Raw genomic sequence first — 112868 nt, forward strand, 5'->3', positions numbered from 1 at the left:
GGTCAGCCGGACAACGCGCAGACCAAACAAAAGCGTGACGGACTCGCTACCCGCTGGACGGCTCTTCAGCGCAAGGCGGCCCACAACAGCCGTGAAATTGACGCAACGCGGGCCAAGGCCATGGAACGCATTTCAACCGAGGTGCAGCCGGTCATCGCGCAAGCCTATACGAGTAGGAAATGCGGGCTGCTGCTCGATCGGAACGCATCGCTGGGCGGCAATTTTGCTAACGACCTTACTGCCGATGTCGTGAAGGGGCTTGATGCAAAGCTTCAAAGCTTCAATTTCGATCGTGAGCGGTTGCCCGAACAACAGCAGCCATAGGATGCTGTCTTGCATTCCCGCACAGTCGATCGCCGGTGGTGATGACAGCTCTCGCATATGAGACGGCGGCTACACGAATTCGTGGCTACCGTCGTCCGCGGAGGGCGTATCCCTCAGAATGATGGTGTCGACGGTTATTTAAGTGCGCTTATCTTAGTTGAGACGCTATTTAAGCCAATGGCTCATTGCTTAAATAAGGCTGCTCCCGCATAGTGGGGCATGTCCGAATCAGCATCCAATATCCGGCTAGGCCGCTTTGTCGAGACCCCCGTTGCGGGCGAGATCGTGCGCGGCTTCGTACCACCCCCGCTACCGCCGCAGCCGCCGATTGATGTGCTGGCCCTTCTGGAGCGGCTAAGTCTGGCGGAACGTGCCTTGGGGCGCCTGGACGGCATCACTATGCTGCTGCCGCGCCAAGAACTGTTCCTCTATATGTACGTGCGGAAGGAAGCCGTCCTTTCATCCCAGATAGAGGGCACACAATCGACTCTTTCGGACCTGCTCCGCTTCGAAACCGAGGCGCAGGCTGGCCAGCCGATCGACGACATTCGTGAAGTGTCGAACTATGTCGATGCGATGATGTATGGGCTGGAGCGTCTCGAAAACCTGCCGCTGTCACTACGTCTGATCCGCGAGATGCATGAGCGACTGTTGCAAAGCGGGCGCGGCGGCACGAAAAATCCCGGCGAGTTTCGGCGGTCTCAGAACTGGATCGGTGGTTCACGTCCACGCAACGCACTATTCGTGCCGCCACCGCCGACAGAGATGGATGCATGTCTCGATGCGCTTGAGCGCTTCATGCACGAGGACGGTTCGCGTCTGCCCGCCCTGATCAAGGCCGGGCTGCTGCACGTCCAATTCGAGACCATCCACCCGTTCCTTGATGGCAATGGCAGGATCGGTCGCTTGTTGGTGACGCTGTACCTCTGCGTCAACGGTGTGCTGCGCAAGCCGCTGCTCTATCTGAGCCTCTACCTTAAAACGCATCGCGCCGACTATTACCGCCTGCTTCAGGAAGTGCGCGAGCACGGGGCATGGGAAGCCTGGCTCGACTTCTTTCTCACCGGCGTTGCGGATACGGCTAATCAGGCGTTCGATGCAGCCACGCGGATCGTCGATCTGTTCAAGGAAGACCGCGAGCGGATTACGACAGACAGTGACCGGGCAGGCTCCGCGCTGCGTATCCACGATCTGTTTCAGCAAAACCCGTTCCTGACGGCCAATCAGCTTGTTCAAAAAACAGGTCTCTCAGCGCCCACGGTCAATGCTGCGCTCGTCGATCTGGAGCGATTTGGTATCGTCGAGGAAATCACAGGGCGCAAACGAGGGCGCGTGTTCAGCTACCGACGATATCTCGCCATCTTGAGCGAGGGGACCGACCCGCTCCCCACGGCCGCCTAAACATATGGCCTGCTGAGCAGATGGCCGTATCAACAGTGTAGATACATCTATGCTGCACGGTCGATGGGTTCCTTCCGGACAACAGGCAATACTGACAGCGCGAGAAAGGCGAAGCGCTTCAATCGCTCCTGCGTTTCCGGGGCCTTTGGGGCGTCTGCAAGACGCCGAGACATACGTTCGAACAAGGCAACAGCTCATGCAGGGCCATGATTCGGTCAACTGGAGTGAGCAAGACTTAACCCAGGCTGCTCTCAGTCGAATTGATCCAGCGACAAAAATGGACATAGCGCTTCGACCACGCACACTAGGTCAGCGCGGATTGGTCGAGTGAATCGCCTTGAATGGGGGCGGTCATGCATGTCCATCCATAATGGATGATTAAACTGAAATTCATGCTCTCCGGTCAGCACTCCTCTACGCGATCACGATAATATTGTTGAGAATATTCTCAACTTCGAGACGTTTATGCTCCAATTTCGTGTCGGTATACTTGAATTGATCGCAACCAACGCTCCCCTCTCAATGATCCTTGAGCAGATTTGTGAAGCACCATCCCAGCGATTCCCGAACATGATTTGTACTGTGCTTGGTGTGGACCCGCAGGGCCAATTGCGTCCTCTTGCGACCTCTGCTTGGTCGTGTCCCACGGGGTGGTGTAGGAACCGTCGATCTACGGCAGGATCGGGTTCAGGTCAGGCGGCCAGTGCTGGCAAGCTGACAATGGGGTTATGGCTCACCGAGCCGAGAGTTTCCAGCGTCATGTAACGGCGCGATACGGCCCACTCATCGTTTTGCTCCAGCATGAGCGCTCCGACGAGACGAACGACGGCAGCGTCATTCGGGAATATGCCGATCACGTCGGCCCTCCGCTTGATTTCTTTGTTGACCCTTTCCAGCGGGTTGGTGGACGAGATCTGCGCCCAATGATCCTTGGGGAAGGCCATGTAGGCGAGCACGTCCTCGCGTGATGCCTCCATCATGTCGGCCAGCTTTGGGAACTTCTCGCGCAGGGCATCTGCAACCTGGTCCCACTGCTGGTGCGCTGCCTCGGCCGTTTCCTGCGCGAAGATGGTCTTGATCATGGCAATGACAGCGGGTCGTTGTTTCGGCGCGGCATGGGCGAACGCATTGCGCATCCAGTGCACTCGGCAGCGCTGCTGGCTCGCGGAAAATACCTTGCTGGCGGCGGCGCGCAGCCCTTTGTGATCGTCGGCGATGACCAGCTTCACACCGCGCAAGCCTCGGTCGGCCAGAGAGCGCAGGAAGGCTTTCCAGAAAGGTTCGGCTTCCGACGGGCCGGTGGCCACGCCCAGCACCTCCCGTCGGCCATCGGTGTTGACGCCCACCGCGATTATCGCCGCCGTCGAGACAATCCGTCCGCCCTCGCGCACTTTGAGGTAGGTGGCGTCGATCCATAGATAGGGCCACTCGCCTTCAATCGGTCGCGTGAGGAAGGCATTCACCCGCTCGTCGATCTCGGCAACCAAACGGCTGACCTGACTCTTCGAAACACCGCTGGCGCCCATCGCCTTTACCAGATCGTCGACCGAACGCGTCGAGACGCCGTGGACATAGGCTTCCTGGATCACTGCCGCCAAAGCCTTCTCGGCGGTGCGGCGCGGCTCCAGGAAGCTCGGGAAGTAGCTGCCCTTGCGCAGCTTCGGGATTGCTAGTTCGATGCGCCCGGCGCGCGTATCCCAACTGCGCTCGCGGTAGCCGTTGCGGTGGTTCAGCCGCTCCGGGCTGCGTGATCCGCAAGGCACGCCCGTCTTCGCCTCGATCTCCAGATCCATCATGCGCTCTGCGGCGAAAGCCAGCATCTCACGCACCAAATCACTATCAGCCCCTTGCTCAATCAGCTCAACAAGGGCCATTCTGTCGTCGGTCATCGTCTTCTTCTCCAGGTTCGAGTTCGCATCCGAACCCTACCAGAAGATCGACGGTGGCCACCCTCTCAGGGAAACCTTCCTACACCACCCCGTGGGACACGACCCTCTGCTTCTTCAGACAACTCTGGGGCGCTTCAGAGCGGAGTTCAGATGAGGGAGCAGGCCGAGCCGCGCGGAGCCGCTGTGGTTATGCACAAAATCGACCTCGCGCCCGAAAGCGCAACCGATTCCCGCGAGTATCATGTGCGCAACCTATCGCCGTCCATGGAGCTACGGTCGCATTTATCGGTGCCCGTCCATGATAGCGCCGGTCTCCTGAAAGGGGCCTTTAGGGTATATTTGCGCGAAAGCCGGGAACTAACCCCAGACGAGCAACTCATGGCTGAAACATGCGCGCGCCTTAGTGGCATCGCCATTGAGCGGAATGATTGCCAGTTCGAACGGGAGCAGAAAGCGAACATCGACGCGCTTACTGGCCTTCCAAATCAGGGGAGATTCAAACAGGCGGTGTCCCAGCTGTCCTGCAAGCAGCCGACGAGCTGGGCTTTGCTGCTTCTCGACCTCGACAACCTCAAGACAACGAACGATACGTTCGGCCATCATGCTGGCGACCTTCTGATACAAAAGGTGGCTTCTCGCCTTTCCAAAGCCGTCGAACCAGACCCTGCATTCCGCATCGGCGGAGATGAATTCGCTGTGCTGCTTCAGAAATCACCGGAGGCCGCGTACAATCTTGAACACATCGCAGAGCACATTCGCGCTGCAATCGAACATCCGATCGATTGCGATGGCCATGTGATGGTGCCTCGAGCGACGATGGGCGGTGCATCGCCATTAGCAGCCGACGAAACAGCCGATCAGGTGCAGCGTCACGCCGACCTGGCGCTTTATCACGCAAAGGATATCGGGCGCGGAGGCTTCGTCCGATACAGTCCGGATATTGGAAGTCGAATTTTCGACAGACTTTCCACGATCAGTATGGTTGCGGCGGCTCTGCGTGAGCATCGCATCGATGCATATTATCAACCTCTGGTTTGTCTCGACACGGCCAAGATTGTTGGGGTGGAGGCGCTCTGCCGATTGAAGACAGTAGATGGCGACGTGATTCCAGCCGCATCGTTTGATGACGCTTTCACAGATGCGCGTATCGCTTCAGATATCACGCGCCGGATGCTGTCGATCGTTGCTGCCGATGTTCGGCGTTGGATTGATCTCGGTATCCCGTTCCAACACGTTGGGCTCAACATCTCTGCGGCAGATCTGCTTGGCAGTGCGCTTGCTCGGGACATTGAATCGGCGTGCGCGACAGAAAATCTTCCTCTTGAGTACGTGATCCTCGAACTCCGCGAAAGGGCATCGCTTGGCGAGCGCAATCAGATTCTGGCGGATGCGACCGTCAAGTTGAGAGAATTGGGGGTGCGGTTGGCTTTGGACGACTTTGGTTCTGACTATGCCTCGCTGACCCACCTGCTTTCATTTCCCGTCGATGCCCTCAAAATTGATCACCCGATCACATCGAGGGTTGAATCCTCGGAGGCCTGTCGTGCCATTGTTCGATCCGTCGTGGATATCGGCAGGACATTGGGCATGAAGGTCATTGCCGCGCGTATTGAGACCCTTGAACAGGCAGCAAGTTTGCGGGGTTTGGGCTGTGAGATCGGACAGGGCCATCATTTTTTCGGCGCATTGGATCGCAGCGAGATCACTCGCCAGCTTCTATTGCGTCATATCCGAAGAGATGAAGTCGAGGCGGCTGTGGTGTCGGAATTAGCTCAGATGCTGCGAAATGGCTGATGACGCGCTATCGAGCTAAGCACGCACAAGGACTCAAGTCCCAGAGATATTCCGTAGCCGACTTTAGCTTATATGATGCGGGCAAAAAGACCACGGGACTGGAGGCTCTCCCAAGCGAAGTCGAAGGGCCCGCATCCAGACCGACACCAACGGCAATCTCGTCCACGCCTTGATCTAAACCGCCGACATCTAGGACCGCGATGGCGCGCCGCTGGTGCTCGCGGAGATTTCAGTGGCTGCGCCATGCCTTCGCCGATGGCGGTTATGCTCGTCCTTTCTACAATCGCGCCAATATGGCTCAATTTATACTGAACGACAGTATCGTAACCCCGTCAATTAATGTGCGATTTTGTTGCAGGCCAAAGACACGTCGATCTGACTCGACCGGGCGTGACTTTTGTTGTTCCTCGACGCCAGTCGTGTGTACTCGATTCGTCAGTTGAACGAGCGCGGGCGTGTTGGGGAAAGGCTAATCGACATGACGTCCACTACTGATCAAGCGCCGGCCGCGCCCAATTTCCTGATCACCGAATATGAGGCGATGCAGGCCCGGCTCAAATTCCTGCGTGAGGATCTCATCCGGTCGGAAACCATCGCTCCCCTGGCCTGTGCCGCGATCTACTCCTGGTCGCTGACCAATGAAGCGCTCACCCACGCGGGTCTGACCGTGATCCTAATCTTGCCGGTGCTGATCAGCGTCGTCGTCTTCCTAAGGCAGGTTTCGCGCTACAATTCGGTCAAGCAACTCGAGCGCTACATCAAGGAAGAGTTGGAGCCTCGGCTGCATCCGGCAACCGGGCCAGTGGGGTATGAGAATTATATCCGCTCGGGCGGCCGCCCGCTGGGTTTCCCCTATCTCTATGTGTCGCGATATATCCTTTGGATTTCGATGCTTGTGGGCAGCCTTTTCTTGTCCGTCGCGGTGGCCGCTGACCTGCTGCCGCTTGCCGCGAAGCCGAAGGTAGCCGCCGCCGCGCCATGCCCCGTCAGCCCTACTCCGAAGCACTCTGCGTCAACCGTTCCAACCCAGACTACAATAAAGAAAGTCCCATGATCGATCGCTGGAGTCCGGTCGGTCGCAGCGCCCAGCCGGAGGCCAATCGCAACCTCGCTTGTCAGAATTGCGGACATGGTCGCAGCCAACTTCGATGGATCAGAGCCGCCCGAGCTAACCCGTCCGCAATTACTGAAAAGAGCCATTCACGGTTATTGTTGGAATGACCGTTATGTCCCAGCTCGCGCCACGCCGAGTCAGGCGAACCTGCTGGGACGAGTCAGTTTGCTTGCCCCCGCCAAGTTTAATCTCGTTTGAGACGCATTTCGCGGTTCGACGAGTATAATGCACGTCTGCTTTTTTGCATGCAGTGACATGGGGCCATGCGCGAACCAGCATTGGTCCGCGGCAAACGCTTGATTGTCCACAATCCCTTCGCCTGACACGATCGCCAGACATGCCCGATCAGAGATGACCGTAACACGGCTATCGATCTCCACATCGAAGCGAGTGATCGTAAACGAAGCAAGGCCATCGGGCATGACCTCAACCGATCCGGTCTCCGTTCTCGCCTCGAAGAGCGCCTCTGCAAGATGAAGCGCACGATCCCGCCCGTAATCGAACAGGCGATAGGTGACGTCGCTCATTCCCTGAACTTCCAGCACGGTCAGCCCAGGCCCGAGGGCGTGGATTGTGCCAGCCCTAATAAAATAGGAACAACCCACGACCGGAGTGATACGATTGAGCAATGAGGGTAGGCTGCCGTTTCGAGCTGCCTCGGCGATTTTCGTCCGCGCTAAGGGTTCCTTTAGCCCAAGATCGATGTAAGCCTCAGCTTGGGTCTCAACCACGTACCACCACTCATCTTTCCGTCCTGCGCCTTGCGGATGTACTTGCACGGATAAGGGCTTGCTCGTTTGCAGCCATTTGATCGTCAGACCGACGTCGGGCACCCGATAGACTATTTCTCCGATCAGTTGCCCACCCGATGGGTCATCCGAGAGAGGTCTCCGACCCCAAGGTTTTGAAACATAGTGGGGCGTGAGCAGTTCGGCATAGCCGAGCCTGAACCGGACGTCTCCTCCGGCTCCGCCGCGATCATGGAACTTCGGCTGCAACATCGAAAGGGCTCCAATTTTGCGATGTCGTCGACCTACCGGTTGGACTCCACAGGCGCCGAAGGATTTCCAACCTTTTCGGCTAGCCGGCGAACATCCTGCGATCGGCCACGTGGGGCGATAAGCACTGCATCTGGGGTAACGACGACGATTAGGTCGGACACCCCAATCGTTGCGATAAGAGGGCCTGTAGTCTTCAACAGGCAATTGCGACCTTCGATCACCGTTACATTGCCGTCGACCATATTCTCAGCGGCATCGCGCTCACCGACAGCGTGAAGCATGTCCCAGCTACCGAGGTCCGACCAACCAATGCTAACTGGAACAACCGCGACCTTGGTTGCTTTCTCCATCACCGCATAATCGATCGAGGTCGCAGGTGCGTCTCCAAAGGCGGCCGGATCAGGTGCTACAGTGAAATTGCTGCGGTGCGCCAATGCGAGAGCCTGTTCAGCCGCCGCCAGAACATCTGGAGCGTGCGCTCTTATCGCTTCGACCATGATGTCAGCCCGAAAGAGGAAAATCCCGGCATTCCAGAAATGCCCACCGTCGGCGATCATCGCCGCAGCACTTGTCGCGCCCGGTTTCTCGACGAATGCCTCGACATCATGCACGCCGTGCGAAATCTCTACTCCGCTGCGGATGTAGCGATATCCCGTCTCGGGATAGTCTGGCTGAATACCGAATGTGACCATCCACCCTTGCTCGGCCAGCGGCACGGCTTGCTGTATCGCTGCCCCAAAAGCAGCGACATCTTTGATGATATGGTCACTCGGCAAGACGAGGAGTAAACTTTTCGGGGTCGGCGCCTCAAGGGAGGCCATGGCGATAGCCGGAGCCGTGTTGCGTCCTTCGGGCTCCAGTATGAGCCGGAAAGGCACACAAGCTACTTCCTTCAGTTGGCATTCAAGCTGAGCGACGTGGGCGATATTCGTCACCAGGATTGGCGCCTTCGCGATACCTGTTTGCCGTGCGCGAAGGATGGTCTGCTGCAGCAGGCTCTGGCTTCCCAGCAGAGGAATGAACTGTTTTGGACTATGGTGTGTCGACAAGGGCCAGAGGCGCGTCCCGGAGCCGCCCGAGAGGATAACAGGAACGATGTCGTTCATGCGCCTGGCGTGTCGCTCGGCGGCTGCTGATCGCGTTCGACCCAATCCTTCTGCAACCTCGTACCTTCTCTTTCTGTCAATGTGCTGATGGATAGGCCGCAAGGCTGCCTTTGACGAAACGGTCGAGACCCACGAGCTGCTCTACCAACGGATCGAGAAGATCGAGTGGCCAGGAGTTCGGGCCGTCCGACAGCGCCTTGGTCGGATCGGGATGCGTCTCAATGAATAGGCCCGCGACGCCTGCCGCCACCGCCCCCCGACACAGCAGCGGCACATATCGGCGCTCACCGCCCGATCGGTTCCCAAGGCTCCCGGGTGCTTGCACGCTATGACTGGCGTCGAACACGACTGGTGCGCCCGTGTCACCCATGACGGAAAGGCTCCGCAGATCGGTGACCAGATTGTTGTAGCCGAAGCTGGCGCCACGTTCGCAGAGGAGAAACGAGTTCGGATCCTGGCCGGCTGCAACGGCCGCAGATCGCGCTTTATCGAGCACGTGCGCCATATCTCCGGGGGCCATGAACTGCCCTTTTTTGAGATTGACGACCCGGCCTGAGCGCGCAACCGCGTCGATCAGGTCGCTCTGGCGCGCAAGTAGCGCGGGCGTCTGCAGTATATCGACGACCTCAGCCACTGACTTGACCTGAGCGGGATCGTGAACATCCGTCAGAACGGGCAATCCCGTCTTCTCGGCGACCAAGCGGAGAATTTCGAGGCCGTCATCAAGTCCTGGACCTCGATAGGATGTCAGTGAAGTCCGATTTGCCTTGTCGAACGAGCCCTTGAAGATGATCAGGATGTCATGCCGGAAAGCGATCTGCGATAACCGCTCCGCGACACGCAACGACAATTCCAGGGACTCCAGCACACAAGGGCCGGCGATCAGGAAGAGGGGGCTTTCCTGCCCAATCTGCCTGTCGCGAAACATCATGGACGACATTTGGCCAACCCCATCACGCGATACCACGCAACGCGAGAGCCTGCTCGACGATGTAAATGTCGCCGGGGTTGTTGACCTCCCAGAGACCACCAGCTGGCTCGCTGATCTCTACCATTCGCATCGGGATGCGTTCATCCAGAAAACGAAGTTGCTCCAGTCCCTCGGCTGCTTCGAGCGGAGCGGGGGGCAGGGCTGCATAGTGTAAGAGCGCACGGCGGCGATAGGCATACAGGCCAAGGTGGAGAAAAATCGGACATTCAACGCTACCGCCGCCATAAGGCAGCAGCCGCTTGGAGAAGTATAACGCATCTCCAGCCCCATCCGTGACGACGGTCGTGCCGCCAATGCGGCCTGCTGCTTCGTCTGCGCGCAGCCGGGTCACCGTGTCAGAGCCACATCGCGTCATGGCGGTGGCGACCATGACAGTGGGGTCAGTGCTCATTTCTGAAATGAGGGCAGCGATGGCGCTAGGTGGCGTGAGGGGCGCATCTCCCTGCAGGTTGACGATGACGTCGGCGTCAACGGCACCATCCTCAATCGCTGCAGCGCAGCGCTCAGTGCCATTCAAACACAGAGAGGACGTGATGGTTGAACGGGCTCCAGCTGAGCGGGCAGCGTCCGCAATCCGGGAGTCGTCGGTTGCTACAACGACCTCAATTGTAGGGCAGACGGCCAAGGCAGCATTGACAGTGCGCTCCAACAGCGATCGTTCAGTCCCAGAGGCTCCCTTAAGCTGCGCAAACGGCTTTCCCGGAAACCGCGAGGATTCATAGCGGGCAGGGATGACGATGGTAACGCGCATATCAACCGATCTCGAGACGGAGCAGATCATGGATGTGAACGAGACCGATAATCCGCCGCTCATCCTCGGCATCCATCACTAACAGTGACGTGATGCGGGCGTCTGAGAGCATCTCCAGCGCGTCTCGCGCTAGCATGCCTCCGAAAAGCACATGGGGATTACGTGTCATGACATCGCGTGCGACTGCTCCTCGGAGCGAATGAGCATGCCGCCTGAGATCTCCGTCGGTAATGACGCCCTCAAGATGTCCTTTTTCATCGACAACTGCGGCGACGCCAAAACCACCTTCGTTCATTGTGGCGACGACGGTCTGCATGCAAACGTCGGTTGCCACGATGGGCAATTGCTCTCCCCGATGCATAAAGCTTTCTACCGTCACAAGGTCGAGACCAAGCCGGCCTCCGGGATGAAAGCTATGCAACGTTGCGGCTGTAACGCCCTTCAACCGCATCAGAGTAATCGCGAGTGCATCACCCAGAGCGAGCATCATCGTTGTGGATGTCGTCGGAGAGCTCTGGTGAGGACAAGCCTCCGCCTTGTTGGGGAGAAACAGGCAAGTCTCGGCCGCTTCGGCAAGGCGCGAACCGCGGGCCGACGTAATCGCAACAATCGGAATATTCATATGATCCGCGCGCAAGAGGATCGTACCCAATTCGCGAGTGCTGCCGGAATTGGAAAGGATCAGAAGCGTATCGGCTTCGTGCAATGCGCCCAGGTCGCCATGCACCGCCTCGCTTGCGTGGAGGAAGATCGCTGGGGAGCCGGTGGCGGAAAGCGTCGCAGCGATCTTTCGCGCGATATGGCCGGATTTACCAAGCCCGCAGACACAGATACGTCCCTTGGTCTGCTGAAGTGTCGCGATGGCGTGGCCGAAGGACTGGTCGAGCTCGTTTCCCAAGGCCCAGAGCGCTTCCGCCTCCGTTGCGATGACGTTTCGGCCCAGCGCCACGAGCCGTTCCGGGCCTGAAGAGTAGGCTAGGCTGGGGAACGACGTGCAATCAGACATGGATGCTGTTCCTTCGGCAACTTTGCCGTTCACGCCTATCCGGGGGGCTGCAAGCCAACAATTACGGCTTTCCGCAGTTTTGGACGGCCGCCGTCTTCGAAAGTGCCTTCAGCGACATTTCGCAATTCACGACGAGGCGGCTTCATTCCCCTGGTGAGACCAGTGGCCTGCAATCATCTCGCGAGGCCGTTCCTGAAGGAAAATAGGCCGATATTGCTGCGATTGCCGGGCGTGGGCACGAGGATTCCGCGAGAACGGACTCAATTGGCAGCAAAAAGTTTCTACGGCCATTGCCAGAATGACCGGCTCAAAGTGTCTAACGAGGTATGGTTGCATCATTTGTTTGCAGAAATGTGACTCCCGTTCCGTGCGTAAAGGCAAGGACGCCTGTGTGTCAGTGTGGTTCGCGACCGCCTGGGCCGCATACCATGGCATTGGCCATGGACGAGCGACCCCGGCTTTGGATTCACGCGCGCGGCCGGATTGAGGAGTCCCGTTCCAGCAAGGAGGAATCCTGTGTTTATTGGACCTCACCTGCGCGACATTCTCTCACAGATTCTCAAGGCGACGTCATTCGATTCACTTTGCGAAAGCCTGGCTCGCGGTGCGAAGCAAATGGGCTTCGATCATGTGGCGCTGGTTCAGCACGGGAATCTGCCGCGCCTCGCCGAACGTGCCTTGGTGGTGACGAACTACCCTGCCGAATTCATAAACTCCTACATCGAGAATCATCACTATGTGTTCGATCCCGTCTACGAAGTCAGCGAGCTGCTTGATCGACCTTTTTCGTGGGATGAAATACCAGCGATAGTTTCCCTACGCGAACCGCAACTGGCGCTCTTCGGAGCGGCGCGGGTCCATGGTCTTTCGCATGGCGTGACGGTGCCTCTGCATGTTCCGGGAGAACCGCGCGCGTCCTGTACCTTCGCAGCCTCCCGGGTCGTTGAGGCAACACCCGACCTTCTGGCTGCACTTCATGTCATCGCTTCTTTCGGGTTCAACATGGCCCTGCGCCTGTATCAGCCCGCACGGCGGAATGCTGGCCCCAAGCTCACCCGTCGGGAGGCTGAATGCACGACACTCGTCGCGCTCGGCAAGACCGATTGGGAAATCGGCAAGATCCTTGGTCTTGGTGGAGCCACGGTCAAATATTTCATATCGGTCGCTATGCAACGTTACGGCGTTTATAAACGGTCGGCTCTCGTCGCCCGAGCCTTAATGGATGGGCAGATACTAAGAGAAGTGAACGACAGCGAATAACCTCACGGCGACGATTAGCAGGTTCGACAATCGCGAGGTGCCGCCCGACCGTCTTAGAGCGATTGCTTTGCCTCTTCGCAGAGGGGTTTGGTTGAGGAAGCGTAGCGCGAGGAGGGGGAGGGGGTATCGGCGCTGCCGGCAGCCTCATCGCTGAGCGATCTATTTGCCAGTGATGTTGACGCCAATGCGCTCCGCCAGCTTGATGATGTCTGCGTAGGTCGCTGCGTCGTTGACGATATCCACCGCCGATGCGTGTGCAGATAGCGGGGCCGTCCCGGTCCGGTCACCGAACAGCATGATGGCCAGCGATCGATCGTCCTGGCGCGATACCCAGCACAGACCCTGCACATCAGGGCATTGCGCGTGGATCGCCTCTGCCCATTTGCGGGTTTGGGGATAGACGTCTTTTTCGGTTTCAATCAGCTCACCGCGCTTGATCCCGAGATTTCGCAAAGCCGTGCTGCTGAGATCGACGAGTAGCAGATCGGTCGTCGCGAGCACTTGGGAATAATGGTGCCCCCTGAGCTTGCGCTTCGCGAGAGACTTGAGCCCGGGCGCGAAGGGTACGTCATGAAAGACGGATTCCATCCCCGCGCAGTCGAAGGTTTCGCCGCCATAGATGGTCGGGATCGAATTGCCCTTGGCATCGCAGATGGGGCTGAAGCGCGCATTACCATCCGGCCCCGGATTGAACTCCTCTCCCCGAAAACGGTCCTGATGAATGCGGTGGATCAGCCGCGTCTTTGGCCAGGTGGTCGTGCAGATGAGCTTGGCGAGATCGGTAGGAGGCGTCGGGATGATGACGCCCGTGCTTGCCGCGGTTGGAATCACCGGCGCTGGAGCGAGCGGGGCAGGGCTAGGCGTCGGGGTGATGGTGCCCTTTTTCCTAACCATGCAGGACGCCGTCGATCTCGTCTTGAGCGGCTGCCAGCACGCGATCAGGATCACTCTTAAGCATATCCATTGGCCGGACGCCGCCCAGGAAGCTGTTCACCGAAGCGAACCAGATAGCGATGTCCCAGTCCTCGAGATCGTTTCCGAAACGCTTGAGAATGGGCGCGAGTCCCTTCAGCGGACGGTATCTGGCGTCGGCGTCAAGCGCATATCCAGGATAATAGTCATTCCCCTGCTGGCGGACGGCGAAAATCTTTCCATCGCGCTTCCACTTGTTGGGCTGGGCACTGGCGTTCTGGCCACTGAATCCCGCAAGTTCGGAGAGCTGCGCGGCGGTTAGCCACTCGGCCGACATGAGCACCTCTGTCCGTGCCTCGGCGTTCATTCTGGCCTCTGCGACAAGATGCTGTGGAGGCGGAACTTGCGGAACGAGCGCGTCGACGAGTTTGTCGAGCGTTTCCTGATCACGGCGGGCAAGACGCGCGAGAATGAGCGGGGTGATAAGAGTGACGGCCTGAGCGAGCGCCTGCCGAAGCTTCGGAGTTCCATGCTCCAGCGCCAGCGCGACGACTTGATCGTCGTCGGCCGACCGAAGCTTCTTGCGAACCTCGGCTGCCGTGCCGGATAGAGTCTCGAACGCAACAGCGCCTGGCTCATCGGGATAAATCGTTGCCATGAATCGATCCAATCGGATATGTCGGATACGGATATAGCGTAATATCCTAAATAATCAATATCGGCCACCCACCTCGTCTGTTGCAGGGGCAGAGGTTGTCGATCGGAATCGCACTGGTGGCCGAAGCGGCCATGACCGAGGTCGAGGCGCAACAGCGAAACTTGGGCAATGCCATGTCTCTGAAAACATAGCCTGGACTGAGAGCTTTCCGGACTGTCTTGCTGGACGCAACGAAAGCGGCTCCCAACGGATCGCATGGGACAATGTAGGCTTGGTGGTTTTATGCGCCTGGAGCTTGCCAATTTTCGTTTTTCGCGTGTCCCTATGATAGAGGGGGCGCGTGCGTTCCTTCCGTTGGATGGAGGGAATTCCGAAGTGTCGCTGGGATCTAGACTGAAAAACCGCATTCTAAAGCGGTTGCTTGATCTGGTGACAGACGATGCTCAGCCGAATCTCAATGCGCTCAACGATATTGTGAAGAACGTCCGCATACTCGAACTGAATATGAAGGCGTTCGGCTATGATCTAGGCCGGAAAATGGCTGCGGCATTGCCCGTTAACGCCGAAACGCAAGCTCACTTCGTTGGCCTTGATTCGAAAGCATCGACGCAAAGCGACATTGAAAGCCAGTGGGTTGCCCATTGGGCGGCACAACTCAAAACGGCCATCGTCTATCACCGAAAGCTCTGGGAACTGACGTATGTTCTCCAAGCGATCTATGAGAACGGCCACATGACGAGCGGGAAGCGCGGACTCGGCTTTGGCTGCGGCGCGGAACCGATACCTAGCTATCTGGCCGCACAGGGTGTTCAGGTCACAGCGAGCGATGAGGCAGCCGCCAGCGCGGAGGCTGCCGGTTGGGCCAGCAGCAACCAACATCTCGGTTCTTCGCCAATCCCGTTTCAATCGCACCTGATCGACAAGGAGACGTTCGAACAGTTTGTCTCCATTCGAACAGTGGATATGAATAATATTCCAGGCGATCTTCGAGGTTATGATTTTTGCTGGTCGATTTGTGCACTTGAGCATCTTGGGTCTATAGATGCCGGGTTGCGCTTCATTGAAAATTCGCTCGATACTTTATCGCCGGGTGGATTGGCTATCCATACGCTCGAAATGAACGTCGAGAATGATGGGCCGACAATAGATAACTGGCTGACAGTGCTTTATCAAAAAAAGCATATCGAGAAATTCGCCAGACATATGGCGGAAAAGGGCCACGAAGTTGCGCCACTAAATTTCGACTTTGGCGAACACCCGATGGATCAGTTTATTGATCTACCGCCGTGGCACTATGATCCTAAAACCGATCATGCCAAGAAATTAGGCGATCCCATCCATTTAAAGATCGCAATAGATGGATTTATAAGCACTTCATTTGGGATAATTATCAGAAAGTCGGCGAATGGAAATTTAACGGATTAATGGGAATAGGAGGTCTCAATGAGAAACTACTTTATTCCGCTAGCGGCCGTATTGCTTTCAATACTAAATTTTTCGTCCGCTCATGCTCAAGCACACCCCGAGCTATACGACTATCTAACGCAGGATGTTTGCTTGAATTCGTCTGGCGCAGTTGTCGCGGGCGATCCTGCGACATGCCCGAACCGGCGCAACATCGGCCTTTACGAAAACTCGCCCTATATTGTTACAGACTTCGATAGCGTTACGGGGGCAACGTATTCGGCCACAAACTCATTCCCTGTTCTGGGAACCGATGGCTACACCCGAATCATGGTTTCGAAGAACCTTCAGGGAGGGTTTAACTCGAACTTCCAATTCAGCTTTTCCGAAGCCCGTGACGGTTACGACTTGATTGACGTGACATTCACTACCAGCGCGTCCTTCATCCGCACATCGGATGGCGGCTGCTACGATCAGATTTGGTCAAGATCAGCGAGCTATTCCACGCCGGGCGCCCGTGCGGGCGGTTGGAGATTGTTCCCCCTTCCTTCGGCACCGAGTTCATGGCCGCAAACAAATTCGGCTACCCATGCCACATACCATATTCAACTTACCCCCAATCGCCCTGGTTGCGTGAGTGGAAGCTCAATAGGCCGAACCTATTGGAATGCACCTGCTCAATATCAATTTGAGACGGGAAAGCTGCTCACTGCGATTCGGTCCGATCACTTTGCGGCCGAAAATCTGTCCCAGCAGAACAACGCGCTGGAACGCTACTACTTCACCAAAGAGTATGGCTACACCCGTTGGGAGGCGTGGATTCCTCGCAGTCGTTGCTATCAGGAGCGCGGGACTACGGCTCCGATCTGCCATCCTGAATCGACAAACTACCCCTTGCAGTCCCGTTGCAAGGTCATGAACGTCTCTTCCACAGGCCATCCCGGCCTTGATAGGTGGGGCAATCAGGATTGGGTCAGGGTCGATTGCCGCGACCAGACCAACTACGTTGCGCTGAACACGCCGCAGATCATGCTCGATACCGTCATGGCGCAGACCAATGGTGTCGTTGATATCAACTTCCATCAGCTCAATGAGAGCCTTGCAACCTACGCCGCGCCGGGGACGACGCTGCTTTCCAATCAGTCCATTATGTCACCGGATGGGCGGTTCACATTCAGAGCGCAATCAGACTTTAACGTGGTCCAATACATGAATGCCACGCCGCTATGGGCATCGAACACGGCCGGCGCGAGCGTCATGGGGCGGCTGGCTTTTCAGACGGACGGCAATCTCGTTCTCTACAACAACGTCAATGTTCCCTATTGGTCGAGCGCATCGCCCGGTTTTCCGAATGCGGCTCTCTACGTGAAGAACGATGGAAACGTCGTGATGCTCTCCAATAGGGCGCGCGGGGCGCTTCTATGGAGCACAAACACATGCTGTCATTAATCGTCAGTGTTCGGCATGCATGTGTATCTGATGCCGCCGGTCCGGAGGTGAAGGTTAGATGCTGATGTCCGGCTATGCACGACTGGCCAGACCAGCGAAGAAGTTAGGTCAGGGTTCGATGCCATATTTGCCGCTGATTACTACACTGATCGGCCCGTTAGTCGGGATATGGCTGGGCGTCGTCCTGACCGAACGAAAGACCTATCGCGAACGGGCGTGGGAACTGAAAGCCCGTGCCTATTCCGCGATATTCGAAGCGCTGGAAAAGATGCGCCGATCCTATGAACGTTCTTACAATGCAGAAGTCAGGGGCCGGGAGCGTGACGAGGCGGAGGAAGAAGCGGACAATCACGAGTTCCGCTCGACGAGGGACCAGCTTTTCATCCTGATCGCCAGCGAGAGCTGGATTCTGCCCGATGAGGTGAGCCACCAGATCACGAGCCTCGAAAAGCAGCTATCGATTCGGCACGATAGCTATTTTGAAGACGTTGATGATGGACGTATCGCCGTTCGCGATACCGCTGCAAGGTTGAGGCATTTTGCACGCCGCGACATGGCGACCCTGCCTCGATCCTGGCGCCCACGGCTCTTCTCGAGGGAAGGAAGGGGCGATCAGGCCACGCTGCCTGGGAAGCATTCGTAGATCATGCGCCTCTATCACTTTGTCCCTGCCGAACACGGCATCTCCAACATCGAGCGCCGGCGCTTGAAGATCGCGACGTTCGATCAACTCAACGATCCGTTCGAGCTATTGGCTGTGGCATCCAGGACCGCGGATGAGCGTGCCGCCTTTCGTCACGCTAAGGCACAGATGGCGGAGCGAGCAGGTCTGCTCTGCTTCAGTCGCAAGTGGCATAATCCGGTTCAATGGTCGCATTATGCGGGGAAGCATTCCGGGCTTTGCCTTGGCTTCGATGTAGCCGACGATATCGTCAAGCCGGTTCAGTATCAAGCGAAGCGCGTGCCCTTTGACCCCGCGATCCTGGACGATGAGGAAAAGGGGCTAGCTTTCATGCTGGAGCTGTCCTGCATCAAGTTTACGCATTGGAAATATGAGGACGAGGTCCGCGCTTTCGTTGGACTTGAGGATATGGACCGGGAGAGCGGAAAATATTTTGCTGAATTTTCTCCCAAGCTTGCGTTGCGCGAGGTGATTGTGGGCGCAGCCTGCACAGTGACGCGAGTTGAGTTGGCGCGCGCGCTGGGCGATCTTGCTGGAGAAGTACGGCAACGCAAGGCGCGGCTTGCCTTCAGATCCTTCCGAGTGGTGACGCAGCAGAAGAAGGATTATTGGTCCTGAACGGTGTCGACCATGCGCCCGCACGCGGCGAACGCATGGTGATGCCAGTGAGGTTCCTCCGCATTTTGAAAAGGGGGTGCAACGTACTCCTTCAAGGTGTACATATCTTGACCAACAGCATCATTTCGCGTACTAATTGAAATTGTACGAATGGAGGTGGCGATGCCCCGGGCTGTGGTGGAAGACAACAAGCGCATGAGCCTGCGCATCCGACCGGAGCAAAAGGCTTTGCTCGCCCGGGCGGCTGCGCTCAATCATACTGATTTGACCACCTTTGTTACGCGATCGGCTCTTCGTGTCGCCGAAAGCGTGATCGAAGAGGCCGAGCGGACGAAGCTAAGCGAGAGAGACAGCCTGCTCGTGCTTGATCTGCTCGACAACCCACCTCCGGCGAATGCGAAATTACGCGCGGCCATCGCCGCGATGCCAAAGCGAGCATGATGCTTCCTTCGTGGCATGAGGAAGCGATCTCGAAAGCCCATGACCGAGCCTTGTTCGACTGCGGCGATGAGGAACTGAACACCTTCCTGCAACGCTATGCGCGGCAAAGCCACGAGGCCGGAGGAGCCAAGACCTTCCTGGCGATCGATGACTCCGACAACAGAACGGTTCTTGGCTTCTACAGCATCGCGCCCGGCAGCATGAACTATGCCGATACACCTGAGTTGGTTAAGCGTGGCCTCGCAAGGCATGAAGTGCCCGGCTTTCGGCTCGCACGGCTTGCGACGGACATTCGCCAGCAGGGACAGGGGCTCGGCGGGCAACTCCTGGGGGCGATCGGCCGTAGGTGCATTCGCGTCGCCGCTGAAGTCGGTGGGGTCATGCTCATCATCGATGCAAAGAGTGAGCGTGCCGCTGCCTGGTATGCAAGTTACGGTGCGGTCCCTCTGCAAGATAAACCACTGACGCTCGTCTTGCCGTTTACGACGCTGGAAAGCGAATTGAGAAACGTAGGCCAATTATAGTTAGAGAAACCACATTACGAGATGCGCGCGAGAACTTCGCTTATCTCGATGAACATAAGGCAGTTGACTACAAGTTCGATTCACACAACTGAGCCAGAATCGAACCTCACGCTTGAGGTGCTCTCCGTATCTGTTCGCGAAGGATGGAACACCGCCACATTTTCTGCTACAGTCCAATTCTGAGGACAAGTTTGATGAATGCTGCCATCAACATCGACGAAAATGGGGTGAAGTTGCCGCAGCAAAAGCTGGCGGATTGGCTCTGGCACCCTTGGTATGCCAAAATTTGGTGGGCAACGATCCCCGTCTGGTGGGCGGGTATGGCCGCATCGACGAGGTTTCTGTCGCTGGCAGCTTTCTACGAAAGCGCGCTGGCGGGCTTTCTGAACATTCTGTTCTTTCCGATGACAGCACTCATGGTGCTGGGCGTTGGCTATGCGCAGCACTTGCTGGGCAGGCGACCCATTTCCGGCGATGGAAATGGGGCCGAGCTGCTCAATGTCGATTTGGATCCGTTTGGCGATGAGGTCGACGGTCGAAAATTTGGGCACCCGCATCCGTCGGTAGACATGTACCATCCGCGATCGGGAGGGCTGTATATCGGCAGTCCAGAAAGCCTACAGCATCCGGATCGTCACTAACGCTTCTTGAAGCTATCGTCGCCGTCACCTGGGCTCCCGTCAATATCGGTCGAGAACCGGCCAGACTTCAGGATAGAATTCTGCTCGATCGATGTGAGTGGACCGGTCACATCAAAAGTGGCGCGCCCTGCGTCGGCATCGTGAAGATAGCGGTTTCGCATACCAGTTGGCCCCAGGATACGATCAGACAATTCCCGCGAGAAGGCTTCTTCCGGGCGGCCGGACCGGGCAGCGGCCCGCTCGGCGGCGGCTATGGCGTTGCGAACATCGTGATTCACTACATCTAGGGACGATCTTGCAGTCTCATTCGTGACCCCCACATCGTGGCTTGTAAATCCTACATTCGCGCCGACACGGCCGTTAGTTGTATGGGCCTGTTGTGTTACCGGTCCTTGTGGAGCTTTCTGCCCCTTCTGAGGCACTCCACCTCTACCGCCGGTCGTTTCCGATTCCGTTTCCGAATTGGAAATGCCACCGCCCAGCTCAAGCCCAACATTGGTCCCCATTGTGGTCTGATCCTGTGCAGATCGGGTGAGCCCGCGCTGCCATCCAGTTTGTGCGATGATGGACTGCACATCCCGTGTGAGCGTGTCCGCTACCTGTGGATTGAGCCGCCAGTTGCCGTGCCGGTCCATCTCGAACCCGCCACGCAGCCAGTTCTGCATCATCGCCTGGCCCTGTTCGCCGCCGCCCAGGAAATGCTCAATGGTGTCAGGGCCTGCTTGCTTCCCCGCCTCGAACCGCGTGCTGGTATCGCTGCGCCCGGATTGCTGGAACCCGACCGAGCTGGAAACCAGCACATCATTCTCGGCGAAGCTGAACCGCGCGCGTCCGCCATTGGCAATGGCGCCTAGTTGGCTTTCGTTGATGAGGCCACCGCGCCACATCTGTGCGGCAGTTTCCGGCGTCAGGTTGAGGCTTAGGTCGCCATTCTGTGCCATGGCGATTTCACGCTTCGACATGGTAACGCCATGCTCGCCAAGCAGCTGCTGCATGCGGGTGAGCCGCTCATTCTCGACGATACGGGTCAACCGCTCGTTGCGCGCACGATCCGCAATGCCGGCCGCGCCACCCTCGGCCATATCCGTCTGATTGCCGACGCCCTGGCTCAATGTGCGAACGAAGCTATCTAGACGTGCCGCTTGGCGTACCGACATGCCCGCCGCGGCAGCGCCCTCCGCAAAGCCGGCATTGTCGGCCTGCCGACGCTGCTCACCGATGCGGGCGGCTGAACGTGTGCCGTCATGGCCGACCTCGCGCTGTGCGTCGAGCTTGCCCGAGCGTTCAGCGAAATCGTAGCCGGCAGCCTCGCGCGTGCGGCCATAGACGCTGGTGCCTTCACGGCCTGCCTCGGCCGTTGCGCCGTCGGCGGTGCCGACCTGCACGGCGGCGTTGTATGTCTCCAATGCGCGCAGCACCTGGGCCTCATTCCGGCCGGTGGCGCGGGAGAGTTGGGTAATGGCGGAGGAGCGGGCTTCGCCGGAGAGGGCGTTGATAAAGGCGATGCGGCGGGAGGTCTCCTGAACGGGGAGGCCGAGCATAGATGAGGCGTTGCGCTGCCCTTCGTTGCTCCCGGTCCTGTGGGCCTGCTCGGTTGCGACGTTCCGCCGCTCGATCGGTGTCACATTGTCACCTGCGAAGTCTCTCCGGCCTTCCATCGCTCCAACCTGGACCTGCGCACCGGTCAGGTCGTTGCGCAGCATCTGTTCCTGGTCATAGGTATTGGCGATGAGCTTGGCGAAGGTTGGATCGGCCGACGCCTGGGCGATCACCGTCGACGCCTTGAGCGCGGCATCCTTCTGGTCGTAACCATTGCGCTCGAAGTGCCGCTGCGCGCCCTGCATCATCATGTCGTAGGACCGTTGATCCCCGAACGCCCGCCACTGGACCATCTTCTGCGCGAAGGCGGCAAAGGCGCGTTCGCCGGACTGGCCCTCGCCAAAATAGCCGGTGCCCAGATTTCGGAGCGCGTCTTTCTCGGCAAAATTATGGATCGCCGATGTCGTGGCGTTGTCGCGCACTGCGCGCACGGTCGCGGGGTCGGAAAGGCTCCGCCCGGTGAGGGCAGGGGAGAGGCCGCCCATTTCGCGTGCCGCATCGAGTCCGCCTAGCCCGAATGCCGCCGTTCCGGATGCGCCTCCCCCGTGCTCGCCGATCACCCTGCTTGCCGCCCCGAAGGCCCGGTTTGCGCCGAAATTGGACCGCTCGCCAAAGTCGCCAAAGCTTGATGTCGCGCTGCGCCGGGCCATTGTGCCGGCCGCATTCGACTGCGCCTCGAGAGCGCCGGCATAGCCTTCGCTCGTTGTGAGGGGCGCGGCGGCGGCAGTGCCCTGGCCCTGGACTCCGAGGGCGCCGCTGGTGAAAGCCGTGAACACATTGCCCGAGAACCGGAACACCGTGAACACGAAGGCGCCAGCAAGTCCGGCCGCGGCTGTACGGAAAGACCCAAATATCGCGAGGGCCTTCATTGCCGAAGACGGCGCCAGCATCCAGGCGTTCGCCGCGACATTGTTGGCGCGCATCTCAGCCAGCACGTCGGTCGCGCGACCCAGGGTCAGCTGATAGATCCCGGCGTCGATCACGCCCCAAAGTGCGACGAAGACAAACAGGCCGAGGGCAAAACTCGCGACGCGCAGGTTGATCGGCGTCAGGATGAACAGCAGCGCCACCGGCATCATGAAGAGCATGATCCCGAACACTGTGGCGCGGATCGTCGGCATCCACTCGTTGGCCGTCGACATTGTGGCGAGCCCGGACGAGACTACGGCGCGGTTGGCCATGACGCGGGCGGCCGTGGCTGGACTGTCCTCAAACAGAACGTCGCCTATTGTGCTGCCAAGCATTACGCTGGTCAGGAATTGCTGAAGCGAAGCCGGGTTATCCATCATCATCCCGCCGAGCTCGCCAATATTGGCCCGGCATCGCTGAAGCTGAGCAGCATTGGCGATGTCATAGCCGGTGCGGGTGCAGACCTGTGCGACATAATTATCGAACAGCGCCGGTTCGGACAGCCGCGTAGAGATATGCTCCCATGCCTCGTTGCAACTCACCGTCGTTCCCGCCTTATCCGAGGACGTGAAAACGGTGCTGAACGTCGCTGGACCCGCCATCGCCGCGAAGGCTGCGGGGAGGTCCGTTGTCGTGCGAAAGAGCTGATCGTCATCGACGCCGTAGGCGGGCGACACCCGCGCCACCGGATAGCATTGACGCACATAGTCCTTGATCGTCGAATCCAGGAATACATCGGTCATCGGACCGCGTGGGCTCGCAGCGTTCAGGAACAGATCGAAACTATGCCCGCCCGCGCCGAATTCCAGCTTGGCATGGGGGTCCGTCGTGTTGTCGTCGATGACCTCGGCCAGCGCACGCTCCATCATGTTGGTCATGCCAGCAACGAGAACAATCAGATTCGGGACGTCGCCAACAGGTTGGTAGGCATTGCGCACCCGGTCATAGATATGAACCGTGCCGGTGGTGGCGACGAGCCCGACGAAAAGCCCAACTCCGATCAGCATCTGGAACCCGAAGGCCACGATGCCCATGCCAGAACCTTTGACGCTTGCGAGCAGCGCGCCCAGGGCAATGCCAACCACTGCGACGATCAGCACCAGTGTTTCATATCTCGGGTCGCCGAAGATCATGGAGACGAGGCGGAAGGCGTCCACAGTCTCGGCAAAACCGTCATACGTGTGGAAGCTGGTGTCGATCGCCAGCGCAGGTGTTGCCGTAAACGACAGTGTGAGCAGGGCGGTCAGGACCGACAGGGCACGAAGGATGCGTTTCATGGGGCTGATCCCGATCAGCGGTTGCGGTTGGCGGCAGCGCCGGCGGCATCGCGGGCGTCTCGGTCGCGCTGGCGAACGACCCCGGCATAGTTGGCTGAAAGGTTCGCCTGATTGAGGGCAGCCATATAGGACTGACGCATCTGTGCGCGCTGGCGCAGCACTTCGTCCCGCAGGTCGCGCAACTGCTCGATGCCCTTGGTCAAGATGCGCGTCTGGCACACCTTGGCGTTACCCGCATCGCTCGCGCCCGCCACGCTCACACCGCGCTCCGCGTTCGACACGGCAAAGTCGATCGACCGGGTAAGGTCGTTGAGCATCTGATAGGCGAGCGTCAGCGCGACAAGTTCATCGGTGTCGCCGATCACACTGTCGACGACGCCCTGACGCACGCCCCATTCCAGCAGACGATAGATCGGCAATGTCTTCACGTTGGCGACGAACTGCCGTTCATCGGCCGTCAGCGCGCTGCGGGTCCGGATCTTTGTAGCGATTGAATCCATCCGCGAGCGGGCGAGGATCAGCGCGCCTTTGCCGGCTCCATCGACTGAGCAATCGGCAGCGGTCGGCGGGATCGCAAGCGTCCGGGACTGGACCTTGCCGGTCAGGAAATCATCGACGCTCTCGGTATCCTGGCGCGGACAGGCGGGAATGGCTGAGAAAATCGGCACCTTGTCGGCCGGGTCCCAGCGCATGTAGACGTCGCCGACCCTGGCACGCATCACGCCCGCCCAGTCGGACGCGCCGACGCGTGCGGAAGCATGGGCGAGGAGAGAGCCCGTCTTGAAGATCTCGGTGACCTCCGCTGGACAATTTTCGAGCGCGTCCTTCAAATCTTCGGTTGGGCTATTGGCGTTCGCCTGAATTTTCTCGCGGCTGTGCTGATAGCTTTTGGAGAAGCCTTCCTTGACCGACTTGTAGCCCGTCATCTCCTCGATGATGCCCGACATGTTGTCGTCGCCCTTGGCGATCTGGACCATGCGGTTGGCGAGCCGGCAATCGTTGACCTGGATCGAGTTCAGGAAATTGGTCGCCGCCTCCATCTTCGAGATGATGTTGCCCATCTTCTCGTCGAGCGTTTCCAGCAGATACTGGAACGCCACGGCGGGCGCGGCCTGCAGGATGCTCTCGAGCTTCTGAACGAGATAGTCCGGGTCCAGAAACGACATACCGCCCAGGAACATATCGATGCCGCCGCAGCCCGCCTTAACCTTGGGCAGCGTAACGCTCATCAAGTAATCGTTGTGAACATCAACCCGGCCCGACATGCCACCCGCGGTCACGTAGCCCCTGGTTTGGTCTTCGAAACTGCCGGGACTGGTATAGGTCACATTGTCGAACCAGCTCTCCGCCCAGCCTTGAGCTTGGGCTGGCGTAGAGAGAGCAGCGAGGGCAACAAACGGCAGGGTGCGTACGCTCAGACGGCGCAGGGTGGCCATGGCAGGCAGCTTTCGATGGATGGAGCGAGGAAGCTGTCCCCCATGTCAGTTCCTCGCCCGGTTTGCGGATGGGCGCGTGGGAGCACCCACGATCCCGGTGAACTTCGACATGCCGCGTACGCCGACTGCGGGCTTCACACCTGTCAGCATCTTGGCGGCCAAATAGAGATTTCGCGCCAGATTGGGCGCATGATCGGTGCCGATCGCTATTGGGATGATGCGCCCCTGGTCGGCGATCGGCCGAACCCAGGCGACCGGATGGCCGACCCAGGGCAGACCGAGCCGCCCGGAACGCACCATTGCCTCCTGTGCGCCGATCGTGCGGACCTGCCAGCGGTAGCTGACCCCGAGCGCGCCGAGCCTGGTCCAGAGATCCGCGCAGGGAATGCAGCCGGGCGCCGTGCTCATCTCGATGATGAAGGTGGGGGCCTGACCTTTGAGCGTCTCGGCAAAATCAGGCGGCCAGTCGCGCGTGACCGGCACACGGGCAAGCCATTCGCGCATCTCGCTTTGGGTGGCGACCGGGTGAATTGCCGCGCGCATTGCTTGCTCACGGGTTGGGGCCTGCGCGTTGGCAGGCACGCTCACCACATTCAGGGAAGTAAGCGCCAGAACGGTGAGGGAGCGCATCACGGCCGCGGCTCCGCACGAACATCAACCAGGTCGCCGCCCAATGCACGGGGATCGGTAGCCGAGACCGGCCCATTGGCGAGGGCGTCAAAGAATCCGTCTTCCTCGCCAGCGCCGGTCATGAACTGCTCGGGGCGGATGTCTCCGGCGAGCAGCCGCACCGCCTGATAGGCCATCTGGATGAGGTTCGGGTACGCCTCGACTCCGCTGGCGATCACCATGCGCTGCTGGCTGTTCCGGCGAATGATCATCGTGGTTGGCGTCACCTCGACCCCGAACCGCTGCGCCAGCTCGGGCTTGCGATCGATATCCTGCAAGGATACCTGCCAGCCCATCTCCTCCTGGAAACGCTGGACAATCGGCCATTGGACTCGGCAATATCCGCAGGTCGAGCGCGAGAACATGACGAGCGCGAACTCGTTGGCGCGGGAGCGCAGATATTGGCGACGGACCTGGTCCTTTTGCGCCGATAGTTGGTCGCGTGCATCGCCGACCATGGGATTGGCTGACTTGGCGTTGAGTTCTGGATGCTGGAGCATGGCGATCTGGGTGACACCGGCAAAGGCGCGGGCCTTACGCCGGGCGAAGTCCTGCAACCGCCAGAAGTCGGCGACCGCATCGATGGTGAGCACCGTCGCGGCATAATCGCGCTGCTCCTCGATCAGCTTTCGAATCTTCGGCGGCGTCCATGTCGCCAGCTCCGCCATCGGGGGGATGGCCGGCTTGACCAGCGCGTCGGGATCGTCGGGCTCCTCGATCGGTTTGGGCGGCGCCTGATACCACCAATAGCCGGTGCGGCGCTCGTCGCGCTGCTGCGCTTGCGCGGCGGGACCCGAGACCATGGCGATCGCGGCGAGGCTGAGCGCGAGCCGCTTCACAGCAGCTTCTCCATCCGGCGCAGGCGATCGATCTCGACCGGGCCATAATAGCGGCTGTCGAACCCGCTGACATGCGAGGAGCCGACGAAGATGGTGCCGGGCAGGATTTGCCCATTGTCGGGCTGCCAGTGATCCAATTCCTGCCCATTGTGACCATAGGGCTTGCTCACGCCCAGCAGGCGCTCGTTGCAATAATACCAGCCATCCCATTTACCGGGCGTCATCGAGGGCTTCTCGATCAGCGAGATCCGGTCCCCGGGCAGGCAGAGCGCATATTTGGTGACCGTGACCGGCTTGGGACCGGCGAGCGGGTGCGACAGGGTGAACGAGACGAGATCGCCGCGCGCGATCGGCCCCGCCGCTTTGCGGATCAGATAAGCCTCAACCGAAGGACTCATGACGATCGTCACCTGGGGCAACGCCCAGAACGTCAAAAGCCCGATGGGCAGGACGATGCCAAAGGCCTTCCAAAGCTGTTCCGGGCGCGGTGGCTGGCCAAGTCCCGAACTGCCAAGCGCTACCGCTGCCTTGAGCGGTAGTATCTTGAGCTCGGCCCATCCGGCTTTAGCGGCCCTGTAGGCGAGCCTGAGCATCGCGCACCTCCTTTTTGCCGCCGAGGCGGGCATATTCTTCGAGCAATCCGGAAAGCGCCGCGTCGCCATAGACGATGTGCGCGGCACGCGGGCTGTCCTCCTCCCGCTCGCAATAGGGGAGCGCCGGATCGCCCGGCACCATCGCGAGCGCGGGCACGCGGGCGACCCCATGCTGGCGGAAGATCAGCGGATCGACGATGAGTTGTACGTTGCGCATCGTGCAGGCCGGGCCTTCGCAGCCGGGATCGAGCCGCAGGATCTCGGCCGACAGCTTCGCCATCGGCGCGACCCTGGTGAGACCACCCGGCATGCCCCGGAAGGCGAGGATGCCGCGGGCCTTCTCAAGCTGCGCGACATAGGTGCGCAGCGTCGTCACCGGCATCGAGGACGAAACGAACAGCACCGGCACCCAGCCTTGCGCCGATACCGGCTTCGTCACCCCGGCGACGGCGTCCATGTCGGGCGCCTCCAGCCCGAGCGCCTGGCCGAGCCGCCGCGCCATCGCTTCGCGCTCGGTTGCCATCGCGTCCTTGCCCTGGTCGAGCGCGGTGCGAGCGCGTGCGTCCATCTCTGTGTCTTGAACACGACCGCGTAGACCGTCGAACGCGCGGCGGCGCATCTCTTCGGTTGGCGTGGGCAGTGACGACGGCCCGCTGGCCTCTGCTTGCTTCTTCCGCGCAGCCGCGGCGCGTTCGAGCCTGTCGAACGCAGCATCGCCTTCGGCGGCAGCGCGATCGCGTGCGTTGTCCGGGCGCGGACTGTCCTGCGCCAAAGCGGACGCGGAGGCCAGCATCGCGATGACGGCGGCCAGACGGCGCGCGCTAGTTTTCGATAACCCGCATATAGGCATCGATCTTGTCCTTCATGTCGATCTGGATGTCGGCCTGAGCGCGGGCCTCGATCTCGGAATAATATTCGGAAAGGTCCATTTTGGAGAAATCCAGCGCCTGGAACTCCTCCGGTGTGAACCCACGGCAATAGGGCTGCTTGGGCGTGCCCCAGCCAAGCCCGTTGAAGCTCTTGAGCTGCGGGCGGCCCTGTTCCTGGATGATGCGGCCGAGCTTGGTGTTGAAGCAGCAATGTCCGCGCGCCTTCTGGACGCAGATGCCGAGGATCTTCGAGCTGCAATAGCTGCCGACCTCGTGGCACATCCCCGAACCCCGAAGCATGCCGACTTCCATGTCCTGTTGGTCACAACCGGAGAGCAGGAAATCCATCATGAAGTTGATCGCGAGGCTGATCGCGATCGAAGTCGGATCGATGCCGACGATGATGGCGTTGGCGCCGGCGCTCGCGGCCTGACCGGCGGTCGCGCCCGCTTTGAACGCCGTGAACGCCGCCTTCATGCCGGTGAACACGCCCTTGGCGACGGCGATCTTGGTGCCGATCGACGAGATCGAGCCGCCCATCCCGTCCTTGACGATCTTGCCCTTGTCCTTGCAGCAATTGGAGAAGGTGGTGCGAAGCCCTGCCGGGCGGCAGCGTGCTGCGCGTCCGGAGAAGATCTCGATATTGCCAAGGCAGGCGCCATCGGCATCGACCGCGCCATCGGCCGGAACCCCCGGATCGTCGGGCACAGGCTCATCCTCGATCGGGGTGATGGTGAGATCGGCGCATTGGTTGGGCGAACAGGCAGGACCACCATCCTGCGGCAGGCAGGCGAACTGCTCGCCCAGCGGACAGCTATAGGCACCGTCCTGTTGCTGGACGCAGGAGACCTTCTGCAGGGGGCATTGATATTGCCCGAGCGAGGTGATCTCGCAGGCCGCCGTCTCGCCGGTATCGTCGGCATCGCCATTGCCGTTGAGGTCGGCCGCGCAAATCTGCGTGGTCTGCGCCCACGCGGGCGCGGCGGGCATGACCATGGTGAGGGCCGCAAAGAGCCCGGCTATCAAGGGGAAAAAGGTTCGGCGCATCAGCGGGACTCCGAGGTGCAGATCATGTCCGCGCCGCCGAGCCGCACCGTCTGCATCATGACGATCGCCTCGGGGAAATCGTCGAGGCAGCCGCAGTCCGAGACCAGCTCCTCGCCATCGCCTACCGGGCAGATATCGGCGCCGGCGCTGGAGCGGGTGCAGGCGTGGTAGAAGGTGTCCCAGCCTATGGGCGCGTTCTGGCGCGCGCCGACCACGCCGTCGGGCGCGACCCCGGTGTTGGCCTTGGGCGCGCGCGTCTTGCAGATCGGCTCGCAGGCCGCGACCGAGCCGCGATCGGGCAGCGCGAAGGCGCGGGACGAGGTGGCATAGCCGCCGTCCTTCGTCTGCACTCGGTCGGCCAGCAGCGTCTCGGTGGAATGGTCGATAATATAGGCGCCGCGGCTGAGATCGGGCTGCGGCAGCACGCCGGTGTCGATGGTGCAGCGATAGCGCCGGTCGCGCTCGAACCAGGGGCGCACGAGGCTCAGCGAACAGGCGCCGCTCTCGAACAGGCGGGTCTGGGGCAGCGGCGTCAGGCCGGTGCCGACGCCATTTCTGAAAGTCTGGACGCCGTCGACATTTTCATCATGAAGCTGGCAATTGGCGTCGGCGGCATAGCCGGCGCACGTATCGATGAGCCGTTCGGTCGGATTGCAGCTCAGATCGAGCATCGCATCGATCCGCGCCGACACCTCGCCTTCGCCGCCGACCGCGACCCGCACCCAGATCTCGTGCGAGCCTTTGGTGAGGTATGGCTTCAGGTCGAGATTGGGATAGGCATACCAGGTCCGCCCGCGCTCGCATGTGCCCGGCGGCAGGCCGGCTCCGGTCCAGCTTCCCGGATCGGCGTGGACGAGCACGCCGTCGACGCGGACCTGCACCCAGTCGTCGAACAGGATCTGCGAGAGCCGTGCCGAGACGAGGCGATCGGGATCGCCCACATCGAGCGTCATCCGGAAATCATGGATGCGGCAGCTTCCGCCGCTCAGGCTGTCGTCACGCGGCGATCCCAGCAGGAACGCGCGGGTCTCGGGCGTATCGGCATAGGTCGCATAGCCACCTGAAGTTCGGGCGATGATGCCGTCGGCGGTCACCGCCTCGAGCTTCACCTCGCGCCGGATCGTGCAGGCGCGAATCTGCTCGGCCTTGCCCATGCCGGCAGGCGAGCCCTTCAATGCCTGGAACACGCTATTGCCGGCCGCGACCGACGCCGCATCGCCCTGGATCTGGGCGGGATTGGCGCGATAGACCGTCTGGGCGAGCGAGGGATTGGGAGCACAGGCCGTCGACTGCGCGCCGGTATAGCGGATGATCGGACCATCGATCGCCGCCTGGGCGACGCCGATGCGCGGGTCGGCGCTGGTGAGCGCGCCGACGACACCGCCGCCGATGTCCTTGAGGGTCGAGGCCAAATTGCCCCAGACGAGATTGCTGCCGCAGCTATTGTTGACGCAGTAGCAGCCCGCGAGCGCGGTCAGGTCGACCTCGGTGAGCTTGAGATCGCCGGCTGCCGAGACGTCCCATCTGTAGCTGCGGCACTGGTTCCAGGTGCCGGGCTGGCAGGCAATCACGCCATTGGCGCAAATGCCCGACACCGGCATCGGCAGGGTCAGCGTCTGGTCGAAGGTGCCATTGAGATCCTTGTCGCGCGAGATGCGCAAGGCCGAGATGTCACCCGTCGATCCCGGCTGCGCGAGGATTTCGAGCAGGGTCGCGGTGGTCTGGCAGGCAAGGCTCGGATTGAAGCTCTTCGTCCCGTCGACGGTGGTGATCGCCTCACCGGCAAGGCCCGGCGTCAGATAATTTTGCTGGATCGCCTCGATGTCGGCGCTCTTCTCGCGCGCGGCTTCGGCGGCGGTGCGGGCGCGTTCCTCCATGGTCTGCGCCTGTGCGGCGATCGGCATCGCAAGCGAGGTTGCCAGCAGAAGGAGGCCTCGCCAGGTCATGACGGTCTCGCCTTCGTGCTGCGCGAACCATAGGCGAAGCGGAACACGTCTCCCGCCCGGAACGCGGTGGATCCGGGCGAGAGTAGCTGAAAGACTGCCTGGCCTTCAAAAATAGTCAGCGCGGCCGAAACCGGAAGCGCAGCGGGTGGGGGCGTCGCCGGCTTCGCTGGGGTACATTCGGCCGCGCTGACCAAGGGTGGAGTGGCGGCGGCAGGGGGAACCGCCACCACTCGCGCCGCGCGCCCAACCACGGTGGGGAGCAATCCGTGACGAGCGGACCGGCCGCCCGCGCGGGACGCGCGGTTTGGGGGAAGCGATCTGCTCATGGCGTGGAGACCCCCGCGCAGCAGATCGCTTTTTCGAAGAGCATGAACTGGGCATTGTCTTTGCCGGGGGCATGTTTGCCGCTGGTCCACAGCGCGCCCGGACGCCCGATATTGACGCATTTGCCGCCCTTGACGGGCTCCATGATCTGGAGCTTGTAGCGGCTCTTGGTCCAGATCGGCTGCGCTTTCAGCGAGCAGCCATCCTCGGAATGGATGGTGAGCAAGCCCAGGCGCCCCATCATGAAGGTGGTGCGCGCGGCAAGGCCGGCCCAGGCCTCGACCCGATCACCCATGTGGATGTCGCCGGCGATTGGATAGGTCGCGCCCCAGCTTCCCATGCACCAGAACAGCGGGTCGATCGTCTTGCCGGCGGCGGCCGCCGCGCTGTCGGCCATGCACGCGAGACCGGCGGCGGGGTTGCCGAACAGGATGCCCTCGGGCTGGATGATCGCGCCCAATGTGCCCGACTGCCAGGTCGGCAGCACCTCGGTGATCATCGCCACGTCGAACCCTTCATCCTCGATGCAGGGCAGGTCGGTGAACATGTCGAGCATCTTCCAGACCGGCGAGATGTAGTAATGCGCCTGCGCGAACAATTTGGTCGTGTTGGTGCCGTCCGAGATCGACGACTGGCTGCCCTGGAGCTTGCCGCCGGTCGGCAGCAAATCGACGCCCAGCGCCATCATGCAGCCCGGCTCGGTCACGACGTCGACCATGCGGTTGGGCGACCAGAAGCTGACCTTCACCCCGAACCAAAAGGTCGCTCCCTTGCGACACGCGCATAAGGGTTTGGAGGCCGATTGCGCGTCGAGCGCCTTGTCGAGCTTGTCGAAGCTGCCGACCCGCACGCCGCCGATGGTGATCGGGAAGATGCAGTTCCAGCGGACCTTGGTGATCGGATTGAAGATCGTGCCGGCCTCGCACTTCGAGGCATGGGCCGGCGCTGCCGGAAGCAGGAAAGTCAGCGCGAGCGCGGCAGCGCCTGCACGCAATGTCGATGCCAGGCGGGTCATGGCCGTTTCTCCTGGGGAAGACCTTGGCCTCCCTTGCGCTCCAGATGGACTTCGGTGAGTTCGAGGCGTTGGCCGGCCTGGCGGACGATGACGGGGGCGACGGTAAGGCCGAGCCGGTCCTTGACCCGCTCCTCAAGGATGAACAGCGCGCGGCCGTGGCGTTCGCCGAGTGACAGCGCATCATCCTGACTGTCGCCGCCGCCGGTCAGAAGGATCCAGTCGGTGAACGCGGCCGTCTTCAGTGCCCAGCCAAGATCGCGCGGATGGACGATGACGAGGCGCTGCGGCAGCGACACATAGGTCAGCGGGTTGAAGGTGAAGCCCTTGGGGTAGAGGATCTTCCCATCGGCCAAGCGGATTTCCTGGTCGAGCGTGTAGAAGGGAACGACGCTGCGCACGCGGTCCGCCTTGGCGGTGCCGAGCGTGGCGCCCTTGAGCGCGCTCCACCCCGAGCGCGGGCCAAAGCGCGGCGCGATGCTTGCGGGCTGGCGCGCCACCGCCGCCTCGATCTCGGCCATCGCGTCGGGCTCGGCGATCGGCCAGGTCCGGCCGACATTGGATGTCTCGGCTTGCGCTGATCCGGCGAGGATCAGGGCACCGACGATCATCGCGCCGATCAGCGCGGACTGGATCGCGACGACATGCCAGCCTTGAGGGTAGCCCTCATCGTCCACGGCGGCGCTCCCTCCAGTTTGGCGGCGGGTTGCGGCTCTCGCCCCAGACGGCGCAGCAAAGACCGGTCGTGCCGACGAGCAGCGCGAGCCAGATGAGCGGGCGGGTGCCGTCGAGGTCGGCGCCCGACCAGATCAGCAGGAAGGCCTGGACCAGCAGGATCAGATGCGTTCCGACAAGCAGGCGGATCGACGACTGGCAGGGCGCGGCGGAGAAGATGCCGTTCATCGCCGCCTCCGCATGGGAAGCATGGCGCAGCGCGACCGGTGCGAGAGGAGCCAGTTCGTGACCTTCGGCCCGAACGTAGCGAAAGCGAGCACGAACGGACCGCCGGTGATCCCGGCGACGGCGACCACCCCGGCAATGAATTCGAACCTGGCGAACTCGGTTACGCCAGCGCGCACGAGGCCGACATAGGCGGCGGCACCGATCAGCGGTCCGGCCAGGGTCAGCATGATCCTGTCCTGCCGCCATGAGGCGCGGTCCATGTTCAGGATGTAGTCGGACACATCGCGCGCCCTTGCCAGCATCCGGACTCGGTTGACCAACGTGCGGTTGGCCCGAACCAGATACTCGTGCAGGCTTTCGTCGGGCTCACGCGGGACCTCGGTCAGATGCGCGTCCGAATTATAGGTGAAGGGCTCCTGGCTCATGATTTCCTCCTGAGCTTTGCGAGAAGGCGACTGGCTGCGCCGGTGAGGCCGATCAGCATCAGCCCGGTGAGGAAGCAGCCGATCCCGACGGTGGCGGCGCCGGTCAGCGTCTTCGACATCGGCAGGTCGAGCGCGATGCCGGCTGCGATCACCAATGTTGTCATCATCACAGATTCGATAATGACTAGGCGAAACCGCCATTGGATCGCCTGGACCTCGGCCCGCTCGGCGACGCGCGCCTCGATGATGCGTTCCAGTTCATCGTCGGTGTTGCCGACGAGACGCAGAGGCAACTGATCTGGAGATGCGGAATGGCGCTTCATGACCTTACGCTCCGCTTCACGTCGACGGTGCGTTCCGGCTGCCCCGCACCTCCGAATATCTCGGCGGGGTCGACGCCGGCCAATTGGCACACGGCTTCGAGCGGCGTGAGCCCTGCGCGCACCAGGCTGTCGAAGGCCGCGACCTCTTCAGGCGCGCTGGTGTTGATCCAATACGAAAAAGGGTCGACGACGAGGCGAGCGATGCCGAGCCCGAGCGGACTGTCGATGAAGACTTCGCTATAATTGGGCTTGTTGTTGCGGACCGATTTCAGGAGATCCAGGACGAACCCCGAATAGTCGAGGATGCGGTTCTCGACCGCCTTGTCGTAGGTCGATCCCTGCAAAAGGAAGCGCGTTGCCGCATTTTCGAGGATCACCTGACCGGTGCCGCCGAACAGCAGCAGATCGTTCATGCTCTGGAGAATGATCCCGAAGCTGCCGCGATACTTGCGCGCCCGGCGATATCCCTGGCTGATCGCTTCGGCGAGCCGCGACAGATCCTGGCCCTCCTGGCGCGTCATGAACTGCGCCGCTTCGTCGCACAACACGAAGCGGGGGCGGTCGCGGGCTGACAGGTAGAGTTCCTGTGTAACCGCGTTGATCACGACCATGATCACCACGTTGAACAAGTCGGGCATCGACTTGAGCCGCTCCAGCTCCAGCACGACAAATTCGTCGCGCGAGATGTCGAAGGTGGAAGGGCCGTTGAAATAATGGCCATAGGCGCCGTCCGACCCGAAATCGCGCAGGTTGAACGCCAGCTCGCGCGCGGTCGGCACGAGATGGTCCACCCGGTCGAGATCGGACGCGGTGTTGGCCGGATAGGCGCCGAGCCATTCGCGCACCGCATCGATCCCGGCTTCGGCGCGGCCGCTGTCGATCGCCCATTGCACGGCCGACTTGAGCAGGTTCCATTCGCTGGTGGTGACCGGCTTGCGGGTGGCGGCGTTCGCCATCTCCGCGACGATGGCGACCGCCATCGAGATCGCGGATTCGCGGTCATCGCCGTCCATCGCGAGACCGAGGTCGAACGGGTTGAGCACGAGATGCTCTTCGCCGAGATCGATGTATCGGCCCGAGCAGAGCGTGCAGAGCTTGCGGTATGACCCGCCGATATCGATGATACGGATGAGCGCGTTCTGCGCGAAATATTGCTGGCAGAGGTTGTTGAGCAGGAAGCTCTTTCCTGCGCCTGATTCCGCTGAGACGATGAAATTGTAGTTGTTGATGCGCGGGTCGAAGAGGTCGAGCGTGATGAGTTGCCCCTTGCGTCCCGTATAGAGAAGGGCAGGGCGTCCACCTCCGCGGAAATCGGTCTGGATCGGTGACATCAGCACGGCGGCGCGCGCCGGCACGCGGAAATCGCGCTGGAGCATGCCAATGGTGCGCCGGTCAGGATAAAGTCCGAACGGCAGGCTTGCGGCGAGCAGGATCGGGTTGAGGTAGCTTTCCTCCTGGACCATCCAGGGCAGTGGCTCGCTTTCCCACAACCGCTTGGCGCGGGCCGCCATCTCGCGGGCCTGATGCCGATCGCTGCCGAACACCCACATGGTCGGGATCACCGAGACGAAGCGGCTGTTGCCGATCTCGTCGAGGACCCAGCCGATCTCCTCGATCTGCTTGCCGACCTCGACGGCAAAGCTGCCCGCCGCTTTCTGCGCCGAGAGGATCTGCGCGCGCTTGTGAACCTCAAAAGCGGAATGATCGAACAGGACATTCAGCGTGTAGAGAAACGGGCCACCGATCTGGTCGCTGTCTTCGCTGCTGCCGCGCATGCCGCCGGTCAGGCGATTGGCGCGCTCGGCCGTGATCCGGCGCGGCGGCGATTTTGGCGTCAGGCAACGGGCGACCTGATTGCCGAGGAATACCTCCGGCCCATCGAAAGTCAGCGCTGGTCCCGCATCGATGATCTGGCGGCGGAGAGGCACATCAGCGGTCTGCGTGAACACGCCAGGTGCCGGTACGTGAACGCCATTGAATATCCGTCGGTAAAGAGAGATGATCTCACCCGGCGCCATCGACCGAATGCCAAGCTTCGCCATCTGCTCTTCGATCTGGCGCTTGAGGTCGCTGTCCATGGGCTGGCGCATCTTGACCGACAGGAAGGTGCGAAAGTTGCGTACCGGGATGCCGTGGAGCGCCTTGAGACCAGCGGTGCCGGCGCGCAGATAGTCGAAGGTGCGTTTCGCAGACGCCTGGATCAACGGATCCGGGCGGCTTTTCAGGTCGAGATAGGCGTCGAGCGCATCGTCGATCAGCGGATCGGCGAAGCTTTGGATCTGGAGCACCGTACCTTCGGGGAAATGCACGTTGAGCAGCCCGAGCAGCGCTTCATGGACATGCGCGAACATATAGGCCGAGGGGACCAGCTCCCAGGCATAGCCCCAACCATCGTCGATAGTGAGGAAAGCCTGTTCCTCCTCGACCCAGGCTGCGAGCGGCAAATAGTCGGAAAAGCTATCGCGTTCGACGCTACGCCGCAGCCTTGCGAGCGTCATGCCGCCGTGTTGCCGGCTCATGGCTGCGGCTCCGCATCGTTCTGGCGGTCCTGGACCTGTTCGAGGACGCTGGCGCGCGAGGCTGGCGCAACAGGTTCTACCAGATAGTCTCCGACCACCCATTGCGAGCGCTCGACCACCGAATACACATAGCGTGGCATGTAGAGCCGATCAGGTCGTTGCCGGTCGGCATAGGGAAGAATCAGCGTGCGGACCGAGCGTGGGGGCTTGAGCATGGGCGTGACAGGCTGGTCGATCAGCCCCTGCAACTCGCGATAGACGCTGTCACGATAGCCGACGAAGGAACCCGACGATGCCTTGCCTGCACCTCGCGTGCCCTTGTCGCCCCGGAGCATCGCCTTGTCACGTGTGACGGCGGGGTCGGATTTCGAAGCCACGCCCGCCACCGCATCGGCATAGGCCTTGTCCGGGTGGATGCATTGGCCGTGATCGTCGTTCTTGCACGAGAATTTCTCGCTGTAGGGCGACATGACCGATCCCAACGTCGCGCACCCGCTCAGCGTAAGCGCTGCCGCAACGGGAAGGACGAGGGACGCGGTGCGCGTCAGGTATCGCAGCGGTGATGACCGCATGGCTGGAACTCCCTGTTGGATAGAGGGTGCGAGCATCAGAATTTGCTCCCGGCGGTCGGCTTGATCTCAAGTGTGATGCCTTCCTGGATCACGACGACGACCTCCTTCGCGGCGCCCACTTCCACGATGGGGCCGGCCTGCCGGGCAAGGTCGAGATAGAAGTCGGTGAGCTTGTCCGAGGATCGCGACAGGCCGCCTGCAATCCCGGCTTTGGCGGCATCTCCGGCATCGAAGCTGCGCACTGAGCCGAGCGCCGATGTCGAGACATTGCCTACGGTGTTCTCGACGGTCTGCGCGACGCCGGTGATGGTCCCGGCTATGAACGTGCGAGCCAGCGCCGCTCCGGCGCGCGTCACAACCTTGCCAGAGAGGCCCTTTTTCCCGTCCGCATCGACGAAGAACCCCTTGACGGCCTGATCGACCACGGAACGTTCATCGAAGTCGACACAGGACAGTGACACGAGCTGTACCTCGACCCGCTCCTTGGCGAGGCTCCCGGTAGCATTGCCAATGACAAAGCAGCCGGAGAGATTGGCTTTCACGTCATTGGGGAGCACGGCGGGAGCCTGCACGCGTGCGATCAGCGGTTCGGGATTGCTGGTCGCGTCTCGGCTCGCCAGCGCGTCGATCCCGGTCAGAAGACGCGCCTTCATGAAACCAGGAGGCAAATAGATCGTCCGATTCTTTTTTTTCGAACCTCCCGCTTGATCGCCGGTCGCGACCGGACTGGTCGCGCCGCCGATCGCACCCACCGTCTTTTCAACCGGTGGTGCCGGAGGGGCAGGTGGGGTGGAGGGGGGAGCCGGAGGTGCGGAGGACGCAGACCCCATGTCGCCGCTCGTGGGCGGTTCAGGAAACCCGGGCACGTCACCTGGAAGCGCAGGCGGAAGATCCGGGTTCGTGGATTCACCGGAGGCGGATCGAGATCCCGCGCCGGGTACGATCTTGCCTTCCTCAATGGCGGTGACCCGGTCTCCCAGCAACGATTGGCCATCGAGAATCTTCTGCAGATCACCGCGAAGTTTGACCTCAAGGCTGTCGCCGCGGAGACCCGCGCCCATATCGAGTTTTGAAGCTGGTGGCGTGGCCGTTTGATCGGGCTTGTCACCGCTTGCGGTATATAGGCCAAGGCCCAGCACACCGATCGCACCCACGACTCCGACTTGCTTCAACCGAAGCTGATGGCGGGCGCCTAGCGCCGCCCAGCGTGCTTTGATGTCAAGCAGCGCCGGGCCGCGATCGAGACCGGGAGCCTGCGGGCGAGTTGCCTGATAGCTTTCGAGATCGAGTTCGTCGCCGTGCTCATCGGAGCCGCGATCGCGGGGAGGGCCGCCCGCGCTCATTGCCCGGCTCCCCGGCGCACGACAATGAGTCGTGCAGTCTCGCCTGCAGCGAGATTGTTGCGATCCAGCGTGACGGCGAAGATATTTGTGCCGAGCGCGCTGTCTAGGAAGCTTCGCTCATCGAGGACGGCTTCACCGCCGACAGAAACCAAATATTCGGATGCTGAAAGTCCCGAACCGTCTATCTCGACACGCCGGCGTTCCTCGATCGCTGCGCCGGGTAGGCCGGTGAGCCGGATCGCAGTGGAACGTGGTGCAACGGTGGTGAAGCTTCCCGGTATCCGATCCTGGAGCATTGCGAGCGTAATCGAAACCGCACGTTCTTCTTCCACCAACGGCCCAAGCAGTTCTTCGTTGGACCTGGCACGCTGGGGAGCACCCGGTTGCAACAAGACCGTTTGCGCAGGGATATCCGACGGTTCCGCATAAAGCGGATACACAGCGCCGTTGCAGGTGACAAAGAACTCAGACGGCGTCGTGACGAAGCTGCGCGTCACCATGCCGGAATCATCGATCTCGCGAACGAGGAACTTGATCCATGCGTCAGCGCCGGCGCGTTCGACCGCGATGGCCTTCTCCGCGCTGAACTTCACGTCCTCGATCTCGCCGCCAATGCAGACGACATGATTGATATCGCGGTTGGACAAACGGATTGTGCTGGTCTGGTCTGGCAGAGCGGCGACGGTCTGCGCTATTGCCGGTAGCGGCATCAGCGCAAGGCCGAGGACCAGCAGCCGCTTAACGGGGCTGGGCATCGAAATTTTCCTCTGTCAGGGCGGTGAGCCAGAAGCGGCCATTGTCGATCGCGTAACGAATCCGCAGATTGCCCCGGAACTTGCGGATCACGCCGCCGATGACCCGAACCTTCTCGACCGGCACGAGGATTTCGCGGTCGGTCCATGTCACGGGCTGATCGGGGCGGATGTAAGTCGCGATCGAGAGGGTTGGATTGTCGGCCAGCTCGTCGAGCAACCGATTGAGGCCATCCCTCAGGCTATTGTAGCTTGAGGGATGAACAATGCTCAGCAGCTCCTGGAACTGCCGATCGGCGGAATAAGCCGAATAGGTGCCCGAGAGCGAGACGATGTTGCGAGTGATCATTCTTAGATAGGCTTCGGACGGCCTGTTGCCCGTCACATAGAGATCACCACCCGCACCGAACGGCACAACTACGGTGCGCGTGTTCTGGTTGGAGGTGTAAATCACCATTCCGAGCACTGCGGTGATGCCAAACAAGCCGACCACGGCGAGTTTCAGCAGGCGGTTCTCTTCGAAGAGATTGCTGGCGCCCTGGACGTAGCGATGGATACCGAAGCTGGCCGGTTTGCCGAGCAACGGATCTCGCGCGGGGGTATCAGGGGTTTTGCGTCCGAACATCGCTTGTTCTCACTCGAAAAAGCGGGTCTGCGTCGGACCCGGATATTTGGACCAGCGAACCAGCCCCCAACGCCAGGCCAGGTGCGGGATGAACCCACGCGGCTTGGTCCGAAGCCAGGGAATGAAAAGGAGAAGGGCCGCGATGAGCGCCCAGCCGAGCATCCCGCCGAGGATTACGGCGACGAAGATGGTCGACATCACCAGCACGAACTCGTCCGACCCAAACCAGAGGATTTGAACCGGCTTGTGCAGATATTGGGGTAGCCGTTCGTCCACGAACCCTTCTCCTCCTGCTTCAAGACCGCCCTGCGAAGCTGCGGTTGAACAACACAGGCAGTCTCGCCAGCACGCCGAAGCGCTCTGGCTTGTTGAGGTCCGCCATCCGTGCAATCGGACGGCGAACCAAACCGTCAGATGACCATCCCGAAAGTCTGGAGGATGGTGTCGGATTTGATCAGGCAGACCGCGGCAACGATGGTGGGGATGCCGACCATGACGTTGCTGAACAGGCGCGAGACGCCGAACAAGAACGCGGCAACGCCGCCGACGAAACCGAGCGGTCCCTTCACGCCTTTGTTCACGACGATGTCATAGATGTCGTAACCAAGGTCGCCGACCGCCGGCGCGGTGAACGCGTGAGCGCCACCGCTCACCATCGCGGCGAAGGCCAGGGGAATGCCGATATTGGCGAAGGAAGCGGTTTGCCTTCCAAGTGTCTTCAACATGCACGTGCTCCAGTCAAAATGGGCCGCTCCGCAATATGCTGGCCGGCATCGATGGGGATCGCTGTCGGCCGACGGCGAGGCTGGACGGCCCGTTTCGGGTCTCGCCGTCGGCATTCCGGTGCGCGCGGCGCCGTCCTGCCATGCTGCAGGAGGACGGCCGCGAGCGTCCGCGATGGGAGAGTGGAGAACCGTTCAGCGCGCGGCATCGGCGAGCGCCTTCCCGGTCTTCAGAAATTCTTCCAATTCGGCCTGCTGGAAGCCGGATATGATCTTTCCGCCCACGATCAGCGTAGGCGTGCCGGTGATGCCCGCCTTGCTCACGACACGCGCGTCCGCCTCGACCCTGGCTCGGCCTTCCGCGCAGCTGCGGAGCTCAACTGGAGCCGCTCCCGCGTAAACCGTCTTGAACGCAGCCTCCTTGTCAGGCGAACAGAGGATATGCTCGGCCTTGGCGGCAGCTTCCGGATGGATGCCCGAGACAAAGATGATCAGACGGCGGACGGGCTTGCCCTCCGCTTCCTTCGCGGCCCAGAACCGGTCGAGCGCGCGGCAATAAGGGCAATCGGGATCGGTGAACTCGATCACCTGCGGGGCGTCAGCGGGGCCGATCGCCAAGGCCTTGCTTGTATCGATCGCCGCCAGCTTCCGCTGCGCAGACCTATCCTGGGCAAGAGCGGTAATGTTTATGCCATTGCGATCATAAACCGCCGCGAAGAGCAGGTGCTCGCTCTCAGGCGCGTAATATATGATCCGGCCGCCGGCACTCGCCTGATAGATCGGGCCCTTGACCGGTGCCGGACCGAAATCCTCGAACTGCAGGTTAGTGAATGTCTGCCGCAATTCGTTCTCGGCTTCGCGAGCCGCGACGACAAGAGGATCAACTTGCTGCGCAGAGGCGGCACTCTGGAAGACCAGGATAAAAGGCAGGACGAGGGCGAATGCCCCCGGCTTAGCGACGCGCATGCGAACTCTCCTCTGTTGAAAGGGCCGGACGCAGGAACAGCCGCGCATCAAGATGCATGTCGGCGCCGATCCGGATGATTTTGGATGGGGTCGGCGGAACGGAGGCGCTGCCGGCTCCACCGGCGCCGGAAGCCCGGATGACGAAGCCGCTCATCGTCGGAACGATGGTCCGCTGACCTTCCACGTTTAGCGGTGCGCTGCCGTCAGTTCCCGCCTGTGTGGATGTCGTGACCACGAGGGCGCAACAGGCAAGGGTCATCGCATTGGCAATCGGCGTCATGCACGACTCCATTCGGCGCATTGCGCCAGGTTTGAGAATTACTTGTGGACCCGAAGTAGAAGACCCGAATCGATCTGTATTTTTCGGCTCGATGTCTGAGTGATTTGAAACAGAAGTAATTGCAACAGCAGTAGGAGCGGAGCCGCGCCGCTCTCCAAAATGAGTTCTAAATGTACGAATTTAGTTGGTTATAGGCGCGGCTTTGCTCAAATCACCCGGTGTAGGCCATTGCCGGCGTCGCATTGTCAAAATAGTCGAAATCCGACGAAATGCACCAAAAGGATGGCTTCAGTGACAATGCGAAAGCAAATGAGCATTTCTCTGCCTTATCGGCAGTGAAGTACCTCTAAATTCAACGCCATCTATTATTGCTAAATATCGGATGAATACCTTACGCCCTGCCTCAATTTATCATGTCAGGAGATTTTCCGAGGAGAGCGGAGCAATGTCATCGAATGAGAAATTCGCCCCCGTCGACCTGTCCCTTTTCAAGGTCATCAAAAAGATGGCCGGGGAGCGGGTCAGGCAGGAACGTAAACGTCGACAAGTCACGCAATCGGAACTTGCTCACGAGATGGGGTTTGGACCGCGATGGCTACGGGATGTAGAGGCCGGTGCTCCGGGTACGCGATTGGAAGATCATATCAGCGCAACCTTGCGGCTAGGGGACTCGATCGGACATATTATGTTCCCGGTCCTCTTTATGGCGCACGGCATCCGTTTTCCGCAGCACTTATACTACGAGGATATCAGGGGCCTCGAACGCAAGTGCATCGAGTTGATCGTGGATTGGGCGGTCAATTCTCTGAAGCAGGATTTGCCGTCAGAATGGTGGCCTTCCAGTCACCACGACGAACGTTGATCAACTGGCATCCAAAAGGCATCAGGGCGCCTGTTTGTGCCAATTGGTGCCAAAACTGCAATCTTGGTCCTTCATCGCATTCATTCATAATGCTACACTGCCTAAGCTTCTTGATCGCCTTGCGCTGCCTTTGAGGTGGCGTTCCATGAATATAGCCAATCTGAACAGATCTGACTGTTCGTTCCGGATCGATGAACGACGTTGTCTCGTCCCCGGCTTCCTTTGTACTGACGATCAAGTGCTAGCAGCACAGTTCGCCTTCACTGTTGGCGCAACCAGGGGGGTCAGCCGTATGGCTGAGCAGGCCAACCAATGACGGGGCGCGACAATAGCGGTATTGACGTTCCGGGCGAGCGTTCTGTCCGCCACAGTAGGCGGTTCTCCGACCAGTTGGTCGAGAAAACCCGGAAGCTCTTCCAGGAACGTACAACCAGGCAGCTCACCAACGAGGATGCGCGTCAAATTCTGGAGAATCTGACGGGTTTCTTCCGGGTGCTCGGCGAATGGGACAGGGCACAAGAGAAGGCGTCTGCTGAGGAGCAGTTACCCGAAAATTGCCGGAACGTCCGAATTGACGAGGAATGACGTCACTGGCATCATTGACATCATTCCTCGTCGATAGGTGTCGCAATGGCTGGTGCGCTTCAGGTACGTAATCTTGACGACGACATAATCCAGCGTTTGCGCCGAAGGGCTGCAAGGCACGGCCGCTCGGTTGAGGCTGAGCATAGGGAAATTCTGCGACAAGTTTTGTCGACTGAGACGGACCCCTCCTTCGAAACACTGGCAGCCGAGATGCGTGCTCTGACCGCAAAGCGGCAGCAGACTCCCTCGGAAGTCCTGTTGCTTGAAGGGCGTGAGGAGCGGTGATGCGCATCGTAATAGATGCGAGCATCGCGGTGAAATGGGTTGTTACCGAAGATGGGACGGACGAAGCCGTATCATTGTTGTCTGGACACCATTTGTCAGCCCCTGATCTGCTCATTGCAGAATGTGCCAACATACTCTGGAAAAAAGTTCGCCTGACCGAGATGTCAGCGGACGAAGCGATGGTTGCGATGCGAATCATCCAACGCGCTAACTTAGAGCTTTGCCCCATGCGGTCTCTGATGGAGCCAGCCGCAAAACTTGCTATTGACCTTGATCACCCAGCATATGACTGTGTGTATCTCGCGCTGGCAATGAGCCAAGGATGGCAATTCGTCACCTCTGATGCGCGCTTCCTCGAAAAGGTTCGGCAGTCCTCGCCTGCGGCTGCGCAATCGATTCTTTCCTTGAAGGAAGTGGCAGGCGGGAGCGGAGAACGGCATTAGCCGGCACAACGGAGTATCGATATGGCGCGAGCAGTTCGAACGAAAACGAAGCAGAAAGCGCAGGAGGTTCAAACTCCCAAGGCCGTGGTCTATGCGCGAGTGTCTTCACGCGAACAGGAGCGCGAGGGCTTCTCGATACCTGCCCAGTTGAAATTGCTTCGCGAGCACGCCGAGGCCAGCGGATTTACCGTAGCGGCCGAATATGTGGACGTGGAGACGGCTAAGCAAAGCGGACGGACCAATTTCGACGAGATGATCCGCTACCTTCGCAAGCATAAAACCATCCAGACGATTATGGTCGAAAAGACCGATCGCCTCTACCGCAATCTCAAGGATTGGGTGACAATCGACGAGCTCGATGTCGAAATCCATCTTGTGAAAGAGGGTATCGCGCTCTCTCGGGAATCCCGGTCTTCTGAAAAGTTCATGCACGGCATCAAGGTGCTGATGGCTAAGAACTACATCGACAATCTGTCCGAGGAAGTCCGCAAGGGCATGTTGGAGAAGGCAGAGCAGGGTCTTTGGCCGAGTGCTGCGCCATTCGGATATCAGAATCTAATGGGTCAAGATGGCAAAAAGCGGATCGTCATCGACCCCGATCAGGGCCCGATCATCAGGCGATTGTTTGAGTGGTATGCAACTGGAAGCTACTCATTGAAGGAGATCGGCGCTCTCGCTCGGCAGGAAGGTCTTGCCTACCGCAAGAGCCAGCGCCCAGTGCCAATCAGCACCGTGCATAAGATTCTTCGGAGCCGCCTCTATGCCGGAGAGTTCGAATGGCTAGGCAAGGTCTACCAAGGAAGCCATGAACCGGTCATCTCGAAAGATCTGTGGTACTGTGTGCAGGACATTCTGGATGGACGGAACAAGAAAACCCGCAACGCTAAAACCGGCGGTGGTGTCCGTGAATTTGCTTTTACCGGCCTAATTAGCTGTGGCCACTGCGGCTGCGCTGTGACGGCCGAGATCAAGAAAGGCAAATATATATATTACCACTGCACCGGCTTCCGGGGAAAATGTCCCGAGAAATTCGTGCGTGAAGAAGTTCTTGAGGAGCAGTTTGCCGTACTGATGGCCAAGCTACGTTTCGACGAGAATGTTTACGATATTATCGTCGAAGCGCTGAAGGACAGCTTCGAGGTTGAGCGGCACGACCATGATGAAGCGATGACGCACCTTCATGCGGAGAGCGAGCGCCTTCGGAAGCGTCTGGAAGCTGTCTATGTCGATAAGCTGGATGGCACTGTCACTGACGATTTTTATCGCCGCATGGCTTTGCAATGGCGCGACGAGCTCGATCGCTGCCAACGCGATCTCGTCCGGCATCAAGATGCCAGCAATAACTATATGGATGAAGGGGTGGCCCTGCTGAAGCTAGCGCGCAAAGCGCTCGGATTGTTCGAGGGTTCTAATGGAATCGAGAAACGTCGGTTGCTCAATTTCGTACTATCGAACTGCACTTGGAAGCATGGCGAACTGAGTGCCGAGTACCGCCAACCATTTGATATGCTTGCAAATACCGTAAATGAAACCGACCCATCTCAAGGGGGCAGCGGCGCCGCTACCCCCTTAAATGAGATTTGGTCGGGGAAAGAGGATTCGAACCTCCGGCCCCTGCCTCCCGAAGACAGTGCTCTACCAGGCTGAGCTATTCCCCGACCGGTGCCGAAGCCGCTTTTGGGGCGGCCCCGTAAGGCAGGAGTGCGCCTATAGAGAGGGGTTTGAGGGCTGGCAAGCCACCTGATGCGCTTTTTTGAAAATTCTACAAAAGACCCGCATCGCGGAAGCTGAAACAGCCGCTCGGCGTGTCGATCCGATGATCGGCCAGGTGGATGTCGAGCGCCCGCAGCCGGCGGTGCAGGCTGCGGGTCAGGGCGATGTCGACCGGCTGCGGTGCCGCAGTGCCGCGCCGCTGGTGCAGGATGACCCGTCGCGCATCGCTGGCCAGCAGATGAGCCACCAGGCAGGGCCAGTTGCCATCGGGGTGCAGCCGGTCGCGCGGCTGGCCGTCCTCGTCGAGAATCACCAATGTCAGCATTGCACCCCCTGGGCACGCAGCCTGTCAGCAATGGGCGGGGAGCGGAGATGCGGAATGATCCGTAGTGGCGGAACGGGGCAGGCCCGGCGGGCAGTCGTATCCGTTATGGCGCGACCTTTGGCCGGGACAGCGGGGCAGGGGGGATGCTACATGGACGGGACGCCCAGATTCATTCCCATCCCAGGATCATCGACCTTGCACGCCATGTCGCCGCAGCCGCCCCATTATGAAGAGCAATATCTCGACCTGATGCGCCATATCTGGCGCCATGGCGACGAGCGGATCGACCGCACCGGTGTCGGCACCCGATCGATCCTGGGCGCGACTTTGCGATTCTCGCTGGCGGACGACGCGGTGCCGTTGCTCACCACCAAGCGGGTCTATTGGAAGGTCGCCGCGCGCGAGATGCTCTGGTTCCTGACCGGCGACACCAATATCCGCGAGCTGGTGAAGCAGAATGTCCATATCTGGACCGACTGGCCGCTCGACAGTTACCGCAAGGCGACCGGAGAGGATATCGACCGCGACGCGTTCGAGGCGCGAATCATCGAGGATGAGGCCTTTGCCCGGCAATGGGGCGATCTTGGCCCGGTCTATGGCGCCCAATGGGTGAACTGGCCGCGCTACGAGCCGGCCGGGGACGGCCTGTTCCGCCGGGCGGCGCAGGGCCACAACCAGATCGCAGCACTGGTCGATGCGATTCGTACCAACCCCGGTTCGCGCCGGCTGCTCTTCACCGGCTGGAATGTCGCGGAAGTCGCGCAGATGGCGCTGCCGCCCTGTCACATGACCTATCAGTTTCAGGTGTCCGACGGCCGCCTCAACGGCCTGCTCTTCCAGCGTAGTTGCGATCTGGGATTGGGCTTTGCCTTCAACATCTTCGGCCTGTCGATGATCACCCGGATGCTGGCCCAGCAATGCGATCTGGAGCCGGGCGAGGTGGTCTGGCAGGGCGGTGACGTCCATCTCTACCTCAACCATGCCGATCTGGTGGAGGAGCAGATCAGCCGCACCCCGGCTGGCGCGCCAAAGCTGCGGATCAATCGACGGCCTTCGAGCATTTTCGACTATGGGATCGAGGATTTCGAGGTGCAGGATTATGCGCCGCAGGCCCATATTTCCGCGCCCGTCGCCGTCTGAGGTGACAGCGAAGGCGACAGGCGAAAAGGAATTGGGTCAGTAAGGCTTGCCTTGCGCGGCGTTGAAATATAATAATTGCAACAAGCAATATTATTGCAACGCACAATAGGAGGCAGGATGACCGATTCGATCGAATCCGGCGCTGTGGCGGACGGGCAGGGACGCAACCTGCCGCCGCTGCAGCTGCATGTGCCCGAGCCGCCCGCGCGGCCCGGTGAAAGCGCGGACTTCACCCATTTCGACATTCCCGCGGCCGACGCGGCGCCGCGCCCGGACGAGGCGACCCACCCGTCGCAGATGCGTGACTTCGCCTATGGGCTGGTCCGGGTGCTGGATGAGGATGGCCGTGCGGTCGGCGCCTGGGATCCCAAGCTGCCGGCGGACACGCTGCTCAGGATGCTGCGCTACATGGCGCTGACCCGCGCCTTTGACGGCCGCATGTTCCGTGCCCAGCGCCAGGGCAAGACCAGCTTCTACATGAAGTCGACCGGCGAGGAGGCGGTGTCGATCGGCGCGGCGCTTGCCCTGTCGCGCGACGACATGTGCTTCCCCTCCTATCGCCAGCAGGGCATATTGATCGCGCGCGACTGGTCCATCGTCGACATGATGAACCAGATCTATTCGAACAAGGGCGACCGGATGAAGGGGCGCCAGCTGCCGATCATGTATTCGGCGCGCGAGGCCGGCTTCTTCTCCATTTCCGGCAATCTCACCACCCAATATCCACAGGCCGTGGGCTGGGCGATGGCGAGCGCGGCCAAGGGCGACACCCGCATCGCCGCCACCTGGTGCGGCGAGGGCTCGACCGCGGAGGGCGACTTCCATTCGGCCTGCACCTTCGCCAGCGTCTATCGCGCCCCGGTCATCATGAATGTGGTGAACAACCAGTGGGCGATCAGCAGCTTCTCCGGCTTTGCCGGGGCAGAGGCGACCACCTTCGCCGCGCGCGCGATCGGCTATGGCATTGCCGGGCTGCGCGTCGACGGCAATGACGTGCTGGCCGTCTATGCCGCCACCCGCTGGGCTGCCGATCGCGCCCGCGCCAATGGCGGCCCGACCCTGATCGAGCATTTCACCTATCGCGTCGAAGGGCACAGCACGTCGGACGATCCGACCGCCTATCGCTCGGCCGAGGAAAGCAGCAAATGGCCGCTTGGCGATCCGATCGCGCGGCTGAAGCAGCATTGCATCACGCTGGGCATCTGGGACGAGGAACGCCACGCCGCGATGGACCAGGAACTGGCCGAGATGGTCCGCGACGCCGCGCGCGACGCGGAAAAGAACGGCATATTGGGCCATGGCCTCCACCATCCGATGGAAAGCATGTTCCAGGACGTGTTCGAGGACATGCCCTGGCACCTGAAAGAACAGCAGCAGCAGATGCTCGACGAATGGAAGGCGGCAGGGCTGTGAGGGCGCCTGCGTCCACCAACGCCGTCATCCCAGCGAAGGCTGGGATCTCCCTTCTTCTGAAGGGCAGCACGAAGAAAAATGAGATGCCAGCCTACGCTGGCATGACGAATGGAGAGGAGTCGCATCATGGCAGATGATGTGATGGAGGTTGTGGCTGAAACCCAGCAGATGAACATGATCCAGGCGATCAACAGCGCGCTGGACGTGATGATGGGCCGCGACCCCGATGTCGTGGTGATGGGCGAGGATGTCGGCTATTTCGGCGGCGTGTTCCGCGCCACCGCCGGCCTCCAGCAGAAATATGGCAAGAACCGCGTGTTCGACACGCCGATCACCGAATGCGGCATCATCGGCGTTGCGGTCGGCATGGGCGCCTATGGCCTGCGGCCGGTGCCCGAAATCCAGTTCGCCGACTATATCTATCCCGCGCTCGACCAGTTGGTGAGCGAGGCGGCGCGGCTGCGCTATCGTTCGGCCGGCGAGTTCATCTCGCCGATGACGGTGCGCTCGCCCTTCGGCGGCGGCATCTTCGGCGGCCAGACCCACAGCCAGAGCCCGGAAGGCATCTTCACCCATGTGTCCGGGGTCAAGACGGTGATCCCGTCCACCCCCTATGATGCAAAGGGCCTGCTGATCGCCGCGATCGAGGATAATGACCCGGTCATCTTCTTCGAACCCAAGCGCATCTATAACGGCCCGTTCGACGGCCATTATGACACGCCGGCCAAGAGCTGGGCGGGCCATGCAGATGCGCAGGTGCCGCAGGGCTATTATCGCATCGACCTGGGCAAGGCGCGGATCGCCCGACCCGGCGCGGCGCTGACCATCCTCTGTTATGGCACGATGGTCCATGTCGTCGAAAATACCGTGGCGAAGCTGGGCATCGATGCCGAAATCGTCGACCTGCGCAGCCTGGTGCCGCTCGACATCGACACGATCGAGGCGTCGGTCAGGAAGACCGGCCGCTGCCTGATCGTGCATGAAGCGACGCGGACGTCTGGCTTTGGCGCCGAACTGTCGGCGCTGGTGCAGGAACGCTGCTTCTACCATCTCGAAGCGCCGATCGAGCGCGTCACCGGCTTCGACACGCCCTATCCGCACAGTCTGGAATGGGCCTATTTCCCCGGCCCCGTGCGCATCCGCGAAGCCATCAACAAGATCATGAAGGATTAAGCGTCATGGCGCTGTTCACATTCAAGCTGCCGGACATTGGCGAAGGCATTGCGCAAGCGGAGATTGTCGGCTGGCACGTTCAGGTCGGCGACCGGGTCGAGGAAGACCAGCCGATTGCCGACATGATGACCGACAAGGCGACGGTCGAGATGGAAAGCCCGGTCGCGGGCACCGTCGTGCGTCTGGCGGGTGAACCCGGCGATCAGGTGTCGATCGGATCGATGCTGGTGGAGATCGAGACGGAAGGCGAGGGGGCGTCTGCCGCACCCGCGCCGACGGTCGAAACGGTCGAGGCCTCCATTGATGCTCCCCTCCCTTCCAGGGAGGGGCCGGGGGTGGGTGGCGAGCAAAGCGAGCTGCCTGCCGTTGAGCCAGAAGCACCGGCTTCGCCGGTACCCACCCCTAACCCCTCCCTGGAAGGGAGGGGGCCTGATGCTGCCGCGCCCATCCTCGCGTCCCCCGCCGTCCGCGCACGCGCCAGGGAACTGGGTGTCGATCTCGCCCTGGTGAAGCCGAACGGCGACCATATCCGCCACACCGATCTCGACGCCTATCTGCTCTACGGTTCGGGGCAGGGTTATCGCCCCGCTGGTCGCACGGCACCGCGCGCCGACGAGCAGGTGAAGGTGATCGGCATGCGCCGCCGCATTGCCGAGAATATGGCCGCGTCCAAGCGCCACATTCCGCACTTCACCTATGTCGAGGAAATCGACGTCACCGCGCTGGAGGAGGCGCGGGCACAGCTTAACGCCCATCGCGGCGATCGGCCCAAACTCACCATGCTGCCGCTGCTGATCGTGGCGATCTGCAAGACGCTGCCCGACTTCCCGATGCTCAACGCCCGTTATGATGACGAGGCGGGCGTGGTGACGCGCCATGGCGCCGTCCATCTTGGCATGGCGACGCAGACCGATGCGGGGCTGATGGTGCCGGTGATCCGCGACGCGCAGGACAGGAATGTCTGGCAGCTGGCGACCGAGATCCGCCGTCTCGCCGACGCCGCGCGCAGCGGCAAGGCAACCTCGGCCGAGCTGTCGGGCTCCACCCTGACCCTGACCTCGCTGGGCCCGCTCGGCGGCATCGCCACCACCCCGGTCATCAACCGGCCCGAAGTGGCGATCATCGGCCCCAACCGCGTGATCGAGCGCCCGATGTTCCGGGGCAAGGAGATCGTCGCGGCAAAGCTGATGAACCTGTCGATCAGCTGCGACCATCGCGTCGTCGACGGATGGGATGCGGCCAGCTTCGTCCAGGCGGTGCGCAAGCTGCTGGAAACGCCGGTCCTGCTGTTCGAGGGCTGATGAATGCACGGGATCGGGGCGGCCATTGTCGCCCCGGTCCAGCCTGCGTCAGCGCACCTGCGCCCGATAGGTCAGCCGTCCCGATTGTCCCGGTGCCACGCTGTCGGGCAGGCGCCAGCGTATATGGGTAATATCCTCGGGCGTGGCGCGGCGGACACCGCCCAGCGGCGTCGGCAGCCATAATTGATCCAGTCGACCCCAATGGGCGCCGCCATCGACCGATGCCTGCATGGCGGGATCGGTCAGGTCGAGCAGGGTGCCGCGCGGCACCTGGCGAACCACGGTCAGCCCATGGGCCGTCCGGCTGCCTTCATGGCGCCAGTCGACCACGACGATCAGCTGGTCGCCCGACATGGCGCGTTCGGCATTGGCGATGGTGCGGCGCGGGCGGCCATTAATGTCGGTCTGCACCCGTTCGACGAAGGTCCGGCTGTCGAGCCGCATATCCTGCGCCCCGGCCTGCCAGGATGCGGTCATGCCTGCGATCAGGCCCAGTCCCGCGATCAACCCTCTTGCCATGCGATATCCCCCTTATCGAATGTCCGCATCTCCTACGGCCAGTCTCCCCAATATTTGGTTAAGCCACTGTTTGCCGTCTTCCTGAAGTGATTCGCCGATGGCATTTGACCGGCCGCAGCGCCGGGTGCAGAGCGACATGGCGAATGCACAGGGGACGGATAGGGCGTGACCACCAACGAGGAACTGGAAGTCAATCGGCGGCGCGACCGTTTGCTGGCGTCGATCGCCTTGTCCTCGGGCGTCGGCCTGTTGCTGGCCTTGCCCTTCGCTCTGCGCGCGGGCGCCGAATTTTTCCTGCCGCTGACGGCTGCTCTGGTGATCGCGATCGCGCTGGTGCCGCTGCTCGAATGGCTGGAGCGGCGCGGGCTCCCCTCGGGCCTGTCGGCGCTGCTGGCGGTCGTCGCCTTCCTCAGCGTCGCCAATACCGCGCTGGTGCTGATCGTGGTGCCGGCGACCGACTGGTTCCGCATCCTGCCCCAGCGCCTACCCAAGATTCAGGCGACGCTGGCGCCGCTCATCGATTTCTATTCCCAGGCCCAGCGATTCGTCGACGAAACCGTCCAGATGCTGGTCGCGGGGCCGGCATCGGTCGCGCACCGGGCCGCGGTGGAAACGCCCGGATCGCTGCTGCAGTTCGCGGCCGCCTCCGCCCCGTCGGCGATCATCCAGATGGTGTTCGCGCTGCTCATCATCTATTTCTTCCTTGCCGGCTGGACCCGGCTGCGCCGCCGCACGATCAACAGCCGGGGCAGTTTCGACGGCGCCATGGCGGTTGCGCGGGTGATCCAGAATGTGGTCGACGCCACCTCCGCCTATGTGATGACGATCGCCACCATCAACCTGTGCCTGGGGCTCGCCGTGGCGTTGGCGCTCTGGCTGATCGGCATGCCCTCGCCCTGGATGTGGGGTGGCATCGTCGCATTGCTCAACTTCATTCCCTATTTCGGGCCGATGCTGGCCGCCGTGCTGCTGGCGCTGGGCGGCCTCATGGTGTTCGACGATGTCTGGACGGCGCTGCTGCCCGCCTTTCTCCAGATCGGCTTCCATCTGGTGGAGGCCAATGTCATCACGCCCACCATCCTTGGCCGTCGCCTGACGATGAACCCACTGCTGATTCTCGTCTCGCTGACCTTCTGGGGCTGGGTCTGGGGCACGCCCGGCGCGCTGCTCGGCGTGCCGTTGCTCATCATCGTGCAGACCGTCGTGGCCGCGGCCGGCACCCCGGATATCGCCGGTTTCCTGTTTGAGCAGGGAACGCTGACGGTCAGCCGTCGCAAAGAAAATGCAACAAGTGAAGAAACTGATGGCGAGGACGGTTGACAGCTTGGCCGGACCCGCATAGACGGCCGCCCACACCGAACGCGGGTGTAGCTCAGTTGGTTAGAGCGCCGGCCTGTCACGCCGGAGGTCGCGGGTTCGAGCCCCGTCACTCGCGCCACTTTCCCTGACCGGAAAGTCGGAAGGTAAACAGATTTGCATCATCTGGTGACCATGGGTCACGATAGGATGCCGCCCTGCGCGGGTGTAGCTCAGTTGGTTAGAGCGCCGGCCTGTCACGCCGGAGGTCGCGGGTTCGAGCCCCGTCACTCGCGCCACTTCATTCCCGAAGTGATCCGATCGCCAGACGATCCTTTTTCCTCACATCGATACAGGCCAGCGGGCTGACACCAACGGCATCGGCCCGTGACGATTCGTCTCAGAGATGCTCGCCGGTCACATGCGGCGGCAGCGGTTCGTTGGCGAGCCAGCGATAGACGCCGCCGGCGGCCAGCGCGCCGATGATCGGCGCCACCCAGAACAGCCAGAGCTGATGCAGGGCCAGTCCGCCGACCAGCAGGGCAGGACCGGTGCTGCGCGCCGGATTGACCGATGTGTTGGTGACCGGGATGCTGATCAGGTGGATCAGCGTCAGCGCCAGGCCGATCGCGATCGGGGCAAAGCCCGCCGGCGCGCGGCTGTCGGTCGCGCCCAGGATGACGCTCAGGAAGCCGAAGGTCAGCACCATCTCGATCGCCAGCCCTGATTCGAGCGTGTAGCCGCCAGGCGAATGCAGGCCATAGCCGTTGACCGCCAGGCCGTTGGGCGCCAACTCATAGCCCGGCTGGCCGCTGGCGATGAACAGCAGTAGGGCGGCTGCGATCACCGCGCCCACCAGTTGCACGACGATATAGGGGGCGATGTCGCGGGCCGGGAAGCGTCCGCCGGCCCACAGGCCGACCGTCACCGCCGGGTTGAGGTGGCAGCCCGAAATATGGCCGATGGAAAAGGCCATGGTCAGCACCGTGAGGCCGAAGGCCAGCGCCACGCCCAACAGGCCGATGCCGACATCGGGAAAGGCCGCCGCCAGCACGGCGCTGCCGCACCCGCCGAACACCAGCCAGAATGTGCCGAAACATTCGGCAAACAACCGCTTGCTCAATGGAACCATCAACGCCTCCTGTTGCACTGTGCGCCTGCCACCGGACATGGCTTGGGACCGGTGCGGGGTGGCGCCGCCCGGAGAATGCAGGATGATCGAAGGGAGCGGTCCGCGGCATGGGCGGCCGATGCTGGTGACTGGCGCATGGACATGCCGTTGCCCCCGTTTCCGGCGAGCCGCCGGCATCGCGCTAAGCCGCGATGCGTCCGCTATGGTCGCCTAACGCTCAGGGATAAGGCGAAAAGCCATGGGCTGGGCATCGGGATTAACCCTGACGCCAGCGCCCCGTTTCCATCCAGGCGAGCAGCCGCCGCAGCGGCAGGATCCAGATCCAGATCAGGCCCAGGACAATATAGACCGGCACCTGGCCCCACATCGGCAACTGGCCGATCAGCGGCGACAGGCTGCCGACCAGCACGGCCCAGCCCAGGATCAGCCCCAGGATCGCGAACATGCCGGCCGGCTTGCGCCAGCTGGGCTGATGATAATGGCGCGGGTCGATGCTCATCGGGGTCAGGCTGCCTCGATCACGGCGGTTTCGGTCAGGATCATGTCGAGCGGCAGATCCCACGGGTCGGCCGGCACATCATCCAGTTCCTGCGCCGACCAGGCAAGGCCGACGCGCAAGGCATCGGGATGGCGGGCAAAGGCGCGGTCATAATAGCCGCCACCCTGGCCAAGGCGGTTCATCCGCTGGTCGAAACCCAGCAGCGGCGCGATGATGACATCCGGCACCACCGCACCGCCGGATGGCTCGGGGTGGCTGGTGCCGAACAGGCCGGGGAACAGCTGGTCCTCCGGGCGCCACAGCAGGAAGTCCATGCTGCCCAGCCGATCGAGCACGCGCGGCAATGCCACCTGCTTGCCCATCACGCCCAGTTGCGGGGCCAGACGCTGCGCTGGCGCCTCGTCATCCAGTGCCATGTAGAGCGCGATCACCTGCGCGTCGGCGATGCGCTGGGCGAGCGGAGAGGGGACGGCCTTGAACGCCAGCCTGTGGGTCAGCGCGTCGAGCGAGGCGACGAAATTGCGCCGTCGCTGCCGGGCGATCGCGCGCAGGGTCGACTTGTCGGCGGCATCACTGTCGTCGGGCATGGGGTGCCTTTGCTGGTAGGGGCAGGGTGACGGGACCGCCTTGGCCGTGTGCTGGAATATCCTCTGACGCCTCAACGTCAGGTGGGGACCATGTAGATCGGGCCAGAGCCCGCCCAGGGACAGCCCCCGTGGATGTGATTATCGCCTCAGGGATGTTCGCTAAAGCTCGCACCAGGCAGTGCCCGTCTCCGCCAATCTAGGCGTCGGCGGCGCGGGCGGCAAGAGCCTCGCTCAGCTTTTCTACGCGCGCGGCCAATGCCTCGACCGCGCGGGCGGCCGGCTCGTCATCGCCATCCAGCGCCAGTTGCTCCTGTCGGCCCGCTGCGGCGCGCTTCAGTTCGTTGAGTTCGTCCGCCATGAACAGCGCCGCGAACAGCAGCGTGCGCACCTCGGTCAGGCCCGGCGTGCTGCGCTGCGCCTGATAGGCCTTGTCCTCGATGATCTGGGCCAGATGCGCCATATGCGCTTCCTCGCCATCGCGGCAACGCAGCTGATAGGGGCGGCCGGCGATCTGCAGCATGATTTCAGCCATCGGCGCGCCCTCGCAATTCTCCGATGAGATCGTCCAGCGATTGCAATGCCGCCTGGGCGGCCATCTGGTCGATGCCGGAATTGCCATGGGGGACAGCCTGCGAAAGGCTGGCCACATTCTGTTCAAGCCGACTGATCGCGCGCTCCAGCGTGCCGATCGCCTGCATCATGCGGTCGCTTGCCATATTTTCTGCATAGCCAATGTTTTCGCCTTGCAAAAGCGCTGTTTGGACGGCTTGCCGCGCACCACGCCCCGCCTGCGGTTGACGCATGGGGATTGACGCGACAAAGGGAACCCAAATCGACTCGCCCGTTCGCGCGGGCCGTTCCATGCCAGTCATGAAAGACATCTTCCCGCTATGACCGTTTCCGACACGCAGCTCGCCAACGCCATCCGGGCGCTTTCCATGGACGCCGTGCAGGCTGCCAATAGCGGCCATCCCGGCATGCCGATGGGCATGGCCGATGTCGCCACCGTGCTGTTCAAGGATTATGTGAAGTTCGATCCGGCCGCGCCGAAATGGGCCGATCGCGATCGTTTCGTGCTGTCGGCCGGCCATGGCTCGATGCTGATCTACTCGCTGCTGAACCTGACCGGCTATGCCCGTCCGACGATGGACGACATTCGCAACTTCCGCCAGCTCAGCAGCCCCTGCGCCGGCCACCCGGAGAATTTCGAGCTGGCAGGGGTCGAAGCGACCACCGGCCCGCTGGGTTCGGGCCTCGCCACTGCCGTCGGCATGGCGATTGCCGAGCGTCACCTGAACGCCGAGTTCGGCGATGATCTGGTCGATCACCGCACCTGGGTGATCGCCGGCGACGGCTGCCTGATGGAAGGCATCAACCATGAGGCGATCGGCCTCGCCGGTCACCTCAATCTCTCGCGCCTGATCGTGCTGTGGGATGACAACAAGATCACCATCGATGGCGCCGTCGACCTGTCGAGCAACGAAGATGTCCGCGCCCGCTATGCCGCCACCGGCTGGCATGTCGTGTCGTGCGACGGCCATGACGTCGCCGATGTCCGCCGCGCCATCGACGAAGCGCTGGCCGATCCGCGCCCCTCGCTGATCGCCTGCGCCACCAAGATCGGCTATGGCGCGCCGAACAAGGCCGGCACCTCGGGCGTCCACGGCTCGGCGCTGGGCGAGGCCGAAGTCGCCGCCGCCCGCGAGTTCCTGGGCTGGACCGCCGAACCCTTCGTCGTTCCCGCCGACATCGACGCCGCCTGGAAGGCGATCGGTGCCAAGGGCGGCGATGTTCGCAAGGCCTGGGAAGGTCGCCTGGCAAATGCCTCGGAGGGCGCTGAATTTTCGCGGCGCATGGCGGGCGAACTGCCGGCCGGCTTCTCGCTCGACGCCTATATCGACAGCCTGATCGCCAACCCGCAGAAGGTCGCCACCCGCAAGGCCAGCGAACTGGCGCTGGGCGCGATCAACGATCTGCTGCCCGAAACCGTCGGCGGCTCGGCCGACCTTACCGGCTCGAACAACACCAAGACCAAGTCGACCGGCCCGCTGACCCGTGACGATTATTCGGGCCGCTATGTCTATTATGGCATCCGCGAATTCGGCATGGCCTGCGCGATGAACGGCATGGCGCTGCATGGCGGCGTGATCCCCTATGGCGGCACCTTCCTGGTCTTCTCCGACTATATGCGCGCCGGCATCCGCCTCGCCGCGCTGCAGGAACAGCGCGTGATCCACGTCCTCACCCATGACTCGATCGGTCTGGGCGAAGACGGCCCGACCCACCAGCCGATCGAGCATGTCATGTCGATGCGCATGATCCCGAACCTCGACGTCTATCGCCCGGCCGACATCGTCGAGACGGCGGAATGCTGGGAACTGGCACTGAAGGATGCGACCGGCCCGTCGGTGCTGGCGCTGACCCGCCAGAACCTGCCGCAGCTGCGCCTGGAAAAAGCTGAGAATCTGTCGGCCAAGGGCGCCTATCGCCTGGTCGCCGCGACCGCCGATCGCAAGGTCGTGCTGCTCGCCACCGGTTCGGAAGTCGAGATCGCCGTCGCCACCGCCAAGGCGCTGGAAGAACAGGGCATCGGCGCCGACGTCGTCTCGATGCCCAGCTGGGCCCATTTCGACGTGCAGGACGCCGCCTACAAGGCCGACATCCTGCCCGCCGGCGTGCTGCGCGCCTCGATCGAGGCCGGCACCACCTTCGGCTGGGAACGCTATACCGGCCTTGACGGCCTGCGCTTCGGCATCGACAGATTCGGCGCGTCGGCTCCGGCCGAAGTCCTCTACGACCATTTCGGCCTGACCGCCGCCAAGATCGCTCCGCAGATCAAGGCCGCGCTCGGCGCCTGAGCCCAAGACCTACACGCAAACCGGGAGACAAGTGCAGTGGCAACGAAGGTAGCAATCAACGGTTTCGGCCGCATCGGTCGTCTGGTGGCACGCGCCATCCTCTCGCGCACCGACCATGATCTGGAACTGGTGAGCATCAACGACCTGGGCGATGCCAAGGCCAATGCCCTGCTGTTCAAGCGTGACTCGGTCCATGGCAACTGGGCCGGCGAAGTCAGCGTCGACGGCGATTTCCTGGTGGTCGACGGCAAGAAGATCAAGGTGACGGCGGAGCGCGATCCCGCCAACCTGCCGCACGCCGAACTGGGCGTCGAAATCGCCCTGGAATGCACCGGCATCTTCACCAGTAAGGACAAGGCCGGTGCCCACCTGACCGCCGGCGCCAAGCGCGTCGTCATCTCGGCACCGGGCACCAACGTCGACAAGACTGTCGTCTTCGGTGTCAACCATGACGAACTGACCGCCGACGACATCATCATCTCGAACGCCAGCTGCACCACCAACTGCCTGGCGCCGCTCGCCAAGGTGCTGAACGATTCGATCGGCATCGAACGCGGCTTCATGACCACGATCCACAGCTACACCAACGACCAGAACACGCTGGACCAGATCCACAAGGACATGCGCCGCGCCCGCGCCGCTGCCCTGTCGATGATCCCGACCACCACCGGTGCCGCCCGCGCCGTGGGTGAGGTTCTGCCCGCGCTCAAGGGCAAGCTGGACGGTTCGTCGGTCCGCGTGCCGACCCCGAACGTCTCGGTCGTCGACCTGAAGTTCATCCCCAGCCGCGCCACCACGGTCGAGGAAGTCAACGGCCTGCTCAAGGCTGCGTCGGAATCCGGCCCGCTCAAGGGCATCCTGGGCTATTCGGACGAGCCGCTGGTCTCGATCGATTACAACGGCGATCCGCGCAGCTCGACCGTCGACAGCCTGGAAACGGCCGTGATCGAGGGCAACCTGGTCCGCGTGCTCAGCTGGTACGACAATGAATGGGGCTTCTCGAACCGCATGATCGACACCTCGGGTGTCATGGCGAAGTTCCTCTAAGCCTTCTCAGCCCCGCCGGACCAACCGGCGGGGTTTTTCTTCTGACATAATTCCAAATTCTAGGAGCGATCATGGCAAAGCCGTTCAAGACACTCGACGACATGGGCGACATCACCAGCAAGGTGGTGCTGGTGCGCGAGGATCTGAACGTGCCGATGCAGGACGGTTCGGTCAGCGATGACACCCGTCTGCGCGCGGCGATGCCGACCATCCTGGAACTGGCCGATCGTGGCGCCAAGGTTCTGATCCTGGCCCATTTCGGCCGGCCCAAGGGCCAGAAGAACCCGGAATTTTCGCTGAGCAAGATCACCCGCCCGCTGACCCAGGTGCTGGGCCGCGAGGTGCAGTTCATTCCCGACTGCCAGGGTGAAGCCGCGACCGACGGCATCAAGGTGATGCGCAACGGCGACATCGCCATCCTCGAAAACACCCGCTTCCATGCCGGCGAGGAAAAGAACGACCCCGCGCTGGTCGATGCGATCGCCGCGATCGGCGATCTCTATGTCAACGACGCCTTTTCCGCCGCGCACCGCGCCCATGCCTCGACCGAGGGGCTGGCCCACAAGCTGCCCGCCTTCGCCGGCCGTTCGATGGAGAAGGAACTGGACGCGCTCGAAGCCGCGCTCGGTGCCCCGGTCAAGCCCGTCGCGGCCGTCGTCGGCGGCGCCAAGGTGTCGACCAAGCTCGACGTGCTCAACAATCTCGTCACCAAGGTCGATCATCTGATCATCGGCGGCGGCATGGCCAACACCTTCCTCCACGCCCGTGGCGTCGATGTCGGCAAGTCGCTGTGCGAAAAGGATCTGGCCGGCACGGCGGACGCCATCTTCGACAAGGCGGAAGAAGCCGGCTGCATCATCCATCTGCCCTATGACGTGGTCGTGGCCAAGGAATTTGCCGCCAACCCGCCGTCGGTCCGGACCTGCAACGTGCATGAAGTCGCCGAGGACGAGATGATCCTCGACGTCGGTCCGGCCGCGGTCGAGGCGCTGGGCGATGCGCTCAAGAATTGCCGCACCCTGGTGTGGAACGGCCCGCTTGGCGCGTTCGAGATCGCGCCCTTCGACGCGGCGACCGTCGCCCTCGCCAAGACCGCGGCGGCGCTCACCAAGGAAGGCCAGCTGGTCTCGGTCGCGGGCGGTGGCGACACCGTCGCCGCGCTCAACCATGCCGGCGCGGCCGCCGACTTCACCTTCATCTCGACCGCTGGCGGCGCCTTCCTCGAATGGATGGAAGGCAAGGAATTGCCGGGCGTGAAGGCGCTCTACGCCTAAGCCTTTTGACGGCGGGGGCGTCAGCGCGTGGCGCTGGCGCCCCGGTCGAACAGGATGAAGACCAGCGCGGCCACGCCGCCAATCGCCGCACCGGCGATCGCGCTCAGGCTCCAGCCGCCCGCTTCATAGGTGGTCGACCCGATCACCGATCCCAGCGCCCCGACCACGAACATTACCGTCATATAGGCCGCGTTGATCCGGCCGCGCGCATGGGGATCGAGCGAGAAGATCAGCTTCTGCCCGGTGATCTGGCTTACCTGCACCGCCGCATCGATCAGCACCGCCATGATGGTGAAGCCGATCAGGCTGCCCGCCGTCACCGTCCAGTCCGCCAGCAGGAAACCGATCGACAGCGCAATCAGCGCGCCGAGCGAGGCCGGGCCGGTCAGGCGTCGATCGGCCAGCCAGCCCGCCACCGGCGCCACCAGCGCGCCGCCGGCACCCGCCAGCGCAAAGGCACCGATGCCATTATGGCCCAGGCCAAAGTCATGGATCAGGCTCAGCGGCGCGGCGGTCCAGAACAGGTTGAACGCCGCGAACATCGACGCCTGATAGAAGGCGCGCATCCGCACGACGCGATATTTGCCGAGTTGCGAGAAGGTGGAGCTCAGCACTTCGCCATAATGCATGCCGCCCTTGGGCCGGCGCTGCGGACAGGCGATCAGCAGCGCGACCGCGACCAGCGCGATCACCCCGGCCGACAGCAGGAAGGTCGCGCGCCAGCCCATGGAGCCGGCGAGGAAGCTGGCGATCGGCCGCGACAGCATGATGCCGAACAACAGGCCGCTCATCACCGTGCCGACCACGCGCCCCTGCCGCTCGGGCGGGGCTAGATGAGAGGCGAGGGGGATCAACACCTGCACGCCGGTCGCGCCAACACCGGTCATGACCGATGCGATCAGGAAGGTGGCCGGGCCATTGGAAATGGCGATGGCGATACAGCCCAGCACCGTCGCCACCGCCGATATCAGCACGATCCGCCGGTTCTCGAACAGGTCGGCCAGCGGCACGACCAGTATGATGCCCAGGCCATAGCCAAGCTGGGTCAGCGTGGTGATGAGGCCCGCGACCCCCGCCGACATGCCGATCTCCGGCCCGATCACGTCGATCAGCGTCTGGGCATAATAGAGGTTGGCGACCATCGTCCCGCACGCGACCGCCATCAGCAATATGGCGAAGCGGGACAGGGGCGCATCATCGCGCGGCAGGGGCAGAGCGGCAGAATGGGTCATGCCGCCCTAATGGTCACCCCCGGAAGGGCTTTCAACCCGATGACGGAAATTTCATTGTGCAATGCAACGGAAAATCGCCTCAGGCGGGCGGCTGTTCGTTCAGCAAGGGCACCAGCAGCGCGTTGAGATCATCCAGTTCGAACGCGCCGGACTTGGCGTAGCGCAGCCGGCCGGCCCGATCGATGACGAAATTGGTCGGCACCCCGGTCAGCGGGCCATAGGGGCCCTTGATCCTTTTGGCCGACGGGATGTGCATCGCCGCGAACAATTGCTTCAGCTGCGCGATCGGCACCGATCCTTCGGTCGTGATCGCGAACACCTTCAGCCCATGTTTCTTCTGGAGCCCATAATAGCTGTCGAGCGTCGGCAATTCCTTGCGGCACGGCACGCACCAGGTGGCCCAGAAATTGAGCAGCACGACCTGGCCCTTCAGTTCCGCCAGCGACACCTTGCTGCCGTCGATCAGCGTCAGTTCGAAATCCGGCGCCATCTCGCCGACCACCGGCTTGGTCGCCGCCTGCGCCGCCCCGATATCGATCAGCCCCAGCATCAGTGCAGCCGCCATGACGCGCCGCATCTTCCCGATCCCCATTCTTCCCCCGATTCAGACCTTTGGCCACAGCCTATCAGGCACTTTCGCACGCGCCAACGATATTGGCGGCCGCCCCGTCGCCGCGCGGGGTCAAGCATCTTGCGGTGCGACATGGGACTAGCTAACAGCCCGGATACCGGCGGGCCTGACGGCGCGCTACAGTCATGCCCTCGGGTTCGCCCGATGGCTTCCATCTTTCCGCGCTGCCGAGGGGGCGGCGCGCCCCAAGAGAAGGTATGTGCAGATGCTGGATCAGGACATGGTCAAGAAGGTTTCCGACGGTCAGGGCTTTATCGCCGCGCTCGACCAGAGCGGCGGTTCCACGCCCAAGGCGCTCAAGGGCTATGGCGTCGAGGAAAGCGCCTGGAGCAATGACGAGGAGATGTTCGGCCTGATCCATGGCATGCGCAGCCGCGTCATCACCTCGCCCGCCTTTACCGGTGACAAGGTGCTGGGCGCGATCCTGTTCGAACGTACCATGGACGGTAGCGTCGACGGTAAGCCGACTCCGACCGCGCTGATCGAACGGGGCGTCGTGCCTTTCATCAAGATCGACAAGGGCCTGGAGGATGAGGCGAACGGCGTGCAGCTGATGAAGCCGATGCCTGAGCTCGACGCGCTGCTCACCCGCGCCAAGGGGCTGGGCGTGTTCGGCACCAAGGAACGCTCGGTCGTCAACCTCGCCAACCGCGAGGGCATTGCCGCCGTGGTCGCGCAGCAGTTCGAAGTCGGCAAGCAGGTGCTGGCCGGTGGTCTGATGCCGATCATCGAGCCCGAAGTGAACATCAAGTCGCCCGAACGCGCCGAAGCCGACCAGATCCTGCTCGAGGAAATCCTCAAGCAGCTCGACGCCCTGCCCGAAGGCGAGCAGGTGATGCTCAAGCTCTCGCTGCCCGCCAAGGCCGGCCTGTTCGATCCGCTGGTCGATCATCCCAAGGTGCTGCGCGTCGTCGCCCTGTCGGGTGGCTTCAGCCGCACCGAAGCCTGCGCCGAACTCGCCAAGAACCGCGGCATCATCGCCAGCTTCAGCCGCGCGCTGCTCAATGACCTGCGCCACCAGATGAGCGACGACGAATTCAACGCGTCGTTGGGCGAGGCGATCGACGAAATCTACGCCGCTTCGGCCACCAAGACCCCGGTCGCGGCCTGACGCATATGGGCGGCGCCGGGCAGGGGGGAATCCCGCCGGCGCCGCCTTCATCGCAGCCTTCGGCCTGCGATACACGCACTCCGGCCCGTTCGCTTCGAGCCTGTCGAGAAGCGGATAGCGCAGCGCTCCCGGTTTACGGCTTGCCCTTCAGCATAGGCAGCACCTTGTCGAGCGGCAGGGCTTCCGCCGTGCCGCGATTGCCGACCACGGTCTGCGCCTTGAACAGCGCGTTCAACACCGCCTCCTCGGTCGCCTCGATGGTCGCCTGGAACAGCGGCGACATGCGGTCATTTGGCAGATCATCGACCGCCGACACGGCATTGCGCTTCGCGGCCGTCCGCCGCACCGCGTCGCTGGTGGAAAAGGCGATGGCATAGTCGCCCGACCCGTTGGAGAAGCTCGACCCGGTCCGCGCGATGCCGCCAAAGGCGCGCTCGGCGACGCGGCGCAGATTGCGGTCGGACAGCGGCGCATCGGTCGCGATGACGATCACGACCGATCCGTCCGCCTTCTTTTCCTCGACCTGCTGGCGATAGTCATAGCGGCCAAGCTTCACCCCCACCGGCACGCCTGCGATCGTCAGCACGCCGCCATAATTGGCCTGCACCAGCACGCCCACGGTCCAGCCGCCCAGCGACGCCGGCAGCTTGCGCGACGATGTGCCGATCCCCGCCTTGAAGCCGAAGGCCACCGTGCCAGTGCCCGCGCCCACGCCGCCTTCCTCGACCGGGCCGGCCTTGGCGCTCTCGATCGCGCGCCGCGCGTCGGCGATGGTGACATGCCGCCCGCGAATGTCATTGAGCATGCCGTCATTGGTCTCGCCCACCACGGCATTGACCGACCGCACCTCCTCATTGCCGGCCTGCGCCAGCGTCCATTCGACCGAGGCCGCGCCGGCCTCCGCCACGTTCAGCGTATTGGTCAGCAGGATCGGCGTCTCGATCTCGCCCAGCTCGGCCACCTGGGTCGATCCCATGAACTTGCCGAACGCATTATAGGCGACGAAGCCGGCCGGCACCTTGTCCTGGAACAGGTTGCCGCCATGGGGCAGGATCGCGGTGACGCCGGTGTTGACGTCCTTGCTGCGGGCCAGCGTCACCTGGCCCACCTTCACCCCCGCGACATCGGTGATCGCGTTGAGCGGGCCGGGCTGGAGGATGCCGACGGTCACGCCGGCTTCGCGCGCGCGCGGCCGCGGCGCCTCCTGCGCCAACACGGGCGCGGCGGACAGGAGCAGCAGGGCGGCGAAAGCGTGGCGCATGGAATATCCTTCGGTATTGTGATCGCGGTCATAGCCGCACTTGGCGCGGCCGCGCGAGCGGCTATAAGGCGCGCATGACCGATTTCACTGACGAAGAACTGGCGCTCGATCCCCATTTTGCCGAGCAGTTCGAAAAGGGCTTTCGCCCCGCCTGCCAACTCTATCTGATTTCGCCGCCGGCGATCGACGAGACTTTCGTCGATCAGCTCGCCCAGGCGTTCGACGGCGGCAAGGTGGCCGCCTTCCAGCTGCGCCTGAAGGGGATCGACGATCATGCCATCGCCGCGCTGGCCGGGCCGATCCAGGCGCTCTGTGCCGAGCGCGAGGTGGCCTTCATCATCAATGACAGCATCGGCCTTGCCAAGCGGCTGAACGCCGATGGCGTCCATCTGGGGCAGGAAGATGGCGACCCGCGCGAAGCGCGCAAGCAGCTTGGTCCCAAGGTGCAGATCGGCGTCACCTGTCATGACAGCCGTCATCTGGCGATGGAAGCGGGCGAGGCGGGAGCCGACTATGTCGCCTTCGGCGCCTTCTACCCGACCACGACCAAGGAAACGACGCACCGCGCCGAACCGTCGATCCTGGGCTGGTGGACCACCCTGTTCGAACTGCCCTGCGTCGCGATCGGCGGCATCACGCCGGACAATGCCGCCCCCCTGATCGCGGCAGGCGCCGACTTCCTGGCGGTCAGCGGCACGGTGTGGAATCACCCCGAAGGGCCCAAGGCCGGCGTCGCCGCCTTCGCGTCGGTGCTGGACGGGGCCTAATCGCGGGTTTATCCCGATAGGCAAAGGGCCGCCACCGGGCCAGCATCCCCGCAATCGGGCAAGGGGTGCTGGGCATGGCGTTGGAAGAATTCGTCCATCAATTGGCGGAATATGTCGCGCTGCTGGTCAATCTGCTGGCGATCCTGGCGATCGCCATCGGCTCGGTTCAGGGCGCGATCGGCCTGACGGGGCTGCTGCTTTTCAAGGCAGACGAATCGAAGCTCATGCCGGTCTGGATGAGCTTTGGCCGCTGGGCGGTCGCCGGGCTGAGTTTCCAGCTTGCGGCCGATATCGTTGAAACCAGCATCGCCCCGACCTGGGCGGAAATCGGCAAGCTCGGCGCGATCGCGGCCATCCGCACCTTCCTCAACTATTTCCTCGACCGGGATCTGGAGGGGATACGCGAGCGCGAGAAGGCCAAGGCGGAGGCCGAAGCCATCTGATCGCAGCGGCACAGGCAGCTTTCCGCCGCCTGCTGCGTTGTCTCTTCCATGATGTGGGAGAGTATCGCCTTGAAATATCGTCTTCTCGGCCTGCCGCTGCTGTGCGCGGCCTGCAATGTGTCGACCACCGACGCCAATGAAAGCCAGCCAGCCGCTCCAACCAACCAGGCACCGATCAACCAGACACAGGCCGCGCCCGATCCCTCGGCCGCCTATGCTTTCCAGGTCGTGGAGGAACCCGGCGGCAAGCCCTGGCAGCCCAACCAGATATTGCAGGCGCAGGTGGCGCTCGATCGCTGGGGCTTCTCGCCCGGCGTGATCGACGGCAAGGACGGGATGAGCTTCAAGGCGGCCTTGCGCGGCTTCCAGGAGGCGAACAAGCTGCCCGTCACCGGCGATTATGACCAGAAGACTGCCACCGCGCTGCTGGAGGGGGAGGCGAAGCCGACCACCTGGCTGGTGCGTATTCCCGATGGTTTTGCCCGCGGGCCCTTCTTCGACATTCCCAAGGGGCTGAACAATCAGGCCAGCCTGCCCGCGCTCACCTATCGCAACCTGCTCGAAAAGCTGGCGGAGCGCTTCCACACCACGCCCGAAGTGCTGACCGGCATGAACCCGCCAGATACGAAGGTCGCCGCCGGCGCGACCATCCGCGTGCCGGCGATCGCCAATCAGCCGGTGGCACGGATCGAGGGCGACGAGCGTGGCTGGGGCGAAACGCTCGCCAGCCTTGGCGTCGCCAGGGACCAGCCACAGGCCGACCATCTGGTGGTCGACAAGTCGGAAGGGCTGCTCAAGGTCTACGGCGCGGACAACCGCCTGATCGCGCAATTCCCGGTCACCACCGGGTCACAGCATGATCCGCTGCCGCTGGGCGAATGGACGATCAAGGGCGTCAGCCGCAATCCCGACTTCCATTATAATCCGGACCTGTTCTGGGATGCCGCGTCGAAGGATCAGAAGGCGGTGCTGCAGCCCGGCCCCAATGGCCCGGTCGGCGTCGTGTGGATCGATCTGTCCAAGGATCATTATGGCATCCATGGTACGCCCGAACCGCAACTGATCGGCCGCACCGAAAGCCATGGCTGCATCCGCCTTACCAACTGGGATGCGGCGCGGCTGGCGCAGATGGTGAAGAGCGGCGTCAAGGCGAAGTTCCAGGCATGAATGTCCGGTTGTGGGGCGGTGTCGCGGTCGCGCTGCTGCTCTGCATCGCCTTCGCCCGCTATTGCGTGCGGATCGTCCCGGCCGATGCGCCGGTGCGATCCGCTGCATCCGCGCCGCCAACCGTCAGCGACGGTGCGCTGCTGATCCCGGTGGAGGGTGTGCCGGCCTCCGCGCTCACCGACACCTTCACCCAGGCGCGGGCAGGCGGCGCCCGTCCGCATGACGCGATCGACATCATGGCGGCGCGGGGCAGGGCGGTGCTGGCCGCTGCCGACGGCCGGATCGAGAAGATCTTTTGGAGCGAGGCGGGTGGCCGCACCCTCTATGAACGCGCGCCCGACGGGCACACCCTCTATTATTATGCCCATCTCGACAGCTATGCGCCCGGCCTGCACGAAGGACAGGCGGTCAGGCGCGGCCAGCGCATCGCGACCGTGGGCAGCACCGGCAATGCCGATCCCGCCGCGCCGCACCTCCATTTCGCCGTCAACCGCATGGCGCCGGCTGATCCCTGGTATGGTGGCCAGCCGGTCAATCCCTATCCGCTGCTGGTCGGCCAATGACCTGTCCTATCGGCCCGCGATCGGCTATCATCGGGGTCAGCCGCGATCGAAAATTGCTCAAGTAGGAAAGCGAATTTCAAAATGTGCGGGAAATGTGCGAAGTTAAGCGGAAACGCCGCCCTCTTGCCCTTGGCGCCGTCTCGCGGTAAAGGCGCGGCCAGCCTCGCAGAGGCCGGCTCTTTTCCACATTCAGACATATAGGCAGGCTCTTCCCATGAAGATCAGCGGCGTGGACATTCGTCCCGGCAACAATATCGAATATGAGGGTGGCCTGTGGCGCGCCGTCAAGATTCAGCACACCCAGCCCGGCAAGGGCGGCGCCTATATGCAGGTGGAGCTGAAGAACCTGATCGATGGCCGCAAGAACAATGTCCGCTTCCGCTCGGCCGAGAGCGTCGAGCGCATCCGCCTCGACACCAAGGATTTCCAGTATCTCTACCCCGAGGGTGACATGCTGGTGTTCATGGACACCGAAACCTATGACCAGATCAACCTGCCGATGGACCTGGTCGGCGACGCCGCTGCCTTCCTGCAGGACGGCATGATGGTCATGCTGGAAATGTATGAAGAACGTCCGATCAGCGTCCAGCTGCCCGAGACGGTCGAAGCGACCATCGTCGAAGCCGACGCCGTGGTGAAGGGCCAGACCGCATCGGCCAGCTACAAGCCGGCGATCCTCGACAATGGCGTACGCGTCATGGTTCCGCCGCACATCGTCACCGGCACGCGCATCGTGGTCGATGTCTATGAGCGCGAATATGTGAAGCGGGCCGACTGATGCGGTTCGGGCGCAGCACGGCATTGGCCGCCATCCTCGCGATCGGTGCCCTGCCGGCTGCGCTCCCTGCCCAGACGGTCAACAAGCCGTCCAAGGCGCAGATCGACAGTGCGGCCTATGTGCTGCAGGTCATCAGCAGCGCGCTGGAATCGAAGGAGGTCGAGCAGCCGGTCAAGACCGCGCTGTTCGAATGCCTCTACAGCAATTCGCTGTCGCAGATCAGTGCGGCGACCGACAAGGTGATCGCGGGCAATCCGGGCAAGGTGAACCGCAAGGATCCCTCGCAGATGCTGGCGGTGATCGCTGGCACCTGTGGCTATCGTCCGGCCGCCGCCAAGCCCGCCCCCAAGAAATAAAGCAAAGGCCGCCCACCGGGGCGGCGGAGATTTTACATGGTATCCCATTCCGGCCTTCTCACCGTCATGGAACGCGCCGCCCGCAAGGCCGGCTCCAAGCTGCGCCGCGACTTCGGCGAGGTCGAGCATCTGCAGGTATCGCGCAAGGGGCCGGCGGACTTCGTGTCCAAGGCCGACAAGCAGGCCGAACAGACGTTGGTCGAGGAATTGCAGAAGGCGCGTCCCGACTGGGGCTTCCTGCTGGAAGAGGGCGGGGTAATCGAAGGCGATCCCAACAAGCCGCGCTGGATCATCGATCCGCTCGACGGCACCACCAACTTCCTGCATGGCATCCCGCACTTCGCCATCTCGATCGCGGTCGAGGAGCCGCTGTTCGGCGGCAAGCGCGAAGTGACCTCGGGCCTGATCTACCAGCCGGTCACCGACGAAAGCTATTGGGCGGAAAAGAATCGCGGCGCCTGGCGTCATGACCAGCGCCTGCGCGTCTCGGCCCGCCGTGACCTTGCCGACTGCCTGATCGCCACCGGCATCCCGTTCATGGGTCATGGCAACATGGCCGAATGGACGCGCATCTTCGGTGCGGTGGCGCCTTCGGTCGCTGGCCTGCGTCGCTTCGGTGCCGCTTCGCTCGACCTCGCCCATGTCGCCTCGGGCCGCTATGACGGCTTCTGGGAAAGCGGCCTCCAGCCCTGGGACGTGGCAGCCGGCATCCTGATGGTGCGCGAAGCCGGTGGCTTCGTCAGCGACTTCCGCGGCGGCGACCAGATGATCGACCGCAAGGAAGTGATCGCCGGCAATGACGCGACCCATAGCAAGCTGCACAAGCTGGTGGCCGGCGCGCTGCGCTAAGAGTCTGGTCGCGATTGGGGGAGGTGCGCCGCGCTTCCGCCGATGGCGTGAATCAGGCTCTGCTAAGCTTCTGATTTAAGAGCAAAGGGCGTCGGCCCACCGCGGCGAGTCTTCGGGCTTCCAAAGGTGGTCCGGCGCCTGTTTTTTTGTGTCTGGGGCAATCGTCTCTTGCGCTTTTGGTAACGCGATCAAGCCTTTGCAATTGTTGCGAATCATTCTCATGGGTTCGCCCCTTGCTTCGCATATGCAGCAGGCCTAAAGGCCCCCCAGAACAATTTTCGCCCAGGGGATTCCATTGGTCGATCTCAGCCAATATCTGCCGATCCTGATCTTTCTCGGGATCGCTCTGCTGCTCTCCAGCACCTTCGTCTTCTTGCCGATGCTGGTTGGCCGCCTGACCGGTGCGCACAAGCCCGATCCTGCCAAGCTGTCCGAATATGAATGCGGCTTCCCCGCATTTGAAGAGCCGCGCAGCCAGTTCGACGTGCGTTTCTACCTTGTCGCCATCCTGTTCATCATTTTCGACCTGGAAGCGGCATTCCTCTTTCCCTGGGCGGTGAGCCTTGACCAGATCGGCTGGGCCGGCTGGGCGACGATGATGATCTTCATAGCGGAGCTGGTGCTCGGCCTCGTCTATGCGTGGAAGAAGGGAGCACTCGATTGGGAGTAGAACTGACCAGCCCCATTCCCGGCACCATGCCGCCGATGGGGACGCAGCCCGACCAGGACTTCTTCAACGCGCTCAGCAGTGAAGTCAGCGACAAGGGCTTCCTTGTCACCTCGACCGAGGAACTGTTCCAGTGGGCCCGCACGGGTTCGCTGTGGTGGATGACCTTCGGTCTGGCCTGCTGCGCCGTGGAGATGATCCACGTCAACATGCCGCGCTACGACATGGAGCGCTTCGGCGCCGCGCCGCGCGCGTCTCCGCGCCAGTCGGACGTGATGATCGTCGCGGGCACGCTGTGCAACAAGATGGCCCCGGCGCTCCGCAAGGTCTATGACCAGATGTCCAACCCGAAATATGTGATTTCGATGGGCAGCTGCGCCAATGGCGGTGGTTACTACCACTATAGCTATTCGGTCGTCCGTGGCTGTGACCGCATCGTGCCGGTCGACATCTATGTGCCGGGCTGCCCGCCCACTGCCGAAGCTCTGCTCTACGGCATCATGCAGCTGCAGCGGAAGATCCGCCGGATCGGGACGATTGAGCGTTAATATGGGCCATTCTGCACCCAAGATCGTGAACCCCGAAGGGATCGCCGAGGAAATCGGCGCCCTGCTGGGGTCGATGCTGATCGAAACCATCGATCATGCTGACGAGCTGACCTTCGTTGTCGCGCGCGACGACCTGGCCAACGCCATGGTCGCGCTGCGCGACATGGCGCATTACCAGCAGTTGATGGAAATTGCCGGCGTCGACTATCCGGAACGTCCGGACCGGTTCGAGGTCGCCTATCACCTGCTCAGCGTCACGCGGAATCACCGTGTCCGCGTCAAGGTGTCGACCGACGAGGATACGCCGGTGCCGACCGTCACGCACCTCTGGCCGGTCGCTGGCTGGCTGGAGCGCGAAGTGTTCGACATGTATGGCGTCATCTTCGACGGCAATACCGACCTGCGTCGCATCCTGACCGACTATGGCTTCAAGGGCCATCCGCAGCGCAAGGACTTCCCGCTGACCGGCTATGTCGAGCTGCGCTATTCCGAGGAAGACAAGCGCGTCGTCTATGAGCCGGTGAAGCTGGCTCAGGACTTCCGCAGCTTCGACTTCATGTCGCCCTGGGAAGGCGCGCAATATGTGCTGCCGGGCGACGAGAAGGCGGCGGCACCTGCCGCGCCGGCTCCTGCGCCCGCAGCTGCACCCGCGCCCAAGGCGACGGAAAGCAAGGCCGACACCGGTGCTGGCGATGCCGCCAACAAGAAGGCCGAGGAAAAGTCGGCCGACGCGCCGGCCAAGCCCGCCGCCGAAACCGATGAAGGCAAGGGGGCTGCCAAGCCCGAAGGTAAGGCCTGATGTCCGACTATCTCGAAAAGATGGATCATGTCACCGATGCGGCCGACCCGGCCTATGGCGACACGGAAATCCAGAACTACACGATCAACTTCGGTCCGCAGCACCCTGCGGCGCACGGCGTTCTGCGTCTGGTCATGGAACTGGACGGCGAAATCGTCGAGCGCTGCGACCCGCATGTCGGCCTGCTGCATCGCGGCACCGAAAAGCTGATCGAGCACAAGACCTATATGCAGGCGCTGCCCTATTTCGACCGGCTGGACTATTGTTCGCCGCTCGGCATGGAGCATAGCTATGTCCTGGCGGTCGAAAAGCTGCTGAACCTGGAAGTGCCGCTGCGCGCGCAATATCTGCGCGTGTTCTTCGCGGAACTGACCCGTATCTGCAATCACATGCTGAACCTGGGTTCGCACGTCATGGACGTCGGCGCGATGACGCCGAACCTGTGGCTGTTCGAAATCCGCGAGGACTGCCTCAACTTCTTCGAGCGCGCGTCGGGTGCCCGCATGCATTCGGCCTATTTCCGGCCGGGTGGCGTGCATCAGGACGTGCCGCTCAAGCTGCTGACCGACATCGCCGACTGGCTCGACACCCGTCTGCCGCGCCTGTTCGAGGACGCGATGAGCCTGGTCGTCGACAACCGCATCTTCAAGCAGCGCAATGTCGACATCTCGATCGTCAGCAAGGAAGACGCGCTGAAGTGGGGCTTCTCCGGCCCGATGCTGCGCGGTTCGGGCATCGCCTGGGACATCCGCAAGGCGCAGCCCTATGACGTCTATGACCGCATGGAATTCGACGTTCCGGTCGGCACCGCGTTCGACTGCTATGACCGGTTCATGGTCCGCGTCGAGGAAGTGCGCCAGTCCGCGCGCATCATGAAGCAGTGTCTCAGCGAAATGCCGGAAGGGCCGATCGCCAGCTTCGACCGCAAGGTCTCCCCGCCCAAGCGCGGCGAGATGAAGAAGTCGATGGAAGCGCTGATCCACCACTTCAAGCTCTATACCGAGGGCTTCCATGTCCCCGCGGGCGAAGTCTATGTGGCGACCGAAAGCCCGAAGGGCGAATTCGGCGTCTATCTGGTCAGCGACGGCTCCAACAAGCCCTATCGCTGCAAGATCCGCCCGACCGCCTTCAGCCATCTGCAGGCGATGGACTTCATGATGAAGGGCCACATGCTGGCCGATACAACCGCTGTACTGGGCGCGATGGACATCGTGTTCGGAGAATGTGACCGATAATGGCTGACGCAGTTCATATCCCCGATGAGGCCGAAACCCGCGCGCGCTGGGGCGCGTTCGAGTGGACGCCCGAAAACGCCGAACAGGCCAAGAAGGTCATCGCGCGCTATCCCGCCGGTCGCCAACAGTCGGCGGTGATGCCGCTGCTCGACCTGGCCCAGCGCCAGGTTGGTGCGGAGACGCAGACCAATGGCTGGCTGCCGGTTCCGGTCATGGAATATATCGGGCGCCAGCTCGATATGCCGTACATGCGCGTCTATGAGGTCGCGACCTTCTACACCATGTACAATCTGGCGCCGGTCGGCCGCTACCATGTGCAGGTCTGCGGCACGACGCCGTGCATGCTGCGCGGGTCGGACGATGTCTTTGCCGCGTGCAAGAATAAGGGTCTGGTCAAGGGCGGCACGACCCCCGACGGCCTGTTCACCCTCAATGAGGTCGAATGCCTTGGTGCCTGTGCCAACGCGCCGATGGTCCAGATCAACGACGATAATTTCGAAGATCTGACCTACGACAGCACCATCGCCATCCTGGAAACGCTGGCCGCTGGCGGCCAGCCCAAGATCGGCCCGCAGATCGATCGTCAGACCAGCGCGCCGGAAGGTGGCCCGACCACCCTCAAGGAGATGGTCGGCGAAAATCACGACTATCGCGGTCAATGGAACGAAGGAGCGACGGCATGACCGATGCACCCGCACCGGCCCCCTTCGTCGGGCCGCTGTCCGACAAGGACCGCATCTTCACCAACGTCCACGGCTTCCAGGATTGGGGCGTCGACGCCGCGATGAAGCGTGGCGATTGGGACAATACCAAGAAGCTGATGGAAATCGGCCAGGACGCGATCATCGACACCATCAAGGCGTCGAACCTGCGCGGCCGCGGCGGCGCCGGCTTCCCGACCGGCATGAAGTGGAGCTTCATGCCCAAGGAAAGCAAGGACGGCCGTCCCAGCTTCCTCGTCATCAACGCTGATGAATCCGAACCGGGTTCGTGCAAGGACCGCGAAATCATCCGCCACGATCCGCACAAGCTGATCGAAGGCGCGCTGATCGCCGGTTTCGCGATGCGGGCGCGCGCCGCCTACATCTATATTCGCGGTGAGTTCATCTATGAGGCGAAGGTGCTCTTCGCCGCTGTCGAACAGGCCTATGAAAAGGGCTTCATCGGCAAGAATGCCTGCGGTTCGGGCTATGATTTCGACGTGTTCGTCCATCGTGGCGCCGGCGCCTATATCTGCGGCGAGGAAACCGCCCAGATCGAAAGCATCGAGGGCAAGAAGGGCCAGCCCCGCCTGAAGCCGCCTTTCCCGGCCGGCGCGGGCCTTTATGGCTGCCCGACCACGGTGAACAACGTGGAATCGATCGCGGTTGCGCCGACGATCCTGCGTCGTGGCGCTGCCTGGTTCAACGGCTTCGGTCGTGAGAACAACCGCGGCACCAAGCTGTTCCAGATCAGCGGTCATGTGAACAAGCCCTGCGTCGTCGAGGAATCGATGTCGATCCCGTTCCGCGAACTGATCGATCGCCATTGCGGCGGCATCCGTGGCGGCTGGGACAATCTGCTCGCGGTCATTCCGGGCGGATCGTCGGTGCCACTGGTTCCTGCGAAGGAAATCATGGACGCACCGATGGACTTTGACGGTCTGCGCGCGCTGGGCTCGGGCCTGGGCACCGCTGCCGTCATCGTCATGGACAAGTCGACCGACATCGTCCGCGCCATTTCGCGTCTCTCCTACTTCTACAAGCATGAGAGCTGCGGCCAGTGTACACCGTGCCGCGAAGGCACCGGCTGGATGTGGCGCGTCATGGAGCGTCTGCGCACCGGCGACGCCGACCAGAGCGAAATCGACATGCTGTTCCAGGTGACCAAGCAGGTTGAAGGCCACACCATCTGCGCGCTTGGCGACGCAGCGGCATGGCCGATCCAGGGGCTGATCCGGCACTTCCGTCCGGAAATCGAGCGCCGGATCAACGAGAACAAGGGTAGTGCCCCCGTCATGGAGGCAGCGGAGTAACCATGCCGAAGGTCAAAGTAGACGGCGTAGAACTCGAAGTCCCGGCGGGCGCCACAGTCCTCCAGGCTTGCGAGCAGGCGGGGAAGGAAATCCCCCGTTTCTGCTATCATGAGCGCCTTTCCATCGCCGGCAATTGCCGCATGTGCCTGGTCGAGGTGAAGCCTGGGCCGCCCAAGCCGCAGGCGTCGTGCGCGCTTCCGGCCACCGAAGGCCAGGAAATCCGCACCGACAGCGAAATGGTCAAGAAGGCCCGCGAAGGGGTGATGGAGTTCCTGCTCATCAACCACCCGCTGGATTGCCCGATCTGCGACCAGGGTGGCGAGTGCGATCTTCAGGACCAGTCGGTGGCCTATGGCCGTGGTTCGTCGCGCTATGACGAGAACAAGCGCGCTGTCACCGAGAAGAATATGGGTCCGATCGTCAAGACGGTCATGACCCGCTGCATCCAGTGTACCCGTTGCGTGCGCTTTGCAGAGGAAGTCGCGGGCGTGCCGGAAATCGGTGCCATCTATCGCGGCGAGAATATGCAGATCACCACCTATCTCGAACATGCCGCCAAGAGCGAGCTGTCGGGCAATGTGGTCGATCTCTGCCCGGTCGGTGCGCTGACCGCCAAGCCCTACGCTTTCGAAGCGCGTCCGTGGGAACTCAAGAAGACCCATGCGATCGACGTGATGGACGCGCTCGGTACCAACATCCGCCTCGACAGCCGTGGTCGTCAGGTGCTGCGCGCCGTGCCGCGCATCAATGACGACGTGAACGAGGAATGGGCGTCGGACAAGACCCGTCACAATGTCGACGGTCTGGTCCGCAAGCGCCTCGACAAGCCGTTCGTCCGCAAGGATGGCAAGCTGGTTCCGGCGACCTGGGCGGAAGCCTTTGCCGCCGTCGCCGCCGTCCAGCATGGCGGCAGCGTCGCGGCGATCGCCGGTGACCTGCTCGACTGCGAAACCATGTTCGCCGGCAAGGCGCTGGTCGAAAAGCTCGGCGGTTCGCTGCTGGAAGGCCGCCAGACCGGCCTGTCCTACGACGTGTCGAGCCTGTCGTCGGTGGTGTTCAACACCCCGCTCGCCGATCTCGAAACCGCGGACGTCATCCTGCTGGTCGGCACCAACCTGCGCTGGGAAGCGCCGCTGGTGAACACCCGCATCCGCAAGGCGATCAAGAAGGGCGCGAAGGTCTTTGCCGTCGGTCCCGAATTCGACCTGACCTACAAGCTCGAATGGCTGGGCAATGACGCGTCGCTGCTGGCCAAGCTGCCGGACGCCGTGCTCGAAGCCTTCAAGGGCGCTGCCCGTCCGGCGATGATCGTCGGCGGCGGCGTGCTGGCCAAGGACGGTGCGCATGGCGACACGCTGGCACTGGTCGAGACGCTGGGCCTGATCAAGGATGGCTGGAACGGCTATAACGTCCTGCACTTCGCGGCGGCCCGCATGGGCGGCCTGATGCTGGGCTATGCGACCAAGGGCGGCATCAAGGCGGTGGCTGCGGCCGCGCCGAAGCTGCTCTTCTCGCTGGGTGCCGACGAAGTCGACTATTCGGCCTTCGAGGGTAGCTTCAAGGTCTATGTCGGCCATCATGGCGACAAGGGCGCCCATGCGGCGGACGTGATCCTGCCGGGCGCAAGCTATGCCGAAAAGGCCGGCACCTACGTCAACCTGGAAGGCCGGGTGCAGTTCGGTGAAAAGGCCGTGTTCGCACCGGGCGATGCCCGCGAGGACTGGTCGATCCTGCGCGCCCTGTCGGAAGCGCTGGGCGCCAAGCTGCCGTTCGACAGCTTCGACGCGCTGCGCGCCGAAATGGTCAAGGCGGTTCCCGCGCTCGGCGTCGAGGGTATCGCCGACTATGGCTGGTCGGTTCCGTCGCTGCCCACCGGTGCGACCGGCGAGCTGGGTTCGCCGATCAAGGATTTCTACCTCACCAACGCGATCTGCCGCGCCAGCCCGACGATGCAGCAATGCTCGGCCGAGCTGATCCATGGTGAAAGCTTCGCGGAGGCCGCAGAGTGACCGCTTTCTTCCAACGCCTTGGCCTGCCTTTCGAGGGCGCCTGGCTGCTTTCGACCATTGTCGGTATCCTGGTCATCGCACTGCCGCTGATGCTGGCCGTCGCCATGATTATCTATGCCGACCGCAAGATCTGGGCCGCCATGGCATTGCGCCGTGGCCCCAACGTCGTCGGCCCGCTGGGCCTGCTTCAGTCCTTCGCGGACGGCCTCAAGGTCTTCCTGCAGGAAACCATCGTTCCTTCGGCGTCGAACAAGGCCTTGTTCCTGATCGCGCCGATCATCACCTTCACCGTGGCGCTGATGGCCTGGGCGGTCGTCCCCTTCGGCGTTGGCGTGATGGTGTCGAACGTCAATGTCGGCCTGCTCTACATCCTCGCCATCTCGTCGCTCGGCGTGTACGGCGTGGTGCTGGCGGGCTGGGCGTCCAACTCCAAATATCCCTTCTACTCCGCGATCCGCGCCAGCGCGCAGATGATCAGTTATGAAGTCTCGATCGGCTTCATCCTGATCACCGTCGTGCTGTGGGCCGGCAGCTTCAACATGTCGGCGATCGTGGAAAGCCAGAAGGGCTATTATGGCTTCCTCAACGGCAACGGCTTCAACCCGCTGCTGTTCCCGATGGCGATCATGTTCCTGATTTCGGCCATGGCGGAAACGGCGCGCGCGCCGTTCGACCTGACCGAAGCGGAATCCGAACTGGTCGCGGGTTACCAGACCGAATATTCGTCGATGGCCTTCGCCCTGTTCTGGCTCGGCGAATATGCCAACGTCATCCTGATGTGCGGCCTCAACGCGATCCTGTTCTGGGGTGGCTATCTGCCGCCGTTCGACTGGGCGCCGCTCTATCTGGTGCCGGGCATCATCTGGTTCCTGCTCAAGATCGCCTTCTTCTTCTTCGTCTTCTCCTGGGTGAAGGCGACGGTGCCCCGCTACCGTTATGACCAGCTGATGCGGCTGGGCTGGAAGATCTTCCTGCCGACCTCGCTCTTCTTCGTCTTCCTGGTTTCGGGCTTCCTCATGCTGACGCGCTATGGAGGCGCACAATGAGCCTCGGTTACTACGTCAAAAGCTTCACCCTCTGGGAGTTCGTGAAGGCGCACTGGCTGACCTTGAAGTATTTCTTCAAGCCCAAGGCGACGATCAACTACCCCTATGAGAAGAACCCGATTTCGCCGCGCTTCCGTGGTGAACATGCGCTGCGCCGCTATCCCAACGGGGAAGAGCGCTGCATCGCGTGCAAGCTGTGCGAGGCCATCTGTCCGGCGCAGGCGATCACCATCGAGGCGCAGCCGCGCGACGATGGCAGCCGCCGCACCACGCGCTACGACATCGACATGACCAAGTGCATCTATTGCGGCTTCTGCCAGGAAGCCTGCCCGGTCGATGCGATCGTCGAGGGCCCGAACTTCGAGTTCGCGACCGAAACCCGCGAGGAGCTGATCTACGACAAGGCCAAGCTCCTGGAAAACGGTGACAAGTGGGAGCGTGCCATCGCTGCCAATCTTGCTGCCGATGCCCCCTATCGTTAAGCCGCCGGCGTCAAAGGGAATATGAACCTGTGATCCACGTCCTCGCCTTTTACCTGTTCGCCATTCTGGTGGTGAGCAGCGGCGCGCTCACGATATTGTCGCGCAACCCGGTCCACTCGGTCCTCTGGCTGATCCTGGCCTTCTTCAACGCTGCCGGTCTGATGATCCTGCTCGGCGCCGAATTCATCGCGATGCTGCTTGTCATCGTCTATGTCGGCGCGGTCGCGGTGCTGTTCCTGTTCGTCGTCATGATGCTCGACATCGACTTCGCCGAACTGCGCGCCGGCTTCGTTAGCTATCTGCCGTTCGGTCTGCTGATCGCGCTCGTGCTGCTGGCGGAAATCGTCCTCGGCATCGGCCTGTGGAGCGCCGGTCCGATCGAGCTTGCGCAGCGTGCGGCCCCGGCCAATCCGGAACTTTCCAACATCCAGGCGATCGGCGGCATTCTCTACACCCGCTACATCTTCCTGTTCGAGGCGGCGGGTATCGTCCTGCTGGTCGCGATGATCGGCGCCATCGTGCTGACCCATCGTGCCCGTGGCGGCGTCCGTGGTCAGAATGTTGCCAAGCAGAACCGCCGTCGTCCGCAGGACGCCGTGCGCAACATCAATCAGCCCGTGGGGCAGGGGGTGGAGCTGTGATCGGCCTTCAACATTATATGGTGGTCAGCGCCATCCTCTTCGTGATGGGGGTGCTCGGCATCTTCATCAACCGCAAGAATGTCATCATCATCCTGATGGCGATCGAGCTGATCCTCCTCAGCGTGAACATCAACCTCGTCGCCTTCAGCGCCTTCCTGGGCGATCTGGTGGGCCAGGTCTTCTCGATGTTCGTGCTGACCGTCGCGGCGGGTGAAGCGGCCATCGGCCTCGCCATCCTCGTCATTTACTTCCGTGGTCGCGGCACCATCGCCGTCGACGATGTCAACCGGATGAAGGGCTGAGCCAAATCCCATGATCCAGCTTATCGTCCTTCTCCCGCTGCTCGCCGCAGCCATCGCCGGCCTTGGCAACAAGGCCCTGGGCAAGATCCCGGCGAAGATCGTCACGACCGGCGCGCTGTTCGCAGCCTGCGCCATGTCCTGGCCGATCTTCATCAGCTTCCTGACCGGACACGCCGAACCCTATGTCGCGCCCGTCTTCACCTGGATCGAAAGCGGCAGCTTCGATGCCCAATGGGCGCTGCGGGTCGATACCATGACGGCGGTCATGCTGGTGGTCATCACCAGCGTGTCCAGCCTCGTCCACCTCTATAGCTGGGGCTATATGGACGAAGAGCCGGATCAGCCGCGCTTCTTCGCCTATCTCTCGCTCTTCACCTTCGCGATGCTGATGCTCGTGACCGCGAACAATCTGCTGCAGATGTTCTTCGGTTGGGAAGGCGTGGGTCTGGCCTCCTACCTGCTGATCGGTTTCTGGTTCCGTAAGCCTTCGGCCAATGCGGCCGCGATCAAGGCATTCGTCGTCAACCGCGTCGGCGACCTTGGCTTCATGATGGGCATTTTCGGCACCTATCTGGTGTTCAATACCATCTCGATCCCGGAAATCCTGGAAATGGCCCCGTCGATGGCGGGTTCGACCATCGGCTTCCTGGGTCACCGCTTTGACACCATGACCGTGCTCTGCCTGCTGCTGTTCATCGGCGCGATGGGCAAGTCGGCGCAGCTCGGCCTCCACACTTGGCTTCCCGACGCGATGGAAGGCCCGACCCCGGTGTCGGCGCTGATCCACGCGGCCACCATGGTCACCGCCGGCGTCTTCATGGTCTGCCGCCTGTCGCCGATGTTCGAAATGTCGCCGACCGCGCTGACCGTGGTCACCTATGTCGGTGCCGCCACCTGTCTGTTCGCCGCCACCGTCGGCACCGTGCAGACCGATATCAAGCGCGTCATCGCCTATTCGACCTGTTCGCAGCTGGGCTACATGTTCTTTGCTGCCGGTTGCGGCGCCTATGGCGCGGCGATGTTCCACCTCTTCACCCACGCCTTCTTCAAGGCGCTGCTGTTCCTGGGCGCCGGCTCGGTCATCCATGCGATGCACCATGAGCAGGACATGCGTTACTATGGCGGCCTGCGTAAGAAGATCCCCGTGACCTTCTGGACCATGACGCTCGGCACTCTCGCCATCACGGGCGTCGGCCTGCCGCTCGTCGGCGTCGGTTTCGCCGGCTTCTATTCGAAGGACGGCATTCTCGAAGCGGCCTTCGCGTCGGGCGGTGCGGGCATTGGCGCCTATTATGTTGGCGTGTTCGCCGCGCTGCTGACCAGCTTCTACAGCTGGCGCCTGGTCTTCCTGACCTTCTTCGGCAAGCCGCGCTGGACCCAGTCGGAACATATCCAGCATGCCATCCATGATGCCCATGGGCATGACGATCACGGCCACGGCCATGACGATCACGCCCATGCGCACGCCGATCATGGCCATGATCATCATCATGCCCATGACGCTGGCGACGGCACCGGTGGCTACCACCCGCATGAAAGCGGCCTGGTCATGCTGATCCCGCTGCTGGTGCTCAGCCTGGGCGCCGTGTTCGCCGGCTTCGTCTTCCACGACCAGTTCATTGGTCCGGAAGGGGGCATCGAGTTCTGGAAGGGCGCGCTCGCGTTCGACAGCCACCTGATGCACGCCGCGCATGAAGTGCCGACCTGGGTCAAGTTCGGTCCGTTCACCGTGATGCTGACCGGCCTGGTCATCGCCTGGCTCGCCTACATCAAGAACACCGACTGGCCGCAGCGCTTCGTCGCCACCTTCGGCGCCCTGCACCAGTTCCTGCTCAACAAGTGGTATTTTGACGAGCTGTACAACTTCCTGTTCGTCAAGCCCGCCTTCGCCATCGGCCGCTTCTTCTGGCAGTTCGGTGACGTCGGCTTCATCGACCGCTTCGGCCCCAACGGGCTGGCTGCTCTGGTCGTGCAGGGCAACAAGATCACCCGTCGGCTTCAGTCCGGCTACCTCTACACCTATGCGCTGGTGATGCTGATTGGCCTCGCCGCGGCTGCAACCTGGGCGATGACACGATAATGGACGGCTTCCCCATCCTCTCCCTGATGATGGCAGTGCCGATGGCTGGTGCCATCGCCTGCCTCTTCGCTGGCGCCAATAATGCGCGCTGGATTGCGCTGATCGCCACGCTGGTCGATCTGGTCCTGGGCATCGTCCTGTGGGTCAATTTCGATCAGTCGGGCGCAGGCGCCCAGTGGCAGTTCACCGAATATGCGCCGATCTTCGGCCGCTTCGCGTGGGCGCTCGGGATCGACGGCATTGCCTTGCTGCTGATCGCGCTGACCGTGTTCCTGATGCCGATCTGCATCGGCGCCAGCTGGAACGCGATCAACAAGCGCGTCGGCGAATATATGGCGGCGTTCCTGTTCATGGAGGTGCTGATGATCGGTGTCTTCACCGCGCAGGATCTCTACCTCTTCTACATCATGTTCGAAGCCGGCCTGATCCCGATGTATCTGATCATCGGTATCTGGGGTGGTGCGAACCGTATCTACGCCTCGTACAAATTCTTCCTCTACACGCTGCTCGGCTCGGTCCTGATGCTGATCGCGATGATGTGGATGGTGCATGAGGCCGGCACGACCCGCATTCCCGACCTGATGGCGTACAACTTCGATCCGAAGATCCAGATCTGGCTGTTCCTCGCCTTCTTCGCCAGCTTCGCGGTGAAGATGCCGATGTGGCCGGTCCACACCTGGCTGCCCGACGCGCACGTTCAGGCGCCGACCGCCGGTTCGGTCATCCTGGCAGGCGTGCTGCTGAAGATGGGTGGCTATGGCTTCATCCGCTTCTCGCTGCCGATGTTCCCGGAAGCCTCGGCGCAGCTCGCGCCCTGGGTCTGGGGCCTGTCGATGGTCGCCGTCGTCTATACCAGCCTCATCGCGCTGGTTCAGTCGGACATGAAGAAACTGATCGCCTATTCGTCGGTCGCGCATATGGCGATCGTCACCATCGGCCTGTTCGCCTTCAACCAGGCGGGCCTGGAAGGCGCGATGATGGTCATGCTGGGCCACGGCCTGGTGTCGGGCGCGCTGTTCCTGTGCGTCGGCGTCATCTATGACCGCCTGCACACCCGTGAGATCAACCGCTATGGTGGCCTCGCGATCAACATGCCGCGCTACGCCGTGCTGTTCCTGCTCTTCACCATGGCTTCGGTCGGTCTGCCGGGCACCAGCAACTTCGTCGGTGAATTCCTGTCGCTGATGGGCATCTATCAGGTTTCGACCTGGGCGGCGCTGATCTGCACCACCGGAATCATCCTGGGTGCGGCCTATATGCTCTACCTCTATCGCCGCATCTGCTACGGCGATCAGGTGAACGCCGATGCCGCCGCCATGTCCGACCTGTCGGCGCGTGAAATCTGGCTGCTCGCCCCGATTGCCGCGGCGGTGCTCTGGATGGGCGTCTATCCGGAAAGCTTCCTGGCCCCGATGCGTCCCGACATCCGCGCGCTCGAAGCGCGTCTCGCCCCTGCGGCTCCCGCAGGAGATTCCCAGATCAAGATGGGTGCGCCCAAGCCGGTAGGCGAGGGCCATCATGAAGAAGCCGCTGCGCACGGGGAGGCGCACTAATGATCGAAACCGCTTCCCTTCTGGCCGTATTGCCGGAACTCATCCTCACCGGCTCCGGCCTGGTGCTGATGCTGATCGCCGCCTTTGGTGGTGACCGCTCGACCCATGCCGTCAACTGGCTGGCAGTGCTGGCACTGCTCGCCGCCGGCCTCAGCCTCTGCACCTCGATGGCGCATGGCCCGGTCGCGTTCGACGGCCTGGTCCGTGCCGACGCCTTCTCGGTCTACGCCAAGGCGCTGATCTATGGCGCGGCCGGTGCGGCCATCCTGCTGGCCCCGCGCTTCTTCGCCACCGGCGGCGCGCTGCGTCCCGAATATGCCGTCCTGATCGTCTTTGCCGCCATCGGCATGGGCATGATGGTCTCGGCCGGTGACATGCTGACGCTCTATGTCGGCCTGGAAATGAACAGCCTCGCATCCTACGTGCTGGCCAGCTTCATGCGCCAGGACGAGAAGTCGTCGGAAGCGGGCCTCAAATATTTCGTGCTCGGTTCGCTGGCCAGCGGCATCCTGCTCTACGGCATCTCGCTGCTCTACGGCTTCACCGGTTCGACCGCGTTCGACGGCATTGCCATTGCCATGGGTGACGGCGTGTCGAAGGGCGAGCTGTTCGGTCTGGTCTTCGTGCTCGCAGGCCTCGCCTTCAAGATCAGCGCCGTGCCGTTCCACATGTGGACGCCCGACGTCTATGAAGGTGCGCCGACCCCGGTCACCGCCTTCTTCGGCAGCGCGCCCAAGGTCGCCGCGATGGGCCTGATGGTCCGCGTCGCGATCGAAGCGCTCGGCCCGGCCGGCCTCGACTGGCAGCAGATCATCATCTTCGTTGCGCTCGCGTCGATCCTGTTCGGTGCGGTCGCGGCGATCGGCCAGACCAGCATCAAGCGTCTGATGGCCTATTCGTCGATCAACAATGTCGGCTTCGCGCTGGTCGGCCTCGCCGCCGGCACGCCCGCCGGCGTTGCCGCGACGATGAGCTACATGGCGATCTACGTCGTCATGACCATCGGTGCCTTCGCCTGCATCCTCCAGATGCGGGATGCCGACGGCAAGCCGGTCGACACGATCGCCAGCCTTGCCGGCCTGTCGCAGTCGCGCAAGGGCCTGTCGGCCGCCTTCGCGATCTTCATGTTTTCGATGGCCGGTATCCCGCCGCTGTTCGGCTTCTGGGCGAAGTTCCTGGTGTTCGATGCCGCGGTCGCCGCCAACCTGACCGCGCTCGCCGCCTTCGGCATCGCCATGTCGGTGATCGGCGCCTTCTATTATCTCAAGATCATCAAGACGATCTATTTCGACGAACCGGCCGCGCCCTATGAGGCGAAGGGCGGGGCGGTCGAGAACATCATCATGGCCGCCTGCGCCATCGTGATCGTCTTCGGTTATCTGCTCAACCCGCTGCTGGACAAGGCCAGCGCGGCTGCGGCGGCTTCGCTGTTCTGACGCAGTTTCGCACCGTAGAAGAAACCGGCTCCACCAATGCCGACATGCTGGCATTGGCGGAGCAGGGTGAAACCGAGGGCCTCTGGCTGCGCGCAAAGCGACAGTCCGGAGGCCGCGGTCGTTTGGGCCGGGCGTGGGAAAGCCCGGTCGGCAATCTCTATTGCTCCACCCTGATCCGGCTGCAGCCGGGCGACCCGATGGCGCACACGCTGGCGCTGGTCGCGGCAAACGCCGTCCATGCGCTGGTCGCGCCGCTCTGTGCCGGACAGGCGCGGATCAAATGGCCCAATGACATATTGGTCGACGGCGCGAAGATCGCCGGCATCCTGCTGGAACGCACCGGCGATGCCGTGGTGGTGGGCATCGGCATCAACGTCACCCATTTCCCGCAGGGGCTCGACCGTCCGGTCACCAGCCTCGCAGCGCAAGGTGCGGACGGGGAGGGGGCGGACGCCACCGCGCTGCTGGAGCGCCTCGCCCAGCTTTTCGGCCATTGGCTGGCGATCTGGCGCGCCCAGGGACTTGATCCGGTGCGCACCCACTGGCTGCTCAATGCCCATCCGACCGGCACGCCGATGCGTGTCGTTCAGCCCGATGGCGACGTGGTGGAGGGCGGCTTCGGCACGCTCGACAGCCAGGGCATGTTGATCCTGCGCTTGGCGAATGGCGATACCCGTGCCATTCATGCCGGCGATATCTTTCTCATCTGAGGGTTCGGCCATGCTTCTCGCGATCGACGCGGGCAACACCAATGTCGTTTTCGCGCTGCTCGACGGGCGTGAGATCAAGACGCGCTGGCGCATCGCCACCGACCCGCGCCGCACCGCCGACGAATATGCGGTGTGGCTGAACCAGCTTTTGATGCTGGAAGGCTATGCCATGGCCGATGTCGACGCGGTGATCGTCGCCACGGTCGTGCCGCGCGCGCTCCACAATCTTCAGGTGCTGGCCGACAAATATTTCAAGACCACCGCGCTGGTCGCCGGCCAGCCGCCGGTCGACTGGGGCATCGAACTGGACGTGGCGGAACCCGCCTCGGTCGGCGCCGACCGGGTTGTAAACGCGATTGCGGCCCACCATCTTTATGATGGCGACCTGATCGTCATCGACTTCGGCACGGCGACCACCTTCGACGTGGTGGATTATCGCGGCGCCTATAAGGGCGGCATCATCGCGCCGGGCATCAACCTGTCGCTCGATGCGCTAGTGGCGGCCGCGGCCAAGCTGCCCCGCATCGCGATCGCCCCGCCAGAGAACCGATCGGTTATCGGTCGGACCACGGCCGACGCCATGCTGATCGGCGTCTTCTGGGGCTATGTGGCGATGATGGAGGGGCTGGTCGCCCGCATGCGGGCCGAGATCGGCCGCCCGACCAAAGTGATTTCGACCGGAGGACTCGCCGTCCTCTTCAATGACAATAGCGATATTTTCGATGCGATCGCGCCCGACCTGACGATCCAGGGCCTCGCATTGCTGTACGAACGGAGTTTACAGACAGAATGACACCCAAAGACGAGCTGCTCTTCCTGGCCCTCGGCGGCTCGGGCGAGATCGGCATGAACGTCAATCTTTATGGTTGCCAGGGCAAATGGGTCATGGTCGATCTCGGCCTGACCTTTGCCGATCCGCTTTATCCCGGCGTCGAACTGGTGCTGCCCGACCTTGCCTTCATCGAGGAGCGCAAGGATGACCTGCTCGGCATCGTGCTGACCCATGGCCATGAAGACCATATCGGCGCCATCCCCTATCTGGCGGCGGACCTGGGCGTGCCGCTCTATGCCACGCCCTTCACCGCCGGCCTGATCCGGCTGAAGCTGGAAGAGGAAGGCCTGACCAAGGAGGTGAAGCTCCACGTCATCGAGAATGAAGGCAGCTTCAATCTCGGCCCGTTCGGCTTCCGCTATGTGCCGCTGGCCCACTCGATCCCGGAGGGCAATGCCGTCCTGATCGACACGCCGCACGGCCGCATCTTCCACACCGGCGACTGGAAGCTGGACGCCGCCCCGCTGCTCGGCGAGCCCTCCACGCCGGAGGAGCTGACCGCGATCGGTGACGAGGGCGTGCTGGCTCTGGTGTGCGACAGCACCAATGTCTTCAATCCAGAACCGTCGGGTTCTGAAAGCACCGTGCGCGATGGCCTGATGCAGACCGTCGCAGCGGCGAAGGGCCGGGTGCTGGTTACCACCTTTGCCTCCAACGCTGCGCGCGTGCAGACGCTGGGCGAGGTCGCGGCCGCCACCGGGCGCAAGCTGTGCGTCGCCGGCCGCTCGCTCGACCGCATCATCAGCACCGCCAAGGCCGCCGGTTATCTCAAGGATTTCCCGCCGCTGGTCGACTGGGACGATGCGATGGACCTGCCCCGATCGGAAGTGATGTTCATCGCCACCGGCGGCCAGGGCGAGGCGCGCGCCGCCCTGTCGCGCATCGCCTTTGACAGCCACCCGATCAAGCTGGCTGAGGGCGATACCGTCGTCTTCTCGTCCAAACAGATTCCGGGCAACGAGATCGCGATCGGCCGCATCCAGAATGCGCTGGCGACCAAGGGCATCATCATGGTGACCGACCGCCAGGCAGAGGTCCATGTCTCGGGCCATCCGGGCCGTCCGGAACTGGAATCCATGTATCGCTGGATCCGCCCCGCCATCCTGCTGCCGGTCCATGGCGAGCGCCGCCACATGGCGGAACAGGCGCGGCTTGGCCTCGCCACCGGCATCCCCGATGCGGTGGTGCAGTCGAACGGCGACCTGCTGCGCCTGGCACCGGGCAAGCCGACGATCATCGGCCATGAGGATACCGGCCGTCTGGTCCTCGACGGCGATGTCATCCTGCCCGCCGACGGCGCGACCATGAACGAGCGGCGCAAGCTCGGCCTGCACGGCCAGATCAGCGTCGCCGTGGCGCTCGACGCCAAGAACCGCCTGATCGGCGAACCCGTGCTGCGCACCCAGGGCGTGCCGGTGGAGGAAGACAAGGATGCCTTCCTCGCCGAAGCGGCCGAGGAAGCGGCGGCGGCGGTGGCCAAGGGATCGATGGAGCAGGAAGCCCTGCGCGAACGGCTGCGCCTCGCCGTGCGCCGCACCGCTACCCGCTGGACCGGCAAGAAGCCGATCGTCGACGTGCTGCTGATCCGCGCATGATATGAGAGTGCCGTTCGCCATCCTGCGGGAGCAAGGCGAACGGCGCTTTTGCGAGTAACCGGAAACATCTAGAGCGAAATGACATCAGGCGGACTCGTCATTGCGAGCGTAGCGAAGCAATCCACCGGCGCGACATGGATTGCTTCGCTACGCTCGCAATGACAGCATGGGTTGATCCCATGTCATGCCGCTCTAGGCTCGGGCAGATCAGAATTGAATCGTCATAGCGAACGACGCCATGACGGGAGAGGATAGGGGCATGCGCTGCAATAAAGGGCGGGCCGGATGAACTGGTACGCCATCTTCGCCATCTATGTGCTGTTCTGGGTGATCAGCGCCTTCCTCGTCCTGCCCTTCGGCCTGTGCACGCCCGACGAAACGGGCGAGGTGCTGCTGAAAGGCCAGGCGGACAGCGCCCCCAGCAACTTCCGCCCCGGCCGCGTCATGCTCCGCGCCACCCTGCTCTCGGCCGTCCTGTTCGGCCTCTATTATGCCAATTATGTGCAGGGCTGGGTCACGATCGACAACATCCCCGGCCTCCATCCGCCACGCTGAGCGGGGATGCTATGTACCGGCGGCGCGGGCAAAACCGATGCCGTGGAAGCGCCACGTAGGGATGGCTAACGACCGCCTGCTTTTCCTCCCGTCATCCCCGCGGAGGCGGGGATCCATCTCGCCAGCGTGGGACCAGAGAGAAGGTTAGGAGATAGATTCCCGCCTACGCGGGAATGACGAATAGGGTGGTGAGGGGACTGTCGGGTTTCGGCCACGAAATGCAGAAAGCTGCCTTTAGAAAGCTGGTTCGGTTCCATCTCCAAGATGTAACTGCCCATCTCGCACGCTGAACCAACGGGCATCGCCATCGCGTCTATCCACTATATGCCACTGTGGCTGGCCATCCGTTGTAGAAAATGTAAGGAAGCGGAACCCTTCAACCGTGGTCAGGACGACCTCGGGAAGATAGCCGAGCGCTTCGCACCGCTCAACTCGCGCATCTCGTAGGCAGGATAGCGCAGGTTCCCAGAGATCATCGTCGCTCCAACTGCCACAGACAATTGCGTGCGTATTTTCGATACGCCAACTCCATTCGACCCCCAGTGATACTTCACCCTCGGGATGCCCGACTGATCCATCCCTATTCAAGCGAGGGGTGAGTTCCCCGATTTCGATGAAGATCGCCGATCCGTAGCCGCGCCATATATAACTGATCGGTTGGCCGACCAATGAAAGAGCGAGTGCTTCAAATGCTTGTTTAGCTGGCATCATAGAAACCTAGCGCGAGCGTCCGCTATCTGGAAGACCAATGCACTAGATCAATGACATCAAATGGTCGCTTCGAGACCATCCTCCCCTGCAAGGGGGGGATTTTACAGCAGCGATTGGTCGCTAGGCGTCATCCTCAATCCCGTCATGCCGGGCTTGACCCGGCATCCCGCTTTTCTTGCTTTGCGAGCGCGAGCCGACCAAGGCCGCACACCCTCTGTCCTATTCGGCCCGTTCATGATCTACTCCGGCCATGAACAGCCGTCCCCCTCACGCAAACATGTCCGGAATTGTCGCGCCGCTGTCGCGTCGCGGGCGCGTGACAGGTGCAAAAGGCCCTAAATCGCCCGACGACACTGTGAACTTCGGACCGAAATAAACTGTCGCGTCATCAGCCCGGCTGGTCGACCCTTGAGGCAGCAAATTCGCGCTGTCCTACACCGCGCGCCTCCGCCATAATGCGGACGGCTCTTTGACCTGTCGGATATGCCCGTGCGCCGCAGAGGCCAGCCCTAGGGGCGATCGACATTCAGATGATGACGTGACGAAAATGGTGGTTTTCCGTGACCCGGAGCGCAGCGTACTTAAAGTACGTGAGCACCGGAAGCGCGGGAAACCGCCATTTGCAGGCCGTCAGGGCTGGATGTCGATCGCCCCTACCGCTTGCGCGTCAGCTCCCGCATAGCCTCATCCAGCCCCTCCAAGGTCAGCGGATACATGCGCTCATTCATCAAGTCGCGGATGATGCGGGTCGATTGGCTATAGCCCCAATGTTCCGCCGGCGCGGGGTTCAGCCACACGGTCGCGGGATAGGTGTGTGCAACGCGCTGCAGCCAGACGGCACCGGCTTCCTCGTTCATATGCTCCACCGACCCGCCGGGATGGCTGATCTCATAGGGGCTCATCGCCGCGTCGCCGACGAAGATCACCTTATAATCGTGGCCATATTTGTGCAGCACGTCCCAGGTCGGGGTGCGCTCGGCAAAGCGGCGGCGATTATCCTTCCATACGCCTTCATAGAGGCAGTTATGGAAGTAGAAGAATTCCATATTCTTGAATTCGCTGGTCGCGGCCGAAAACAGCTCCTCGCACAGCTTGATATGCGGGTCCATTGATCCGCCCACGTCCAGGAACAGCAGCAGCTTGACCGCATTGTGCCGCTCGGGCCGCATCCGGATGTCGAGCCAGCCCTGACGCGCGGTACCGCGGATCGTGGCGTCCAGATCCAGTTCGTCGGCCGCGCCCTCCCGCGCAAAACGCCGCAGCCGCCTCAGCGCCACCTTGATATTGCGGGTGCCGATCTCGCGATTGCTGTCCAGATTGGCGAATTCGCGCTTTTCCCACACCTTGATCGCGCGCTTGTGCCGACTTTCCCCGCCGATCCGCACGCCCTCGGGATTATAGCCGCCATGGCCGAAGGGGGATGTGCCGCCGGTGCCGATCCACTTGCTGCCGCCCTGGTGGCGTTCCTTCTGCTCCTCCAGCCGCTCCTTCAGCGTCTTCATGATCTCGTCCCAGTCGCCCAGCGACTTGATCTTCTCCATCTCCTCGGGGCTGAGGAACTTCTCCGCGACCAGGCGCAGCCATTCCTCGGGTATCTCCGCCTCGACCCCATCCTGGCCCAGCAGGCCCTTGAACACCTTGGCAAACACCTGATCGAACCGGTCGATCAGCCCTTCATCCTTCACATAGGTGGCGCGGGCGAGATAATAGAAATCCTCGGGCCGCCGCTCGATCACGTCGCGGTCCAGCGCTTCGAGGAGCAGCAGATGCTCCTTGATGCTGGCGGGGATGCCGGCGGCGCGTAGCGCGTAGAGGAAATTGAGCATCATGGTGCCGATCTTGTCGGCTAGCGCGCCGGGCGATGCAAGCGCCGGGCGGATCGCATTGGCGAAATATTAAGTGTTGCGCCGCACGGTAAACAGTTCAGTATTCATTGTGACAGTTAAGTTGCGGGGGCGGCTTGGAAAACGGAGAATTGTTGGCTGACCTGGGGGAACGGTCGGGCGACATAGCATTGCAATGCAGCGAGACCGCTGGATTTCTGGGCGAGGTGAACCGCCGGATCCAGGGCGATTCGGCGCGCCTGTCGGACCTGCAGGCGAACATGCAGACGCTGACCGCAAGCCAGAATGAGAGCGTGGCGGCCGCCCAGGAACTGAGCCTCACCGCCGGGCGCGCCGGGCGCATCATTGCCGAGGGGCATGATGTCATCACCCTGTCGCTGGGCGAGGTGGCGGGGCTGGTCGAACATGTCACCGGCCTTGAAGGCCATCTGCGCCAGTTCCTACAGGTGATCGAGGCGGTCGGCGGCATTTCCGACCAGCTCGGCACGATCGCCCGCCAGACTCGCCTGCTGGGTGTCAACGCCGCGATCGAGGCAGCGCGCGGCGGCGAGGCAACGATGGGCTTTGCCGTGGTGGCGGAGGAAATCCGGCGGCTTGCCGAGCAGGCGGCCGAATCCTCGGCCTCGGTCGGCAGCAAGCTTGGCCAGCTCGACCGCGATGCCCGGCATCTGATCGGCGGGGTGGAGGCGAATATCCAGCGCGGCCGCGACGTCGGCACCCATATCGACCAGCTGCGTTTGTCGCTGGCCGAAATCGCCTCGCTGGTGACCCAGTTCGGCGAGCGCTCCAGTGCGATCGTCGCCTGCACCGACGAGGCGGACGCCCATGTCGCGGCGCTGGATCAGGGGCTGGCACTGTTCGGCCGCTCCTCGACCGAGAGCGCGGGGCGTGTCGACATGGCCCGCGACAAGATCGAGACGCTGGAGAGCCTGGCCAACGACATGCTCAACACAGCGGCGCAGAGCAGGCTGCGCACCCGCAACAGCCATTATATCGCGCTGGCCGAGGATGGCGCGGCGGAGGTCGCGGCGCTGATCGAGGATGCACTGGCCCGCGGCGAACTGTCGCAACAGGCGCTGTTCGATCGCAGCCATCGACCGATCGCGGGATCTGAACCGACCCAATATCAGACCGGTTTCACCGCCTATGCCGATCTGCGGGTGCGGCCGTTGCTCGACCGCCATACCGCGAAGGACGCGACCATCATCGGCTGCTGCCTGATCGACATGGACGGCTATCTGCCCACCCATATCAGCGCGCGCAGCCAGCCGCAGCGCATCGGCGATCCGCGCTGGAACATGGAACATGCCCGCAACCGGCAAATCTTCATGGACGCCCAGACCCGCCGCGCGCTCGACGGCGACGATGATTTCTACCTCTTCACCTATCGCCAGAATCTGGGGGAGGGGCGCTACCGGGCACTGCGCAGCGTGTTCGTGCCGCTGCGCTTCGCCGGCCGCCGCTGGGGCCTGTATGAGGTCGGCTATCTGATCTGATCGACGCGCCTTATGCCATGGATCAGCGAGACCAGCACGAAGGAGATGATCATCAGCAGATACCAGGCGCCCAGCTTCATCAGGCTGACCATCTCCCAACCATGGCGCTGGCTGGGGTAGGTCCAGGCATTGGCGAAGGTGCCGATATTCTCCGCCAGCCAAATGAACAGCGCGACCAGGAAGAAGCCGAGCAGCAATGGCATCCGTCGTGGCTCGCGCCAGGGCGTGAACCAGATCCAGCTGCGCCCGAACAGCAGAATGGCGGCAGCGAACAGGGCGATCCGCACATCGGGCAGCCAGTGATGGGCGAAGAAATTGACATAGATGGCGCTCGCCAGCAGCACCGTCGTCCACGCCGGTGGATAGCGGCTGAACCCGAAGTCGAAGATGCGCCAGACCCGCGCAATATAGCTGCCGACGGCCGCATACATGAAGCCGGAAAAGAGCGGCACGGGGCCGATATGGAGCAGGCTGGCCTCCGGATAGACCCAGCTTCCCGCATGGGTCTTGAACAATTCCATGATCGTGCCGATCAGGTGGAAGGCACAGATCACTAGTGCCTCACGCGGACTTTCCAGCCGCAGGGCCAGCATCGCGATCTGGATCGCGATCGCCGACAGGGTCAGGAAATCATAGCGATGCAGCGGCGCGCCGGCGGGATAGAAAAGATGGGTCGCGAGCAGCAGGGCCAGCATCAGTCCGCCGAACAGGCAGGCCCAGCCCTGTTTGAAGCCGAACAGCAGGAACTCATAGGCCCAGGCGCGCGGCCCCGCCGCGACGCGGACCGATTCCAGATGGGCGCGTATCCGCGCAAAGCGGGTCGCGCCCGTGGGGTCGTTCATGTCCCGATGTCTAGCGCGCCATGGCCCGGACGCCAATCATTCCGGCCCCGACGAAAGGGCTTTGCAGCGCGCGCATGATCGTTAAGCTGACGGAACGACAAAAAATGAGGAGAGGCTGCCGATGGCGGGACGGCGATGGACGCGGGGTGCGGCTTTGGCGCTGCTCGGCGCGTCGGGCGCGGCGCTGGGGACCGATACGCCCCAGCAGGCCGAGGACGAGATCATCGTGATCGCCGCCCGGATGAAGATCATCAACATCGAATATGCGCTTCGTGGCCCCTGGCTCAAGGCCTGTAATCTCGACGGGACGACCGGCACGCCGGCCGCCGACCGCCGACCGGGCGATCTGCATATTATTGCAGCAATGCCTGCTCGACGGGAAGACAAGGCGCGAAGAGGCCAAGCAATGCGTCAATGCCCGGATCGATGATCTCGCCAGTCATCGTGGAACATTGCCGGCGCTGGTGAGCGAAGCCGCGCTTGAAACCTCCGCTGCCGGACAGGATGCGCAAGCGGACGAAGGCGGAAAATCCGACGCGATCATCGTCACCGGCGCGCGCCATGTCATCAATCCTGGCCTGTGGCGCTTTACCGAGATCGGCACCTATGTGAGCAGCATGTCCGGACATCATCCTCCCGGCACCCGCCAGTGGGAGGCGTGCATCCCCGATCGCCGCGATGACCTGGCGATCCGCTATGCCGTGGAGGGCCCGCCCCTGCCGGCTGGAACCGGTGGCCCGCATGGATGCCGCCAATGGCGGGTCACTGTGTCAGGGCGCAAATTCGAGGGGCGACTATATTGCGGCCGTGCGCATGGCGGCTTTTCCTATGGCAGGATGAACGGAACGGTCACCGGCGATGCGCTGGAGGCATCTGCCGAACACAAGACTGTTGGCGGACGCGGGCCGCGCGGGAAGGGACCCGAGAAGCCGCGCTTCTTCGGGAGCCTGAAGACCGAATTGTCGGGGGAGCGCGTCGGCGTGTGCCCCGGTCGCTGATCGGAAGCGAAAGGGCGCTCCGGATAATGTCCGGAGCGCCCAGCATTTTCTAAAACCGCCTCAGTTGGGCTTGCGCGCGCCCTGGCTGATCGTAACCTCGCCATTGGCGGCATAGAGTGCCGTGGCTTCGGCTTGGGCGGTCTGGGGATCCTTGCCGTCCAGGATCGCGGCGATCTGGCGGCCGCTGGGCACCTTGTCATAGACGCCGTAAAGATCGGTCTGGCCGACCATATGGATCGACAGTTGATAGCCAAGGTCGCGGGTGGCGGGATCGAAGGCGAGGACGGTGCCGCTATCGTCGACCGGCACGATGATCGCGCCACCGCTGCGCCCCGTCTGCTGCAGCATGTCATAGCTGCCCTGCGCGGTCTGGACGGTGCCGCGAATGCACAGATTATCCTTGCCCTCGCGCGGGATGCGGACTTCCTGCGGCACGGGCTGGCCGGCGGTGCCGCTGGGCACGGCCTTGGTCAGGCGGGCGTCGCCGCCATCGCCGGTCGGGCAGGCGCCGAAGCTGGCGGGGCCGGTCGCGTGAAGGCTTGTCGTATCGTCGAATTTTAGGCCGGCCAGCATGCCGTCCAATCCGGCCAGCACTTCGGCGCGGCGTTCGGTCGGCCCGGTGACGCGCAGCTTCACCATCCAGCGTCCGGCATGGGCGAAGGCGGCGGCCGTCGTCAGCGCGCCATCGGCGGCATCGTCATAGACGGCGCGGATCGCCGTGCCCGCGCGGCCGCCGGCGGCGACGCTGTCATAGGCGGTGCGATGGGTCTTGCCGCCGAACCGCTCCATAACCGCCTTGTCGGTCATGTAAGCGGCGAGTGAAGCGTCGGCATAGGCGGGCAGATAGACATAGAGGGTCGCCTGGATGGCGCCATCCTGCGAAATATATTGGGCATAATTGTCGATGCCCTTGCCGCCGTTCGATACTTCGCCGCTCTTGGTCAGCGACAGGCTGCCGACCGTCTGCGGCAGGCTGATGCCGGCGGCGGTGGCACGTATGGCAGTATCACTGGGCGTCCATGCCTCGATATCGTCCGCCGCCTGCGCCAGCGAGGGCAGAGCCAGGCAGAGGGCCATCGAACATAGGAACAACGCACGTCGGGGCATTGGCATCCTCTCTCTCGATCCAGACCGTCTTGGCGCGGCCTTGAATGACAGAGGATCAGAAAATCACGGATTCCGCAGGGGCGCAAGCCGCCTTCACGCTGCCGGTGCTATTTGCCCCGGAAATTGCGACAATTGCGGGCCGTGACAGGCCCATTGCTGTGCAGCATCGGTCCGGATGACGCCTTCGGCCACGATCAGGCCGGGTTCGCCCAATGTCAGGATCGCGATTCGGCCAGGTTGGACGGCGGCCTCAGCGCCCCTGGCGCCGCGCCATGAAGGCCAGGCGCTCGAACATCATGATGTCCTGCTCATTCTTGAGCAGCGCGCCGTGCAGCGGCGGGATCGCCTTGGTCGGATCGGCATTCTGCAGCACGTCGAGCGGCATGTCCTCGTTCAGCAGCAGTTTCAGCCAGTCGAGCAGTTCGGATGTGCTGGGCTTCTTCTTGAGGCCGGGCACTTCACGAATGTCGTAGAAAATGTCCATCGCCCGGCTGACCAGCATCTTCTGGATGCCGGGGAAATGGACATCAACGATCGCCTGCATCGTCTCGCGATCCGGGAATTTGATATAGTGGAAGAAACAACGGCGCAGGAAGGCGTCGGGCAGTTCCTTCTCGTTGTTCGAGGTGATGATGACGACCGGCCGTTCCTTGGCCGCGACCGTCTCGCCGGTCTCATAGACATGGAAGGCCATGCGATCGAGTTCCTGCAACAGGTCGTTGGGAAATTCGATATCGGCCTTGTCGATCTCGTCGATCAGCAGGACGGGCAGGGTGGGGGAGGTGAAGGCCTCCCACAGCTTGCCCTTGCGGATATAGTTGGCGATGTCATGGACCCGCTCGTCACCCAGTTGGCCGTCGCGCAGGCGGGCAACCGCATCATATTCATACAGGCCCTGACGCGCCTTGGTCGTCGACTTGACGTTCCATTCGATCAGGGGGGCGTTAATGGCCTTGGCGATTTCCTGGGCCAGCACGGTCTTGCCGGTGCCCGGTTCGCCCTTCACCAGCAGCGGCCGGCGCAGCAGCACGGCGGCATTGACCGCGACCTTCAGATCGTCGGTGGCGACATAATCCTGGGTGCCTTCAAAGCGCATGGCTCTCTTCCGCTCCATCATTGCTGGAGGACCGGACTAGGCAAAGCGGGATTGGGGCGCAACGCGTTTGTGCGTTGCGGCAAGCGGTGGGGCGATGGATCAGGCCGGCTGTTGCCGGCGGATGGCGGCGCGCGCCTCCAGCACATCCCACAGGCCACGATGCTGCGCCAGGAGTTGGCGCATGCCGAACTGGATCGCGCGATCAACGGCCGGATCGCCACCAATGGCGCGCGCCACGTCCAGCGTTGCTCGATGATCGGGCAAAGAGCAGGGAACCGGTTCGATGCCCGCACGAAGCGCGGCAATGTCCAGCAGCTTGCGCACGGCGCGCCAGTCCAGCACCAACGCGATCGCTGCGCCCATGGCGCAACCGCGCCGGTCGGACTGGGCCAGCATGTCGAGCGCATGGCGCTGCTGACTGACGATGGTTTCGCAACTGCTCTGGCCCGCCGTGCTGGGGGCGGGGCCTGCGGCCACGGTGACCTGGGTCAGATAGGCGCGCTCCCGCGCAAAGGCGTCGGCGGCCTCGATCAGCCAGCGGCGCGCGGCATTGTCGACCGAGCGGGTGGCGGCATGGTCGATCACGCCGGGATGGCGACCATGGAGCAGGCAGAGATAATAGGCGGCATCGGCAAGGTCGGGCAGGCCAAGGCCATCGCGCGAGCGGGCATCCTGGCTCGCCTGGGCCAGATAGCTGTGGCTATAGCTGCCATCGGCCCGAACCAGCATGTCCAGGATTTGCGCAATATCGTCGCCCCGGCGCAGCGCCGTCACTTCGCTCATAGAAATTTCCCTGTGGCAACGGCGTAAGGGGCGCCGCTGGGCACAATCTAGGGCAAGGTGCGTAAACGCCGGGTTAAACTTGTCGCTTCGGCTGGTCGCAAATGTGGCACCAATGGTCTAGGCCGTTATGGTTAACAAATGATGCTATCGTCTTGAAAAACAAAAGGCCCGGCTGGAATGTCCGGCCGGGCCCTTGTTTGAAGCGATAATCTGACCGGATTTACTGGTCCAGGAAGCTGCGCATCTTGCGGCTGCGGCTGGGGTGCTTGAGCTTGCGCAGCGCCTTCGCCTCGATCTGGCGGATACGCTCGCGGGTCACGCTGAACTGCTGGCCCACTTCCTCCAGCGTATGGTCGGTGTTCATGCCGATGCCGAAGCGCATGCGCAGCACGCGTTCCTCGCGCGGGGTCAGGCTGGCAAGGACGCGGGTAACCGTTTCCTTGAGGTTCGCCTGGATCGCGGCATCCACCGGGATGATCGCATTCTTGTCCTCGATGAAATCGCCGAGGTGGCTGTCTTCCTCGTCGCCGATCGGCGTTTCGAGCGAGATCGGCTCCTTGGCGATCTTCATCACCTTGCGGACCTTTTCGAGCGGCATCGACAGGCGCTCGGCCATTTCCTCCGGCGTGGGCTCGCGGCCCTGCTCGTGCAGGAACTGGCGGCTGGTGCGGACCAGCTTGTTGATCGTCTCGATCATGTGGACCGGGATGCGGATGGTCCGCGCCTGATCCGCGATCGAACGGGTGATCGCCTGACGGATCCACCAGGTGGCGTAGGTGCTGAACTTGTAGCCGCGGCGATACTCGAACTTGTCCACCGCCTTCATCAGGCCGATATTGCCTTCCTGGATAAGGTCCAGGAACTGCAGGCCGCGGTTCGTGTACTTCTTCGCGATGGAGATAACGAGGCGCAGGTTTGCCTCGACCATTTCCTTCTTCGCGATGCGCGCCTCACGCTCGCCCTTCTGCACCATGTTCACGATGCGGCGGAATTCGCTGAGCGACATGCCGGTCGCCTGGGCGATCTCGCTCACCTCGTTGCGGATGCGCTCGACCGCGCGGCCTTCGGCAGCGGCAAAGGCGGCCCATTTCTTGTCGAGGCCCTGCACCTTTTCCAGCCAGGCATCGTCCAGCTCATGGCCCATATAGCGCTCAAGGAAGTCCTTGCGGCTGACCTTGTGGCGTTCGGCCAGGCGCAGCATCTGGCCACCCAGCGCGGTCAGGCGCCGGTTATAGGCATAGAGCTGGTCAACCAGATATTCGATCTTCTGCTGGTGGAACTGAACGCTCTCGACCTCGGCGGTCAGCTGCTCGCGCAGCTCATGATAGCTGTCCTCGGCCTTCTGGCTCAGGCTCTCGCCATTGGCCATGGCGACCATGCGCGATTCCTGGGCCTTGGAGAAGGCGCGGAAGATTTCGGTGATGGTCGCGAACTTCTCCAGCGCCATCGGCTTCAAAGTCTCTTCCATCTGGGCGAGGGACAGGGTGTTGTCCTCTTCCTCGTCCTCTTCGCGGCGGGCGCGGGGCGCACCATCCTCGTCCTCGTCGCCGTCGGCGGATTCCTCCTCCGGCTCTTCCTCTTCCTTGAAGCTGGGACCGGCGGTCTTCTCGCTGATCTCGCCATCATCATCCTCGGCGCCTTCCTCCATATTTTCAGGAGCAGGATCCTTGGACAGCATGGCGTCGAGATCGAGGATCTCGCGCAGCTGCATCTCGCCATTGTTGAGCGCGGTCGACCATTCGATGATCGCGTTGAAGGTGGTCGGGCTTTCGCACAGACCCAGGATCATCGTGTCGCGGCCGGCCTCGATGCGCTTGGCGATGGCGATTTCGCCCTCGCGGCTGAGCAGTTCGACAGCGCCCATCTCGCGCAGATACATGCGCACGGGATCGTCGGTGCGATCGACCGTTTCCTTCTTCTTCTCGGTGACGAGCTTGGGGCCGTCATCGTCGCTCGAATCATCGTCGGCGTCGTCGGCTTCCTCGCGCTCGCGCTGCTCGTCGCCGTCTTCGCTCGCCTCTTCATTCTCGACGATGTTGACGCCCATCTCGTTGAGCGCCGACATGATGTCCTCGATCTGCTCGGAGGACATCTGGTCCTGCGGCAGGGCGTCGTTCAGTTCGTCATAGGTGATGTAGCCGCGCTTCTTCGCGCGGGCGATCAGCTTCTTGACGGACGCTTCGTTGAGGTCGAGCAGGGGGGCATCGCCATCCTCGCCATCGCCCATCCCGCCATTCTTGCTGTTCGCCTTGGTCGCCATCTATTCGCCTTAACTCCGTCGTCCCGACAGGAACGAGCCTCAATCAAACAATGTCTTCGGACTGCGCCAGTTCCGCCAGGCGGCTGTCGTGATCGGCTTTCAGCGCGCGGATGCGCTGCTGTTCAGCGAAATTCTCTTCGCTGAAGTCGCTCTCGAACCGTCTAGTAGCCTCCGCCAGCGCCGTTTCCAGCTCCGGTCCTTGCGCCATCACCCGGATGGCCTCGTCCAGGTCGCGTTGCACGCGACTGGGGTCGGTTGTCATCCTATGTGGGGTGAATGTGAACGTATCGGCCCGGAGCATCCCCTTAGCCATATTATACAAGTCACCTTGCCCCAATATGGTAAGGAGGGCCTGCGTTTCAACTGTTTCTTTGCGGAAGGATGCGGCGATCATCGCATCCAGCAATTGCGCCAGCGCCGGATCGCCGATTCGCAGGCCTGACAGCGTCTCGCGGTGCAGGATAATCTGCTTCGGATCGCGCAGCAGGCTGGCCAAAATCGCCCGCAGCAGCCGATGTTCCATGCCGTTTGCGCCGATCTCCCGCGCCTCGTTGCCGGCGGGCGGGACGGGGGGCTTCCAATTGCCCTTCTTGTCGCGCTGCCAGCCGGCGCGGCTGTCACCGCCACCGGAGCCGCGCGGGGCACGCTGGCCGCCGCCAAACCGATCCGGCCGGGCAAAGAAGAGCGCATCATAACGCTCCCGGAATGTCTGGGCATAGAGCGCGCGGACATCGGGATGCTGGATCGAGTCACTATGGGCGGCTAGCCGCTGCTTGAGCGCCGCCTTCTGCTCGGGCGTGTCGAGCGGACCGACTTTCTGCTCATGCTCCCACAGGCGATCGACCAGCGGCTGGGCGCCAGCCAGCACGGCGTCCATCGCGCGCGGCCCCTCGGCGCGGAGCAGGTCGTCGGGGTCTTGCCCGGCGGGCAGGGTGGCGAAGGCCAGGCTGTGACCAGGGCGCAGCAGGGGGAGGGCGCGGGTCGCCGCGCGGATCGCCGCCTTCTGCCCGGCCGCATCGCCGTCGAAGCACAATATCGGCACCTCGACCATCTTCCACAGCCGCTCGATCTGATGCTCGGTCAGCGCCGTGCCGAGCGGCGCGACGGCGTCGCCGAAACCGGCCTGGGCGAGCGCGATCACATCCATATAGCCCTCGACCACGATCACCCGGCCGCTCTGCCGGCTGGCGGGAGAGGCGCGGTCGATATTGTAGAGGGTCCGCCCCTTGTCGAAGAGCGGCGTGTCGGGCGAATTCAGATATTTGGGTTCGCCTTGGCCGATGATGCGGCCGCCAAAGGCGATCACCCGTCCGCGAATGTCGCGGATCGGCAGCATGAGACGACCGCGGAACCTATCGTATGTGTCACGTTCGCCGTCAGGGGCGATGAGCAAGCCGGCCTCGACCAGCATCGGCTCGCCAAATTCCTTGAGCGCGCCTTTCAGCTTCCCGCGCGAATCCGGCGAATAGCCAAAGCCGAACGTGCGCCGGGTCGCATCGCTGATGCCGCGCTTGGCGAGATAGGCGCGGGCGTCGCCGCCGTCGATGCCCGCCAGTTGCTCCTCGAAGAAGCCCTGCGCTGCGCCCATTGCGTCATGCAGCCCTTTGGCCTGCTCGGCGCGCTTGGCCGCACGCGGATCGGCTGCGGGCACCTCCATGCAGGCGGTCGCGGCCAGTTCCTTCACCGCCTCCATGAAAGGCAGGCCGCGCTGATCGGTCATCCAGCGGATCGCATCGCCATGCGCGCCGCAGCCGAAGCAGTGATAAAAGCCCTTCTCGTCGTTGATCGTGAAGCTGGGCGTCTTCTCGTTATGGAAGGGGCAGCAGGCCTTATATTCGCGGCCCGCCTTCTGCACCTTCACGGTCTTGCCGATCAACGTCGAAAGCGACGTCCGCGCGCGCAGTTCGTCCAGCCATTGGGGCGTGAGGGTCATCTAATTAAAGCCCCTCCCTTCCAAGGGAGGGGTTGGGGTGGGTGATCTTCTGCCTTTCCGGCATGGCGCGGGCACGATCCAGAATGACGCTCAGCACGCCTTCCAGATTGTCCCGAATGTCGAAGTTGGAGAAGCGCAAAACCAGATAGCCCTGATGTGCAAGGTCAAAGTCTCTATCTCGATCCTTGATAGCATCATGGCTATCATCATCGACTTCTATGATGAGGCCGAGGAGGGGGCAGAGAAAGTCACAGATATAGGGTTCGATCACGGCTTGTCGGCGGAATTTGAAGCCTTCCAGCTGGGAGCCGCGTAGGGCGCCCCAAAGGCGGCGTTCATATTCCGTAGGCTCCCGCCGCATCTCGCGCGCAAATTGACCGAGTCTCGCATTGATGCGCAGCGCCATCACCCACCCCAACCCCTCCCTTGGAAGGGAGGGGTTATTATGTCAGTATCGCACGCGCATGTCAGCCCAGCGAAAGGTCAGCTCAGCGCCGCCTTCACCAGCCCGCTCGCCTTGCTCATGTCGATCACGGCGCCATGGCGTTCCTTGAGCACGGCCATCACCTTGCCCATGTCCTTGACGCTTTCCGCGCCGATCTCGGCCTTGATGCCCTCGATCGCGGCGCGGGTCTCGTCCTCGCTCAGCTGCGCCGGCAGGAAGGTTTCGATCACGTCCAGCTCGGCCTGTTCCTTGGCGGCCAGTTCGTCGCGGCCGCCGCTCTTGAACATGTCGATCGATTCGCGGCGCTGCTTCACCATCTTCTGCAGCACCTCGACCACGACGGTGTCGTCGTCGGGCACATTGCTGGCGGTGCGCAGTTCGATGTCGCGATCCTTGAGCTTGGCCAGGATCAGGCGCACGGCAGCCAGGCGATCCTTGTCGCCGGCCTTCATGGACTCCACTTGGGCGCTCTTGATGGTGTCGCGAATCATGGGCGAATTAATCCTGTTTCTCGGGAAAGGAGTAGATATAATGCGAAAAGAGATTTTTAACAGACGTTGACCTTCACGCGTTGCGGGAATAGGTGACCGGCCGTTTAACCCGCACCAGACGGGTTCCCGCAAAAGCATAAAGGACCGCAGACCATGGCTGACGCCAAAACCCTCATTGTGCCCAAAGGAGCGACAGGGGTATTGGTTTTTGCCGATGGCTCCGCCGTCTTCGGTCGCGGCTTCGGCGCGGTCGGCGACGCGGTCGGTGAACTCTGCTTCAATACCTCGATCACCGGCTATCAGGAGATCATGACCGATCCCTCCTATGCCGGGCAGATCATCACCTTTACCTTCCCGCATATCGGTAATGTCGGCACCAATCTCGACGACGTCGAAGCCGACAGCCCCTATGCGCTGGGCTGCATCGTGCGCCAGGACGTCACCGCGCCCAGCAATTTCCGCAATGTCGAACCGTTCGACCAGTGGATGAAGGAAAAGGGCCGCATCGGCCTTGCCGCTGTCGACACCCGCGCGCTGACTAGGCTGATCCGCGAGAAGGGCGCCCCCAACGTCGTCATCGCCCATGATCCCGACGGCAATTTCGACATCGCCGCGCTCGCGGCCAAGGCGGCTGCCTGGCCCGGCCTTGAAGGCATGGACCTCGCCATCGAAGTCACGGGCAAGGAAAGCCGCCTGTGGAAGGACGGCATCTGGACCATCGGCCATGGCTATGGCGTCAATGAAGCGGGGGAGGAACGCCCCCATGTCGTTGCCATCGATTATGGTGCGAAGAACAACATCTTCCGCAATCTGGTGAAGGCCGGCGCGCGCGTCACCGTGCTGCCCGCCACCGCGAGCTTCGATCAGGTCAAGGCGCTCGATCCCGACGGCGTGTTCCTGTCGAACGGCCCTGGCGATCCGGCCGCGACCGGCGAATATGCCGTGCCGGTGATCCAGCAGGTACTGGCCGCCGACATTCCCGTCTTCGGCATCTGCCTCGGCCACCAGCTGCTTGGCCTCGCCGTCGGCGCCAAGACGATCAAGATGCATCAGGGCCATCGCGGCGCCAACCATCCGGTCAAGCGCCTGTCGGACGGCCTGGTCGAGATCACCAGCATGAACCATGGCTTCGCCGTCGATGTCGACACGCTGCCGGCCAATGCGCGCTCGACCCATGTCTCGCTGTTCGACGGCAGCAATTGCGGCATCGAACTCACGGACAAGAATGCCTTTTCGGTCCAGTATCACCCCGAAGCCTCGCCCGGCCCGCAGGACAGCTTCTACCTGTTCAAGAAGTTCGTCGATGGCCTCAAGGGCGCGGTCGCCGCGTGAGCCAGAACCTGCCCCCGGTTGACGAAGCGCGCCTTGCCGCAGAGTGGGAGGCGGACAGGCAAGTCCTCGGCAATCTCAAGCGCAATGGCGACGTCGCGCGTCTCGCGCGGCCCGTGGATGTCAGCTTCCGGGGCAGCGAGAAGGATTTCGAGCGCGTCCTGACCATCGCCAGCCAGTTCGGCTTCGTCGAACTGGACCGCGAGGAAGATGAGGAAGGCGACCTGTTCCTGTTCCTGGAATGCGTGCAGCCGGTCGACGAAGCCTCGATCCGCGCGCTGACCCGGAAATGCCTCCAGATCGAAATTCTCTGCGGCGTCGAATATGACGGCTGGGGCTGCGAGGCGCAGGCGGGGGGCGTGCATTGATGGCAAACCGCGATCAGATCGAACTGGCGAAGGAAACCTTGAACGTCTTCGCTGATCGAGGCGAAGATTTCGGCGATGCCCGTCATGTCCTTCATTTTATGTACGGCGGAAACTTCGAAGCGTTAGGCGCTTCGCTCCGTGAACTAGGTTACGCGGTAAAGCCGACAGTCAATGCAGATGGTATTATCGCCGAGCGACATGAAGCCATCGGCGAAGAATGGCGAACTACGACTCTGGCAGCGCTGTGCGACCTCTGTGACAGCTACGGCGTTGAATATGATGGCTGGGAGGCTGCAATGATGCGTCAACCTCCAGCGCCCGAACCATCGAAGCCAATCGGCTTTTTCCCCAAGATTTTTGGTAAGAAGAAATAAGATGCCCAAACGCACTGACATCTCCTCCATCCTCATCATCGGCGCTGGTCCGATCATCATCGGCCAGGCGTGCGAGTTCGATTATTCGGGCACGCAGGCGGTCAAGGCGCTGAAGGAAGAGGGCTATCGCATCATCCTGGTGAATTCCAACCCGGCCACCATCATGACCGATCCGGAATTTGCCGACGCGACCTATGTCGAGCCGATCACGCCCGAAATCGTGGCGAAGATCATCGAGAAGGAGCGGCCCGATGCGGTGCTGCCGACGATGGGTGGCCAGACCGCGCTGAACACCGCGCTGGCGCTGTTCAACGACGGCACGCTGGAGAAATATGGCGTCCAGATGATCGGCGCCGACGCTGAAGCCATCGACAAGGCGGAGGACCGGATCAAGTTCCGCGATGCCATGGACAAGATCGGCCTGGAATCGGCCCGCTCGCGCATCGCCCACACCATGGAAGAGGCGATGGAAGCGCTGGAGTTCACCGGCCTTCCCTCGATCATCCGTCCCAGCTTCACCATGGGCGGCACCGGCGGCGGCATTGCCTATAATCGCGACGAGTTCATGAACATCGTCCGCGGCGGCCTGGATGCCTCGCCGACCACCGAAGTCCTGATCGAGGAATCGCTCCTCGGCTGGAAGGAATATGAGATGGAAGTCGTGCGCGATCGCAACGACAATTCCATCATCATCTGTTCGATCGAGAATGTCGATCCGATGGGCGTCCATACCGGCGACTCCATCACCGTCGCGCCGGCGCTGACGCTGACCGACAAGGAATATCAGATCATGCGCAACGCCAGCCTGGCGGTGCTGCGCGAGATTGGCGTCGAAACCGGCGGTTCCAACGTCCAGTTCGCGGTCAATCCCAAGGATGGCCGCCTGGTCGTCATCGAGATGAACCCGCGCGTGTCGCGCTCTTCGGCGCTCGCGTCGAAAGCGACCGGCTTCCCGATCGCCAAGGTCGCAGCGAAGCTGGCCGTGGGCTATACGCTCGACGAGATCGAGAATGACATTACCGGCGCGACCCCGGCCTCGTTCGAGCCGACCATCGACTATGTCGTGACCAAGATCCCGCGCTTCGCCTTCGAAAAGTTCAAGGGTGCCGAGCCGCTGCTGGGCACCGCCATGAAGTCGGTCGGCGAAGTCATGGCGATCGGCCGCAACATCCATGAATCGATGCAGAAGGCGCTGCGCGGTCTGGAAACCGGCCTGTCCGGCTTCAACCAGGTCGATCATCTGGTCGGCGCGCCCAAGGACGACATCATCGCCGCCCTGGCACAGCCGACGCCCGATCGTCTGCTGGTCGCCGCGCAAGCCCTTCGTGAAGGTCTGACCGTCGCGGAAATCCACAATATCGCCAAGTTCGACCCCTGGTTCCTGGAGCGCCTGAAGGAAATCGTCGAGGCCGAGAATGAGGTGCTGGAACATGGCCTGCCGCGCGATGCGGATGGCATGCGCCGGCTCAAGGCCATGGGCTTTTCCGACAAGCGTCTCGCCTGGCTGGCGCTCAAGTCCGCCAATCTGCGGGGCAATGAGCGCGGCGTCGCCCGCGGCAGCGGCCTGATCCACGATGCCGTCGTCGCCATGACCGGCGGCGTGACCGAGGACGAAGTGCGCAGCCTGCGCCACAAGCTGGGCGTGCGTCCGGTGTTCAAGCGCATCGACACCTGCGCCGCCGAGTTCGAGGCGAAGACGCCCTACATGTACTCGACCTATGAAGCCCCGATCTTCGGCGAGCCGGAGAATGAGGCGCAGCCCAGCGACCGCAAGAAGGTCGTCATCCTGGGTGGTGGTCCGAACCGCATCGGCCAGGGTATCGAGTTCGACTATTGCTGCGTCCATGCCTGCTTTGCGCTGAGCGAAGCCGGCTATGAGACGATCATGGTCAACTGCAACCCGGAAACCGTGTCGACCGACTATGACACGTCCGACCGCCTCTATTTCGAGCCGCTGACGGCCGAAGACGTGCTGGAAATCTTGGCAGTAGAAATGTCAAAGGGGACGCTGGCCGGCGTGCTGGTGCAGTTTGGCGGCCAGACGCCGCTCAAGCTCGCGCAGGCACTGGAAGATGCCGGCATCCCGATCCTGGGCACCAGCCCGGACGCGATCGACCTGGCCGAGGACCGCGAGCGCTTCGCCGCGCTGATCGACAAGCTGAAGCTGCGCCAGCCGGCCAACGGCATTGCCCGCAGCCGCGAGGAGGCGATCGCGGTCGCCAACCGCATCGGCTATCCGGTGCTGATGCGTCCGTCCTACGTCCTTGGCGGTCGCGCCATGGAAATCGTCGACGGCCAGGCCCAGCTCGAAGAATATATCACCACCGCCGTGCAGGTGTCGGGTGACTCCCCGGTGCTGATCGACCAGTATCTGCGTGATGCGGTCGAGGTCGACGTCGATGCACTGTGCGATGGCGACGATGTGGTCGTCGCCGGCGTGCTGCAGCATATCGAGGAAGCCGGCGTTCACTCCGGTGACTCCGCCTGCTCGCTGCCGCCCTACAGCCTGTCGGACGAGGTGATTGCCGAGATCGAGCGTCAGACCGAAGTGCTGGCCCGTGCCCTGTCGGTCCGTGGCCTGATGAACATCCAGTTCGCGGTCAAGGATGGCATCGTCTATCTGATCGAGGTCAATCCGCGCGCCAGCCGGACCGTGCCCTTCGTCGCCAAGGCGATTGGCACCCCGATCGCCAAGATCGCCTCGCGCGTCATGGCCGGTGAAAAGATCAAGGATCTGCCCAGGATCGATCGCAACGCGATCGACCATGTCGCGGTCAAGGAAGCCGTCTTCCCGTTCAACCGCTTCCCCGGCGTCGACCCCGTGCTCTCGCCGGAAATGAAGAGCACCGGCGAAGTCATGGGCATCGACAGCAATTTCGCGACCGCCTTTGCCAAGGCGCAGCTGGGTGCGGGCACTGTGCTGCCGACCAGCGGCACCGTCTTCGTGTCGGTCAAGGACAGCGACAAGCCGGTGATCCTGCCGGCGGTGCAGAAGCTGGCGGGCATGGGCTTCACCATCATCGCGACCGGCGGCACTGCCACTTATCTGGAAGGTCAGGGGATCGCCGTCGAGCATGTGAACAAGGTGGCCGAAGGGCGCCCGCACATCGTCGACCGGATCACCGATGGCGACGTGCAGCTGATCTTCAACACCACCGAAGGCTGGCAGTCCCTGAAGGACAGCAAGGCGATCCGCACCAGTGCTCTACGCGCAAAGATTGCAAGTTTCACCACCGCGACCGCCAGCGTCGCTGCGGCGGACGCAATCGAGGCTTTGCGGGACCGCGCCCTTGAAGTGCGCTCGCTCCAGTCCTATTATCCTGGGTCGCACGCCTGATCCCCTTCACCAGGAAGCATGCTGCGGGTGGCGCCACGTTCGGCGCCGCCAAAGGGAAGTTTTGACGAAGGATTTGCAATAATGGCGACCGTCGAGAAGATGCCGATGCTGCAGGTGGGCTATGACAAGCTCAATGCGCAGCTCCGCGAACTGAAGGCCGAGCGCCCTCTGATCGTGGACGCCATCGAGGAAGCTCGTGCCCACGGCGACCTGTCGGAAAATGCCGAATATCACGCCGCCAAGGAACGGCAGGGGCAGGTCGAGGCAACGATTTCCGACCTGGAAGACAAGCTGTCGCGCGCCCAGATCATCGATCCGACCACTCTGTCGGGTAACAAGATCGTGTTCGGCGCGACCGTGACCCTGCTGGACGAGGATGACAAGCCGGTCAAATATCAGATCGTGGGCCAGGCCGAGGCGGACGCCAAGGCGGGCATGATCAGCTATAACAGCCCGCTGGGCCGTGCGCTGATCGGTCGCGAGGTCGGTGACGAGGTGGAAGTGTCGGTCCCGTCGGGCGACAAATTCTACCTGGTCGACAAGATCGCGTTCATCTGATCCCGTGAAACTGCCTGCCGGACGCACGACCAACGCGATTGCGCTGGTCACGTTCGCCCTGTTCCTGTTGCTGCTGGCAACCGGGCAGATCGACAATGCGGCCTTGCTGGGCGGGTTCATGCCCGCCCGCATCGGCAACCCCGGCTTGCTGGACGGCATGGCGGCGGTGCCGTGGTGGCTGACGCCGCTCAGTTGCACCTTGGTGCATGCCGGCTGGCTGCATATCGGCTTCAACCTGTTGATGCTGCTTTTCTGCGGGCGGCAGGTCGAGCATGTGCTGGGCCGCACCGGCACGCTGATCCTCTATGTCGCCGGTGCCTATGCCGCCTGCTTCGCCCAATGGGCGATCACGCCGGAATCGGTCAATCCGATGGTCGGGGCGAGCGGCGCCATTTCCGCGATCATCGCCACCTATGCGCTGCTTTACAGCCAGCAACAGGTGCGGCGGATCGGGCCGTTGTCGGCCAATTTCGTGCGGGTGCTGTGGCTGGCAGCCGCCTGGATCGCGATCCAGTTGATGATCGGCGTGGCGACGGCGGCGGGATTGGGCGATCTGGGTCAGATCGCGATTGCCGCGCATATTGGCGGCTTCCTGGCAGGGCTAGCCCTGACCCGGCCCTTGCTGCGCTGGCGGTTCCGCAAACGGCCCCAGGCTATCAACTGATCGTTCGATAAACTGTGTTCGGGCGAAACCGGGGCATGATCCGGTCTCGCCCGAAACGGGTCATCAGGCTGCCGGCAGCTCAGGCTCCAGCAGACGGTGCAGATGGACGATCACATAACGCATTTCGGCGTCATCGACGGTGCGCTGCGCCGCGCCGCGCCAGGCCTTTTCGGCCGAGGCATAGTCAGGGAAGACGCCAACCAGGTCGACCTTGCTCAGGTCCTGGAATTCCAGCGTCTGCGGGTTGGTTACGCGGCCGCCCATCACCAGATGCATCTTGCTCATGGCGTTATATGTTCTCCTTTGACTGATCGCGGTGCCTTAGCATCGTCCCTGCGATCCGCCAAGGAAAGCGGCCTGTGTGTCGATTGCGTTTGCGGCAATCGCGATTAGCTTTTCGGCAATCGCGCCTTGATCGCGTCGCCCAGCGCCTCGACGCGGGTGGAGACGAGCGCGACCAGCTCGTCCGCCAGCTTCGATGCCTTGCCGCCAAGATCGGCCGATGCCGCAGCGTCACGGGCCGCTGCAGCGGTGTCGCTGGCGCTTTCCTTCGCGCTCGACAACGCATGGCTTGCCGTTTCGCGGGCCTTGCTCAGCACTTCGCCGGCATTGTCCCGCGCACTCGCCAGTGCTTCGCCAGCATTATGGCGCAGCGACTCGCTATTCTCGCTCGCGGCGGTGCGGGCAGTGGCGGCCGCCTCCAGCACGCGGGCGCCGGCGGTGGCGGCCAGACCCGGCAACGCCTTCATCACCTTACGGCTCTTGGGGAACATCCAGGCGATGACCGCACCGGCCGCCACCGCGCCGGCCACAGCCGCAACCGGATGCTCCTGAATGATCTCGTTGGCGCGGGCAGCGACCCGCTGGCCCCGATCGCGCGCGTCGCCATAGGCTTCACTCGCCTTGTCCTTGCCGGTCTGGATCAGTTCGCCGGCGCTTTCGCGCGCCTTGCCGGTGCTGTCCTTGATCATGTCGGTTGCGCTGCCGGCGGCGTCATTGGCCGCTTCGCGGACGCGGGTCAGTTGGGCGCGGATGTCAGCCATCATCAATCTCCGAAATTTCCGTGTTACGGTTCCTCAGTCGAACGAACAGGCGTCCGAAAAGTGCCGTGAGGGGGCGGCGGAAGAGAAACAGGCCGATGCCGGTTGCCGCCGCGCCGGTGGCAACCGGCCGCTGGCGCACCTTGGCACCGACATAGGCGATGCCGTCGAGCGCAGTCGCCGTGATCTTCGCCTCGACATCGGCCTTTAGCCGATCGGGCGCGATCCGCGCCTGGGCATCGGCAAGGCTCAGGACCGCCTTGCTGCGCAGATGCGCCGCGCGTTCGGTCGCTTCGCGATAGGCCTGTTCCCGGCTCATGACTTGATCGTCTTCAACATATGGCTGATCTGTCCCTTGGCCAGCAGCAGCAGCAGGACGGCAATCAGTACGGCACCGCCGAACACTGCCAGCGTGGCCCAGAGCGGCCCGATCATCGCGGACAGCGCAATCACCAATCCGATCAACAGGGTGACGATCGCGGCGAACAACAGCATCAGGGCCACGATCCCCAGGATCGCGGCGTTGCGGACGCCGGCACCGGCGATGCCGGCGCGCAGCTTCTGCCGCTCGACCTCCGCCTGCGCATAGGCGCGGCCATCGGTGTAGAGGCGGGCGAATGTCGCGCGGACAGACTCCTCATTCCCCTCGGTCTGCGGCGTTGCCACCGTATCCGCTGGTTCCTGCGTCAATTGCCCCTCCGCCCCGTGAACCGGGGCCTGCGGTTAGCCGTCACGATAATCCTGTCTTGCGTCCGTCAGGCGTCGCTGTCGGACGATCCTTTGGCAAGGCGCATCAGCACGAAGCCGACCACGGCGGCAGCGCCGATGGCAACGGCCGGGCTCTTGCGCACGAAATCACGCGCCTCGGTCATCAACTGGTCGACGTCCTTGCTATCCAGCGTATCTGCGGCACTGGCCACCGATTCCGCCGCCTGGCGGGCATAATCGCCATATTGCGGGCCAAGCTTCGCATCGACCGTGCCGGCGGTGTCTGCAATCAGCTTCGACAGGCTCTGCATGGCGGAACCGGTCTTGTCCTTGGCACTGCTCGCCGCAGACTTTGCGGTCTTGCCGGCCTGCTCCTTGATCGGGTCGATATGCGCCTTCCAGTCGACCGAATTGATCTTGTCGGTTGCTGCCTTGGCGGCCTTTTCGGCCTGCGCCTTGATCGGCGCAATCTGTGCTGACCAGCCATGGGCTGCCCCGTTTCCGGGCTTTGCGGGAGCCTTGCGGGTGGCAGCCTTCTTCACCGGCGCGGCCTTGACGGCCGGGGTGGAGGCCTTGGTCGACGCCGGCTTCGCCTTGGCGGCAACCGCCTTCTTCACGCGCTTGACGGGCGGGGTTTCCGGGGTGTCGGCCATTGTCCAAAGTCTCCCTAAAGCTCAACCTCATGGTCCCGCGCGAGGCGGGCTGTCATGATCCTAATGCTTGGCGGCGGCCTACAGTTCCGGCGCCGTTACTATTTTGAGCATCGGCATTTTTTGTCCGATGGCAAGTCCCCCGGATTGCCAAGTTTGGGGCTGCTGGCTAAGCGGGGCCGCGAAAAGGCCGCCCGGCGCCTGTCCGGGCCCAGATCAGGGAGCGATCATGACCGCCATTCTCGATATCCACGCCCGCCAGATTCTCGACAGCCGCGGCAATCCGACCGTCGAAGTCGATGTGATGCTGGAAGATGGCAGCTTCGGCCGCGCCGCCGTGCCCTCGGGTGCGTCGACCGGTGCCTATGAGGCGGTCGAAAAGCGCGACGGCGACAAGAGCAAATATCTGGGCAAGGGCGTGCTGGCCGCTGTCGCCGCCGTCAATGACGAAATTGCCGAGCAGCTCATCGGCCTCGATGCCGAGGACCAGGGCGAAGTTGATGCCGCGATGATCGCGCTCGACGGCACCGAGAACAAGTCGCGTCTGGGCGCCAACGCGATCCTGGGCGTGTCGCTGGCCACTGCCAAGGCGGCCGCCGACGCGCGCGGCCTGCCGCTCTATCGCTATGTCGGCGGCGTCTCCTCGCATGTCCTGCCGGTGCCGATGATGAACATCATCAACGGTGGCGAGCATGCCGACAACCCGATCGACTTCCAGGAATTCATGATCATGCCGGTCGGTGCGGAGAGCATCGCCGACGCCGTGCGCATCGGTTCGGAAATCTTCCACACCCTCAAGAAGGGCCTGCACGACAAGGGGCTGGCCACTTCGGTCGGTGACGAGGGCGGCTTTGCCCCCAACATCGCCTCGACCCGCGATGCGCTCGACTTCATCATGCTGTCGGTCGAAAAGGCAGGATACAAGCCCGGCGACGACGTCGTGCTGGCGCTGGACTGTGCCGCGACCGAATTCTTCAAGAACGGCAAGTACGAGATTTCGGGCGAAGGCCTGTCGCTCTCGCCGGTCGAAATGGCCGATTATCTCGCCGCGCTGGCCGCCGACTATCCGATCAAGTCGATCGAGGATGGCATGAGCGAGGATGATTTCGAGGGCTGGAAGGCGCTGACCGACAAGATCGGTGACAAGGTCCAGTTGGTCGGCGACGATCTGTTCGTCACCAACCCGGCCCGCCTGTCGATGGGCATTGGCAAGGGACTGGCCAACTCGCTGCTGGTGAAGGTCAACCAGATCGGCACGCTGTCGGAAACGCTCGCCGCCGTCGATATGGCGCATCGTGCCCGCTACACGGCGGTCATGTCGCACCGTTCGGGCGAGACCGAGGATTCGACCATTGCCGACCTCGCCGTCGCCACCAATTGCGGTCAGATCAAGACCGGCTCGCTCGCTCGTTCGGACCGGCTTGCCAAGTATAATCAGCTGATCCGCATCGAGGAAGAACTGGGCGACATGGCGGTCTATGCCGGTCGTTCGATCTTCCGCTGATCCACGGCTGATTTCAGGTTAGGGATTCGGCTGGTCGCATCGGGCATGTTTTTGCTTGCGACCAGTCGAATCCTGTGATTCAAGCGATTCATGGCGCATATCGCGAAGCTCCGCATGCTATTGATGTCGGCCCTCGGGCCGGCAATCGCGGTGCTGTTGCTGCTGTTCTTCGCCGGCTATGTCGTACTGGGCTCCAATGGCGTGCTCGCCTGGGGGGATTATTCGCGCCAATTGCGCGACGCGAAGGCTGAGCTCAAGATTGTCCAACTGCATCGCCAGGAACTGCGCAACCGGGTCGAC

At 62.5% G+C, this 112868-nt stretch carries 116 protein-coding genes, 3 tRNA genes, 1 other RNA gene and 1 pseudogene (2 of these 121 running past the window's edge); 64 read left to right on the forward strand and 57 right to left on the reverse strand.

Annotation, left to right across the window (positions count from 1 at the left end; all coding sequences use genetic code 11):
• Positions 1–324, forward strand: partial view of an OmpH/Skp family outer membrane protein gene (locus tag U0025_RS04780; RefSeq protein ID WP_004211643.1) — the 3' portion only. The gene continues 261 nt to the left of window position 1, outside the view; the window shows 324 of its 585 coding nt (coding positions 262–585); its start codon lies beyond the left edge, outside the window; it ends in the stop codon at positions 322–324.
• 219 nt (positions 325–543) lie between these two features.
• Positions 544–1725: a Fic family protein gene (locus U0025_RS04785; protein WP_004211644.1), complete on the forward strand. Its 1182-nt coding sequence runs from the start codon at positions 544–546 to the stop codon at positions 1723–1725.
• A 692-nt stretch (positions 1726–2417) separates the two neighbouring features.
• Here the strand turns inward: U0025_RS04785 and U0025_RS04790 are convergent.
• A complete protein-coding gene (locus tag U0025_RS04790; RefSeq protein WP_004211645.1) occupies positions 2418–3614 on the reverse strand; it encodes an IS256 family transposase in 1197 nt (398 codons plus the stop codon).
• A 150-nt stretch (positions 3615–3764) separates the two neighbouring features.
• Here U0025_RS04790 and U0025_RS04795 point away from each other — a divergent pair, with 150 nt between their 5' ends.
• Together U0025_RS04795 and U0025_RS04800 are read left to right on the forward strand one after the other, a co-directional pair.
• A complete protein-coding gene (locus tag U0025_RS04795; protein WP_004211647.1) occupies positions 3765–5408 on the forward strand; it encodes a putative bifunctional diguanylate cyclase/phosphodiesterase in 1644 nt (547 codons plus the stop codon).
• Positions 5409–5886: 478 nt separating this feature from the next.
• Positions 5887–6462, forward strand: a complete 576-nt coding sequence (locus U0025_RS04800; RefSeq protein WP_004211648.1) for a hypothetical protein — start codon at positions 5887–5889, stop codon at positions 6460–6462.
• A 197-nt stretch (positions 6463–6659) separates the two neighbouring features.
• Here U0025_RS04800 and U0025_RS04805 read toward each other — a convergent pair whose 3' ends face one another.
• From U0025_RS04805 to U0025_RS04825, 5 genes are all read right to left on the reverse strand, one after another.
• A complete protein-coding gene (locus tag U0025_RS04805; protein WP_004211649.1) occupies positions 6660–7523 on the reverse strand; it encodes a class I mannose-6-phosphate isomerase in 864 nt (287 codons plus the stop codon).
• A gap of 32 nt (positions 7524–7555) precedes the next feature.
• A complete protein-coding gene (locus U0025_RS04810; protein WP_037491273.1) occupies positions 7556–8629 on the reverse strand; it encodes a mannose-1-phosphate guanylyltransferase/mannose-6-phosphate isomerase in 1074 nt (357 codons plus the stop codon).
• Between the two features lie 76 nt (positions 8630–8705).
• Positions 8706–9560 carry a 3-deoxy-8-phosphooctulonate synthase gene (gene kdsA, locus U0025_RS04815; RefSeq protein ID WP_004211652.1) on the reverse strand — a complete coding sequence of 285 codons (855 nt, stop codon included), beginning with the start codon at positions 9558–9560 and terminating at the stop codon, positions 8706–8708.
• A 22-nt stretch (positions 9561–9582) separates the two neighbouring features.
• Positions 9583–10434 carry a 3-deoxy-manno-octulosonate cytidylyltransferase gene (locus tag U0025_RS04820; protein ID WP_004211654.1) on the reverse strand — a complete coding sequence of 284 codons (852 nt, stop codon included), beginning with the start codon at positions 10432–10434 and terminating at the stop codon, positions 9583–9585.
• Positions 10373–11410, reverse strand: coding sequence for a KpsF/GutQ family sugar-phosphate isomerase (locus U0025_RS04825; RefSeq protein WP_323156756.1), 1038 nt, complete (start codon positions 11408–11410; stop codon positions 10373–10375). Before U0025_RS04825 ends, U0025_RS04820 begins: the two co-directional genes overlap by 62 nt.
• A gap of 483 nt (positions 11411–11893) precedes the next feature.
• On the opposite strand from U0025_RS04825, the gene U0025_RS04830 reads away from it, so the two are divergent.
• A complete protein-coding gene (locus U0025_RS04830; protein WP_004211656.1) occupies positions 11894–12637 on the forward strand; it encodes a LuxR family transcriptional regulator in 744 nt (247 codons plus the stop codon).
• A 159-nt stretch (positions 12638–12796) separates the two neighbouring features.
• Here U0025_RS04830 and U0025_RS04835 read toward each other — a convergent pair whose 3' ends face one another.
• Positions 12797–13585: an RES family NAD+ phosphorylase gene (locus tag U0025_RS04835; protein WP_245968203.1), complete on the reverse strand. Its 789-nt coding sequence runs from the start codon at positions 13583–13585 to the stop codon at positions 12797–12799.
• A complete protein-coding gene (locus U0025_RS04840) occupies positions 13524–14207 on the reverse strand; it encodes a hypothetical protein (RefSeq protein WP_051156925.1) in 684 nt (227 codons plus the stop codon). The genes U0025_RS04835 and U0025_RS04840 overlap by 62 nt, the downstream gene beginning before the upstream one ends.
• Positions 14208–14489: 282 nt before the next feature.
• On the opposite strand from U0025_RS04840, the gene U0025_RS04845 reads away from it, so the two are divergent.
• The 7 genes from U0025_RS04845 (at position 14490) to U0025_RS04875 (ending at position 19966) form a co-directional block, all read left to right on the forward strand.
• Complete coding sequence (locus U0025_RS04845; RefSeq protein ID WP_245968202.1) at positions 14490–15632, forward strand: class I SAM-dependent methyltransferase; 1143 nt, start codon at positions 14490–14492, stop codon at positions 15630–15632.
• Between the two features lie 18 nt (positions 15633–15650).
• The gene (locus U0025_RS04850; RefSeq protein ID WP_004211662.1) at positions 15651–17060 is read left to right on the forward strand and encodes a hypothetical protein; all 1410 of its coding nucleotides are present in this window, start codon (positions 15651–15653) and stop codon (positions 17058–17060) included.
• A gap of 58 nt (positions 17061–17118) precedes the next feature.
• Positions 17119–17703, forward strand: a complete 585-nt coding sequence (locus U0025_RS04855) for a hypothetical protein (protein ID WP_004211663.1) — start codon at positions 17119–17121, stop codon at positions 17701–17703.
• Between the two features lie 3 nt (positions 17704–17706).
• A complete protein-coding gene (locus tag U0025_RS04860) occupies positions 17707–18360 on the forward strand; it encodes a DUF2971 domain-containing protein (RefSeq protein ID WP_004211664.1) in 654 nt (217 codons plus the stop codon).
• Positions 18361–18510: 150 nt separating this feature from the next.
• Positions 18511–18801, forward strand: a complete 291-nt coding sequence (locus U0025_RS04865) for a type II toxin-antitoxin system TacA family antitoxin (RefSeq protein WP_247650515.1) — start codon at positions 18511–18513, stop codon at positions 18799–18801.
• Complete coding sequence (locus U0025_RS04870) at positions 18798–19325, forward strand: hypothetical protein (RefSeq protein ID WP_004211666.1); 528 nt, start codon at positions 18798–18800, stop codon at positions 19323–19325. The genes U0025_RS04865 and U0025_RS04870 overlap by 4 nt, the downstream gene beginning before the upstream one ends.
• A 194-nt stretch (positions 19326–19519) precedes the next feature.
• The gene (locus U0025_RS04875; RefSeq protein ID WP_004211667.1) at positions 19520–19966 is read left to right on the forward strand and encodes a hypothetical protein; all 447 of its coding nucleotides are present in this window, start codon (positions 19520–19522) and stop codon (positions 19964–19966) included.
• Here the strand turns inward: U0025_RS04875 and U0025_RS04880 are convergent.
• The 22 genes from U0025_RS04880 to U0025_RS04985 all read right to left on the reverse strand — a co-directional run bounded on the left by U0025_RS04880 (position 19963) and on the right by U0025_RS04985 (position 41916).
• Positions 19963–23751, reverse strand: a complete 3789-nt coding sequence (locus U0025_RS04880) for a conjugal transfer protein TraG N-terminal domain-containing protein (RefSeq protein ID WP_004211669.1) — start codon at positions 23749–23751, stop codon at positions 19963–19965. The genes U0025_RS04875 and U0025_RS04880 overlap by 4 nt on opposite strands.
• A gap of 14 nt (positions 23752–23765) precedes the next feature.
• Positions 23766–25187: a conjugal transfer protein TraH gene (locus U0025_RS04885; RefSeq protein WP_004211670.1), complete on the reverse strand. Its 1422-nt coding sequence runs from the start codon at positions 25185–25187 to the stop codon at positions 23766–23768.
• 45 nt (positions 25188–25232) lie between these two features.
• Positions 25233–25817 (reverse strand): hypothetical protein, encoded by a 585-nt coding sequence (locus U0025_RS04890; protein WP_004211671.1) that lies wholly within the window; start codon positions 25815–25817, stop codon positions 25233–25235.
• Positions 25817–26695: a conjugal transfer protein TraF gene (locus U0025_RS04895; protein WP_004211672.1), complete on the reverse strand. Its 879-nt coding sequence runs from the start codon at positions 26693–26695 to the stop codon at positions 25817–25819. Before U0025_RS04895 ends, U0025_RS04890 begins: the two co-directional genes overlap by 1 nt.
• Positions 26692–27288: a S26 family signal peptidase gene (locus tag U0025_RS04900; protein WP_004211673.1), complete on the reverse strand. Its 597-nt coding sequence runs from the start codon at positions 27286–27288 to the stop codon at positions 26692–26694. Before U0025_RS04900 ends, U0025_RS04895 begins: the two co-directional genes overlap by 4 nt.
• Complete coding sequence (locus U0025_RS04905; RefSeq protein ID WP_004211675.1) at positions 27260–28138, reverse strand: type-F conjugative transfer system pilin assembly protein TrbC; 879 nt, start codon at positions 28136–28138, stop codon at positions 27260–27262. The genes U0025_RS04900 and U0025_RS04905 overlap by 29 nt, the downstream gene beginning before the upstream one ends.
• Positions 28110–29204 (reverse strand): conjugal transfer protein TraN, encoded by a 1095-nt coding sequence (gene traN, locus U0025_RS04910; RefSeq protein WP_004211676.1) that lies wholly within the window; start codon positions 29202–29204, stop codon positions 28110–28112. The genes U0025_RS04905 and traN overlap by 29 nt, the downstream gene beginning before the upstream one ends.
• Positions 29204–31150, reverse strand: coding sequence for a hypothetical protein (locus U0025_RS04915; RefSeq protein WP_004211678.1), 1947 nt, complete (start codon positions 31148–31150; stop codon positions 29204–29206). The genes traN and U0025_RS04915 overlap by 1 nt, the downstream gene beginning before the upstream one ends.
• A gap of 322 nt (positions 31151–31472) precedes the next feature.
• On the reverse strand, positions 31473–32489 hold the full coding sequence (locus tag U0025_RS04920; RefSeq protein WP_004211679.1) for a TraU family protein: 1017 nt from the start codon (positions 32487–32489) through the stop codon (positions 31473–31475).
• Complete coding sequence (locus tag U0025_RS04925) at positions 32486–33163, reverse strand: hypothetical protein (RefSeq protein WP_004211680.1); 678 nt, start codon at positions 33161–33163, stop codon at positions 32486–32488. Before U0025_RS04925 ends, U0025_RS04920 begins: the two co-directional genes overlap by 4 nt.
• On the reverse strand, positions 33153–33389 hold the full coding sequence (locus U0025_RS04930; RefSeq protein WP_004211681.1) for a hypothetical protein: 237 nt from the start codon (positions 33387–33389) through the stop codon (positions 33153–33155). Before U0025_RS04930 ends, U0025_RS04925 begins: the two co-directional genes overlap by 11 nt.
• A complete protein-coding gene (locus U0025_RS04935) occupies positions 33386–33814 on the reverse strand; it encodes a hypothetical protein (protein WP_004211682.1) in 429 nt (142 codons plus the stop codon). Before U0025_RS04935 ends, U0025_RS04930 begins: the two co-directional genes overlap by 4 nt.
• Positions 33811–34137, reverse strand: a complete 327-nt coding sequence (locus tag U0025_RS04940) for a hypothetical protein (RefSeq protein WP_004211683.1) — start codon at positions 34135–34137, stop codon at positions 33811–33813. Before U0025_RS04940 ends, U0025_RS04935 begins: the two co-directional genes overlap by 4 nt.
• The gene (locus U0025_RS04945) at positions 34134–36656 is read right to left on the reverse strand and encodes a TraC family protein (RefSeq protein WP_004211684.1); all 2523 of its coding nucleotides are present in this window, start codon (positions 36654–36656) and stop codon (positions 34134–34136) included. Before U0025_RS04945 ends, U0025_RS04940 begins: the two co-directional genes overlap by 4 nt.
• Positions 36653–37228 (reverse strand): TraV family lipoprotein, encoded by a 576-nt coding sequence (locus tag U0025_RS04950; protein ID WP_004211685.1) that lies wholly within the window; start codon positions 37226–37228, stop codon positions 36653–36655. The genes U0025_RS04945 and U0025_RS04950 overlap by 4 nt, the downstream gene beginning before the upstream one ends.
• Positions 37229–37263: 35 nt before the next feature.
• Positions 37264–38571 (reverse strand): TraB/VirB10 family protein, encoded by a 1308-nt coding sequence (locus U0025_RS04955; protein ID WP_004211686.1) that lies wholly within the window; start codon positions 38569–38571, stop codon positions 37264–37266.
• The gene (locus U0025_RS04960) at positions 38568–39326 is read right to left on the reverse strand and encodes a type-F conjugative transfer system secretin TraK (protein ID WP_004211687.1); all 759 of its coding nucleotides are present in this window, start codon (positions 39324–39326) and stop codon (positions 38568–38570) included. Before U0025_RS04960 ends, U0025_RS04955 begins: the two co-directional genes overlap by 4 nt.
• Positions 39310–39948 (reverse strand): TraE/TraK family type IV conjugative transfer system protein, encoded by a 639-nt coding sequence (locus U0025_RS04965; protein ID WP_004211688.1) that lies wholly within the window; start codon positions 39946–39948, stop codon positions 39310–39312. The genes U0025_RS04960 and U0025_RS04965 overlap by 17 nt, the downstream gene beginning before the upstream one ends.
• A gap of 9 nt (positions 39949–39957) precedes the next feature.
• A complete protein-coding gene (locus U0025_RS04970) occupies positions 39958–40224 on the reverse strand; it encodes a type IV conjugative transfer system protein TraL (protein WP_004211689.1) in 267 nt (88 codons plus the stop codon).
• 134 nt (positions 40225–40358) lie between these two features.
• On the reverse strand, positions 40359–40673 hold the full coding sequence (locus tag U0025_RS04975; protein ID WP_004211690.1) for a hypothetical protein: 315 nt from the start codon (positions 40671–40673) through the stop codon (positions 40359–40361).
• A 192-nt stretch (positions 40674–40865) separates the two neighbouring features.
• Positions 40866–41636 carry a DsbC family protein gene (locus tag U0025_RS04980; RefSeq protein ID WP_004211691.1) on the reverse strand — a complete coding sequence of 257 codons (771 nt, stop codon included), beginning with the start codon at positions 41634–41636 and terminating at the stop codon, positions 40866–40868.
• Positions 41623–41916, reverse strand: a complete 294-nt coding sequence (locus U0025_RS04985) for a hypothetical protein (RefSeq protein WP_004211692.1) — start codon at positions 41914–41916, stop codon at positions 41623–41625. Before U0025_RS04985 ends, U0025_RS04980 begins: the two co-directional genes overlap by 14 nt.
• A 445-nt stretch (positions 41917–42361) precedes the next feature.
• Here U0025_RS04985 and U0025_RS04990 point away from each other — a divergent pair, with 445 nt between their 5' ends.
• The 5 genes and pseudogenes from U0025_RS04990 to U0025_RS26080 all read left to right on the forward strand — a co-directional run.
• Positions 42362–42778 carry a helix-turn-helix domain-containing protein gene (locus U0025_RS04990; protein ID WP_004211693.1) on the forward strand — a complete coding sequence of 139 codons (417 nt, stop codon included), beginning with the start codon at positions 42362–42364 and terminating at the stop codon, positions 42776–42778.
• Positions 42779–43090: 312 nt separating this feature from the next.
• Positions 43091–43363: a hypothetical protein gene (locus U0025_RS04995; RefSeq protein WP_004211694.1), complete on the forward strand. Its 273-nt coding sequence runs from the start codon at positions 43091–43093 to the stop codon at positions 43361–43363.
• Between the two features lie 45 nt (positions 43364–43408).
• Positions 43409–43648 carry a FitA-like ribbon-helix-helix domain-containing protein gene (locus U0025_RS26075; protein WP_037491284.1) on the forward strand — a complete coding sequence of 80 codons (240 nt, stop codon included), beginning with the start codon at positions 43409–43411 and terminating at the stop codon, positions 43646–43648.
• The gene (locus U0025_RS05000; RefSeq protein ID WP_037491286.1) at positions 43648–44091 is read left to right on the forward strand and encodes a type II toxin-antitoxin system VapC family toxin; all 444 of its coding nucleotides are present in this window, start codon (positions 43648–43650) and stop codon (positions 44089–44091) included. Before U0025_RS26075 ends, U0025_RS05000 begins: the two co-directional genes overlap by 1 nt.
• A gap of 21 nt (positions 44092–44112) precedes the next feature.
• Positions 44113–45141: pseudogene (locus U0025_RS26080) on the forward strand (recombinase family protein); the annotation flags it as partial.
• A 30-nt stretch (positions 45142–45171) separates the two neighbouring features.
• On the opposite strand, the gene U0025_RS05010 reads toward U0025_RS26080, so the two are convergent.
• From U0025_RS05010 to U0025_RS05020, 3 genes are all read right to left on the reverse strand, one after another.
• Positions 45172–45417: a hypothetical protein gene (locus U0025_RS05010; RefSeq protein ID WP_037491290.1), complete on the reverse strand. Its 246-nt coding sequence runs from the start codon at positions 45415–45417 to the stop codon at positions 45172–45174.
• Positions 45418–45672: 255 nt separating this feature from the next.
• Positions 45673–45749 (reverse strand) — tRNA-Pro (locus U0025_RS05015).
• Positions 45750–45853: 104 nt separating this feature from the next.
• Positions 45854–46129: a JAB domain-containing protein gene (locus U0025_RS05020; protein ID WP_004211695.1), complete on the reverse strand. Its 276-nt coding sequence runs from the start codon at positions 46127–46129 to the stop codon at positions 45854–45856.
• A 204-nt stretch (positions 46130–46333) separates the two neighbouring features.
• Between U0025_RS05020 and thyA the strand changes: the two genes are divergently transcribed.
• The 4 genes from thyA (at position 46334) to U0025_RS05040 (ending at position 51156) form a co-directional block, all read left to right on the forward strand.
• The gene (gene thyA, locus U0025_RS05025) at positions 46334–47269 is read left to right on the forward strand and encodes a thymidylate synthase (RefSeq protein ID WP_017502205.1); all 936 of its coding nucleotides are present in this window, start codon (positions 46334–46336) and stop codon (positions 47267–47269) included.
• A 117-nt stretch (positions 47270–47386) separates the two neighbouring features.
• Positions 47387–48682, forward strand: coding sequence for a 3-methyl-2-oxobutanoate dehydrogenase (2-methylpropanoyl-transferring) subunit alpha (locus tag U0025_RS05030; RefSeq protein ID WP_004211698.1), 1296 nt, complete (start codon positions 47387–47389; stop codon positions 48680–48682).
• A gap of 168 nt (positions 48683–48850) precedes the next feature.
• Complete coding sequence (locus U0025_RS05035) at positions 48851–49855, forward strand: alpha-ketoacid dehydrogenase subunit beta (protein ID WP_037492178.1); 1005 nt, start codon at positions 48851–48853, stop codon at positions 49853–49855.
• A 5-nt stretch (positions 49856–49860) separates the two neighbouring features.
• Entirely contained in the window at positions 49861–51156 is a 1296-nt protein-coding gene (locus U0025_RS05040) for a dihydrolipoamide acetyltransferase family protein (RefSeq protein ID WP_004211701.1), read from the forward strand.
• A 48-nt stretch (positions 51157–51204) separates the two neighbouring features.
• Here the strand turns inward: U0025_RS05040 and U0025_RS05045 are convergent, their stop codons facing one another.
• Entirely contained in the window at positions 51205–51675 is a 471-nt protein-coding gene (locus U0025_RS05045) for a hypothetical protein (protein ID WP_004211702.1), read from the reverse strand.
• Between the two features lie 165 nt (positions 51676–51840).
• Here U0025_RS05045 and U0025_RS05050 point away from each other — a divergent pair, with 165 nt between their 5' ends.
• The 3 genes from U0025_RS05050 to U0025_RS05060 all read left to right on the forward strand — a co-directional run bounded on the left by U0025_RS05050 (position 51841) and on the right by U0025_RS05060 (position 53270).
• A complete protein-coding gene (locus tag U0025_RS05050) occupies positions 51841–52995 on the forward strand; it encodes an AI-2E family transporter (RefSeq protein ID WP_004211703.1) in 1155 nt (384 codons plus the stop codon).
• A gap of 41 nt (positions 52996–53036) precedes the next feature.
• Positions 53037–53113, forward strand: a tRNA-Asp gene (locus U0025_RS05055).
• 80 nt (positions 53114–53193) lie between these two features.
• Positions 53194–53270 (forward strand) — tRNA-Asp (locus U0025_RS05060).
• A gap of 101 nt (positions 53271–53371) precedes the next feature.
• Here U0025_RS05060 and aqpZ read toward each other — a convergent pair.
• The 6 genes from aqpZ to U0025_RS05085 all read right to left on the reverse strand — a co-directional run bounded on the left by aqpZ (position 53372) and on the right by U0025_RS05085 (position 56061).
• Positions 53372–54103: an aquaporin Z gene (aqpZ, locus tag U0025_RS05065; RefSeq protein ID WP_004211704.1), complete on the reverse strand. Its 732-nt coding sequence runs from the start codon at positions 54101–54103 to the stop codon at positions 53372–53374.
• Between the two features lie 256 nt (positions 54104–54359).
• Positions 54360–54602 (reverse strand): DUF2842 domain-containing protein, encoded by a 243-nt coding sequence (locus tag U0025_RS05070; protein WP_004211705.1) that lies wholly within the window; start codon positions 54600–54602, stop codon positions 54360–54362.
• Between the two features lie 5 nt (positions 54603–54607).
• Positions 54608–55189 (reverse strand): 5-formyltetrahydrofolate cyclo-ligase, encoded by a 582-nt coding sequence (locus tag U0025_RS05075; RefSeq protein ID WP_004211706.1) that lies wholly within the window; start codon positions 55187–55189, stop codon positions 54608–54610.
• Between the two features lie 28 nt (positions 55190–55217).
• A non-coding RNA gene (ssrS, locus tag U0025_RS26170) (6S RNA) lies at positions 55218–55374 on the reverse strand.
• Between the two features lie 11 nt (positions 55375–55385).
• Positions 55386–55721 (reverse strand): cell division protein ZapA, encoded by a 336-nt coding sequence (locus U0025_RS05080; protein WP_004211707.1) that lies wholly within the window; start codon positions 55719–55721, stop codon positions 55386–55388.
• Entirely contained in the window at positions 55714–56061 is a 348-nt protein-coding gene (locus U0025_RS05085; protein ID WP_004211708.1) for a hypothetical protein, read from the reverse strand. Before U0025_RS05085 ends, U0025_RS05080 begins: the two co-directional genes overlap by 8 nt.
• Positions 56062–56079: 18 nt before the next feature.
• Between U0025_RS05085 and tkt the strand changes: the two genes are divergently transcribed.
• The 3 genes from tkt (at position 56080) to U0025_RS05100 (ending at position 60368) form a co-directional block, all read left to right on the forward strand.
• Positions 56080–58047: a transketolase gene (tkt, locus tag U0025_RS05090; RefSeq protein ID WP_004211709.1), complete on the forward strand. Its 1968-nt coding sequence runs from the start codon at positions 56080–56082 to the stop codon at positions 58045–58047.
• A 36-nt stretch (positions 58048–58083) separates the two neighbouring features.
• Positions 58084–59094 (forward strand): type I glyceraldehyde-3-phosphate dehydrogenase, encoded by a 1011-nt coding sequence (gap, locus tag U0025_RS05095; RefSeq protein WP_004211711.1) that lies wholly within the window; start codon positions 58084–58086, stop codon positions 59092–59094.
• A gap of 71 nt (positions 59095–59165) precedes the next feature.
• Positions 59166–60368 (forward strand): phosphoglycerate kinase, encoded by a 1203-nt coding sequence (locus U0025_RS05100; protein ID WP_004211712.1) that lies wholly within the window; start codon positions 59166–59168, stop codon positions 60366–60368.
• A 20-nt stretch (positions 60369–60388) separates the two neighbouring features.
• Here the strand turns inward: U0025_RS05100 and U0025_RS05105 are convergent, their stop codons facing one another.
• Both U0025_RS05105 and U0025_RS05110 read right to left on the reverse strand, forming a co-directional pair.
• Positions 60389–61600, reverse strand: a complete 1212-nt coding sequence (locus U0025_RS05105; RefSeq protein WP_004211714.1) for an MFS transporter — start codon at positions 61598–61600, stop codon at positions 60389–60391.
• Positions 61601–61679: 79 nt separating this feature from the next.
• The gene (locus U0025_RS05110; protein WP_004211716.1) at positions 61680–62177 is read right to left on the reverse strand and encodes a TlpA family protein disulfide reductase; all 498 of its coding nucleotides are present in this window, start codon (positions 62175–62177) and stop codon (positions 61680–61682) included.
• Between the two features lie 259 nt (positions 62178–62436).
• On the opposite strand from U0025_RS05110, the gene U0025_RS05115 reads away from it, so the two are divergent.
• Entirely contained in the window at positions 62437–63342 is a 906-nt protein-coding gene (locus U0025_RS05115; RefSeq protein WP_004211718.1) for a fructose bisphosphate aldolase, read from the forward strand.
• Positions 63343–63475: 133 nt separating this feature from the next.
• Here the strand turns inward: U0025_RS05115 and U0025_RS05120 are convergent, their stop codons facing one another.
• Positions 63476–64603 carry a DmpA family aminopeptidase gene (locus tag U0025_RS05120; RefSeq protein ID WP_004211720.1) on the reverse strand — a complete coding sequence of 376 codons (1128 nt, stop codon included), beginning with the start codon at positions 64601–64603 and terminating at the stop codon, positions 63476–63478.
• A 74-nt stretch (positions 64604–64677) separates the two neighbouring features.
• Between U0025_RS05120 and thiE the strand changes: the two genes are divergently transcribed.
• The 25 genes from thiE to U0025_RS05245 all read left to right on the forward strand — a co-directional run bounded on the left by thiE (position 64678) and on the right by U0025_RS05245 (position 88030).
• Positions 64678–65370, forward strand: coding sequence for a thiamine phosphate synthase (thiE, locus tag U0025_RS05125; RefSeq protein ID WP_004211721.1), 693 nt, complete (start codon positions 64678–64680; stop codon positions 65368–65370).
• Between the two features lie 74 nt (positions 65371–65444).
• Positions 65445–65813, forward strand: coding sequence for a DUF1622 domain-containing protein (locus tag U0025_RS05130; protein ID WP_004211722.1), 369 nt, complete (start codon positions 65445–65447; stop codon positions 65811–65813).
• 48 nt (positions 65814–65861) lie between these two features.
• Positions 65862–66980: a L,D-transpeptidase family protein gene (locus tag U0025_RS05135; protein WP_004211723.1), complete on the forward strand. Its 1119-nt coding sequence runs from the start codon at positions 65862–65864 to the stop codon at positions 66978–66980.
• Positions 66977–67543 (forward strand): M23 family metallopeptidase, encoded by a 567-nt coding sequence (locus U0025_RS05140; protein ID WP_004211724.1) that lies wholly within the window; start codon positions 66977–66979, stop codon positions 67541–67543. Before U0025_RS05135 ends, U0025_RS05140 begins: the two co-directional genes overlap by 4 nt.
• Positions 67544–67757: 214 nt before the next feature.
• Entirely contained in the window at positions 67758–68321 is a 564-nt protein-coding gene (gene efp / locus U0025_RS05145) for an elongation factor P (RefSeq protein WP_004211725.1), read from the forward strand.
• Complete coding sequence (locus U0025_RS05150; protein ID WP_004211726.1) at positions 68321–68677, forward strand: hypothetical protein; 357 nt, start codon at positions 68321–68323, stop codon at positions 68675–68677. The genes efp and U0025_RS05150 overlap by 1 nt, the downstream gene beginning before the upstream one ends.
• A 36-nt stretch (positions 68678–68713) precedes the next feature.
• Positions 68714–69526, forward strand: coding sequence for an inositol monophosphatase family protein (locus U0025_RS05155; protein WP_004211727.1), 813 nt, complete (start codon positions 68714–68716; stop codon positions 69524–69526).
• Positions 69527–69821: 295 nt separating this feature from the next.
• Positions 69822–70196 (forward strand): NADH-quinone oxidoreductase subunit A, encoded by a 375-nt coding sequence (locus U0025_RS05160; protein WP_004211729.1) that lies wholly within the window; start codon positions 69822–69824, stop codon positions 70194–70196.
• Positions 70187–70741, forward strand: a complete 555-nt coding sequence (locus U0025_RS05165) for a NuoB/complex I 20 kDa subunit family protein (protein WP_004211730.1) — start codon at positions 70187–70189, stop codon at positions 70739–70741. The genes U0025_RS05160 and U0025_RS05165 overlap by 10 nt, the downstream gene beginning before the upstream one ends.
• Before the next feature lies 1 nt (position 70742).
• Positions 70743–71540: an NADH-quinone oxidoreductase subunit C gene (locus U0025_RS05170; RefSeq protein WP_004211731.1), complete on the forward strand. Its 798-nt coding sequence runs from the start codon at positions 70743–70745 to the stop codon at positions 71538–71540.
• A complete protein-coding gene (locus U0025_RS05175; protein WP_004211732.1) occupies positions 71540–72775 on the forward strand; it encodes an NADH-quinone oxidoreductase subunit D in 1236 nt (411 codons plus the stop codon). Before U0025_RS05170 ends, U0025_RS05175 begins: the two co-directional genes overlap by 1 nt.
• The gene (locus U0025_RS05180) at positions 72775–73458 is read left to right on the forward strand and encodes a complex I 24 kDa subunit family protein (RefSeq protein ID WP_004211734.1); all 684 of its coding nucleotides are present in this window, start codon (positions 72775–72777) and stop codon (positions 73456–73458) included. Before U0025_RS05175 ends, U0025_RS05180 begins: the two co-directional genes overlap by 1 nt.
• Entirely contained in the window at positions 73455–74789 is a 1335-nt protein-coding gene (nuoF, locus tag U0025_RS05185; RefSeq protein WP_004211735.1) for an NADH-quinone oxidoreductase subunit NuoF, read from the forward strand. The genes U0025_RS05180 and nuoF overlap by 4 nt, the downstream gene beginning before the upstream one ends.
• Positions 74790–74791: 2 nt before the next feature.
• Positions 74792–76798 carry an NADH-quinone oxidoreductase subunit NuoG gene (gene nuoG / locus U0025_RS05190; RefSeq protein WP_004211736.1) on the forward strand — a complete coding sequence of 669 codons (2007 nt, stop codon included), beginning with the start codon at positions 74792–74794 and terminating at the stop codon, positions 76796–76798.
• On the forward strand, positions 76795–77844 hold the full coding sequence (nuoH, locus tag U0025_RS05195; protein WP_004211737.1) for an NADH-quinone oxidoreductase subunit NuoH: 1050 nt from the start codon (positions 76795–76797) through the stop codon (positions 77842–77844). Before nuoG ends, nuoH begins: the two co-directional genes overlap by 4 nt.
• Positions 77841–78326: an NADH-quinone oxidoreductase subunit NuoI gene (gene nuoI, locus U0025_RS05200; RefSeq protein ID WP_004211738.1), complete on the forward strand. Its 486-nt coding sequence runs from the start codon at positions 77841–77843 to the stop codon at positions 78324–78326. The genes nuoH and nuoI overlap by 4 nt, the downstream gene beginning before the upstream one ends.
• A gap of 29 nt (positions 78327–78355) precedes the next feature.
• On the forward strand, positions 78356–78967 hold the full coding sequence (locus U0025_RS05205) for an NADH-quinone oxidoreductase subunit J (RefSeq protein WP_004211740.1): 612 nt from the start codon (positions 78356–78358) through the stop codon (positions 78965–78967).
• Positions 78964–79269 (forward strand): NADH-quinone oxidoreductase subunit NuoK, encoded by a 306-nt coding sequence (gene nuoK / locus U0025_RS05210; RefSeq protein WP_004211745.1) that lies wholly within the window; start codon positions 78964–78966, stop codon positions 79267–79269. Before U0025_RS05205 ends, nuoK begins: the two co-directional genes overlap by 4 nt.
• A gap of 10 nt (positions 79270–79279) precedes the next feature.
• On the forward strand, positions 79280–81349 hold the full coding sequence (nuoL, locus tag U0025_RS05215; protein WP_004211747.1) for an NADH-quinone oxidoreductase subunit L: 2070 nt from the start codon (positions 79280–79282) through the stop codon (positions 81347–81349).
• Positions 81349–82902 carry an NADH-quinone oxidoreductase subunit M gene (locus U0025_RS05220; protein ID WP_004211748.1) on the forward strand — a complete coding sequence of 518 codons (1554 nt, stop codon included), beginning with the start codon at positions 81349–81351 and terminating at the stop codon, positions 82900–82902. Before nuoL ends, U0025_RS05220 begins: the two co-directional genes overlap by 1 nt.
• Positions 82902–84338: an NADH-quinone oxidoreductase subunit NuoN gene (nuoN, locus tag U0025_RS05225; protein ID WP_004211750.1), complete on the forward strand. Its 1437-nt coding sequence runs from the start codon at positions 82902–82904 to the stop codon at positions 84336–84338. Before U0025_RS05220 ends, nuoN begins: the two co-directional genes overlap by 1 nt.
• Positions 84335–85048, forward strand: a complete 714-nt coding sequence (locus U0025_RS05230; RefSeq protein WP_080604519.1) for a biotin--[acetyl-CoA-carboxylase] ligase — start codon at positions 84335–84337, stop codon at positions 85046–85048. Before nuoN ends, U0025_RS05230 begins: the two co-directional genes overlap by 4 nt.
• A gap of 10 nt (positions 85049–85058) precedes the next feature.
• A complete protein-coding gene (locus U0025_RS05235) occupies positions 85059–85841 on the forward strand; it encodes a type III pantothenate kinase (protein WP_004211752.1) in 783 nt (260 codons plus the stop codon).
• Positions 85838–87475, forward strand: a complete 1638-nt coding sequence (locus U0025_RS05240; protein ID WP_004211753.1) for a ribonuclease J — start codon at positions 85838–85840, stop codon at positions 87473–87475. Before U0025_RS05235 ends, U0025_RS05240 begins: the two co-directional genes overlap by 4 nt.
• Before the next feature lie 285 nt (positions 87476–87760).
• On the forward strand, positions 87761–88030 hold the full coding sequence (locus U0025_RS05245) for a DUF1467 family protein (RefSeq protein WP_004211754.1): 270 nt from the start codon (positions 87761–87763) through the stop codon (positions 88028–88030).
• Positions 88031–89394: 1364 nt separating this feature from the next.
• Here the strand turns inward: U0025_RS05245 and U0025_RS05250 are convergent.
• Complete coding sequence (locus tag U0025_RS05250) at positions 89395–90570, reverse strand: vWA domain-containing protein (RefSeq protein WP_004211755.1); 1176 nt, start codon at positions 90568–90570, stop codon at positions 89395–89397.
• A gap of 146 nt (positions 90571–90716) precedes the next feature.
• Between U0025_RS05250 and U0025_RS05255 the strand changes: the two genes are divergently transcribed.
• On the forward strand, positions 90717–92081 hold the full coding sequence (locus U0025_RS05255) for a methyl-accepting chemotaxis protein (protein ID WP_174320757.1): 1365 nt from the start codon (positions 90717–90719) through the stop codon (positions 92079–92081).
• On the opposite strand, the gene U0025_RS05260 is transcribed toward U0025_RS05255, so the two are convergent.
• Positions 92069–92923, reverse strand: coding sequence for a DUF817 domain-containing protein (locus U0025_RS05260; RefSeq protein ID WP_004211757.1), 855 nt, complete (start codon positions 92921–92923; stop codon positions 92069–92071). The genes U0025_RS05255 and U0025_RS05260 overlap by 13 nt on opposite strands.
• Before the next feature lie 154 nt (positions 92924–93077).
• Here U0025_RS05260 and U0025_RS05265 point away from each other — a divergent pair, with 154 nt between their 5' ends.
• Positions 93078–93353, forward strand: a complete 276-nt coding sequence (locus tag U0025_RS05265) for a hypothetical protein (protein ID WP_218916891.1) — start codon at positions 93078–93080, stop codon at positions 93351–93353.
• A 34-nt stretch (positions 93354–93387) separates the two neighbouring features.
• The gene (locus U0025_RS05270) at positions 93388–93921 is read left to right on the forward strand and encodes a DUF3617 domain-containing protein (RefSeq protein WP_004211759.1); all 534 of its coding nucleotides are present in this window, start codon (positions 93388–93390) and stop codon (positions 93919–93921) included.
• Between the two features lie 60 nt (positions 93922–93981).
• Here U0025_RS05270 and U0025_RS05275 read toward each other — a convergent pair whose 3' ends face one another.
• From U0025_RS05275 to U0025_RS05305, 7 genes are all read right to left on the reverse strand, one after another.
• A complete protein-coding gene (locus U0025_RS05275) occupies positions 93982–95028 on the reverse strand; it encodes a hypothetical protein (RefSeq protein ID WP_004211761.1) in 1047 nt (348 codons plus the stop codon).
• A gap of 250 nt (positions 95029–95278) precedes the next feature.
• Positions 95279–96124: an AAA family ATPase gene (locus U0025_RS05280; protein WP_004211763.1), complete on the reverse strand. Its 846-nt coding sequence runs from the start codon at positions 96122–96124 to the stop codon at positions 95279–95281.
• A 99-nt stretch (positions 96125–96223) separates the two neighbouring features.
• Positions 96224–96907, reverse strand: coding sequence for a DUF6975 family protein (locus tag U0025_RS05285; protein WP_004211764.1), 684 nt, complete (start codon positions 96905–96907; stop codon positions 96224–96226).
• A 220-nt stretch (positions 96908–97127) separates the two neighbouring features.
• Positions 97128–99167, reverse strand: a complete 2040-nt coding sequence (gene rpoD, locus U0025_RS05290) for an RNA polymerase sigma factor RpoD (protein ID WP_004211766.1) — start codon at positions 99165–99167, stop codon at positions 97128–97130.
• Positions 99168–99210: 43 nt separating this feature from the next.
• Positions 99211–101100, reverse strand: coding sequence for a DNA primase (gene dnaG / locus U0025_RS05295; RefSeq protein ID WP_004211768.1), 1890 nt, complete (start codon positions 101098–101100; stop codon positions 99211–99213).
• 4 nt (positions 101101–101104) lie between these two features.
• Entirely contained in the window at positions 101105–101506 is a 402-nt protein-coding gene (locus U0025_RS05300) for an endonuclease domain-containing protein (protein ID WP_004211769.1), read from the reverse strand.
• 77 nt (positions 101507–101583) lie between these two features.
• Positions 101584–102036, reverse strand: a complete 453-nt coding sequence (locus U0025_RS05305) for a GatB/YqeY domain-containing protein (RefSeq protein WP_004211770.1) — start codon at positions 102034–102036, stop codon at positions 101584–101586.
• 153 nt (positions 102037–102189) lie between these two features.
• Between U0025_RS05305 and carA the strand changes: the two genes are divergently transcribed.
• The 6 genes from carA (at position 102190) to U0025_RS05335 (ending at position 108666) form a co-directional block, all read left to right on the forward strand.
• Positions 102190–103368 carry a glutamine-hydrolyzing carbamoyl-phosphate synthase small subunit gene (carA, locus tag U0025_RS05310; RefSeq protein WP_004211772.1) on the forward strand — a complete coding sequence of 393 codons (1179 nt, stop codon included), beginning with the start codon at positions 102190–102192 and terminating at the stop codon, positions 103366–103368.
• Entirely contained in the window at positions 103365–103733 is a 369-nt protein-coding gene (locus U0025_RS05315; protein ID WP_004211777.1) for a ribonuclease E inhibitor RraB, read from the forward strand. The genes carA and U0025_RS05315 overlap by 4 nt, the downstream gene beginning before the upstream one ends.
• Positions 103733–104107, forward strand: a complete 375-nt coding sequence (locus tag U0025_RS05320) for a hypothetical protein (RefSeq protein ID WP_004211780.1) — start codon at positions 103733–103735, stop codon at positions 104105–104107. Before U0025_RS05315 ends, U0025_RS05320 begins: the two co-directional genes overlap by 1 nt.
• A gap of 1 nt (position 104108) precedes the next feature.
• Positions 104109–107444: a carbamoyl-phosphate synthase large subunit gene (gene carB, locus U0025_RS05325; protein ID WP_004211782.1), complete on the forward strand. Its 3336-nt coding sequence runs from the start codon at positions 104109–104111 to the stop codon at positions 107442–107444.
• 81 nt (positions 107445–107525) lie between these two features.
• A complete protein-coding gene (gene greA, locus U0025_RS05330) occupies positions 107526–108002 on the forward strand; it encodes a transcription elongation factor GreA (protein WP_004211784.1) in 477 nt (158 codons plus the stop codon).
• A 4-nt stretch (positions 108003–108006) separates the two neighbouring features.
• Positions 108007–108666: a rhomboid family intramembrane serine protease gene (locus U0025_RS05335; protein WP_004211785.1), complete on the forward strand. Its 660-nt coding sequence runs from the start codon at positions 108007–108009 to the stop codon at positions 108664–108666.
• A 63-nt stretch (positions 108667–108729) separates the two neighbouring features.
• On the opposite strand, the gene U0025_RS05340 is transcribed toward U0025_RS05335, so the two are convergent.
• The 5 genes from U0025_RS05340 to U0025_RS05360 form a co-directional block, all read right to left on the reverse strand.
• The gene (locus U0025_RS05340) at positions 108730–108951 is read right to left on the reverse strand and encodes a DUF4170 domain-containing protein (protein WP_004211788.1); all 222 of its coding nucleotides are present in this window, start codon (positions 108949–108951) and stop codon (positions 108730–108732) included.
• A gap of 104 nt (positions 108952–109055) precedes the next feature.
• Positions 109056–109709: a hypothetical protein gene (locus tag U0025_RS05345; protein ID WP_004211790.1), complete on the reverse strand. Its 654-nt coding sequence runs from the start codon at positions 109707–109709 to the stop codon at positions 109056–109058.
• On the reverse strand, positions 109702–110025 hold the full coding sequence (locus tag U0025_RS05350; RefSeq protein WP_004211791.1) for a hypothetical protein: 324 nt from the start codon (positions 110023–110025) through the stop codon (positions 109702–109704). Before U0025_RS05350 ends, U0025_RS05345 begins: the two co-directional genes overlap by 8 nt.
• Complete coding sequence (locus tag U0025_RS05355; RefSeq protein WP_004211792.1) at positions 110022–110396, reverse strand: phage holin family protein; 375 nt, start codon at positions 110394–110396, stop codon at positions 110022–110024. The genes U0025_RS05350 and U0025_RS05355 overlap by 4 nt, the downstream gene beginning before the upstream one ends.
• 65 nt (positions 110397–110461) lie before the next feature.
• Positions 110462–111067, reverse strand: a complete 606-nt coding sequence (locus U0025_RS05360) for a hypothetical protein (protein WP_004211793.1) — start codon at positions 111065–111067, stop codon at positions 110462–110464.
• A 226-nt stretch (positions 111068–111293) separates the two neighbouring features.
• Here U0025_RS05360 and eno point away from each other — a divergent pair, with 226 nt between their 5' ends.
• Together eno and U0025_RS05370 are read left to right on the forward strand one after the other, a co-directional pair.
• Positions 111294–112568: a phosphopyruvate hydratase gene (gene eno, locus U0025_RS05365; RefSeq protein WP_004211794.1), complete on the forward strand. Its 1275-nt coding sequence runs from the start codon at positions 111294–111296 to the stop codon at positions 112566–112568.
• Between the two features lie 90 nt (positions 112569–112658).
• Positions 112659–112868: the 5' portion of an FtsB family cell division protein gene (locus U0025_RS05370; RefSeq protein ID WP_004211795.1), read on the forward strand. Its footprint extends 102 nt past the window's final position; 210 of the gene's 312 nt are visible here — the first part of the coding sequence; it begins with the start codon at positions 112659–112661; its stop codon lies beyond the right edge, outside the window.

It is taken from the genome of Sphingobium yanoikuyae (genome assembly GCF_034424525.1).
In the GTDB taxonomy this organism is placed as follows: Bacteria; Pseudomonadota; Alphaproteobacteria; order Sphingomonadales; family Sphingomonadaceae; genus Sphingobium; species Sphingobium yanoikuyae.

Coding starts and splice junctions, on each gene's coding strand:
- U0025_RS05020 (WP_004211695.1), bottom strand. CDS start 46,129: ATGCTGACATTGGTGATTCTCGACGAGGACGGCCAGCCGCGCGACCGG.
- U0025_RS05245 (WP_004211754.1), top strand. CDS start 87,761: ATGAACTGGTACGCCATCTTCGCCATCTATGTGCTGTTCTGGGTGATC.
- U0025_RS04795 (WP_004211647.1), top strand. CDS start 3,765: ATGAGGGAGCAGGCCGAGCCGCGCGGAGCCGCTGTGGTTATGCACAAA.
- U0025_RS05135 (WP_004211723.1), top strand. CDS start 65,862: ATGATGTGGGAGAGTATCGCCTTGAAATATCGTCTTCTCGGCCTGCCG.
- U0025_RS05110 (WP_004211716.1), bottom strand. CDS start 62,177: ATGCGGCGCGTCATGGCGGCTGCACTGATGCTGGGGCTGATCGATATC.
- U0025_RS05085 (WP_004211708.1), bottom strand. CDS start 56,061: ATGACTGGCATGGAACGGCCCGCGCGAACGGGCGAGTCGATTTGGGTT.
- eno (WP_004211794.1), top strand. CDS start 111,294: ATGACCGCCATTCTCGATATCCACGCCCGCCAGATTCTCGACAGCCGC.
- U0025_RS05345 (WP_004211790.1), bottom strand. CDS start 109,709: ATGGCTGACATCCGCGCCCAACTGACCCGCGTCCGCGAAGCGGCCAAT.
- U0025_RS04800 (WP_004211648.1), top strand. CDS start 5,887: ATGACGTCCACTACTGATCAAGCGCCGGCCGCGCCCAATTTCCTGATC.
- U0025_RS05040 (WP_004211701.1), top strand. CDS start 49,861: ATGGCGCTGTTCACATTCAAGCTGCCGGACATTGGCGAAGGCATTGCG.
- U0025_RS05150 (WP_004211726.1), top strand. CDS start 68,321: ATGCGGTTCGGGCGCAGCACGGCATTGGCCGCCATCCTCGCGATCGGT.
- U0025_RS04965 (WP_004211688.1), bottom strand. CDS start 39,948: ATGTTCGGACGCAAAACCCCTGATACCCCCGCGCGAGATCCGTTGCTC.
- U0025_RS05240 (WP_004211753.1), top strand. CDS start 85,838: ATGACACCCAAAGACGAGCTGCTCTTCCTGGCCCTCGGCGGCTCGGGC.
- U0025_RS04850 (WP_004211662.1), top strand. CDS start 15,651: ATGAGAAACTACTTTATTCCGCTAGCGGCCGTATTGCTTTCAATACTA.
- carB (WP_004211782.1), top strand. CDS start 104,109: ATGCCCAAACGCACTGACATCTCCTCCATCCTCATCATCGGCGCTGGT.
- U0025_RS05000 (WP_037491286.1), top strand. CDS start 43,648: ATGCGCATCGTAATAGATGCGAGCATCGCGGTGAAATGGGTTGTTACC.
- U0025_RS04985 (WP_004211692.1), bottom strand. CDS start 41,916: ATGACGCCGATTGCCAATGCGATGACCCTTGCCTGTTGCGCCCTCGTG.
- U0025_RS04995 (WP_004211694.1), top strand. CDS start 43,091: ATGACGGGGCGCGACAATAGCGGTATTGACGTTCCGGGCGAGCGTTCT.
- U0025_RS05080 (WP_004211707.1), bottom strand. CDS start 55,721: ATGGCTGAAATCATGCTGCAGATCGCCGGCCGCCCCTATCAGCTGCGT.
- nuoF (WP_004211735.1), top strand. CDS start 73,455: ATGACCGATGCACCCGCACCGGCCCCCTTCGTCGGGCCGCTGTCCGAC.
- U0025_RS05030 (WP_004211698.1), top strand. CDS start 47,387: ATGACCGATTCGATCGAATCCGGCGCTGTGGCGGACGGGCAGGGACGC.
- U0025_RS05035 (WP_037492178.1), top strand. CDS start 48,851: ATGAACATGATCCAGGCGATCAACAGCGCGCTGGACGTGATGATGGGC.
- U0025_RS05220 (WP_004211748.1), top strand. CDS start 81,349: ATGGACGGCTTCCCCATCCTCTCCCTGATGATGGCAGTGCCGATGGCT.
- U0025_RS04840 (WP_051156925.1), bottom strand. CDS start 14,207: ATGGCAACGATTTATCCCGATGAGCCAGGCGCTGTTGCGTTCGAGACT.
- U0025_RS04855 (WP_004211663.1), top strand. CDS start 17,119: ATGCTGATGTCCGGCTATGCACGACTGGCCAGACCAGCGAAGAAGTTA.
- U0025_RS05320 (WP_004211780.1), top strand. CDS start 103,733: ATGGCAAACCGCGATCAGATCGAACTGGCGAAGGAAACCTTGAACGTC.
- U0025_RS05120 (WP_004211720.1), bottom strand. CDS start 64,603: ATGCGCCACGCTTTCGCCGCCCTGCTGCTCCTGTCCGCCGCGCCCGTG.
- U0025_RS05100 (WP_004211712.1), top strand. CDS start 59,166: ATGGCAAAGCCGTTCAAGACACTCGACGACATGGGCGACATCACCAGC.
- U0025_RS04915 (WP_004211678.1), bottom strand. CDS start 31,150: ATGACCTGGCGAGGCCTCCTTCTGCTGGCAACCTCGCTTGCGATGCCG.
- U0025_RS05105 (WP_004211714.1), bottom strand. CDS start 61,600: ATGACCCATTCTGCCGCTCTGCCCCTGCCGCGCGATGATGCGCCCCTG.
- U0025_RS04920 (WP_004211679.1), bottom strand. CDS start 32,489: ATGACCCGCCTGGCATCGACATTGCGTGCAGGCGCTGCCGCGCTCGCG.
- dnaG (WP_004211768.1), bottom strand. CDS start 101,100: ATGACCCTCACGCCCCAATGGCTGGACGAACTGCGCGCGCGGACGTCG.
- U0025_RS05305 (WP_004211770.1), bottom strand. CDS start 102,036: ATGATTCGCGACACCATCAAGAGCGCCCAAGTGGAGTCCATGAAGGCC.
- U0025_RS26075 (WP_037491284.1), top strand. CDS start 43,409: ATGGCTGGTGCGCTTCAGGTACGTAATCTTGACGACGACATAATCCAG.
- U0025_RS05075 (WP_004211706.1), bottom strand. CDS start 55,189: ATGCCCGACGACAGTGATGCCGCCGACAAGTCGACCCTGCGCGCGATC.
- U0025_RS04900 (WP_004211673.1), bottom strand. CDS start 27,288: ATGCTCAGGCTCGCCTACAGGGCCGCTAAAGCCGGATGGGCCGAGCTC.
- U0025_RS04870 (WP_004211666.1), top strand. CDS start 18,798: ATGATGCTTCCTTCGTGGCATGAGGAAGCGATCTCGAAAGCCCATGAC.
- U0025_RS05300 (WP_004211769.1), bottom strand. CDS start 101,506: ATGGCGCTGCGCATCAATGCGAGACTCGGTCAATTTGCGCGCGAGATG.
- U0025_RS05115 (WP_004211718.1), top strand. CDS start 62,437: ATGCTGGATCAGGACATGGTCAAGAAGGTTTCCGACGGTCAGGGCTTT.
- U0025_RS04940 (WP_004211683.1), bottom strand. CDS start 34,137: ATGAAGCGCCATTCCGCATCTCCAGATCAGTTGCCTCTGCGTCTCGTC.
- U0025_RS04860 (WP_004211664.1), top strand. CDS start 17,707: ATGCGCCTCTATCACTTTGTCCCTGCCGAACACGGCATCTCCAACATC.
- U0025_RS05350 (WP_004211791.1), bottom strand. CDS start 110,025: ATGAGCCGGGAACAGGCCTATCGCGAAGCGACCGAACGCGCGGCGCAT.
- U0025_RS04785 (WP_004211644.1), top strand. CDS start 544: ATGTCCGAATCAGCATCCAATATCCGGCTAGGCCGCTTTGTCGAGACC.
- U0025_RS05180 (WP_004211734.1), top strand. CDS start 72,775: ATGGCTGACGCAGTTCATATCCCCGATGAGGCCGAAACCCGCGCGCGC.
- nuoL (WP_004211747.1), top strand. CDS start 79,280: ATGATCCAGCTTATCGTCCTTCTCCCGCTGCTCGCCGCAGCCATCGCC.
- U0025_RS04930 (WP_004211681.1), bottom strand. CDS start 33,389: ATGAACGGCATCTTCTCCGCCGCGCCCTGCCAGTCGTCGATCCGCCTG.
- U0025_RS04810 (WP_037491273.1), bottom strand. CDS start 8,629: ATGAACGACATCGTTCCTGTTATCCTCTCGGGCGGCTCCGGGACGCGC.
- U0025_RS04880 (WP_004211669.1), bottom strand. CDS start 23,751: ATGAAACGCATCCTTCGTGCCCTGTCGGTCCTGACCGCCCTGCTCACA.
- U0025_RS04905 (WP_004211675.1), bottom strand. CDS start 28,138: ATGCCTATATGCGGGTTATCGAAAACTAGCGCGCGCCGTCTGGCCGCC.
- U0025_RS05340 (WP_004211788.1), bottom strand. CDS start 108,951: ATGAGCAAGATGCATCTGGTGATGGGCGGCCGCGTAACCAACCCGCAG.
- U0025_RS05260 (WP_004211757.1), bottom strand. CDS start 92,923: ATGAACGACCCCACGGGCGCGACCCGCTTTGCGCGGATACGCGCCCAT.
- U0025_RS05170 (WP_004211731.1), top strand. CDS start 70,743: ATGGGCCATTCTGCACCCAAGATCGTGAACCCCGAAGGGATCGCCGAG.
- U0025_RS05285 (WP_004211764.1), bottom strand. CDS start 96,907: ATGAGCGAAGTGACGGCGCTGCGCCGGGGCGACGATATTGCGCAAATC.
- U0025_RS05250 (WP_004211755.1), bottom strand. CDS start 90,570: ATGATGCTCAATTTCCTCTACGCGCTACGCGCCGCCGGCATCCCCGCC.
- U0025_RS04955 (WP_004211686.1), bottom strand. CDS start 38,571: ATGAGCGCGGGCGGCCCTCCCCGCGATCGCGGCTCCGATGAGCACGGC.
- U0025_RS05280 (WP_004211763.1), bottom strand. CDS start 96,124: ATGCGCTTTGAAGGCACCCAGGATTATGTCGCCACCGACGATCTGAAG.
- U0025_RS05235 (WP_004211752.1), top strand. CDS start 85,059: ATGCTTCTCGCGATCGACGCGGGCAACACCAATGTCGTTTTCGCGCTG.
- U0025_RS04960 (WP_004211687.1), bottom strand. CDS start 39,326: ATGCCCAGCCCCGTTAAGCGGCTGCTGGTCCTCGGCCTTGCGCTGATG.
- kdsA (WP_004211652.1), bottom strand. CDS start 9,560: ATGATGTTTCGCGACAGGCAGATTGGGCAGGAAAGCCCCCTCTTCCTG.
- U0025_RS04820 (WP_004211654.1), bottom strand. CDS start 10,434: ATGAGCGGCGGATTATCGGTCTCGTTCACATCCATGATCTGCTCCGTC.
- U0025_RS05275 (WP_004211761.1), bottom strand. CDS start 95,028: ATGCCCCGACGTGCGTTGTTCCTATGTTCGATGGCCCTCTGCCTGGCT.
- U0025_RS04945 (WP_004211684.1), bottom strand. CDS start 36,656: ATGAGCCGGCAACACGGCGGCATGACGCTCGCAAGGCTGCGGCGTAGC.
- nuoG (WP_004211736.1), top strand. CDS start 74,792: ATGCCGAAGGTCAAAGTAGACGGCGTAGAACTCGAAGTCCCGGCGGGC.
- thyA (WP_017502205.1), top strand. CDS start 46,334: ATGTCGCCGCAGCCGCCCCATTATGAAGAGCAATATCTCGACCTGATG.
- traN (WP_004211676.1), bottom strand. CDS start 29,204: ATGCGCCGAACCTTTTTCCCCTTGATAGCCGGGCTCTTTGCGGCCCTC.
- U0025_RS05130 (WP_004211722.1), top strand. CDS start 65,445: ATGGCGTTGGAAGAATTCGTCCATCAATTGGCGGAATATGTCGCGCTG.
- U0025_RS05070 (WP_004211705.1), bottom strand. CDS start 54,602: ATGAGCATCGACCCGCGCCATTATCATCAGCCCAGCTGGCGCAAGCCG.
- U0025_RS04790 (WP_004211645.1), bottom strand. CDS start 3,614: ATGACCGACGACAGAATGGCCCTTGTTGAGCTGATTGAGCAAGGGGCT.
- U0025_RS05045 (WP_004211702.1), bottom strand. CDS start 51,675: ATGGCAAGAGGGTTGATCGCGGGACTGGGCCTGATCGCAGGCATGACC.
- U0025_RS04950 (WP_004211685.1), bottom strand. CDS start 37,228: ATGCGGTCATCACCGCTGCGATACCTGACGCGCACCGCGTCCCTCGTC.
- U0025_RS04875 (WP_004211667.1), top strand. CDS start 19,520: ATGAATGCTGCCATCAACATCGACGAAAATGGGGTGAAGTTGCCGCAG.
- U0025_RS05175 (WP_004211732.1), top strand. CDS start 71,540: ATGTCCGACTATCTCGAAAAGATGGATCATGTCACCGATGCGGCCGAC.
- U0025_RS04975 (WP_004211690.1), bottom strand. CDS start 40,673: ATGTTGAAGACACTTGGAAGGCAAACCGCTTCCTTCGCCAATATCGGC.
- U0025_RS05360 (WP_004211793.1), bottom strand. CDS start 111,067: ATGGCCGACACCCCGGAAACCCCGCCCGTCAAGCGCGTGAAGAAGGCG.
- tkt (WP_004211709.1), top strand. CDS start 56,080: ATGACCGTTTCCGACACGCAGCTCGCCAACGCCATCCGGGCGCTTTCC.
- U0025_RS05155 (WP_004211727.1), top strand. CDS start 68,714: ATGGTATCCCATTCCGGCCTTCTCACCGTCATGGAACGCGCCGCCCGC.
- U0025_RS04890 (WP_004211671.1), bottom strand. CDS start 25,817: ATGCGCTCCCTCACCGTTCTGGCGCTTACTTCCCTGAATGTGGTGAGC.
- carA (WP_004211772.1), top strand. CDS start 102,190: ATGGCTGACGCCAAAACCCTCATTGTGCCCAAAGGAGCGACAGGGGTA.
- U0025_RS05010 (WP_037491290.1), bottom strand. CDS start 45,417: ATGCCGGACGAGATCGCGTTGGCAGCGATCGAGCTCGTCGCGCCATTG.
- aqpZ (WP_004211704.1), bottom strand. CDS start 54,103: ATGGTTCCATTGAGCAAGCGGTTGTTTGCCGAATGTTTCGGCACATTC.
- U0025_RS04845 (WP_245968202.1), top strand. CDS start 14,490: ATGCGCCTGGAGCTTGCCAATTTTCGTTTTTCGCGTGTCCCTATGATA.
- U0025_RS04980 (WP_004211691.1), bottom strand. CDS start 41,636: ATGCGCGTCGCTAAGCCGGGGGCATTCGCCCTCGTCCTGCCTTTTATC.
- U0025_RS04935 (WP_004211682.1), bottom strand. CDS start 33,814: ATGAGCCAGGAGCCCTTCACCTATAATTCGGACGCGCATCTGACCGAG.
- U0025_RS04990 (WP_004211693.1), top strand. CDS start 42,362: ATGTCATCGAATGAGAAATTCGCCCCCGTCGACCTGTCCCTTTTCAAG.
- thiE (WP_004211721.1), top strand. CDS start 64,678: ATGACCGATTTCACTGACGAAGAACTGGCGCTCGATCCCCATTTTGCC.
- rpoD (WP_004211766.1), bottom strand. CDS start 99,167: ATGGCGACCAAGGCGAACAGCAAGAATGGCGGGATGGGCGATGGCGAG.
- efp (WP_004211725.1), top strand. CDS start 67,758: ATGAAGATCAGCGGCGTGGACATTCGTCCCGGCAACAATATCGAATAT.
- greA (WP_004211784.1), top strand. CDS start 107,526: ATGGCGACCGTCGAGAAGATGCCGATGCTGCAGGTGGGCTATGACAAG.
- U0025_RS04865 (WP_247650515.1), top strand. CDS start 18,511: ATGGAGGTGGCGATGCCCCGGGCTGTGGTGGAAGACAACAAGCGCATG.
- U0025_RS05140 (WP_004211724.1), top strand. CDS start 66,977: ATGAATGTCCGGTTGTGGGGCGGTGTCGCGGTCGCGCTGCTGCTCTGC.
- nuoI (WP_004211738.1), top strand. CDS start 77,841: ATGAGCCTCGGTTACTACGTCAAAAGCTTCACCCTCTGGGAGTTCGTG.
- U0025_RS04805 (WP_004211649.1), bottom strand. CDS start 7,523: ATGTTGCAGCCGAAGTTCCATGATCGCGGCGGAGCCGGAGGAGACGTC.
- U0025_RS04885 (WP_004211670.1), bottom strand. CDS start 25,187: ATGGCCACCCTGCGCCGTCTGAGCGTACGCACCCTGCCGTTTGTTGCC.
- nuoN (WP_004211750.1), top strand. CDS start 82,902: ATGATCGAAACCGCTTCCCTTCTGGCCGTATTGCCGGAACTCATCCTC.